Here is a 115,343-nt window from a genome sequence, read left to right as displayed (position 1 = left end):
TGACCCGTTGCTCCGTTTCCAGCGGCGAATACCCGGGGGCTGCGGTGTTGATCTGCACCTGCACGTTGGTGATGTCCGGCACCGCATCGATCGGCAGGCGCAGCGATCGGTTAAGGCCAAACAGGATAAAACCGGCGGTCGCGAGCAAGACCAACCAGCGGTTATCGATCGAAAATTTCAGAATACGTTCGAACATGGCCCCTCCTAATGCTGGTGCGTCGCGCCGGCCTTGCCCAGATCCGCTTTCAAAACGAAACTGTTGGTAACCGCATAACGTTCGCCGGCCGCGAGGCCTTTGATAACCTCAACCCTGTTGGCGCCGCGCCGCCCCAATTGCACAGGGCGCACTTCGAATTCGTCGCCGTATTGCACGAACACCGCCTCGCTACCGCGCCAGGTCTGCAGGGCTTCCAACAACACCGCCACCGGCGCCACGACTTTTTCCTCGATCACCTCGACGCTGACGAACAGACCGGGACGCCAGCGTCGTTCCGGATTCTCGATATGCACATGGGCCGGCGCCGAACGGGTTTGTTCGCCGACCAGGGCGCCGAGGTAATCGATGACCGCCCGGGTTTCGTAACCGAGTTCGGGCGCTGACACATGAACTTGCTGACCGATTCTGACCCGGTTCAAGTCGTTGGCCGGGACATTGAAACTGCCCCAAACCTCGGACAGGTCGGCGATGACGAAGACCCTCGCATCGGCCTTGACCGCTTCGCCTGCGACCAGATGTTTTTCCATCACGGTGCCGTTCAGCGGCGAGCGCAGTTCATAGCGGGCCAGATTGGCGGCATGTTTGGATTGATCGGGTTTAAGGCCCAAGGCTTCCAATTGATCCCTGGCGGTCGCGACGGCGATTTCCGCTTCCGCCAGTTGCGTTTTGGCTTTCAGATAATCCTGTTCGGCGGAAATCTTTTCTTGCCATAACTGGGCTTCGCGCCGGAACAACGAACGGGCCAATTGCAGGCGTTTACGCGCCGTCGCCAGGCGGCTCTTCAGTTCCGCCAGGTCGCGGCTTTCCAGTACCGCCAGCACTTCTCCCCGGGTAACGGTTTCCCCCAAGCGTTTGCGCACTTCGGCCACGATGCCGCCGACGCGGGGCACGACATGGGCCAGCCGGTTCTGGTCGAACTCGATGGTGCCGGGCAATTTCAGTACGCACTCTATCTCGGCCGAACCCGCCGTTGCGACGGAAATGCCGGCACTGGCCAGCGCTGCCGGCGGCAAATGCACCCGGCCCTCCTCCTGGGAATACTGGAACGGGTAGGTCTTGCCGGCGAATGTCGCCTTTACCTTGACGTCGAAGGAATGCGGTTCTTCCACCACGCGATCGCTTAGCAGATAGTCGGCTACCGGTCTGAAGCCTATTCGCTCGCTGCGGCCGCCGAGACGCTGTAACGTCATCTCGAGGCCGACATCGTCCGGCGGCAGCGGTTTTTCGTTCCGGTAGGCATAAACCCGAAACCGGGGCGGAACACCGGTTTCGTAAATCGTGATTTCCAGTTCGAAGGAATCCTGGCTTAACAAGCGGCCGTTATGCGGTCCGCGCGGAAAAGCGTCGTCGCGGTCGGCGGATTTCTCATGCTGATGTTCTTCTTCATGGTGGTCCGCGGCCGGATGCGACGCGAGTATCAGGACGGCCAGCAACAAACCGACGACGATGATGCCGAGAATGGCGATAATTGAGTTTCTGTTCATTGGGAATCCTCGTTGACGGCGCCGCCGATCAGTCGTTCCAGATCGGCCAGGCATTGATGATAAGCGGTCAGAGCGCGCAGATATTGGGCCTTGGCATTGAATAGCGTGCGTTGCGTGTCGAGCACGTCCAGCAGCGCGAATTTTCCCAGGCGATAACCTTTCTGCACCGACCGATAGGCGCTTTGCGCCGACGGTAATATCGTAAGTCGGTAGTTTTCGATTTCGGTTTGCGTCGCATCCAGCCTCTGATACGTGGCACTGAATTCGCTGTCGACCCGGAAACGAACGGCGCGTAATTCGGCGTCGGTTTTGTCGAGGCGTCGTTCGGCCGCTGCAATACCGCCCTGGTTGCGATCGAAAACCGGTAAAGGCATGGAAATGCCGACATTGGCGACATAGTCCTGGTTTTGGAGAAAATGCGTGCCGCCCAGTTTCACGGTCAAATCCGGAACGGCCTTGGCCTGTTCCGATTGCAGCAAGGCTTGCCGCCGCGAAAGTTCCGAGAGCCAGCGGCGAAGTGTCGGACTTTGCTTAAGCCTGACGTTCAACGATTCGAGCGGCGGCAACGGCCTGATATGCTCGAGATCGCCGCGGACAGTGGAAAATTCGGTGGCAGACCCGCCCCAAAATGCCGCCAGTGTTTGTTTGCTGGCCGCCCATTCGCGTTCGGCGCGCAGTTTTTCGCTTTGTGCGGTCGCCAGCGTCACATTGACGCGTGTTTGTTCGACCGGCGACACCTTGCCGGCCTTGACCTGATTGGCGACGGTTTCGACAACTGTTTGCGCCAGTTGCAAAGACCGTTCGGCCAGTTCGGCATGCGCTTGTGCCCCCAGCACGTCGATGAAGGCTTGTGTGGCGCGAGCCAATATCGTAACGCGCTGGGTCTCATAATCCCAATCGGCGACTTCCCGTCGGGCCGCCGCCGCCTCGATCCGGGCCGCGCGTTTCCCGCCCAGTTCGATCAACTGGCTGAGTTGCAGGGTCACGGCATCGCCGTCGAACCCTTTAGCGGTGGCGTTGGCAAAATTTCCGGCATTGGCATTCAACACCGGATTTGGTAACAGCCCCGCTTGCAGGGTCAACGCTTCGCGGGCGCGAATTTCCTCGGAAAAGGCAATCAGGGCCGGATTGTTGGTTAATGTCAACGCCAGTACCTGCGGTAACGTCAGGCTGTCGCCGATCGTCGCCGGCGATATTACGGATTCCGCCGGTTTCTCCGGATGGCTTGGTTCCGAAAACACGCACAACGGCAGAACGCAAAATGACAACATCGCCCATAACCGTGGAATAACGGTTAGGTTATTAGAAAAAATATACATAAGAATTCCCAAAAAATCGTAAAACGCTTCCGCGATGCGGTCGCGGAAAACACTCCCTTGTCGTTCAGGGCTAGGATTTTGGGAATGCGCTTAAATCAGCAGGACGGTGGAACGCCGTAAGAGGGGGGTCGATGAAATAGGGTTGGTTTCAAAAAACCGAGGATGCGATAAAGCGGGTAGTTGAACGACGGCGATCAGACATAGGACGACTACATACAAGGTGCAGCCGACCGCTATCAGGTTTTGCAGAATGCTTTCCAGTATCGAATCCCTGGCTTGATCTCCCTGCCCGATCGGAACATCCAGACAAGATTCAACCTGAAGGAACGCATGGCCATCCAATGAATTCCGATGCAATGAGTGCGCTGATTGGCCGTTCTCCATCCCGTATCGGGCTTCGGAATGGAAGGCATGGGTTTGGTTGCCGGAAATGGAAAGCCTGTCGCGCCCATGATCGTGTCCGGCTTTTTCCACGGCGACATGGCCATGCTGGCCGATACACAATACGAACGAGGTAAACTCACCATAGCCGCTGAGCAGATTGAAGAGCAAGGCTACCAACACCCAACCTGAAATGATTTGGGAGAGTTTGTGATGGTCCGGAATTATCATTCCACTAACAAATAATCAACTAAACCGCGTTAAGTGGTTTTTATTGTTTCACCAATGGCCCAATATGATCAAGTTTCATATTAACTGAAAAGGCGGTACAAATATGTCGTTGTCACAATCGCAGTAATATAATGAATTGTAAGCAATTGATAGGGGAAGTATTTTTATACTGCATAGTGACAGGCAAATTTAATCTTCACCTTCAAACCGGGCCGATTGTCGGCCATGCTCAAATCAGCTCTGTGTAATTCCATTACTGCCTTGACCAGACTGAGCCCCAGCCCACTACCCGAAGTACTCCGGGCAGTGTCCAGGCGAGAAAAACGCTCCATGGCATAAGCATAGCGGTCGGCCGGAATACCCGGACCGTTATCGCTGATTTGCACGGTGACACCATCCTCCCGCTGCCACGCCTCAAGTACGATCTTGCCGGCCGGGGGGCTGAATTTGATCGCGTTGTCCAGCAGGTTGCTGACAGCCTGCGCCAGCAAATGGCGGTTACCGGCAACATGAAGCCCGCCCTGCACGCGAATCGACAATGTTTTGTTTTCGGTTTCGGCCAGCTCACGGTAGAGCTGGCCTAACTCGTACAACAACGAACTTAACTCGATATTTTTCCATTCGCCGCGAAAACTTCCGGCTTCCGTCTGCGCGATTTCCAACAGCGCATTGAAGGTGCGGATTAAATCGTCGGCATCTTCTATGGTTTCACCGATAACCTGGCGATACTCGACCGGTTCGCGTTTTTCCAATAGGGTGATTTCCAAACGGTTCCGCAGCCGCGACAGCGGTTTGCGCAAGTCATGGGCAACGTTATCGGTTACTTGACGCATGCCGTTCATTAATTGTTCGATGCGCAACAACATGGAATTGAGATGCGCCGCCAATTCATCGAACTCGTCATGCCTGTCGGCAAGCGGTACCCGCCGCGACAGGTCGCCGCTGGTGATGGCCATGGCCGTCGCGTTGATTTTATCGATCCGCGCCAGTAATGTCCGACCGATGAACCAGCCCATCGCCAGGGCCAAGCCTACCGAAACCAACAGAATCGTAATAATCGTCGACAGCATGATTTCCTGAAGTTCCTCGGCCTGCTCCAGTCCCTGCGCCAACAACAGACGGCCACCATCGGGCAGGTATGCGGCGATCATCGGCCAATAGCCGTCCACGGATTCTCCGGGGTATTTGACGATCCTGCCGTCGATCCAGATATTGGTCACTTGGCCGTAATGATCCAGAGCCGACGGCCATGCCAGGAGATCGCCGGCCAGGATTTGGCCATCCGCGGAAATTAATAAAAAATGGCGGCGGTATTTAACATCGATGGTCTGCTGGGCATTTAACGTTTCGATCAGCGCATTGCGTCCTTTCGCCTGCTCGATACGCACAAGCTCGTTGGCCCGTTGTTTCAAACCGGTGCTGATTTGTTCGTCCACATAACGGCTACCCGCCCAAAACAACAAACCTAATCCCAGCATTAACAACACGGCATTAATGCCGGCGTAACGCAAGGCGATCCGCATGGCGGAAGTGTGGAGCAGCCTACGGGTTTTCATCCAGCTTGTAGCCGATGCCGCGCAAGGTGTGCAATAAGGGTTTGTCGAAATCCTTGTCTATTTTGGCCCGCAAGCGACTGATCTGGGTATCGATGACATTGGTTTGCGGATCGAAATGCAAATCCCAAACCTGTTCCAGCAACATGGTCCGGGTCACGATCTGCCCGGTATGCCGCATTAGAAACTCGAGCAGGCGCAGCTCCATCGGCTGCAAGCGCAATAAGCGCCCGGCGCGGGAAACTTTGTGATTGAGCAGATTCAGCTCGAGGTCGGCAATATGCAAACGGCGGTCCGCCGGCTTGTCCTGGTTCCTTCGCATCAGCACATCGAGTCGGGCCAGCAATTCGGCAAACGCGTAGGGCTTGACCAGATAATCGTCGCCGCCCGAGCGCAAGCCTTCGACCCGGTCGTCGACCTCCCCTAACGCACTCAGCAATAGAATCGGGGTTATGTTACCATCGGCCCTCAGCATGCGTACCAGCGATAAGCCGTCCCTTTTCGGCAGCATGCGATCGACTACCAGCACATCGTAGTGTCCGCTCACCGCCAAATCCAATCCCACCTGTCCGTCGGCGGCATGGTCGACGTTGTGCCCGCTTTCGTTCAATCCTTTGACCAGATAGGCAGCCGCCTGCTCGTCGTCTTCGACTAAAAGAATTCTCATGGCGCCAATGATAACGGCTTTCCCCAAACGAATACATTACCATTTGGTAATGACCCGGAAAGGTTTTGGCAAGACACTTTTGTTAAGATTTGTCCATGCTTTTCAACATGACTTTTTCGATCGCCAACCAATATGAAGCGGAACAGCAGCCGGGACCTGCGCGTTACTTGGTGCGCCAATTATTCCGGTCCTTGCCCATTTTAATCAATCTACTCATCTTAACGGCCTGCGCACGTTATCAAGCACAGCCATTAACCCGGGAAGCCGTTCAACGACAACTGCAAACGCCGTCGAACGAACAGCTTCGTATTCAGGCCGCCGCCATAAAACACCCGCTACTCGAACCCATTGCCTTCGACATCGAGGATGGCTTGTCGCCCGACGAAGCGGCCGTCTTGGCAGTATTGCGCAACCCAACATTACGCGGCATCAGGGATAAACACGCTATCGCCAATGCCCAGCTGTTACAAGCAGGATTGTTGCCCGACCCGCAGGTTTCCTACAGTTTTTCCGCCCCTTCCGGCGGTACCGATCTGGGTATGAATAACGCTTTCGGTTTCGGGCTGAACTGGCAAGTCACGGCACTGATCTGGCGTGAAAATAAAATCGCCGCGGCCGAAAAACAACGAGCGGACATAGACCTGCAAATCGCCTGGCAGGAATGGCAAATCGCACAGGCAGCCAAACTGGCGGTTTATCATTTGCTCGTCTATCGCAGGCAACACACCTTGCTCGCCGAAATGGCCCAGCGCTTGGAAAACAACCGGCAACGACTGCAACAGGCCGCCGACGCGGGCCTGGTGACCGAACTCGAACGCGTTGCCGCCGTTTCCGCCAAAAACCTGGTCGACATCCGTTTGCTGGCTCTCGAACAACAAATCAAACAGCAACAACAACGCCTCAACCGGGCCATGGGCCTTAAACCTCATGATATCGTAAAGTTGCAACAGGGAATCGCACTACTCGATGAGCTGAAGGTTCCGACTTACGATGGATTGATCCAAAACATCGAACAACGAAGATTGGACTTGATGGCATTGAAACGAGGTTACGAGAGCCAAGAGGAAAAACTGCATGTGGCCGTGTTGCAGCAATTTCCGCGCATCAGCATCGGCTTCGACCATGCGCGTGACAACAGTAACCTTTATACCGTCGGTTTTGGCGTCTCGATGACATTGCCAATATTCAATCGCAACCGCGGCCAAATCGCCATCGCCCGCGCGACACGCCGGCAACTGTTCGATCAATATAGCGACCGCGTTTATCAAGCCCGCGCCGATATCGCCGAATTGCTGGTCACCATCGCCTGGATCAACAAACAAATTCATTCCGTCCGCGCTGCCCTTCCGGAATTGGCCAATTTGGTCAAAGCCTATCGCGCAGCGATCGAAATCGGCCAAGCCGATGTGTTGAATTACTATACGTCGTGGAACAATTTGACCAACAAAAAAATTGCATTATTGAATCTGAAGTTGCAGTTGATACAGGCGGGTATCGCATTGGAAGTGGCGAGCGGACGCTATCGCTTGCCATCGGATAATCGGAGCAATATGTTATGAGATTCCCCGCTGCATCATCCTTAGTCCTTATTCTACTGCCGCTTCTCGCCGTCGTGTCGCTCCTACTTTACCTGTCGACAGACCCCAACCAGGCCGCCAACGAAGACACTGCCTCGTCGGCAACCGAACCAATCGCCGAAGTTGAAGCCATTAAACTGCATAAAGGTCAGATCGAAGAGACCTTGACCGCCTATGGCGCGGTTTTACCGCTACCGGACAAGCTGAAAACAATCAGCGTCCCCTATACCAGCCGAATCGACAAAATACAGGTCAACCAGGGACAAACGGTACAGGAAGGCGATCTGCTGATCACGCTGAAACCCGGCGCGGATGCGGTTCTGCAATTGGAACAAGCGCAAAGAGAACTGCGCGCGGCATTGCGGAATAATCAATTGCTACGCGAACGTATCCGCCTGAAACTGGCGACCCAGCAGGATTTGCTGACCTCGAGCTTGCGCGTGGAGCAGGCCAAGATCATGTTGAAAAATCTGGCCGACCGCGGTATCGGCAAGGAACAACAAATCCACGCCGAAAGCAGCGGCATCATTTTTTTGGTCAACGTGCAACAGGGCCAAATTGTCGCCGCCGGCACGCCGCTATTGCAATTGGTCGACAATAGCCAATGGGTGGTGCGTTTGGGCATCGAAACCGAGGATTATGCTCATATACAACTGAATCAGCCGGTCCTGATCACGCCGGTCAACACCCCGGTCGCTCAGCCGGTCAAAGGCCACATCGAAATCATCACCCATCAGATCGATCCCAGCACACGCATGGTTAATGTTTTCATCAGGCCGGAGTTAAACCGGACTCTGCTGATCAACGATTTCGTCGAAGGCCGAATCATCATTTCCAACAACGAAACGCTCGTGGTCCCGCGACAAGCGGTATTGCCGGACGACGGTGGTTACAGTCTGTTCACCGTCGTCGACGGCCGGGCCGTCAAACATGACGTCAAGGTCGGTCTGGAAAACGGGGCGCAAATCGAAGTGATCGCCGACGATTTAAACGTCGGCGACGACGTTGTGGTGTTGGGCAATTACGAACTCGAACCGGGCATGGCGGTTGCCGTCACGCCAAGCGAAGGGAGTGGCCAGCAACAATGAGCATTACGCAATGGGCGCACCGCCACCGACGCTCTATCCTGTTTGTGTTGGTCTTGTTCGCCGCCGCAGGCGGTTTCGCCATCTATCGGACGCCGGTCAGCCTGTTCCCTCAGGTCACCTTCCCGCGGGTAGTCATCAATCTCGATGCCGGCGACATGCCGGCGGAACGCATGGCGGTACAGGTGACCTGGCCGGTGGAAGAGGCGGTAAGGGCCGTGCCGGGGGTGTTGACGGTGCGTTCGGCCACCAGCCGCGGCAGTGCCGATATCGCCGTGAATTTTGACTGGGGCATGGATATGGTGTCGGCCATGCTGCAAGTGGAGTCGGCCATCAATCAGATCCGTTCGACCTTGCCCGCCACGCTGGCATTCGGCGTCAGACGCATGGACCCCACGGTCTTCCCGGTACTCGGCTACAGCCTGACGTCGCCGGCACACAGTCTGGTCGAGCTTCGGGATATGGCTCTTTATCAAATCAGGCCTATCCTGTCGGCCATTCCCGGCGTCGCGAAAGTCGACGTATTGGGCGGGGCCGTCGCGGAATACCAGGTTCTGGTGGATCCGGCACGCATCAATGCCCTGAACCTGAACCTGAACGACGTCGCCAACGCGTTATCGGCTGCCAACGTGATCCAGGCAGTAGGCCGGCTGGAACAACATTACAAGTTGTACCTATTACTGGCCAACACCCAATTGCAAAATTCGCAGCAGATCGGGCAGACGATTTTGCGCAGCGGCCAGAACGGGCTGGTATTTCTGGAAGATGTCGCCCAAGTGATCAAAACGACCGCACCGCAATGGCAACGAATCACCGCCGAAGGCCGGGATGCGGTGCTGTTTCAGATCAATCAACAACCCGGCAGCAGCACCGTGGACATTGCCCGAAACGCGCAGACGCAATTGCAGCTAATCCGCAAAAAGCTGCCCGCCGACGTCCAAATCGCCAAATGGTACGATCAAAGCGACCTGATCGTCGCCTCCGCGCTCAGCGTCAAAGAGGCGTTGCTGATCGGCCTGGGATTGGCTATCCTGACCCTGTTGCTATTCCTGCGCAATATCAAGGTGACTTTGATTGCGGCCATTACCGTGCCCATGGCGCTATCGGCCACCGTGCTGATCATCCACTTATTCGGGCTAGGCTTCAATATTATGACGCTGGGCGGTATGGCCGCCGCCGTCGCCTTGATTATCGACGACGCGATCGTCATGATCGAGCATATTATCCGGCGCATGCGCGAAGCAACGGGCACTTATCTAAACAGAATTCATCTGGCCGCAAGCGAATTCAGTAAACCGCTGGCCGGTTCTTCGGCGTCGACGATCATCATTTTCGCCCCCTTGGCGTTTATCACCGGCGTCAGCGGCAGTTTTTTCAAGGCCTTGTCGATCACGATGGCATCGGCATTGTTCATCTCCTTTATCGTCGCCTGGCTGGCCGTCCCGTTGCTGGCCGAGCACACCTTGACGCAGAACGATACCGAACAGGAGGAGAACGGCCCGTTGACGGGCTGGTTTCACAGGCATTATCGACACTTGTTGCAAATCCTGCTGTCCAAACCCTGGTTGCTGTTGTCGGCCCTGCTTCCGCTGTTGGCCGCCGGGTTTATCGGCTGGCAACAAACCGGTTCCGGCTTCATGCCGTCGATGGACGAAGGCGGGTTCATTCTCGATTACCGCGCCGCACCCGGCACCTCGGTATCGGAAACGGACCGCTTGCTGCGGCAGGTCGAACGAATTCTACGCGAAACGCCGGAAGTGGAGACTTATTCGCGCCGCACCGGTAACAGCCTGGGAGGATTCATTACCGAAGCCAACGAGGGCGATTTCTTTGTCCGCCTGAAACCGTTACCCCGTCGCAGCTTGGACGACGTGATGGATGGGCTCCGGGAGCAGATTAGCCATAACGTGCCCGGACTGGACATCGAGCTGGCCAAACTGATGGAAGACCTGATCGGCGACTTGACCGCGGTTCCGCAACCGATCGAAGTAAAATTGTATGCCGACGACGGAAAGTTATTGAAGGAATTGGCGAACAAGGTGGCCGCGGCGCTGGAAAAAATTACCGGGGTCGTCGACCTCAACAACGGCGTCATTCCGGCCGGCGACGCTTACAATATTCAGGTCCTGCGCGATAAAGCGGCGCTGGAAGGCCTCAGCCCTGATACGGTCAAACAGACATTGAACGCCTACCTGAGCGGCATCGTGACCACGCAACTACAGGAAGGCCCAAAAATGCTCAATCTGCGGGTCTGGATCCCGGCCAATGAACGCGGTTCGTTGCGAGCGCTGGATCGTCTGCGCATTCGCTCGCCGGACGGCCATTGGGTGCCGCTTAAGCGCGTGGCGCAAATCAGCCCGGAAAACGGCCAGGCGCAGATCACCCGCGACAATCTGAAACGCATGATCGCCGTCACCGCCCGAATCAGCGGCCGGGACATGGGCTCCACCATCGCCGATGTCATCCATGCGCTGGAAAGTCCCGGCATGTTGCCGCATGACGTTTATTATGTCCTGGGCGGTTTGTACGAACAGCAGCGCATCGCCTTTCATGACCTGCTGATCGTCTTCATCGCCGCGGTGGCGCTGGTTTTCGCCTTGTTGCTGTATCTATACGAACGCTTTCATGTCGCCCTGGCAATGATGTTGACGACCTTGTCGGCAGTAGCCGCTGTTTTCGTCGGCTTGTGGTTGACCGGGATCGAGTTGAATATCACCGCGATGATGGGCATGACCATGGTCATCGGCATCGTCACCGAAGTCAGCATCTTTTATTATTCGGAATATCAAAGCCTGCCTGAATCGCATGCACCGATTCAACGCATGATTACCGCCGGCAACAATCGCATGCGCCCGATCGCGATGACCACGATTGCCGCGATCCTGGCGCTAATGCCGCTGGCGATGGGAATCGGCGCCGGTTCCGAAATGCTGCAACCGTTGGCCATCGCCATCGTTTCGGGATTGATGGTGCAGATCCCGTTAGTGCTGATTCTACTCCCCGCCCTACTGAAAATTTTTTCCACCACTAGGAGAGTCTGAAACCATTTCTTGCAGCCGATATTCGTAAAATCGTAGCCATTGAAGAAGATATACGAAATCGAAAGCCAATAAGACTGTCCTTTTGAATACAATCCATTTTGTTTAATCAAAAAACCTCTTTAACCTCCGCCAATCCATAATCCGTTTCTTTGCAGTTCCCTCTACCCATTAGCCATGTCGCCACCTCCACTTTGGCATTAATAGAGAAATTATTATCATTATTCTTCATGCTGGATTTTGCCATCATCATCGGGAAACAAAGATTTTCTTGTCGGTAAAGCAATTACGACTATTATCCGAGAAGCCATGCAAGGAAAATCGGTTAAAATTGCTACTCGTCGGATTCGTCTGAACTTCTGCGCTCTTCGAGCAAAAGCCGTTTCCGCTTTCCGTCATCTGTGTTAGGCGCCATTACCGCAAGTAAACCGTGTTAACACATCACCCGGAACGATAAATATGAACGACGACCTGAAAAAAATCGTTGAATCACGCCACGAGCGGCCATTTGAAGTTCTTGGTCCGCAGCGCAAGCGCTCGACAAACGAAGGCCGCCAGTTTGTCATTCGTGTCTTCATCCCCCATGCGCTGGAAGTCACCGTTTTCATTAAGCACCCCAGCAAAAAAATCGTCAAAATGGAGCAAGTCGACCCCGATGGCCTGTTCTGTACCGATGTGGTGATAAGCGAAGGCTCTGATCGATTGGATTATGTCCTGCGGGTAACCGATGCCGGCAAACATCAAGCCGTCATTCGCGACCCTTACAATTTTACCGTTGCCGACCTTGCTGCCGATGAAGAAAAGCGGTTTCTACGGGGCCGATACGACCGTTTATTCGAACGCTGCGGCGCTCACCCGGAAACCAGAAATTCGGTGGCCGGTGTGCGCTTTGGCGTTTGGGCGCCCAATGCGCAACGGGTTTCGGTCGTCGGTAGTTTCAATCGCTGGGACGGCCGTTACCACCCTATGCAAAAAATCAGCGCCGTCGGCTTATGGGAACTGTTTATTCCCGGGGTATCGGACGGCGATTTTTATAAATTCGAGATTAGGTCCCAGCAAGGCGATGTTTTCCTGAAAACCGATCCCTACGCTGTTTGCATCGAGGAATCGCCGGAGGCCGCGGCAATAGTCTGTGATCTGGCGCAGGCTCACCAATGGCAAGACAGCGCCTGGCAAAATGCCGCCAGGCCGCGAAATATTGCCGTTTTTCAACTTTCCCAGCCCGACAAACAAAGTGCCCCGAAAAGATTGACACTAGGCGAATCTGAGCTGGAAAAATTGGCCAGGCAAGGTTATACCCACTTGGAAATCCCCACATTTATCGATGTTAACAGCGAAATCGCCGCTTTTTTCACCCCCAGCCCCCGCATCGGTTCGCCGCAGCATATCCAAGCATTGGTCGACCGCTGTCACAGCCATGGCCTAGGCGTCATCGTCGATGTCATCCCGTTATCCTTAACGAAAACTCCGAAAAACCTAATTTACTTTGACGGCAAACCTTTGTATGAAGGGCAGGAAAAACAAACGGCAGTAGATTTCCACTTTGCCAAAAACCATCCTGGTGTCAGAAATTACCTGTTCTCTTTCGTCCGCTTCTGGCAGGGAAATTACCATATCGACGGTTTTCGTTTAAACAGCGAATACCTCGATTTTTATCGGGATTTGATCGCCTCTTGCAACCAAGAGAATGACAGCGTTCTTTGGCTGGTTCAGGACGTCGATGCGCCGGTTACCCTGAACAAAGACGCGCTTGAAGACCTGCTTCAACATCGTCGCCTCGATAATCCCCACTCAATTTTGGGCCCGCATCGTCATCCGGCCAACAAATGCGCGACGATACGCGCCATACTCCCCAAGGCCCGGCGCGCTTACGTCTATTTCCCCGAGCAAGCGACTGTCCGCTACGAAATGGAACAACTAGGTCGCACGAATCTATGGCAGGCCATTATTCCTTATGCCATGGCGGAGCGAGATTATCGCCTGCAAATGTTAGATACTGACGGCCGGCATAAGGACTAAACAACCACCCGCTCAAGCGGGTGGGTTCCAATAACGGACTGAAAGTCCGGATACGCGTCGACTAAACGACGCGTCTTAGTCGGGCTCCATCTTGAAATTATCGTTTGGATTAGGTTCAAAGTGATGCTCCAAATATTGCTTTATCATCTCATCAGTCATTTGCCCCACTGTGGCGCAAAAATAACCGCGGGCTCAAAAATGTCGACCCCAATATCGCTTTTTCAAGTGCGGGAACTCTTCGAACAGATAGCTCGAAGTTCGTCCCTTGATTCGCCTCATGATTTCGCTTGGGGCCATAGTCGGCGGCGCACTCACCAAAATGTGCACATGATCTTTGCTCACGACACCTTTGATAATCCGTATCTCAAAGGCTTCGCATGTCTGCCGCACCAAGTCTCTCACTCGTTCGGCTATTTCATCCTTCAGCACTTTATAACGATACTTCGTAACCCAAACAAAATGATACTCAATTTGGTAAACCGTATGGCTGCCGTATCTATAGTCCATCGCCACCTCCTTGGGCAAATTATCGCAGCTAAAGCTGACCGGCTAAAGCCGGTGGTTTAAACCTTATGATGGATAATTAATCGATACTTATGCGCTGGATGTTTCCTTTATCAGCGATCACGACAGGCAGTTATTCGGCGCAGGCAATCATTACCACATTTACCAGGTCTTAGGCGCTCATCCGCAAACTTATCGAGATATCGCCGGCATCAATTTTGCCGTCTGGGCGCCGAATGCCGTGGCCATCAATGTGGTTGGCGATTTTAACGATTGGGACGGCAGCGGCCATCCCATGCGTTTTCATAGCGCTTCCGGCATCTGGGAATTGTTCGTTCCGAATATCGGCAACGGCGAGCATTATCAATACCAGATTTTTCCTCGCCATGGCGATCCCTGCCTTAAATCGGATCCTTATGCCTTCTATATGAAAACCGCGCCGGATACCGAAAGTGTGGTTTACAGCATCGACAATATTTATCAATGGCATGACGACGAATGGCTGCAAAAGCGCCGCCGAACCAACGTTTGGCGAACGCCGATCACGATATACGAAGTGCATTTGGGATCGTGGCGGCGCGGCCCGGGCAACCGCCTGCTGAATTACAAGGAAATCGCGGAAAAACTGATTCGTTACGTCAAGGAGATGGGCTTTACCCATATCGAAATTCTACCGGTCGCCGAACACCCTTATGAACCGTCCTGGGGCTACCAGGTGTCGAATTTTTATGCGCCGACGTCTCGCCTGGGCAAGCCCGAAGAGCTTATGGCCTTTATCGACCAATGCCACCAAAACGGAATCGGCGTCTTGCTCGACTGGGTGGCGGGCCATTTCCCCAAAGACGCCCATGCCCTGGCCCGTTTCGACGGCACGGCGCTGTATGAACACGAAGATCCGCGCAAGGGCGAGCACAAGGATTGGGGAACGTTGATCTTCAATTACGGCCGCCACGAAGTCGAAAACTTTCTGATCGCCAACGCCTTGTTCTGGTTGGAGCATTACCATTTCGACGGCCTCAGGGTCGATGCGGTCGCCTCGATGCTGTATCTGGATTATTCGCGCAAGCAAGGCGAATGGATACCGAATATCTACGGCGGCAATGAAAACCTGGAGGCGATCGAGTTTCTGAAACATACCAATTACATCGTTCATGGCCGTTTTCCCGGCGTCATGATGATCGCGGAAGAATCGACCGCCTGGGCCGGCGTGACACGCCCGACCGACGCCGGCGGCCTCGGTTTCGGCTTCAAATGGAATATGGGCTGGATGCACGATATTCTCAATTATCTGCAAACCCCGCCCGAATTCCGCCAATATCATCACAACCGCCTGGGATTCATCTTCCACTATGCCTTCGAGGAAAATTTCATTTTATCCCTGTCGCATGACGAAGTGGTCCACATGAAAGGATCGCTTTATACCAAGATGCCGGGCAACGCATGGGAAAAATTCGCCAATCTGCGGTTGTTGTTTTTCTTTATGGCGACCCATCCGGGCAAGAAGTTGAATTTCATGGGCGCGGAATTTGGCCAACAACAGGAGTGGAACGAATCCGCCGAATTAGCGTGGCAACAGCTGGACAACGACATGAACCAGCGCTTGCAATTGTATTTTAAAAGCTTGAATTTCCTTTACCGCAACGAACCGGTCTTGCACGAAATGGATTGCCGGCCCGCCGGTTTTTCCTGGATTGATTCCAACAACCACGAACAAAGTATTATTGTGTTTAGCCGAAAAGCGAAGGACCCGCGAATCGCGCTGATCATCGTCATCAATTTTTCGGCCATTTCACGCTTCGATTACCGCATTGGCGTCCCCTACCCGACTTCCTATAGCGAAATATTCAACAGCAATAGCGAGGAATACGGCGGATTTAGCCGGTCGGCGCCGGCCAAAACCTATGCCATGGAAGACACTCCGTGGCATGGACAGGAGTTCTCGATCCGCATCGGCAAGTTACCGGCCTTGACCGCCCTGCTGTTGAAGCCAGGCGCTCCCGAAATCTGAATCCAAAAACTTCGCTCTCCCTCGACCACGAAGGAGAGCGTTCGAGTGGAATGTTAAACCTATTTTTCGGCTTTCTTGGATTTCGCTCGGCGCGTTTGGCGCGGTTTTTTCTGTTCCTCGAGTTTTAGAATGACCCCGGCCAATGGCGGTAAGGTCAGACTGACCGAATGCGGCAGGTTCATCCAGGCTACCGGTTCGGACGTGACCGCGCCATTGGTGACGTTACTGCCGTCGTACACGCTCGAATCCGAATTGATAACTTCTTGATAGCGTCCCGCTACCGGCACGCCGATACGGTAATTGTCCCTGACCACGGGGGTAAAATTGAGCACGACAATCAATTCCTGATCCTCGTTTTTCCGACGATAGCTGATGACAGATTGTTCGGCATCGTGGCAATCTATCCATTCAAAACCGAGATGATCGAAATCGTGCTTAAACAAGCAAGGCTGCCCCTTATACAGATTGTTCAAGTCCTTCAACAAGGTTTGAACGCCGCGATGATGAGCGTAATCCAATACGTACCAGTCCAACGCCTGATTGAAATTCCACTGCGTGCCCTGCCCGAATTCACAGCCCATGAATAACAGTTTTTTCCCGGGATAGGTGAACATCATCGTGTACAGCGCGCGCAGATTGGCGAAGCGCTGCCACTCGTCCCCCGGCATTTTTTCCACCATCGATCCCTTGCCGTGGACGACCTCGTCATGGGAAAAAGGCAAGGTAAAGTTTTCGGTAAAGGCGTACAGCATGCCGAAGGTTAATTTATCGTGATGGTATTTTCGATGAACGGGATCTTCCTCCATGTATTCTAGAATGTCGTTCATCCAACCCATGTTCCATTTCATCGAAAAACCCAGGCCGCCGACATAGGTGGGGCGCGTCACGCCGCCCCAGGCGGTCGACTCTTCGGCCATCATCACGGTCCCCGGGTGCTGCTGATGCGTCACCGCATTCAATTCCCGGAAAAAGTCGATCGCCTCGATATTTTCGTTGCCGCCGTATTCGTTCGGAAGCCATTCCCCTTCTTCGCGCGAATAATCCAGATACAGCATCGAGGCCACGGCATCCACCCGCAAGCCGTCGAGATGAAATTCTTCCAGCCAATAAATGGCGCTCGACAGTAAAAAGTTTTTCACTTCGTTGCGGCCATAGTTGTAGATCAAGGTCCCCCAGTCACGGTGTTCGCCTTTGCGCGGATCTTCGTGTTCATACAGCGCCGTGCCGTCGAAACGGGCCAGGGCGAAATCGTCTTTGGGAAAATGGGCCGGCACCCAATCCAGAATGATGCCGATATTGTTCTGATGAAGGGTATCGACGAAGTAGCGGAAATCGTCGGGAGTGCCGAAGCGGCTGGTGGGCGCGAAATATCCCGTGGTTTGATAGCCCCAGGAGGCATCCAGCGGGTGTTCGGTGATCGGCAGCAATTCGATATGGGTAAAGCCCAAATCCTTGACGTATGCGACCAATTGATCGGCCAGCTCGCGATAATTGAGCAAATTACCCTGTTCGTCCCGTCTCCATGAACCGAGGTGGACTTCGTAAATCGACATGGGCTCATGCAACCAATCATGGCCGCCACGTTTTTCCATCCATGTCTGATCCTGCCATTCATAGGTATCGTCCCGTACGACGATGGACGAGGTATTGGGCCTAACTTCGAATTGGCGGCCGTAAGGATCGGTCTTGACCAGGATTTGTCCGCTATGGCGGTTCATGATTTCGAATTTATACAGAGAACCGTCCTTCAAGCCCGGTATAAAAAGCTCCCAGATACCGCTTCCGCCCAAAGTGCGCATGGGGTGGCAACGGCCATCCCAGCGATTAAAATCGCCTACGACGCTGACCCTACCCGCATTAGGCGCCCAGACCGTAAACAATACTCCGTCGATGCCGTCTACCGTATGCAAATTCGATCCCATCTTTCGGTAGGCGTGCCAATGTTTGCCTTCGGCGAACAGATGACGGTCGAATTCCGGCAACTGGACAGGAAAATCGTATGGGTCGTAATCGGTATGTTCGCCGCCATCCTTATCGATCCAGGCCAGTCGGTAATGTCGAGGCAATTCCTTACCCTTGGCCACATACTCGAAGAAGTCGGTGCCGGTCAAACGCGGAATCTGCGGACCTCCATCGGCAAAACTGACTGTTTCGGCGTAAGGCATATACAGCCTAACTTTAACGTGTCCGCCCTGGTGATGGCGCCCCAAAACGGCAAAGGGGTCATGATGACGTGCCTCCGTGATTTTGATTGAATCGTCGCCTAATGTAATGTGGGGGTGCTTATCCATATTGGGTCGCCTCTATATCGTAAATGTCACAATTTGCTGGTTCCAGTTGGCATAGTGTACTCCTCGTTTGATGAGCGAGGACATTTCTTCCATCAAAGAACGTGGTGATAGAAAAATTTAAAGGGCTGAAAAGGATTTCAGGTCCAGTTAAGAACCGACTATTCCAGCACGAATGTTAACTGTTTTTCAGGTCCTTCCCGAATGACGATTAAATATAGTCATCACACTTCAAATTTCGGCACCTTAATTCCTTCGCCCTTCGGAGGGCGTCGTAAAACCCCAATTTCTTTGATTTACCACTGGAAACCGGCCGTATTTTCCACGGTCGGCGAAGTTGGCAAGTCAGTAGTGTAACTCAGCCAAATGTCGACCATTCGGTCAAACGAGCTCATAAACCGGCTAAGCCAATGATATAAAGCACGAAAAAGAGCTGCCACTAAGGCGCGGCTCAGATTGTAAGCCATGGCGTGCAAGGCGAACTCTACTTTGACACCCGCCAAACCTTTACGGCGAAAGCGATTCAAACCTTGGCGACCGCGTAGCTGACTGAAGACGGGCTCCACCATGGCCTGCCGCTGTCGATAGCGTTGCCGAGGTTCGGGCTGGTCCATTTTCAGGCGCAGGGCTTCTTTTTGTGTATCGCTGTCATAGCGTTTGAGGGTGCGACCACTCTCGCTACGCGTGCATTGGGATTTCAGCGGGCAGTCTGAACAGGCATCGCAGGCGTAGACGGTATAAGCGCGGCCACTTTTACCGCCTTTGCAGGTGTGACGGCGAGTCAAGCGTTGTTGCCCCGGACAGCGATAGGTGTCGTCGTCGGCCTGATAAATAAAGCGGCTTTTGGGGATTTGTTTGTTGGATTGTTTGTTCCAATCGTCTCCTTCACTTTGGCCTTCCGGACAAAGCAATTCGATGTTGTGTTGCTCAGCAGTATCCAAGACGCCATTGCTGAAATAGCCAGCATCGAACAGAGCTGTTTCGACGCCTCCCATGGCTTGGGCGCGATCCAGTAAGCCCGGCACCACCTCGGTTTCGCTGGAAGGATGAACGTCGCAAGCCACGATCACTCGATTGTCGTTCGCCAATACCGACGGTTTATAACTGCCGCGAAAGTCTTTGGAGTTCTTTTGCGGCTGTAATACCGCCTCCGGCTCGTTGCTTTGTACTTGGGTCTTGGCCGGATCTTTGCCTTTGGCGGCTTGTTTTTGCTGGCGAGACTTTAGCTCGGCTTGGGCTTGTTCCAATAGGTTCAACCGCTTGCTTGCCGCTGCATCGTCGGGTTTGGCTTGCGCGGCTTCCTGCGCTTGCGCCAAGGCTTGCTTGAGCGCTTCTTCCTTCATCAATTGAAACCGGGAGGACATGGCTTCGATCACGGTACCGTCGCCCGCCAACGTCGTCGTGCCTGAGCCTGTGACTTTCAAAGTACGACGCGCCAGTTGATCGAAAAATTCGGTCGTCAATGATTCGGCATGCTGATGGACGAAACGGCCAATGACTGAGTGATCCGGCATGATACCGCCACTTAGCCACCAACACCCCACATCGGCTCGAGCTAAACGCTCCAAGTCGCGCAGGCTGCTGATGCCTTGTAACAGGCCGTAGAGAATAATCCCCACCATCGCACGTGGCGCATACGGCGGACGCCCGCCGGGCCGATAACGGGCTTCGAACTCGGCGAAGGATAGCGATTGCAGGAAGGGGCGCAATTTCAACGGGATGGTTAAGCCGGCGTGCTCCAGATGTTCGCCGAGCGGTTTACCGTTGATCGATAAGCCGCGCGGGTCGGGCGCTTCAAAATGGGCCATCGGTTCGCTCGAGATCGATTGAGCGATCAACTCAGGTAACGGTTCAACCTCGCATTCATCGAATAGCGAATATTGCTTGGCGCTATACAATGTCCTGACGGGTCTAATGTTTACTTCGGCTGCCATTGATCTATTTCTAATAGGTTTGGATAGGGTTATTTTACCGTATGTAGCTGGTTGGGGGGCTTTTACGACAGCCTCCTTCGGGAGAAGGCTGGATGAGGGCATCAAAAGAACCGAAATTTGAAGTGCGAACAGTATAAACGGACCTGGGACAACCGTTTATTTAAATAAATCCAGGGCTTAACGATGGAAAAAGCAATTAGCGTCCAGCCGATGCAACCATTTGCCACAAGCGGCAATGCCATTAAATAACGGCCTCATGACGAGGGGTCGGTGTTCTCTCGGCTATAAATTTGATCAACCAGGTTTTTGAACCAGATAGGGCGAAATATCATGACATATAAAATCAACACTTCCAGAATAGGCAGAGGAATGATGTGCAACACAATCAATATCAACAATACGATAAAGCAAAGGATCAACCTGGGGAAAAAAGATGATGTGAACATGTTCAGCCCTCCATAAGCCAGCTTATTGTTATAAATGCAATTTACCGTTTACGCTATCGGAAATTATTTAGCAGGCGGTGAATAAACGGAATTTGTTGAAGTCAACCATTATCATATTTAGGACAAACCTACAAATTTAGCTCTGTTGAATAGCGAATCGCATTTTTGAATGCGCGGTAAAGATTGACGACATTATCAGCAATCATGCGCTATAAAGTTTCCATTTTTTTCATTATTGTGCCGGTATCTAACGAGTCGCTCGAGTAATAAGGCCGCATGATAAACCGAATCGGTCGTTTGCTCGAGAACGCCCAAGATCTCGGTCCAATTATTTTCTTCGATTAAAGACAACACCAACACTCTACGTTGTTTTTTTCGCCACTCATGATAGACGAGGTCCGCGTATTCCTCGTTTTTCTTGAGTTCCTTACAACATATTCTCAGGTTGGCCGAATCATTGTCCGGGTAGCGGGCGAACTCTTGTTGCAGTCGGATTATCATGGAAATTAAGTTTGATAAAATATCATGCGCGGCATTTTCTATTTGCCTGGGTTGGCATATATCGATCAATCTTGCGGTATTGTTGATTCCATCGATAATATCATCTAATCGCTTAACCAATTCCTCGGTAATCCGAATTTGCTCTGAATAATTGAGCAACTCCAAGGCACGATAAGCCTCGGCGGTCAATTTATCCCCTATTTCCTCCAGATGTTTTACTTGGTTAATGTGCGTCTCAGGATCGGGAAGATTTCTGAATAGCTGATCAAGCGCATCACCGCAATTGACGGTATTTTCGAGATGTTCTCTAAAAATTGTTTCCAATGAGCGAGAAGCAGAAAAGTCGGAATTTTTGACGTTCATAGATTTTGTGGCTGTATCACGGAATAGTGCAGAGTAATATCCCATTATGACAAAATCATGAAAAACAGCTGCCTCAGGGCTATCATGAGCGATCATACTTCGCCATAAAACGTAGCCTTCGCGGAGTTAAGAACCAAGTATCCTCCTTTTCACATAATTTTCATATATTTTCGTTAAACTCCCGGATTACTGTGGATTCGATGACAGAATTCACACAGACAACCTTTGACGGAGTATCGAATCATGAAAATTGTCATTGTCACCGACGCCTGGGAGCCGCAGGTCAACGGTGTTATCAACACATTGAAACATACCGCAAAGGTTATCGAATCGAAGGGACATGAAGTGCGCTTCATCACCCCGCAATTTTTTAAGACGGTGCCTACCCCTACTTATCCCGAAATACGCTTATCGCTTTTTCCTTTTCGTAAATTGGAAAAAATGATCGATGAAATCCGGCCGCAAGTCGTGCATATCGCCACCGAGGGACCTTTAGGCCTGGCCGCGCGACGCTATTGCAAGAAATACAAATTACGTTTCACCACCGCCTACCATACCCAATTTCCCGAATATATCCGATTGCGCGCGCCCGTACCCCTGAGCGTCAGTTATGCCTTTATGCGCTGGTTCCATGGCGGAGCCGTCTACACCCTGGTGACCACGGAATCCATGCATGAGCACCTAAGCGGCTGGGGATTGAAAAACCTGAAGGTTTGGACGCGCGGCGTCGACACTGACTTATTTTGTCAAGGCGACAAGAAATTCCTCAATACCGAACGCCCTGTATTCATGTACATCGGACGCGTCGCGGTGGAAAAAAATATCCAGTCCTTTCTCGAATTGGACCTGCCCGGCAGTAAATATGTCGTCGGCGACGGGCCACAGTTACAAGAATTAAAGGAAAAATTTCCGGAAGTCACCTTTACGGGCTATGTAGACAACCATCTCTTGTCTCAACATCTCGCCGCCGCCGATGTCTTCGTGTTCCCAAGCAAGACGGACACCTTCGGGCTGGTGTTATTGGAAGCGAATGCCAGCGGTCTGCCGATTGCCGCCTACCCCGTCCCGGGTCCCAAGGATGTGGTCATTCAAGGAATCAACGGCCACCTAAGCGAGGATCTCCGCGAAGCCTGCATGCAAGCCTTGCAACTCAGTCCCGATAATTGCCGTAAAATCGCCGAGCAATATTCCTGGGAACGAGTTGGAGAACAATTGCTGTCCTATCTGCAGGTCAACGATGTTCAGGATGGCTTATACAAACCAAGCCAAAAATCAGCCGGGTAAAGGTAACGTTAAAATTGTAACCTTCGCCCAAGCGAAGACGCAGAATCAATTTGTTACTAAAGTTTCGGGGCGGCTACTCGCTCTCAATCACAAGCTTTCCCAGCCAGAGCCAATTGAATCAGTTTCAGCAAGTTATAGTCTTTATTGCCATGGTCCCACTCGAGGACACTTTTCCAACAAATTTTTATTTTGTATCTTCTCTTTTTCCTCCGTCCAAGACGCGATTTGTTTCTAGCTTCCTCCGGGAACCCACTCTGATCAATCGGTCATCAGTGCGAATGGTTGCCGCAGTTACAATGTTTTTACGTTTCGAAAAACCGCTTGCGTCAGCTTCACGCTTCTTTCAAGCTGGGCTCGCAGCATCCCTCTTGCACTTAGCTATAATTGTCGTTACTACTTCCGGATATCTCCTTTCAGCTATCAAGTTCTAGCTCATGCCAGGCACACTAGGTTTAGCGATATCGAAGCTCAACATTTCCGGCGTGCCTAAATTTGTTGAGCTTCATTTCATTCAACCTACACAAATATAAGACATCCCACAACTAATCTAATTGCTAACAAACATTACTGTCATATTCCGGTCATATTTTAATGCTATCTATAACCTGAATCAGTGACTTCAATTATTGGTTGGGAAATTAATTCTTGAGTTTTCCAAAATTCGGAGATTTTATAACGCTATCAATAAAGTCGAGTTTAACTGAGGATTATTGAAACTTTTTTTCGTAGGTTTTGAGAAAATAATAGGGGTATGGCGTTTTTTGGGCAAAGAGAGATTAAACGCGGTGTTGCCACGCTGATGGTTTGAAGCTGAAAACGTTGAAGGGTTAACCGGCGGCGAGTTTTGTGTAGGTCGATTCAAACGCGATAAAGCCGGGGCAAGCGTTGGAAAAGCGCAGTTTTAACCGGCGACCGGTACGGATCAAACGGGCGGCCAGATACATGAGTTCTTGAATGACGGTTCTGATGCGGCGTCGTTTGGCCGGATGCCGAATGGGGCTTTGTTGCCCCAGTAAGCCGATCAGGCCGATCCAGCGCAAGATATTGTAGCTGTAGGCGCTCAGGGTCATGATGACATCGTTGGTGGCGAATTTGCCCGAAGGCAAGCGTTCGATGTCCAGATCCGTTTTAAACTCGCTGTGAAATTGCTCGGCGGTGGCATGATCACGATACAGTTGAACGATCAATGTGTCGTCATATTCGGTAGAAGCTAGGCTTGTCCACCAGCCTTCCATCTCGATCTCAGGGAACAGCAGGAGTTGTCCCTTAGCCGTTGTCGTTCGTTCGGTGATTTGCACTTGTGCCCTGTGGGTATGACGCGACGACAGGAATAGGTTTGGCCGTTTCGGGTGTGTTCCTCCGTGACACTAAATAAGGCCACCCGTTTGCCTTCACGTGGTGTGTCCCATTGTCCGTGTTGCTCGGCGTAGGCTAGCCAAGCATCGGCATTCTGTTTACGGGGATTCCATTTGATGATGAACTCGGCTTGCTCGTCTTCCTGTAAGACAATTCGGTTGTCGAGTGCGTCATGCCCGCTATCCAGGCGAACAAGTAACGGCAAGGGTGTCAGACGCTTGGCTGCAGTCAGTCCGCGCTCCAAGGAATAGAGGAATTCGTATTGGCAATGTTGCTTGCCTTCGCGCAGTTCGTTGCCAAGACACCAGCCTTCTTGGCCCAAATAAAGCGCGATGGGGGCATAGCCGTCGAATCCTTTATAGGTCCGGGAGACGCCTTCCTTGCGCGTTTTTTCGTTGTTCATCGGATAAACATCGATATCCAGCGCCACATGACCAGTGGCTAACGGCGTTACCGGGACTTGCGCGTGGGCCAGAAAATCGATGTTGCTCTGATAAACGAGCGGCAATAGTGCCTCGGCGTGTTCGTCCAACCGTTGTCTAAGGCGAGCGCTGGAGGGGACTTGTTGAATCGACAGCGCGGTTTTGAAATAGTCGTCGTCGCGGTAATTCTCAATCGCTTCGAAATCGCTCTTGCCCAGGCAAAGCGACCCGATCATGCTTTTGATAATATCGGCATGAGCGATACCGTGGCGCAATGGAATACCCTTATCCAGCACTTGATTGAGTTGGCCATACTGATTCAAACATAAGCCCACTAAGGCTAATCCGGAATGGCTGGTATAAAATTCAGTTTCTGACTGCTCCAGGATAAATCGTTTCATGATTCACTGAGTGGGTGAATGAAGAAATAACGACATTATCCCAGATTAAGCTTGTTAAATCATTAGGATAGAAGAGATTATCACTTCTTAAGTCACGGATTCAGGTATAATTTTATGCGATTAGTTCTGCTATATACAATCGATCCATTCATATGCGCTGAGTTATTTTTATCATTTGCTTTTCAAAAAACACAACACAATAAAAATGATGCAATATAATAGGAGTCATATATTAGTATTATTAATTTTTCTTATAATAATTCCAATATATTTTTTTGACTTTTTAACCTTAGAAAACATACAAAACAATAAAATTTGGTTAAAGGAATTTATCAATAACAACTACTTTTTCTCTGTTTTTTTGTTTTTTATTTCATGCCTAATTTTTATCAACTCCCCCATCCCTCTTGCTGCCTTGGTGAAAATAATTGGCGGTTTCTTATTTGGGTTTCGCATGGGAGCTATTTATAATGTTATTGCAACAATTATAGCCTGTTTAGCCGGCTTTATTATTTCAAGATATGCTTTCAAAAAAGAATTTGAAAAAGTTTATTACGACCGTCTCAAAAGAGTCGAGAATGAAATAGAAACCAATGGATCTTATTATTTCTTGACATTAAGACTGATCATGATTATACCTTATTTTATAATAAACATTGTAGCTGGCATATCGAGAATTTCATTTAAAAAATACTTATTTAGTACCATATTAGGCGTAATCCCGGCATCGCTAATTTATGCAAATGGAGGCAACAAACTCGAACATATCAATTCAGTAGCTGAATTATTCAAATTTGAAGTAATTATATCATTGTTATTGGTCATATTTATTTCTTTATTCCCCATGCTAATAAAGCGATTAAATCAAGACCGATACTAAAACAAGCCTAAACTCTAATAATAATAAATATTTTATAATAAACACTTGATATCAGCACCTATTTACACAATATACTTTCATGGAAAAAAAACTTTATCGTACCATTTGGATTTCTGATTTACATCTTGGTTCTACCCAATGTCAAGCGGATGTATTACTTGACTTCTTAAAAAACAATGAAAGCGATAAGCTGTATTTAGTCGGTGATATTATCGATTTCTGGGCATTGTCAAAAAAAATGTATTGGCCAACGGAGCATAATACAGTAATCCAAAAAATTTTAAGAAAAGCCCGACACGGAACACATGTTATTTATGTGCCGGGAAACCATGACGACCCAATCAGGAACTATGAAAATTATGTCTTTGGGGATATCGTCGTTAAAAATTCTGATTACCATACCACCGCTGATGGAAAACGTTTTCTAATAGTCCACGGTGACGAATACGACACAATTGCCCAATATCATCAATGGATAGCCAAGTTAGGAAGCATTGGCTATGATTTTCTCCTTGAAGTGAATCGCTTTTTACGAATAACCAGACGTTTTTTGGGTATCAGATCTAATTTCTCTCTGGCTGCTTTTGTAAAATTCAAGGTTAAAAATGTCGTAAAATTTATCTCAGATTATGAGGAAAGTCTGGTCAATACGCTTAAAAATGAACAGTTGGACGGCGTCATCTGTGGTCATATACATCATGCCGAAATTAAATCGATCAACCAATTCCTGTACGTCAATACAGGTGACTTCGTCGAAAGCTGTACTGCGGTAGTTGAACATCACGACGGCAGTTTACAACTAATCGATTGGTTTGATGAAGCAAAGAAAATTTCGATGGAAACAGTCAGTCAAGCTTAATACACTTAATGCATGCCTTTATAGATAAATCCGTCATTCTGGCCTGGATTCCCGCAATCCAGGCAACAAGGATGTTTGGAGAGCGTCATCCTTGGCACTGCATACCGGCTTCCCGGCGAGCATGACAACATTAGTGTATAAAGAGATGCACTTGAGGACTTATTTTGATTGATTTTCTGGTCGCCGTAGTTCGGTTTATTTAGTGCCAACAGGTTGCGATTCCAGCTTCCATATATCGCGGTTATATTCGCTGATGGTTCTGTCGGTAGAAAATTTACCGCTGTTGGCGCAATTGATGATACTCATTTTTATCCAACGGTCCCGATCGCGATATGCCTCTTCAACCCGTTTTTGCGTATCGATATAACTTCGAAAATCGGCCACCGTCATCCAGGGATCGTTTGGGCTTTTGATGGAACCAATAAGCTCGTCGAAAATCCCCGGCTCGAACTGATTGAAATGACCACATTCCAACAGTTTCACCACCTGCCTTAAATCCTCGTCCTGTTCGATCGTCGACACCGGGTCGTAATGTTTTCTTCGCTCTGCGACCTGCGCTTCGGTCAAACCGAACAAAAAGAAATTATCCTCTCCAACTTCTTCGAGAATTTCAATATTGGCGCCGTCAAGAGTACCGATCGTAACCGCCCCGTTCATCATCAGCTTCATGTTACCGGTACCCGAGGCTTCTTTACCGGCAGTCGAAATCTGTTCCGACAAATCGGCGCCTGGACATATTTTTTCCATCGCCAAAACGGAGTAGTCCGACAAAAATACCAACTGCAATTTGCCTTGGGTATCGGGATCCGAATTGATCACATCGGCAACGTTGTTGATAAGTTTGATGATTTTTTTAGCAGCTTTGTAACCCGGTGCGGCTTTGCCGCCAATCAACACGCAACGAGGCACCCAATTAGCGGTATCGCCTTTTTTAATTCGGTTATAGAGATAAATAACATGCAAGATATTTAGTAATTGCCGCTTATACTCATGTATCCGTTTTACTTGTACGTCAAACAGGGCTTCAAGATTGATATCGATATCGTGTTGCTGTTGTTTAAATTCGATCAGCTTTTGCTTAGCCAACTGCTTTGTACGATACCAACGCTGTCTGAATTCGGCATCCTCAGCATAAGGCAGTAGTTTTTTCAGCAGGGATAAATCGGACATCCAGTCGTCGCCTATCGTTTCACTGATTAACGCCGCCAGTCCGGGATTGCTTGCGATCAACCAACGCCTCGGCGTGACGCCATTGGTTTTATTATTGAATTTCTGCGGCCATAAGGCGTAAAAATCGCTGAACAAATCACGCTGCAACAATCGCGAATGCAACTCGGCCACGCCGTTGACCGAATAGCTGCCGACAATCGCCAGATAAGCCATTCTGACCTGTTGCTCTTCGCCTTCTTCTATCAACGACATACGGCGTTGCCGCTCGAAATCGCCCGGCCAATGCGCCGAAACCTCGGCTAAAAAGTGAGCATTGATTTCGAAGATAATTTCCATCAACCGGGGCAAAAGGCCGCGCATCAAACTGACGGGCCACTTTTCCAGCGCTTCGGGCAAGAGCGTATGGTTGGTATAGGCCATCGTGTTACGCGTGATGGTCCAGGCATCTTGCCATCCCAAGCCATGGTTATCGATCAACAAACGCATCAATTCGGCGACGGCTATGCTGGGGTGCGTATCATTCAACTGAAAACAGTTTTTCGCTGCAAATTGACTGAAATCCTCGCCGTGCAGAGCCACCCAATGCGTCACGACATCCTGCAAACTGGCGGACGCCAAAAAATATTGCTGACGCAATCTTAATTCTTTTCCGTTCTCGTTGGCATCGTTTGGATAAAGCACCATGGTAATATTTTCGGCACTGATTTTTTCCGCCACAGCTTCGGCATAATCTCCTTCATTGAACTCATCGAGATTGAACTCTTCGGTCGCTACCGCTTTCCATAAACGAAGTGTATTGACGGTATCGTTACAATATCCCGGCACCGGCGTGTCGAAAGGTACCGCCAAAACATCGCTCGTTTCTATCCAGTGAACGCGCTTCTTACCTGATTCATCCGTTTGCAACTGGGTACGTCCGCAAAATTTGATTCGATGTGAATATTCCAAGCGTTCGATTTCCCAGATATTGCCGCGACGCAGCCAATGATCCGGTTTCTCGACTTGTTCGCCATTGACAATATTCTGGGTAAACATGCCATATTCATAGCGCAAACCATAGCCGATTACAGGCAATTGCATCGTCGCGCAACTGTCCATAAAACAGGCGGCAAGACGCCCCAAACCACCATTGCCCAATCCTGCATCCAGTTCGGCATTGATTAATTCATCGGTTTCGATTCCTAATTCGCTCAAGCCTTCACTCACGGCATCTTTCGCACCCAAATTCAGCATTGAATTAGTCAAAGAACGTCCCAGCAAATATTCCATCGAGAGATAGAACCCTCTCCTGCAGCCTGAATATTTATATTTTTTATGCGTCGCCTTCCAGCGTTCCATCAAACGGTCACGGAGTGCCAGAGAGATCGCTTCAAATGCGTAATAAGGTGTGCGGCAATTTTCGTCCCGACCCAATAGATGGATGTAATACTGTTTGAAACTCTCAATGAGTTCTTTTTTCTTCAAGCCTTGTTCGGGCAAAGCAAGGGATGGTAACGTTGGATGAATGTTTTTTGATTTATGCGGGGACATGATTGAATCAGTAATCAATAAGCATCTATGAACGCGAATTACCTGACGGACCAAATCAATCGGCAATCAGCTTGGCACTTCGTGGAAACCAAACACTCATTCGCCGTGTTGTTTGCGGATATTCTTACCTGCCAGCATGAAGATCAAAAATTCGTTGATGCTACGGCAATGATCGCCACAGTGTTCCAAAGCTTTCATGATCTGAAAGATATTCAGTGACCGACTCATGATGCGTGGATTTTCGATGACGAATGTCAGTTGTCGGCGGATACCGGCCTGAAATTCCTCGCCATAATCCCATTTTTCGTTGAGCAATTGATAAGCGCCCGCCAAATCGCAGTTATCGAATGACAAAATCACCTGTTTGAGCATGTCAGAGATCATTTCGCCCATCTTAATGATATCTCTTAGTAATTGCTGATTAGGGTCACTGCTATGTTTATCGAACAATAAGGTGGTCAATTTAGCAATCTTTACGATTTCATCGCCGATCAACTCCAAACCAAGCACCATTTTCGAAATAGAAATGACCAATCTCAAATCATTCGCCACCGGCGAGCGTTTGGCCAATATGGCCAATATCTCGCCGTCAATCTTAATTTCGTGTTTATCGACTTCCTGGTCCCGCACAATCACTTTTTCAGCAAGACTGGTATCTCTATCATGCAATGCCTGTAAGGCAAGATCGAGCTGATTGATTACCAGGCCCGCCATTTCCAGAACCAGGCAATGGAGATTATCCAATTCGCCGTCAAACATTTTACAGGTATGTTCTTTTGTCATCATCGGCGACTATTTAACAGCGAAGGAGGGTGACCAGGATGTTAGCCATGGCTGTTAACCGAAACGCCCGGTAATATAATCCTCGGTCAAAGGATGTTTCGGGTTAGTGAAGATTTCGGTCGTTTCGCCGACCTCGATCAAATGACCCAGATGAAAATACGCCGTGCGTTGCGAAACCCTGGCCGCTTGTTGCATCGAATGGGTAACGATAACAATCGTAAACCGTTCTCTCAGTTCGGCGATTAATTGTTCGATAGTCGCCGTCGCGATGGGGTCCAGAGCCGAGCAAGGTTCGTCCATCAAAATAACTTCGGGATTAACAGAAATCGTACGGGCGATACATAAGCGTTGTTGTTGTCCCCCCGATAGACCGGTACCGGGCTCATCCAATCGATCCTTGACCTCTTCCCAGAGACCGGCCTTGATCAATGAATCCTCGACAATATCATCCAATTCGGCCTGATTAGCGGCCAGGCCGTGAATCCTGGGACCGTAGGCAATATTGTCGTAGATTGATTTCGGAAACGGATTGGGCTTTTGAAACACCATGCCGACCTTGGCCCGCAACGGCACGACATCCAACTTCTTATCGTAGATATCCATGCCATCGATCTGGATTTGGCCTTCAACCCGGCAACCCACTATGGTGTCGTTCATCCGATTCAAGGTGCGTAAAAAAGTCGATTTGCCGCAGCCCGACGGACCGATGAAAGAGATGACTTCTTTATTGCCTATTTCTAATGAAAGATCGTTGATCGCCTGTTTCTCGCCATAAAAGACACTGACTTTGTTACAGACGATACGTGCATTTTCGGAGGTTAGACGGCCCACGGTTACCCGGCTGTCTCGATCAATTTCAACAGTATTAGCTGTATCCATAATTGTTTCTTTTTTCATGGAAAAATCCGATGGGGATTCTAATTCTTTGATAACATTCATAAATGACTCCTACTACCAACGCCGTTCATAGCGTTTGCGTAGATAAATGGCCAGGCCGTTCATCAGGATCAGAAAGATCAACAGCACCATGATGGCGGCCGACGTCCTTTCCACGAACGCCCTCTCAGGACTGTCCGCCCACAGATAAATCTGCACCGGCAAAACAGTCGAAGGCTCGGTGAAACTGTGCGGAATATCGACGATAAATGCGACCATCCCAATCATCAGCAAGGGTGCGGTTTCGCCGAGGGCCCGGGCCATGCCGATGATGGAGCCTGTCAACATGCCAGGCATTGCTAGCGGCAACACATGATGGAATACTGTTTGCAAAGGCGATGCCCCCATGCCAAGCGCTGCCTCGCGAATCGAGGGCGGCACCGATTTCAATGAGGCGCGGCCGGCTATGATAATGGTCGGCAAGGTCATCAAGGTCAGCACCAGACAGCCGACGATCGGCGTACTACGGGGTAGACCAAAAAAGTTGATAAACATCGCCAAGCCCAATAAACCGAAAACGATGGATGGGACGGCGGCCAAGTTATTGATATTGACTTCGATCAGATCCGTCAACCTATTGACCGGGGCGAACTCCTCCAGATATACCGCGGTGGCTACGCCGATCGGGAAAGACAACAGAAAGGTTCCAACCAGCGTGAACAGAGATCCCATGGCGGCTCCGCGAATACCGGCCAGTTCCGGTTCTCTGGAATCGCCGGAGGTAAAAAACGCTTTATTGAAATGTTTCTCGATGCGATTTTCCGCGACCAGACGGTCGATCCATGCCAATTGGCGATCGTTAACACGACGGTCGCTTTGCTTGACACGACGGTCGATATGCCCCTTGAACAACATGTCGACATCGTCGTTGGCGGGTACCCAGACGCTGACGGTTTTTCCGACCAAACTGTTGTCTTGCAGGACCATTTTCCTGAGTTGAAAAGAAGCGCCACTGCTGATTAGGGCGTAAAGGTCTTTTTTCTCCCGTCGCGATCGGGCCTCCGGAAACAATTCGCGCAATGTATTTTTCAGCAAACTGTTGTAATCGGCCCTTGAGAGCGCCTGCTCCTTATCTTCTGCCTGGGACGATTCCAAAACGGCAGGGTCGAAAAAGATATCGAGTTTGACCTGGGTTTGTTCGAATGCCGTATAGCCTTTTGCGGCAATGTCTGCAAAAAGTAATATCAGAAACGCCAAGCCCAAGGCTATACCCCCCAGTCCGTACCAACGAAAACGGCGTTCAGCCGCCCTTCTCTTCGCTAGACTTTGCTGAACGATATCGAAGGTTGTCGGTTTATCTTCCCGGTTTTCATTGGGAAATTGCATATCACTCATATTGTTCACGGTATTTTCTGACGATATAGAGGGCGAACACGTTAAGAATCAAGGTCGCAATGAACAACACCAAACCCAGGGCGAATGCGGCCAGCGTTTTAGGGCTATCGAACTCCTGGTCGCCAACCAACAATGTGACGATTTGCACGGTAACCGTCGTCACCGCTTCGAAGGGGTTGAAGGTTAAGTTGGCCGCTAGGCCGGCCGCCATCACCAGAATCATGGTTTCGCCAATCGCCCGCGAAACCGCTAACAGGATACTGCCGACGATTCCCGGTAAAGCGGCCGGGAAAATGACTTGACGGATGGTTTCGGCCTGAGTCGCCCCCAAGGCATAAGCGCCGTCGCGCAACGACTGTGGCACGGCATTCATGACATCGTCGGACAACGACGACACGAACGGAATAATCATGACGCCCATCACCAGTCCGGCAGCCAGGGCGCTTTCGGAGGAAACGGAAAATCCCAGATACTCGCCCGTTTGACGAATTATCGGAGCGACGGTCAGGGCCGCAAAAAAACCATAAACGACAGTCGGGATACCGGCCAAAATTTCCAGGGTCGGCTTGGCCGTCGCCCTGAAGCGGGGAGAGGCGAATTCTGATAAATAAATGGCGGACATTAGCCCGATCGGCACCGCGACAAGCATGGCGATCAACGAAACCAGCAAGGTGCCGGTAAATAAAGGAATGGCGCCGAAGGCGCCAGAGGAGCCGACTTGATCGGAACGCATCGCGGTTTGCGGACTCCATTCCAATCCGAAGAGAAAATCGGTGATCGGCACCGCCTTAAAAAAACGGATCGATTCGAACAATACCGAGAAAACGATGCCGATGGTGGTAAAGATTGCAATAGTCGAGCAAATCATCATTAAAACATCCATCGCTTTTTCCACTGCATTGCGGGCGCGATGATTTTTATCGATGCGTTGGCTGGAAAACCAGATTCCGGCCAGCGAAAAAGTGATTGCAACGACACTCAGTAAAATATGGCTTAATTGCTGCAGATGTTTATAGTGTTGTGCCGCCTCTAGAATTACCGGATCTGTTTGCGTAGCGACCGTGACGCCATTGACGACATTTTTGATATCGTTAAGCACCAAATAGAGTCGCGAATTAGACAACTCCCGCATCTCCTCGGGTAGCGTCGAGATGACATTTCCGGACACCCACGCGGTTTCCAGAGATAACCAGACGACTGTCACGATCAATGCCGGAATAATACTCCACAAAGCGGAATAAAGACCGTAAAAACCGGGCAATGAATGCAGTTCTCTAATCTTTCCGTCGACACTGGCGAGTGAGCGTCTTTTGCCGATTTGGTAACCGGCATAACTCAACAGTAATAGCACTATCAGGAGAATCGAAGGTGGCATAAATAATGATGCATGACTGATGGAGATAGGGGCGGGAAAACAGACTATTTTCCCGCTGCCGTGGACAAAGAGTTTAGAGCGCCAGTGGTTTTAAATTCTTGACGTCTTCGGCATATTTTTTGCGTTCCGCATCCGGCATAGGTATCAAGCCCTTATCCGCCAAATAGCCTTCTTCTCCCCAAGCTTTTTCACTGGTAAATTCTTGTAGAAACTCGGCGATGCCAGGAATCACTCCGACATGGGCTTTTTTGACATAGATGAACAACGGTCTCGAAATCGGATATTGACCGGACGCAATGGCTTCGAATTCAGGCGCCACGCCCTCGACTTTAAGGCCCGTCACCTTGTCGGTGTTTTGATCAAGAAAACTGAAACCGAAAATCCCCAAAGCATCCGGGTTGGCTTCGAGTTTTTGCACGATCAAATTATCGTTTTCGCCCGCTTCGACATAAGCCCCGTCTTCCCGAATCGAGTGGCAGATGGCTTTATAGGCATGTTTATCCTTGCTTTTAAGATCCTTGATCCATGAAAAGGTTTTACATCCGCCTTCCATGGCCAGTTCGACAAAGGCGTCACGGGTGCCCGAAGTGGGCGGTGGGCCTAGCACTTCGATTTTAGTATCGGGAAAGGACGGATTGATCTCGTTCCAGGTACTGTAAGGATTCGGAATTAAGTTTTCGGAACCTTTCGGATCGGGAATCTCTTTCGCCAAGGCCAAGAAGATTTCTCTTAAACTCAATGCCATCGGTTTTGCTTCAGCCGAATGGGCGATGGCAATGCCGTCGTAACCGATTTTGACTTCAACGATATCCTTGACCCCGTTGTTTTGACACATTTCGAATTCGGAGGCTTTGATTCGGCGGGAGGCATTGCTGATATCGGGATGTTGCACGCCGACACCGCCGCAAAACAATTTAAATCCTCCTCCGGTACCGGTTGACTCGACTTTCGGCGCTTTAAACCGGGTGGTTTTTCCAAACTGTTCCGCGACTACGGTGGAAAAGGGATAAACCGTGGATGAGCCGACGATAGTAATGTAATCGCGGGCGCTTTCGGCCAATACTGTACCGCTAATCATTAACGGTAGAAATACTGCCGCTACGACTTTCGAACTTGATTTCATGCCAGACCTATGGGTTTGTTATCAACAAGTCCATAGCATATATCCTAAACATTACAAATATATTACAATTCTGTTACAACTCTGGAACGGAGTTGATTATGTTCACCATCCTTTTTTTTCTGGCATTTATGTCAGTTAACGACGATATTGAAAAGTTTAAATAACATTACATTTTTTGAACTTATTCGACTTCATTTTTTCCAATAATTTATACATTGACTAGTCAATGTAATGACAAACAATAGTTCTCAAGAGGCAATAATATGAGCACACAAACCACCACCGAAACCAAGGTAGAAGCGACAATCGAGAAAGCCGCCGAATCAAAAGCCGTTAAAAAAACAAGAAGCGCGCTGGCCGGCGTCAAAAAAGGAAGCGCCGCAGCCAAACGTACTGCCAATAAAATTGCCGCGGCTCCCGCCAAAATATTCGACAGTGCTGTTTACGGCGCCTGTTACGGTGTTTCTTACGGAACGGTATTCACTGCTTTGATGGTAACGAAATTGCTGCCGAGTAAAGGCCAGGCGATGAAAGGATTCCATGACGGCGCCAGAGTGGCGCGCAAGGATTTCAAAACTCAAGAAGCGAAACAAGCCATTACTGAAAAAACGGTAGCATAATTTTAAAGGCAGCCTAGCGTAAAAAAACCGAATATCGCATTCTTTAGGTGCGCCAACGAAACAACCCATGGAAGGGTGTTTCTATTTTTTCGCCTATAGCGCTCGTTTGGGTACGAAAATGGAAGCACTACGGCTTTTCCATATCATGATGTCAGAACCGATTTCAGTTTCGGCACGGAATCGAAAGTTCTTAATCCTTTCTTCGCAATAAATTGACCGGTGCGTTTGGATTGTTTCCACAACAATCGCCAATGGTCTTCTTTTCGATATTCCTTGAGACAACGCAAGTAGCGTACCTGTTCGGCGTGGTCGAGATGCTGAAAAATAGCTGGAATCAAGCCTTCCTCTATGTTGTATTCGAAACCCGGTTTCAAACAGACGGGCGCGATCTGATCCATTTCCATTTCTAGATCCCGCGCCACCCCATCGATGGCCATTCTGATGGTTCTCGCTTTATCGCAATCAGGATGAGTCACGTCATAGGGAGGATTCCACTCTCTTATCGGCCTTAACTGATCGACATGGGTCAATGCGACGACAATTGCCGGCATAGTGGTTCGACCCAATGAGGAAAACTGACTTTGTATAGCTTGGAGCATTTGTTTGTCCGGCTCCCGCGCTGCATTGGTTGCCGACACCGCTAACAGAATCATATCGCAGCGCGCTATTTCTTTCGCCGCTTGCGCAATCAATTTCGAACAATCGCTGCCGCCGTAGCCCTCGCAGTCCATGATTACCGCCGTTTCAACCCCCGGACGCTTGAGTACATAGGAGTTGATACCTTTTATTGGCAGAGCATCCGTTTCGGCTTTTACCCTGCCGAATAGCGCATTGATCAGACTCGATTTCCCTGCATTGGTTTGGCCAAGAACAAGTACCCTAAACGGTTCCGCCCCCACGGCCCTTTCCCGGCGTTTAATCGCGACAATTTCTTGCCGGGAGACTTTTGTCGGTTTGGCAAGTAACTGATCGTCCAATACCAAATTGCCGCTATACAATTCGATGGCATAATAACCAAACTTTTTGATATAGGCATCGATCAACCAGCGCTTCAATTCGGCGCTTGATTGAGACAGGATACTGTTGGTCGTCGCCAGCTTAAGTTCCCGAATCATGGCCGAAACCGGGTCCAGTCCGGCAGTCACGATCCGAAACATCCGATAAAGTTCGCGCCCGCGGCTGGCGAATTTATGACTTTTTGCCAAATCGCTCAAGGAAAAAACATGACTGCCCGGAATATTTTCCGCAAGGTTGATCCGTAAGTCTTGCGCCAGCATTTCGACTACTTTCAGAAGATAAGGTAATTTGATTTCCAATAACGCATCCTTGCTGCGCGGATGAAACTCCTCGGCAACGGTCTGCATGACCTCGAGCAATGTCTGAATATAAAACTGGGAAGAGCTCAGATCTGGATTATCGTCACGGCGACTTGCAGAAATGGCCTCGATTTTTTTGTAAGCTTGTTGATTTTGCGTCGAGTTTCCAATGGCATTGGAAATATCGAGCAATTCCAAATCTGACGATGCATGCCTGAACCACCGGCTGATCAACCACCAAATCGACCCCAATGCAGCCGAACTGCCAACCCATAGCACTAGCAATTCATTGGCCCAAAGCCAATACCCGCCGGCAGCAAACGGAATGGAAAAAGGCGCCAGGATAACGGCAAATCGGAGATGCCAGCGAGTCTTCATGTTCATTTCGCGACCTTTTGTTGTATCTCGTTGACATAATTCTTCAACAGGCTACGCCCTTGTTCGAACTGTTCCATGTACACCACTCTAAATAACTCATGGGATAGTTCTTTTCCGCTACGTAGATTTTGAAAATAAACGGTCAGTGTCTTGCCGAGTGCGTAGGTGGTTGCAGCGGTTAACAGGGAAGAAACCGCCAAACCATAAACCGGAATTAATTTAACTAACTCCCGCCGGCCAATGTTGGTCAACAGTGTGATGCCCAGCGCGCTGCTGATTTCGGCCCAGCTCTTACGGTCCATTTTATAGTTGTAGAGCGAGGCAATCGTCTGAAACATCTTGGCCTGAACCAACGTGACGACCGGAATATCGACGAAGGGAACCGGCACCGCGCCGGCAGCGCCCGAGATCAAGGCGTAAGCCAAAATATGCGGATGAGCGGCACTGCTGTAAGCATCGTGCAGTTCCTTGCGTATGTCCTTCATGTTATGGAGCATCAAAGAAATTCCATGGGGCAAAGCAATTTCAAGACTTTGCCAAAAAGCCTCCAAACCATAATTGATCGGCTGATAACCGTCTTCCGGCAACGTCAGATCCACCGGCACGAATTGAGCATCGATCCCCTTGAACAACGTCCTTTGTTCCAGTAACGAGCGCCGTAAACCGTCAGGCACGTTTTCCTCCCAATTTTCCTGATCGTAAGGATAAGGATCGATATGCTCAAAATCGGTAGTGGGATAGCCTTCATGCAATGCCGTTTGCACCACGATGACAGGCCAATTCGGTTTGGTTTTATGAATCGTTCGGACCGCTTCCATTACCGCATGCTGGGAATGGTCCATGGCCTTCATGACCACGATCAGAACATGGGCCTGGTCTTGAAATGCTTCGATATCGGAACCTGGCTGATAATCGATCTCACCCAGGCCTCGGGTATCTAGAAAACGCAGAAAACAATCTTGAGAATCCGGGAAATCGTAAATAAATGCCGTGCGCGTGCAAGGGTGCATGCCGTTACCGATTTGGGCACGGCTGTCGCCGGTCAACGCTCTAATGATCGAAGTTTTGCCTGACTGAGTCTTCCCTAACAACCAGAATACCGGCGTCGGCATTGCCGCTTTTACGGCGGAAAGCCGTCGATCTATTTCCTCGTCATCGAGACGGGGCGAAAAAACTGTCGTGTAAATTTTTTTCCACATAGACATCGTATCGAATTCATGCAGCACTAAATAAGGAGGTTTCATAAAACCGCTGCACTAATCGGGAGAATTTCAGTTTCTTACTTTTCAACCGATTGTAAAATATTAGTCGACAAATGTGACAATTTGATGAAACGAATACCGACTCTTGATTCGAGCGGAGAGAAATTCACCCAATATTTGGACCGAAGGGGCGGAAAAACAATTCCATCGGGAATATCAGAAATCCCTGACGAATTTATTTTAAGTCAGCAGTTTTAACGTAAGCCTACGGAAAATTGATGAAAAAACGAATACACTTTTTTGCTAATTCATATCGAATGCCGAAAAACCTTTTTTGACGATGAAACGACCTGCATTTTTGGACTGAAGCCAAAGACGGCGCCAATAATCCTCTTTATGATAGTTTTTCATGCATCGGGTATAACGAATTCGCCGAGCCTGCTCGAGCTGCTGCAGAATGGTCGGAATCAATCCTTCCTCGATATTGTATTCCCTACCCTCAAGAAGGCTGACGGCCGCGACTTGATCATCTCTGATCTGCAAATCTTTAGCCACCATCTCGATGGCCTGCCGAATCATCGACGCTTTAACAGAATCAGCGGCAACAATGTTGTAGGGGGGTTGCCATTCTCTTACCGGTCTAAGCTGGTCTATATGGGTCAATACCGCGATTACAGGGGGTATTTTTGCCCGTCGATTGGATGCAAAGGCATGCCGCAACCTTTGTATCATATCGCTATCGGGCTCCCTGGCCGCGTTGACGGCGGATAAGACCAACAAAACCATATCGCAATGCGTAACCGTCTCGATCACCTCGCTTATAAACCTTTCATCCCCTTCCCCTCCATACCCCTCGCAATCGAGAATAATCGCGGCATCCAATCCCGGACGTTCGATCCAGTACGGCGTGATCTCCGCCGTAGATGCGATGACGTCGGTCTCCGCTCTGATTTCACCAAACAAGGCATTGATTAAACTGGATTTACCCGCATTGGTTTGCCCCATTACCAAAATTCTCAGTGGTTCGGCTTCCAGCCTATGTTCTCTTTCGCGGATTTCGGACCAGTCGGACTCCGTCTTTCGATCGATACAGGCAGCCAATTCATCATTATTCAGCGCCAAATTCTCGCTATAAAGCTCAATCGCGTAGTGGCCAACCCTGCGGATGAAACTGTCGATAAATTCGCGCTTGATTTCATCGACTGTTTTGGCGTAAAGCTGTTTGCCGGCGGCCTCGCCCACCGTCGCCGTGAAAGGATTGAAATGAGAGAATACAAGTCGTAACGCTTGATACAATTCCAACCCTTGGCTGGCCAATCGCTGACCCTTGACGATATCACTCAATGTGACAATATGACTGCCGGGAACATTTTCTGAAAATCCGATACGCAGATCCTTGGCGACCATCTCTATAATGGCCAGGATATAGGGTATTCGAACTTCCAATAAGGCTTCTTTTTGTTCAGGGTGATAATGCTCGGCAACCGTTTGCACAACTTCGACAAAGGTATCGATATAAAACTGTGTTTCGACTAGATCGGGTAATTCATTGATTCTTCTCTCTGAGATGCCGTCAATTTTCCGCCATACACCGGCATTGTCCGAATCATCAACCGAATGTTTAATTGACGTTTTTTTTCTGCAACGACCTGAATCCCATAGCCAAAGCAGCATGCCGATGGTAACGCTCGAGACGAGCCATATCCAAAACCAATGGCTCAGCCACAGCCAATATAAACCGGCAACAATAAGGACCAATAACGGAATGAATAAGAGTGTCACTTCAATGGCCCAACGTGTCATAAATTTCATTCGTATGACGACCTCGTATGAACCGGACTGCGACAACGCGATTTTTCAACAAAATTGACCAAGTCCGGCAATTCCATCAAATCACTTGATTTGAGTTCGTGGCCACAATTTTTCTAACTTTTTGCTCCACCTTCGCCCACGAAAGCAGCAAAGGTTTGCGAAATACCGTGACGGTCAATATATCTTCCTGAAACATATAATCGGCTTCGATTCCGTAGCCCTTGATCACCCCTTTGTCGCTATCGCCAAAAAATTGCACGCCATACCTTTCCGCGATTTCCTTGGCTTTGACAATGAGTTCTTCAGGATGATCAAGCACCTTGACCTGGATGGATTTGGGTGTTTTCATTATCGATCAGTTGGACTTAAACTAATAACAGAATATAGATTTTCGCATTAGTTCCGGGATTTGCACAATGCGCATATCGCAACTGACTCATATTTGAATAATGCTATAACACTGCCGCAAATAAAATGACAGACCGCCATCTAATTGTCATAAAACTGTAACAATTCCCGTTGAAAAAATATTATATAGTTGGATATTGGCTTGAATTAAAGAAAACTTAATGGCGACTGCTTTTTTAGGGGTTTTTGTCTTCCCAAGGTCTTGTTATTTCGCAAGCATAACCTTTACGACAGCCGGCCTAAAATTCCGAACGATCCTGCATACCGTGTTGTAAATTATCTCTGCAACTCTTGCGATTTCATACCCTTTTACCCGTAAGCTATTTAAGGGATAACCGATCATGATTAAACTAGACGACTTAGTGAAAAGCGGAACCCCGTTGGGAATCGCTATTGGCGTTGGGGCGACGGTGCTAGCGGGAGCCGTTTTACCGGCCCTTCCGGCAATTGCCCGTGCAGCTAAACCCGGTGCCCGCGCCGCCATCAAATCAGGAATCATATTGGCTGAAAAAGGCCGGGAAGTCCTCGCCGAGGTCAGTGAAGAACTGGAAGATATTATGGCCGAGGCCCACGCCGAATTACGCGAGGAAAACAAAAAGAAACACCCGGAAACGCCCGAACAAACCGATGAACCTTCTGAATCAGGTGAATAATGTCCGCTCCCGATTCGATTCCATCCGCCTTCGTCAAACACCAGTTGCCGGGACGGGTGAGATTAAAAATACCCGAAAAAAAGGGTGACTTTCGCTATTTCGATCGCGTAGCGGATGTATTTGCCGGCAGCCAGGGCATTACACAACTGCAATTGAACCCTCCGGCAGCCAGTGTTTTGATCTCCCACAGGGACGATATTTCATTTCAACACATTGTCGAATTTGCTGAAAATAACGGTTTATTTCGGCTAACCGAAAAACCCGAGGACTATGAGCCCCTCACGCTTCCGAATTTACCGATTGCCACCCTAAGCTCCATCGGCCTGGACCGCGTCGACGACTCTCTGCTGAATCTAAGCAAAAACCGTCTAGACAACCGCTCTGTTTTGTTTCTGACTTTAATCGGTCTAGCGATACATCAGATAGCTCGGGGAAATATCATGGCACCCGCTGCGTCATTGTTATGGTATGCATTGGAATTGCTGGAAAAGGAAAACGAGATCAGTTTCGAGATAGAAAAGCAACACGAATCCGATCAATGAGATTTATTATCGAACATAGTACTTCAATCGGCGCCGGCGCCATTCCTTAATCCATTAATAATTCGATTTTATCGGTTTGCTCCCAAGGCAAAGGGAGTCCGGTTTCACCGAAATGGCCGTTAACCGGCAGTTTCTGATAAAAAACGCCATCCTGTTTTTTGGTCATCTCACGCAACTTTAAGTCCCTGATGATTGCACCTAATCTGAAATCGAAATGCTTCAGCAAACGTTTGCGTATGTCCACGTCGTCTATGACGCCCGTTCCCTTGGTCGTCAAAAACACGCTGACCGGACCGGGCAACCCGATACTGTAACTGAGCTGTACTTCACATTGTTCCGCTAAACCGGCCGCGACGATGTTTTTGGCTGCATAGCGGGCCGCATAAGCGCCCACCCTATCGATGCGGGACGGCCCCTTGCCGCTCAAGGCCGAACCGCAATGGCGGGCGAAACTGCCGTAAGTGTCGCTGTCGGTCTTACGCCCGGTCATCCCCGAGTGAACCGCTGGTCCGCTACGCATGAAGGGGCCGTTAGGATTGATAATCACTCGCGTCATATTGTCCGGCTTGATCGGTGCCTGCTGAAACACCGGATTGATAACATGGTGACGGAGATCTTCTTCAATGCATTCGAAGGTAGGCGGAGATTCCGGATTATCACAGCCGGTAATTATTGTGATGCTATCGATGCGAATTGGCCGGTCGTCGACGAATTCCACGCCAACTTGTGAGGTGCAATCCGGCGATAAATAATCGATATCGCATTCTCGGCGAACTTTCGTCAGTTGCCGCGTCAACCGATTGGCCAACGTAATCGGTAGCGGCATCAACTCGGGGGTATGACGGCAGGCAAATCCGAATACAGTGGTTTGATGGGAAGCGGTAATGCGCTCCATTTCTTCATCGTCTGCTGACGATACACTGATTTCCCTGACGGTCTTGGACTGTTCGATTAAGCTGGTAACGACGGTGCAATCGTCGGCGTTGAAATCGCAAGGCCGGTATCCGACCTGTTTGATGATAGAACGGGCGACTTCCGGAATATCCACGACGGCATCGCTGGCATAACGTGCCGCCAGAAACAACACATTTTTCGATATCGCACATTCGGCGGTAATACGCGATGCCGAATCCTGACGCAAATAAGCATCGACAATGGCGTCGCTGACGGTGTCGCACAGGCGGTCGGGATGCCCTTCGGTCACGGATTGAGAGGTAAATACAAAATCTTTGATCATGATGCATCCTCTTCTTCAATTGGTTGATTACCGATCACCTTGATCGCCTCGTTGGCTATCAGCGGCAAACCCGCGCCGGCCAGAATGGCAAGTGCGTCAGCGGCGCCGATCGGGTTTAGCCTGAGCAGATTACGCAATGGCGGAAAGGCAACCGCCAGAACCTGCATGATCACAGACACGCCGACCGCTTGATCGAGATAACGATTGGGGAGCCTGCTCTCACTGTGAAATATAGACGTTTTTTCCGAACGGCAGCGATACGAATGCAACAGCTGAGCCAGCGTCAAAGACATGAAGGCATTGGTACTGGCGTTTTGTCCCGGACCGTAACGCAACAGACTGTAACCGTAGACGCCGAGCGTGCCGGTAGTGATGATACCCGACTCACGAAGCAGCTTGATATAGTCGCTACGATTGACGATTGCTTCCTGCGGGTCTCGGGGCGGCCGCTTCAGCACATCCTCCTCCGGAGGATCCAGTGCCAACGCCAAACCGGGGAATATATCGGTAACCAGGTTGATCCATAGCAATTGCATTGGATTGAGTATTTCGGAACCGCCTAACGCGGCACTGAACAACATCACCTCGATTTCACTGAGGTTGGTCGACAAAAGAAAATGCAAACTTTTACGGATATTATCGTAAATCGAGCGCCCTTCCTTGATTGCCGTCACCATCGTCTTCAAGTCGTCGTCTTCGAGAATGACGTCGGCCACCGAGCGAGCCACGTCGGCGCCCTTTTCGCCCAATGATACGCCGACATTGGCCGCCTTCAAGGCAGGACCGTCATTGATGCCGTCGCCGGTCATCGCCACCACCTTGCCGTTTTGCTGCAATGCCTCGACGATGCGCAGTTTATGCGCCGGACTAACCCTGGCAAAGACCGAAGTGCGATCCACCAAACCGGCCAATACGGAAGGATGTAACTTATCCAGATTGGCGGAATCGATGATTTCCAGCGGCTTGCCATGATCTCCGTTCAAGCCCAGGCGTTTGCCGACCGAAAAAGCGGTGGCGCTCTGGTCGCCCGTAATCATGACCGTTTCGACGCCTGCCGAGTGAAACTGGCCGATCAATTCTTCCATCCCCGGGCGAATCATGTCTTCCATGCCGACCAGGCCCAGCCAAATAAAATCCTGTTCTTGGTAACCGGCCACTTCGTCGGCAATGCAATAGGCGACGCCCAGAACCCGCAGGGAATCTGCGCCGAACCGCTCATTCCAGGTCAAGATAGCCTGCCGGTCATCCGTCGACAATGTTTGTTCGCCATCATCGCTGCCGCCCTTTATGCAAAGCTCCAGCACGGCCGCCGGACTGCCTTTCACGGCAATGAAAAAACGCCCGTCCTCTTGGGCATGAACGGTGATCATGTAAGGACGATCTTCGGCACGATAGTCCACCTTCACCGTAGGGTGTTTTTTCCGCAGTAGCGCGACATTCTCGCCGGCATCGATGGCGGCCTGAAGCAATGCGTTTTCGGTCGGAGTGCCCTGCAATTCGCCCTGTTCGGACGGCGACGACTCATTGCACAACACAAACACCTCCATCATCAGCCATAACGTTCGATCGAACTCTTGCGTTTCGATCGCATCCTTGCCGGAAAAAAAGCGGCCTTGCTTGACGTTGATGGTCGATTGCAAGGTTTTCAACGTAACGACACTCATCCGATTAAGCGTTAGAGTACCGGTTTTATCGAGACAAATAACTTGCACCGACCCTAAATTTTCCACGGCTGGCAACTGGCGAATGAGCACTTTGTGGCGACGCATATCGTTGATACCCAAAGCCAATGTCGTCGTCGCAACGGCCGGCAGACCTTCCGGAACCGCCGCTACGGCAAGCGAAATGGCAGACATCAACATTTCCGGCAAAGGGCGGCCTCGCAATAAACCGACCACGAAAACCAGCCCGCAGATTGCGGAACTAAGTAACGCCAATTGCAGCCCCATTTCGTCGATCTGTTTTTGCATCGGCGTTTCCGGCGTCACGGTTTCACCGACCAGACTTTGAATCTTGCCGATTTCGCTATACCTACCGGTCGCGACAACGATGGCGCGGCCGCTGCCACCGGTCACCGTCGTCCCCATATAAACCATGTTTTGCCGGTCGCCCAGAGCCGTTTCCTCCTGACCGAGAAAATCGTGAGCCTTTCCGACCGGCATGCTTTCACCGGTTAACGGCGATTCATCGATGCTGAGTTGAGTGGCGGCCAATAAACGGGCATCCGCGGCAATATACGTACCCGGCATCAAAACCAGCACATCGCCGATCACAACGTCACTCAAAGGGACATCCATTCTCTTGCCGTTCCGAATCACAGCGCAATATTCGGGGGCCAATTGCCCCAAAGCATTGATGGTTTTCTCCGCCGACTTTTCCGTGACAAAACCGATTACCGAATTAATCATTACCACCGTCACTATAACGATCGCATCGGCCGCACCGCCGGTCGCCAGGGAAATCACGGCCGATAAGCCGAGCATCGCTACGGGGGCGGAAACAAATTGCTGTAAAAACATTTGCCAAGATGAGCGGCCACGCTGCTCACTTAAAATATTCGGACCATATTTAATCAGCCTGTCGACGGCCTGTTCCCCGCTTAATCCGCTTTCATCGCTTTCTATAAATTTGATGGCCCTCGTACCCGTAATCGTGTGCCACAAATGAAATGGAGGTTCCTGATAACGGCTGATTGCTTCAGGCTTGCGTTTCTTTTTGGCAACTTTAACTTTTTTGGGAGGAAGTTTCGGCCGGTGCACGTGTTCGCTTTGCCGAATAATCAAATGCCCCGTAACGGCTTCTAACACATGAATAATACTTGTGGGCAAGTCCTCCGATTGAGCGGAAAAAACATATTCGATCAACAGATTTCCAGTCAAAATATTGGCGCTAACCGCCTTCGCCTCAGCTAACTCCGTTAATTTTGTTTCTAACTGCTTTCGTAACTGTTGGTTACGGTACAAGGTTGGCACGTGAATGCGTACTCTGCCGGTAACACTATCATGGACAATCAGCAAATAATGCCGCCGTGTCTCATCTGCAGTAGATTCCGTAATCGAGTTCATCTGTGCGGATCCTACAATCTAACTTGTCTTAACCAAATCTTAGGCATAGATAAATAAAGCGTACGAATTAAGCAAATAAAGCGCAAATAATAACCAGCTGATCCAACCCACCATCTTCAACACGCGCTGTTCGGCTCGATAGAATAAACCAATAATTGCCAATCCAGTCATGGTAACAGATGTTGCGGCAGATATTGAATGTATGGGTGAAACTTGGGCCAAAATTGGTCCCGCTTTGTAAAAATAATCTTCGACCGCAACGACAGCCATATTGAACAAATTGCTGCCAAAAATATTTCCAATTGCCATATCCAAGGCATGAATCTTGATCGCCGTAAGCGCAACAACCATTTCCGGCAAAGAAGTAATTAATGCTACCAACAATGTTCCAACGAAACTTTCCTGCCAATGCATCAGCAGAGCAATTTGTTTGGCTACGGAAGGCAACCATACACCGGCGAAAATTACTACGATGGCCGAAAAAAGATAGCGCAAAATAACCGAGGCCAGAGACAGGGCTGGAAAAGGATCGGGCTCTTGTTCCGAATAAGTTTTCAGTTGGTGACTTTCATAACGAAACACCGTCCGCACGGCAAGAATGTAGAGCAGAACTATGACCGGACTATATAGCCCCACATGCCCTACGCTAATCATTAATTCGGCATCCGCCAGATCGATGCTCAAGCCGCATAATCCTATCAACACAATACCGAAAGCTGCCGACAAAACATGACCGACATCGGCCGACTTGTAAATCGAGGCTTTCCGATAAAACAAATCAACAAGTACGATAATTGCCAAGTTAAAGACGCAACTTCCCAATAAAGTGCCAATCGCAATATCGGGGGAATTGACCAAGGTGACCGCGCTAATGCCACTTGCCAATTCCGGCACTGAAGTGACTGTCGCCATCAATAAAAAACCGATCCAATTGCCCCCTAATCCCGTTTTATCCGCAATTGCATCGCCATAAATTGTTATTTTCACGCCGGCATATCCGACCAGCAACAAGCAGGCCAGAAATTGCAACCAAATAGTTATGAACTCGTTAATAGTCAAGCCTCGCTGAGAGTGTGGCCAAATTGTCGTACGTTTCTCGGTAGAGCGCTTGGATGAAAAGTTTTCAAATGAACTTGTTGTTGCTATTTATGTTCGGCATTACTCATATTATGAATCGCTTCCCATCCCTTCCGCCGTTGCGCATCGATAATTTTTAAATCTCGCCGCAGATCCTCTATTTTTTCAACCTCTTTTGTTTCGGAGATCGATTTCAGGATTGCTTGCTCCTTAACATTCAATTTTTCAATGAGATTAAGAAAATCATGCGGCTTTAACGACTGTTTTTCGAGATCGCCGATAAACAGATATTTTATTTGCCGCAACATAGCGAATATCTTTGACATGACCAGACCGTGATAATTTTGACTTGAAGCAAATCTCAGATCGGAGTGAGTGCCATTTTCACTAATCCGAACATAGCAGTGATGTTGACACGGCAATATTACAACCATATGACAATCCAATCGTTCCCTTATCTGCGGGATGATCGATTAGTGTTTTAAGCCATAGGTTTAATGAAGCAAAGAAAATTTCAATGGCAGATTATTGCCCATATCGTAATTCCGTTGGGCCATACATATACGTATAAAAGCGATGTCATTTATCGGAAATAGGCAGTAAGATTGATGCTATAGATGGTCTTAATTCTCTAGTCAAATTAATGCAGCCCTCCATAACCGACACCCGCCTTTTCTCCCTTCAGAGTTTTCATCCAATTGTCGCCAATTGGTTCGCCAAACACTTCAACCGACCCTCCCCGGTACAGGAGCAAGCCTGGCCGGCCATTCAGGCCGGACAATCCACGTTGATCGCCGCCCCGACCGGTTCCGGCAAGACCCTGGCGGCCTTCCTGGCGGTGATCGATCAACTGGTCAAACAGGGCCTGGACGCGGGATTGCCCGACGCGACACTAGTGCTGTATGTTTCGCCGCTGAAGGCTTTGTCCAACGACATCCGCAAGAACCTGGAGCAACCCTTGACCGGCATCGACATGGCCTTGCTGGAGGCCTGCCTGCCCGGCGTCGTGATCCGCGCGCAAACCCGTACCGGCGATACCTCGCAGCAGGAAAGGACGGCGATGAAAAAGTTTCCGCCGCATATCCTGGTAACGACGCCCGAATCGCTCTATATTCTGCTGACTTCGGCATCCGGCCGCGAGATGCTGAAAACGGTAGGCACCGTCATCGTCGACGAAATCCATGCCCTGGCCGGTAACAAACGCGGCGCCCATCTGATGCTGTCGCTAGAACGGCTGAACGCCCTCGCCGAGCGAGAACCGGTGCGCATCGGCCTGTCGGCGACGCAGAAACCGTTGGACGACATCGCCCGCTATCTGATCGGCGATCGTTCCCGGCCCTGCACCGTCATCGACACAGGCCATGTGCGGCAACGCGACCTACAGCTCGAAGTGCCGCGTTCGCCCTTGGAAGCGATCATGGCCAACGAAGTGTGGACGGAAATCTACGACCGTCTGGAACAATTGACGCTGGAGCACAAGACCACCTTGATCTTCGTCAATACGCGCCGTCTGGCCGAACGCGCCGCCGCGGCCTTGGCCGAACGCCTGGGCGAGGACGCCGTGACCTCCCATCACGGCAGCCTGGCCAAAGAACACCGTCTGGCAGCCGAGCAACGCTTGAAACAAGGGAAATTGAAGGCTTTGGTCGCGACCGCCTCGCTGGAACTCGGCATCGACATCGGCGACGTCGATCTGGTCTGCCAGCTCGGCTCGCCTCACGGCATCTCGGCCTTTTTACAGCGGGTCGGTCGCTCCGGGCACCGCCTGGGGGCGATTCCCAAAGGGCGTTTGTTTCCGCTATCGCGCGACGACTTGCGCGAATGCACGGCGATGCTGGCCGCGATCGCCCGAGACCAGCTGGACAAAATCGAGATACCGGAGCATCCGCTCGATGTGCTGGCGCAGCAAATCGTCGCCGAAGTGGCTTGCCGGGAATGGAGCGAGCAGGATCTTTATCTGACTTTCGGTAAAGCCTGGCCTTACCGCCACCTGCACGAAACGCAATTTCAGGACGTCGTCCAGATGCTGGCCGACGGTTACCATACCCGCCGCGGCAGGCGCGGCGCCTATCTGCATCGCGACGTTGTCCACGGCATGCTCAGGCCGCGCAAGAACGCGCGCCTGACGGCGTTGTTGAACGGCGGCGCGATCCCCGACCAGTTCGATTACGACGTGATTTTGCAACCGGAAGGTTTGTTCGTCGGAACGTTGAACGAGGATTTCGCCTTCGAGAGCCTTCCAGGCGACATCTTCCAGCTCGGCAACAATTCCTACCGCATGCTCAAGATCGAGCAAGGCAAAGTCCATGTCGAGGACGCCCACGGCCAGCCGCCCAATATCCCGTTCTGGTTCGGCGAGGCGCCGGGACGCAGTAACGAACTGTCCTTAGCGGTATCGGAGTTTTCGGAACGGCTGGACGAACTGCTGGAACAAGGCGGCGACGCCGCCTTAATCTATCTCAGTCAAGAGCTGTCTCTATCCGAACCCGCCGCCCGCCAGTTAGTCGATTACCTGGCCGCGGCCAAGTCCGCCCTGACCGTGTTGCCCTCGTTCAATTGCATCGTGTTCGAACGTTTTTTCGACGAAACCGGCGACATGCATTTCGTCGTCCACTCGCCCTACGGCTCCCGGATCAACCGCGCCTGGGGGTTGGCCTTGCGCAAACGCTTCTGCCGCCGCTTCAATTTCGAACTGCAGGCCGCCGCCTCCGAGGACAATATCGTATTGTCGCTGGGGCCGACTCACAGTTTTCCGCTGGAGGAGCCGGCCGGTTATCTCAAGTCAGCCGGCGTCGAAGACGTGTTGAAACAAGCTCTGCTGGCCGCGCCGATGTTTCCGACCCGTTGGCGCTGGGTCGCCAATACCGCGTTGGCGGTGCCGCGCAACCGGGCCGGCAAAAAGGTGCCGGCGCCGTTCCAGCGCAACGACGCCGAAGACTTGGTTTCGGTGGTATTTCCGGACCAGTTGGCCTGTTTCGAGAACATCGCCGGCGAGCGCGAAATCCCCGACCACCCGCTGGTCAATCAAACCCTTTGGGACTGTCTGCACGAGCTGATGGACATCGACGGTCTGAAACAAGTATTGGATGGCATCGAACAAGGCTCGATCCGCATCGTCGCCCGCGACCTGACCAGCCCGTCGCCGTTGGCTCAGGAAATCATCAACGCCCGTCCCTACGCCTTTCTCGACGACGCCCCCGCCGAGGAACGCAGGACACTGGCCATACAGCAGCGCCGTTTCGCGACGCCGGAAGAAGCCGGCGACATCGGCCGCCTCGACCTGGAAGCGATCGCCAAGGTCCGTAGCGAGGCCTGGTCGGAAGCGCATAACGAAGACGAACTGCATGATGCGCTGGTCGTGTTGGGCTTTATCACCGAAGCCGAAGGCGAACGCGGGCCGTTGTCGACGCTGCACGAGCGTATCGCGCACGGCTGGCCGGCCTTGATGGAAAGCCTGCAGCAATGCGGCCGGGCCACGGTGCTGCAGGTCTCGCCAGAGCAACGCCTATGGGTCGCCGCCGAGCGTTTGCACGAATTGCGGGTACTGTTTCCGGATGCGGCCACATCCCCTGCTCTGCCGTTGCTGTTCGACAACAAGGACACCAGCGAAGAAGAATCAAGGCGGGAATTGGTCCGCAGTCGCATGGAGGGATTGGGCCCCGTCACCGCCATGCAATTGGCCGAGCCGCTGCAATGTTCGGTTGCGCAGGTAGAACAAGCGTTGCTTGCCTTGCAGCAGCAAGGCATCGTCATCCAGGGAACATTCACGTCCGATTCGCCCGCCAGCGAATGGTGCGAACGCGGCCTGTTGGCGAGAATACATCGCTATACGTTGAAACGACTGCGCAGCGAAATCGAACCGGTGGCGCCATCTGATTTGATGCGTTTCCTGTTCCGTTGGCAGCATCTGGACGATCCCGGTCAGGGCGAGGAATTTTTGGCCAAGGTCTTAGGGCAATTGGAAGGCCTCAACCTGCCCGCCGCGGCCTGGGAAGGCGACATCCTGCCCAAGCGCCTGAAACCTTATTTCGCGTCCGATCTCGACCGCTTATGCTATTCCGGACGTGTCGTCTGGCTGCGCTTGAAACAGGCTTCGGGCAGCAGCCCGAAAGCGGCCGGCAAGAGCACGGCGATCGCGCTGCTGCCGCGCGAACATCTCGGCCATTGGCGCAGTTTCATGCCGCTGCCGGACAAAAACGTCCTGGAATTATCGAGTCAGGCGGAAAAGGTCTATGCCGCGATGCAACGATGGGGCGCCAGTTTTTTTCAGGAATTGCTGGGCGAGACCGGTCTGCTGAAAACGCAATTGGAGGAAGCCTTGGGCCAACTGGTCGCGGCGGGACTGATCACCTCCGACAGTTTCCAGGGGTTGCGCACGCTGATACTGCCGCAGAAAATCCAGCAACGGCGCAACAAACGCTTCCGCTTGCAAGACCCCTTGGCTGCAGCCGGGCGCTGGTCGCTGTTGCGTCCGGCCATAGCGCAACCGTATGCCCCCATCGAACATATCGCCCGCACGCTGCTGCGGCGTTACGGCGTGGTATTCCGCAAACTGCTGGACAAAGAGGAAGGTCTGCCGAGTTGGCGCGAGCTGTTGTATGTCTACCGGCGCCTGGAGGCGCGTGGCGAAATTCGGGGCGGCCGCTTCGTCCAAGGCTTCGCCGGCGAACAGTTCGCGCTGCCCGAGGCGTTAAGCGTCCTGCGGGAAATCCGCAAACAAGAAAAAACGGGGCAACTGGTTTCTATCAGCGCCGCCGATCCGCTCAATCTGACCGGCATCATTACCCAAGGTGAGAGAGCGGCGACGCTGTCCGGCCACCGCGTGTTATTCGAGGACGGCATTCCGGTAGCCTGGGGCGCGCCGAACAATATCCAGCTTTCCCGGCAATGCGACGAACAAGCGCAATGGCGCTACAAACAGGCACTGCTGCAGAGATAAATGAAGCTTTTGGTTCTCCAGCCGACAAGAATCGATGACTATTATCCGTTTCGCTCGGTCGGCATTTTTTCCCGCAATTTCAAAAAACGCCGGTAACGGCTCATCGCTATGTCGCCATTCTCTGCCGCCCGTCTGACGGCGCAGCCTTTGTCGTTGACGTGGCGGCAATTATGGAATTGGCACTGATCGAGCAACGGCTGGAATTCCCGATAGCCCCAGGCCAATTGCGGTTCGCTCAATCCGGCCAGGCCGAAAATCGCGACGCCGGGACTGTCGATCAAATCGCCGCCATCGGGCAGATGGTACAGCGTCGCGGCGGTAGTGGTATGGCGTCCGTGCTTGGTCGTCGCCGAAATGGCGTTGATTTTCAGCTCCTTGTCGGGAATCAGGGTGTTGGTCAGCGAAGACTTCCCCACCCCGGATTGCCCAGTGAAGATGCTGACATGGCCCGATAAAGCTTGTTTCAACTCGTCGATACCGATGTTTTGTTTGGCGCTGACCCGGTGCAGTCGATACCCCAGTCGTTGGTAATACGCCAGTTCCTGTTCCAGCGCCGCGGAACGGTCGAGATCGATTTTATTGAATACCAGCACCGCATCGATATTGCGGTTTTCGCAGATGGCCAGGTACTGGTCGATTAACAGAAAATCGCATGGCGGTTCGCTGGCGAACACGACATAGACATTATCGATGTTGGCCGCGACCGGCCGGGTTTGGCCGTTACGGCTGGGCCGCATCAGCAACGAACGGCGCGGCAGGATCTCTTCGATGCGGCCTAGATCGGCGGTCGCCTGAGTGAAGCGGACCCGGTCGCCGACAGCCACGGTATCGAGCTTGCGCCGGGTCTGGCAGAGAAAAATCCGGCCATCGTTTTCGACGGCAAGTCCCTTGCCCAGATGCGATATGACCAGTCCCTGTAATGGCCCGCTCATCAGGCCGTTTGCATCTTTTCTTCGATATGGGCAATGCGGATCGCCGCCGGCGGATGGCTGTAATGGAATGCCGAATACAGTGGATCGGGCGTCAACGTGCTGGCGTTTTCTTCATACAATTTCACCAAACCGCTGATCATTTTGCCGGCTTTGGCATTACGCGTGGCGAATTCATCCGCCTCGAACTCGAATTTACGCTGGAAATAGGCGCTGATCGGCTGCATGAAAACGGTGAAGACCGGCGACACCAGCATGAATAGCAACAAAGCCGCGGCATTCGATTGCACTTGCACGCCTAATCCGGTGAAGAACCATTCCTGGGTAATCAACCAGCCCAAGATAGCGAAGCTGATCAGGGTCATAACCGCCGACGCCGCCAACATCTTGATGACGTGCTTGCATTTGAAGTGGCCCAGTTCATGCGCCAACACCGCTTCCAGCTCTTCTTCATCCAGTGAATTGATCAACGTGTCGAAAAAGACGATACGCTTGTTGTTGCCCAGGCCGGTGAAATAGGCATTGCCGTGGCCGGAACGGCGCGAACCGTCCATGATGAAAATGCCGTTGCTGCTGAAACCGCAGCGTTCGAGCAAGGCCTGTATGCGCTGCTTCAGCGAGCCCTCTTCCATCGGCGTGAATTTATTGAATAGCGGCGCGATCACGGTCGGGAACAGCCAGCTCATCAACAAGGAGAAAAACATCAAAATCGCCCAGGCGTACAACCACCACAACGAACCGATGCTGTCCATGACCCACAGGATCAAAGCCAGAATCGGCATGCCGATGACCAATACCAGCATTATCGACAATGCCTGGTCCTTGAAAAACTGTTTCAGGGTGTTTTTGTTGAAACCGTATTTTTCCTCGATGACAAAGGTTTGATACAAACTGGTGGGAATTTCCACGAGCGTCATGACCAGATAAATCGTTGCCACCGCCCCGAGACTCGCCAGCATCGGCGCCAGATCGAAACCCGACCAAAACTCGAACGCCAGGCTGATGCCGCCGCCCAAGGTCAGCAACAACAGAAAAACGATGCCGACGATGCTGTCGATATCGCCCAATTTGCTCTTTTCAATGGTATAGTCCGCCGCCTTCTGGTGCGCGGCCAAAGAAACACTTTTACTGAACGCTTGCGGCACGCTGTCGCGGTGTTTCAAGACATAGGATTTTTGCCGCATGGATAGCCAAAATTGGATGGAATAGGAAATCACTAAAGCAATTAAAAATACGATGGTAAAGGTGTTCATTTGTTTCGTAGCAACATCAAAATCTAAGAATTAGCTATACAGATTAGCCAATGCTACAATTTACCGCAACCAAATTAACAACGACGGAAACGCTGAATGGCCCAGGACCCTAACAATCTTATCTGGATAGACTTGGAAATGACCGGCTTGGATCCCGATAACGACCTGATCATCGAAATCGCGACAATCGTCACTGACAAGGATCTCAATGTCTTGGCGGAAGGCCCGGTCATGGCCATTCATCAATCGGATGAAACCCTGGCGGCGATGGACGACTGGAACCAAACGCATCACGGCCAATCCGGACTGGTCGACCGGGTCAAGGCGTCCCCTATCGACGAAGCGGAGGCCGAGCGGCTCACCATCAATTTCCTGAAACAATGGGTGCCGGAAAAAACGTCGCCGATGTGCGGCAACAGCATTTGTCAGGATCGGCGCTTTTTATACCGCTACATGCCCAAGCTGGAAAACTATTTCCATTACCGCAATCTGGACGTTTCCACGCTGAAGGAGCTGGCCGCGCGCTGGGCGCCCGCATTGCAACAAGGCTTCAATAAACAATCGACCCATGTCGCCCTGCAGGATATCATCGAGTCCATCGAAGAGCTTAAATATTACCGGGAACATTTCATCAAAACCTGAACATGAATCAGTTATTCGCGGTCGCTTTCGGCGGCGCCATCGGCGCGGCATTAAGGTTTTTGGTTTCCAACGGGGTTTACCAGTGGCTTGGGCGAGGTTTTCCCTATGGCACGCTGACGGTAAATATCATCGGTTCATTCTTGATCGGCCTGATGACGGAGTCTCTGATATTGCAGCGCATCGCCATTTCCCTGGAATACCGTGCGGCAATTTTAGTCGGCGTTTTTGGCGCTTTCACAACGTTCTCTACCTTCTCTTTGGAAACTCTCTATCTAATCGAACAAGGAAACCTGTTGAAAGCCACGTTGAATATTGTGGCCAGCGTTTTTGCCTGTGTTTTTGCCGTGTGGATCGGATTGTTACTAGGCCGCACGCTGTTCATGTACTCGGGTGGAGTGGTCCGTTGGATGGGCTGGGTTTTCCCATACGCGCTGGTTTTGGTCAACGCCATAGGCGCGTTTATCATCGGCATCGTCAGCACGATATTAATGCATAAAATCGATATTTCTTTGGAATACCGCGCCGCCTTGGTTACGGTTATGGTCGGCATTTTCATTACTTTGTCCAGCCTCTATTTGATTCTTTATCTGATCGAAAGCGGACATTCGTTTGAATCGCATTTAAGCGCCATGCTGGGCATCTTCATGAGTAACGTCATGGTGTGCGGGCTTGCGCTATGGTTGGGTCTACTGGCGGGGAAACAAATATGAATCAAGAAATCACGATAGCCCGCGTCTACACACTGGAAGGGCATGACCATTTGAACCAGGTGCTCGATATTTTGCGCGACGAGGAAAATATTCTCGGCGCAACCGTCACCAGAGGCATCGCCGGCTTTGGCGTCTCCAAAGAGATTCATACATCGACACTGCTGAACTTGTCATTAGAATTACCGCTCATCGTCGAATTTTACGACGAGACGGACAAAGTGATGAAAGCGATCGAAAAACTGAAAAACCGGCTCGAACTAAAGCATATCATCAGCTGGCCCGCCCAGGCGCACATCGAACAATCGTGACGTGATTGTCATATTTTTCGGCGCGCCTCAAATACAGCGAAGTCACACGGCTAATGCTCCGCCGAGTTCAATCAATTTAATTTGGCCAGCAGCCAAACAAAGTCAATTATCCATCAATTATTAATCAGGTAACCATAAAACATGTTAGATCCCCGCTTATTCAGAACTGATATCGATTTAGTCAAACAACAGCTGGCCAGACGCGCCTTTGACTTTGATTCAGCGGCCTACGAAGAGCTGGAGTCGAGACGCAAAGAAATCCAGGTCAAAACCCAGGAACTGCAGAACGAACGCAACACCCGTTCCAAATCCATCGGCCAGGCCAAGGCCCGTGGCGAAGATATCCAGCCGTTGCTGGATCAGGTGCAACATCTGGGCGACGAACTGAAAGCCGCCGAAAGCGAGCTGGCCGAAATCCAAGGCAAGATGACGGCTATTCTGGAAGGCATTCCCAATATCTTGGACGAAAGCGTGCCGAACGGCAAAAGCGACGAAGACAATATCGAAATCAGCCGCTGGGGCGAATTACCGCAGTTCGGCTTCGAGCCGAAAGACCATGTCGAACTGGGCGAGGGACTGCAAGGCATGGATTTCGAGCTGGGCGCGAAAATCGCCAGCGCCCGTTTCGTCGTCTTGAAAGGGGCGTTGGCCAGCTTGCAACGCGCGATCATTCAATTGATGCTGGACACCCATATCAACGAACACGGTTACCAGGAAACCTATGTGCCGTTTCTGGCCAATGCCCACAGCCTGCGCGGCACCGGACAATTGCCGAAATTCGAGGAAGACCTGTTCAAGGTCGACAACGATCCGGCGTTTTACCTGATTCCGACCGCCGAAGTGCCGGTCACCAATATCGTTCGCGACGTGATCGTCGACGCCAAGGACATGCCATTGAAATTCGTTTGCCACACCCCTTGCTTCCGCAGCGAAGCCGGCGCTTACGGCAGCGACGTGCGCGGCATGATCCGGCAGCACCAATTCGAGAAAGTCGAACTGGTGCAAATCGTCAAGCCGGAGGAATCTGTGCAGGCGCACGAGGAACTGACCGCCCACGCCGAGAACATCCTGAAAAAGCTGAAATTGCCTTACCGCAAGGTCGTGCTGTGCGCCGGCGACACCGGCTTCTCCTCGGCCAAGACTTACGACCTGGAAGTCTGGCTGCCGGGTCAAAACAAATACCGCGAGATTTCCTCGTGCAGCAATTTCCGCGACTTCCAGGCGCGCCGGATGCAGGCCCGCTGGCGCAACCCGGAAACCGGCAAACCGGAACTGGTGCATACCCTGAACGGCTCCGGCCTGGCCGCCGGCCGCACGCTGATCGCCGTATTGGAAAACTACCAAAACGAAGACGGCAGCATCACCGTTCCGGAAGCGTTAAGACCTTATCTGGGCGGACGGGAAGTCATCGGCCGTTAATTACTAAAGCGCGGCGTGTCCAACCTATCCCTTGGACATGCCTGCGTCATTGTCACTCTTGTCCTTTTTGCCTGGGTTCTGATGCTTTTTTACGCATCAATTTGTCCAACGACATTCTTTAACCCGCAACGAAGATATCGATGGATTAATCCACTGCTGGAACGTCGCAATGGCGATTTTTGATCACTGCCACTTCCCTGGAATATTTCATGACCTTTTCTTCAATAGGCCTTGCGTATCAACCCCTAACGTTTGGTCCAGCGCAAACCGCTAAATAAGGCAATAAAATGACTGTGCAAAACGGTTACCTTGATTTTCGATTTATCAAGTAGTATTGGTCATTACGACAGGGAAAATTGTCTGCGGCATAATTTCGGGGTAATCTGACCACTGGGTGAAACTTTCACTGAAACAATCGAGGTCTTGGTCATGACGAAAACGCTTCTGCGGCTTTATCCCGACTATAGCGAAAGCGTCTCCCTGCGCGGCCTTTATCTCGCCTTGCACCTCAATAATCTCGGCAGCCCGGCCGAACCTTTCGTCTATGCCAATTTTCTTTCTAGCCTGGATGGGCGTATCGCCCTGGAAGACGCGGCAAGGAATGCGCCGCCCTTTATTCCCGAACACATCACCTCTCCTTCGGACTTGCGCTTGTTCATGGAGTTGCATGCCCAGGCCGATTGCTTGATTACGCACGGCGGTTATATGCGCGCCCTCGGTGAAAAACGTTTGGGCAATATACTTCAAGTCGGCAATGCCGAATTCGCGAATTGGCGGCTTGAAAACGGTTTGCCGCCGCAACCGGCGGTCGTCATCGCCAGTGCCAGCCTGAATTTTCCGATGCATCCCAGTCTTGCCGAAAATCGCCAGCCAATCTATATCGCCACCGGCCGGAATGCCGATAGGGACCTTATTCGCCACTGGCAAAATCAGGGCTACCGCCTGTTGATAACGGGCGAAGACCGCATGGTCCAGGGAGGAGCATTAATCGAACAATTGCGGGAACTGGGGTACCGCAGCATTTATTTGATTGCCGGCCCCAGGATGTTGGACACCGTGGTCAGGGAGAGGCAATTGGACCGTTTTTATTTAACCGTCACCCATCAGTTGATCGGAGGGCTGGATTTTCGCACCCTGCTAACGGGGCCACCTTTGTTGGATACCGGCGATATGAAGCTGTCCTCGCTTTACTATCAGCGAGATGTTCCCAGTGGTTCCGGGCAATTTTTTATGCAGTTCGATCTGGATAAAGAGCGCCGGCAACAATAACAACTTCATCGGGGGTACGGGTATGCAACAATGGGTCTGTAAAACCTGCGGCTATAACATGATCGGCGAAGCGCCGGAATTCTGTCCATTTTGCGGTGCGCGACACGACCAGTTCGTCAGTTGGGAGGAAGCGGAACGAATTTACCGCGTGACCGCTCACCGGGTCACCGACGACGTGACGCAATTGCTTTCCGAACCGAAACTAGGTTTGGAACATGCCGCCTATCGTGTCGACCTGGAACAGAGTGCGGTATGGATCGATTGCCCTTCTGCCTATAATCGCACGCTGGAACCGGTGCAGGCCATCCTGTTTACCCACCCGCATTTTCTCGGGGCCTCCAACCAATATCGCGCATTGTGGCATGCTAAGGTGTATCTGCATGCCCTGGATGCCGAAAACCCACTCGCAACCTCTTTTCCCATCGATAAACGATTCGAGCATGATTTCGTATTTAACGAGGTCTTGGCCTATCACATCGGCGGCCATACGCCCGGCTTTACGCTGTATATTTACCGGGAAGTGTTGTTCATTTGCGACTATGCCTTTCCGCCTGGACCTGACATGCGTTTGAATCCGTATGGCCCCGAGCTGGAAACCAGACAAGGCGCCGACGCGATCTTCAAAATTGTTCGGCAGAGGCCTTTAAAAACGGTGTGCGGCTACAATTATGTCTGTCCATTTGACGATTGGCTGGCTGATTTTCGGCGTGTCATTGGCAAGTCCGACTGAACGATGCGTGGCAACGGTTGTCTTCAGCTAATAGGGCCATGATCAATTCCACGATACAGGCAATGGCATGAATCAGGCGAATGGCAAAATCTGCGTTTATTACGACGGCGCCTGCCCGCGCTGCGTTCGGGACCGGACAAGCTACGAAAAGCTGGCCGGCATCGCCGGCGGCGACGTGTGCTGGGTCGACATCACCGGCCAGGAACAGAAGCTGCGTCAATTGGGCATCGATCCGGACAAGGCCTTGCAGGAACTGCATGTCAAGGACAAAGATGGACGCGTTGTCTCCGAACTGGATGCCTATATTCTGTTAATGCGCAAGGTTCCGCTGCTGCGCCCGCTGGCTTGGCTGATCGCATTGCCAATGATCCGTCCGCTCTGTTCCAAATTGTATCGCCAGACAGTCGAACGCCGCTTGCGCCGTAGCGGCAGACTAAACAATTAAGGAAGCATCTAAAAAAAACGTTATGCGAATTTGGCCATCCAACATTTTCAGTAACTTACACACATCGAAATAGCCAAATTTTGAATTATTAGAAGCTGCCTTAAGCTATATCCGGCTTTCCTGATGACTCGAGCCAATAGGAAAACCAGCAACCACAACCCTTTCTAGGAGGTAGCCATGACAAGCAATGAAATCGACCAAGATGCCGTCATCACGGTATTGAACAATATCATGGAAACGGAATTGGCCGGAGTGGTCCGTTATACCCATTACGCGTTAATGGTATTCGGTTACAGCCGGATTCCGATCGTCTCGTGGATGCGGGGCCAGGCGACCGAATCGCTCAATCATGCCAACGAGGCGGGAGAAATGATTACCCATTTAGGCGGGCATCCCTCCCTTGGCATCGGACCGTTGTTGGAAACGCATCGCCACGATATAGGCGATATTCTCAACGAATCGCTGGAACATGAAAAGTTGGCCCTGAATGAATATAAGAAGTTGTTGCAACTGGTCAGCGACCGCGACGTCATGTTGGAGGAATACGCCCGGCGTCTGATTGCACTGGAAGAGGCCCATCTGGGCGAAGTCCGTAAAATGCTGCGTAAGCCGGGCACATAGTTACGGAGCGGTTAACGAAATTGTTTGAGCCCTTGTTCCTTGACTCGAACCCAGGCACCGGATTCGAAATGGCCGAGAAACAGCTTGCCTATGTAATACACCAGGAAACCGGAAACGGCCGGACGCAACAACAAGGACCCCGCGGAATAGAGGCCCGGAGTATAGCCCCGAATATATTTCAACAAATAATGATTGAGCCACTCGGCATGTGCGCCGCCAAGGATGGCGGTGACGGTTATTTTGATTTGGTGGTCCGAGAACGATACGCCGTAAAGCTTGCATAAGTCGCTGAGCAGTTTAACCAACAAAGCGCCGACCGCAACCTGACCGGCCAACGGAACCGGAATGAAGCCCGTTCCTCCGGCTATCACCGTATAATGCTTGATCAGACGTTGAGCCTGCCTGCCCCGCGGCGACAACTTTCGTTCTCGCGGCAAATGCTTGTTCTTGAATAATGGAATTGGTTTTTCATCGCTCTGGCTTTCCCGGACCATCGCTCCTCCTGCATTAAAATGTCACTGAGTTGAAAAAATTGGTAGTGCAGTTAATTGCGGCACGATACTGATTAAAAGCGTATGATTCGATTGAACCGATTACTCAATGTGGAGGTTACCATGAACGAAGACGTATTGAATATGCAGATCAGAAGATTTCTCAAGCAAGTCGGCGTTTCGTCGCAACGGGAAATCGAACACGCCATCATGAAAGCCGTTGAGTCGGGCCGCTTGCAAGGCGACGAAACCTTGGAAGTAAAAATGACGCTCGAATTACCCGATCTCATCGTCAAGCATTGCGTGGAGGGGGAAATCGCCCTCGAGGAATAACGAATAACGTCGTTATGGCGCAGAAAACGACGTTAAAAAGAGCGATCACCCTGCCCTTGCTGGTCTTCTACGGGACAGGAACGATTCTGGGCGCGGGCATTTATGCGCTAATCGGCGAAATCGCCGCGCTCAGCGGGCAATTCGCGCCATTTTCGTTTCTGCTCTCGGCCATGATCGCGGCGTTGGTCGCATTCACTTACGCCGAATTATCCAGCCGCTATCCCAAAAGCGCCGGCGAAGCCGTTTATGTCAGCCAGGCATTCCATTCTCGATCGCTGACCGCGTTGGTCGGCTGGGGTATCGTTTTCACCGGCATCGTTTCTTCCGGGGTCATGGCACGCGGTTTTTTCGGTTATCTCACTGAATTTTTGGTCATTCCCGAAAGCCTGGCCATCACAGGTTTCGTATTGTTTATCAGCGCGATCGCCATCATCGGCATCTCCTTGTCGGTCACGGTGGCGAGTCTGGTGACCCTAATCGAAATCGGCGGCATCGTGTTGGTTTTGTTCGTCAGCCGCAGTTCATTGCCATCGCTTATCGATCAGTGGCCCAACATAGTGCCGCCTCTTTCCTGGCCGGTTTGGCAAAATATCATTTTCGGCGCCTTTCTGGCCTTTTACGCCTTCATCGGCTTCGAGGACATGGTCAACGTCGCCGAGGAAGTCATCGAGCCAGAAAAGACCCTGCCGCCGGCCATTTTACTAGCCCTGCTCATCACGACCTTGTTTTATATTTTGATTGCCCTGGTAGCCGTCTTGACCTTGCCGATTCCGCAATTAGCCGAGCACAAGGCGCCGTTCGCACTGATCCTGAAAACCAACAGCGACATTCCGCCCGCCATCATCAGCCTGATCAGCCTGATTGCGATCTTGAACGGCGCATTGGTGCAAATCGTCATGGGTTCCAGGGTATTGTTCGGCATGGCCGAAAAAGGCGTGGCGCCGAAGCTTTTCGGCAACATCAACCGCGCCACTCGCACACCGGTCATCGCCACGGTGTTTTTCGCCATCATCCTGCTATTAATGGCGCTATGGCTGCCAATCGCAGAACTGGCCAAAATGACCAGTTTTGTCATTCTGACGATCTTCGCCCTGATCAGCCTTAGCCTGTGTCTGATAAAAATGCGGGATACAATTAATCGCGCCAACCATTTCAGTGCCCCCTTCCTCGTTCCCCTGTTCAGCTTCTTGGCCTGCCTGGGATTGTTGGTCCTGCAACTGGCCGGATAAAAAATCTTTGCAATGCCGCCATTTTCCGTCCGCCACCTTGCTGACTTTGCAAATTCACTGCAGACATTCCACATCGTCAAAGGTATCGGGAAAAGACCAATGTCGAAAACAACTCTACATCAGCCGGGCAAATTTGTCCTCAATTTGAAAAAACTTGATTTCCGGGCTGCATGGATATTATGGTCAAATTTTTGATCCGCCCTCGCTACATTATGAAAACACATAATCGAACTCATCAACGCCCATGGCATGCCTTCACAATCGAAAAAGTTTGCCAGGCTCTGGACTGCACGGAACAGGGATTGAACGGCCGCGAGGCCCAACATCGTCTGCAACGATTCGGCCCGAATCAGTTGACCGCGATGACGAGCCGCGGCCCGATCAAACGTTTTTTCAGTCAATTTCACAATCTGCTGATCTATGTATTGCTGCTTGCCGGAGTCATCACGGCGGCGATCGAACACTGGATAGACAGCGGCGTCATTGTCGGTGTGGTCTTGATAAACGCTTTAATCGGTTTTGTGCAGGAAGGCAAGGCCGAAAAGGCGCTCGATGCGATTCGCAACCTGCTTACCCATCAGGCGATGGTGCGGCGGGACGACAAAAACGTTCTCATTCCAGCGGAGGAACTAGTGCCCGGCGATATCGTCACGATAGAAAGCGGCGACAAGGTCCCTGCCGACCTGCGCCTGCTGGCGGTAAAAAACCTGCGGGTCGACGAATCGATGTTGACCGGTGAATCCTTGCCGGTCGAGAAAAACATGAAGGCGATCGATAGCAACGCAGCCTTAGGCGACCGTTTCTGCATGGCCTATTCAGGGACATTCGTCACCTACGGCACGGCGACCGGCATCGTGGTCGCGACCGGCGACAGTACCGAAATCGGCCGTATCAGTTCGATGTTGCGCGCCGTTACGCCGCTGACCACCCCGTTGCTAAGGCAGATAACTCGCTTCAGCCGTTGGCTGACCGTCGCCATCATCACGCTGGCCGCGACCACCTTTGCCTATGGCTGGTATGTTCAACACTCCTCGCTGACCGATTTATTCATGTCCGCGGTAGGACTAGCCGTAGCCGCCATTCCGGAAGGACTCCCGGCAATCATGACAATCACGCTGGCTATCGGCGTACAGCGCATGGCCAAGCGCAACGCCATTATCCGCCGCCTGCCCGCAGTCGAGACGCTGGGCTCGGTTACGGTAATTTGTTCGGATAAAACCGGCACGTTGACCTGCAACGAAATGACTGTCGGATCGGTGTTCGCGAACGGCAAACGATATGGCGTCGAAGGCGTGGGCTACGATCCTCACGGCTGCTTCGAGCTGGAAAATCAATCGATCACGCTGGACGACCATCCTCAATTGATCGAGTTGATAAGGGCGGGCGCGTTGTGCAATAACGCCGGACTGGAGCAAAAAAACGGCAATTGGCTTGTTCACGGCGACCCCACCGAAGGCGCTCTCTTGACGCTGGCCCGTAAAGCGATGCTGGACCCGGATCTACTTAAGCAGGAAATGCCGCGGATCGACATCATTCCGTTCGAATCGGAACACCGCTACATGGCCAGCCTGCATCACGACCATAGCGGGCATGCTTTTATCTTCGTCAAAGGGGCTCCGGAACGCGTGTTGGCCATGTGCACTTTGCAACGCGACAATGGCGAAGACCAGCCGATCAGCGTACAACAATGGCACGAAGCCATGCATACCATGGCCGATAGCGGTCAACGGCTATTGGCGGTCGCCTTCAAGGCGGAGAATACCGGAATGAGTCAACTCAAATACGAAGATATCGAAACCGGGCTGACGTTACTCGGAGTTGTCGGCATGATCGATCCGCCGCGGAAAGAGGCGATCGAAGCCGTGCATGAATGCCAAAACGCCGGTATTCGCGTCAAGATGATCACCGGCGACCACGCCGTCACCGCAGCCGCCATCGCCGCTCAAATCAATATCGGCGGCCGCTCGGTGTTGACGGGAAAAGACATCGACAACATGAGCGATGCCGAACTCGCAGGCGCCGTCCGAAATAGCGACGTCTTTGCCAGAACCAGTCCGGAGAACAAGCTGCGCCTGGTAACCGCGCTACAGGCAGACGGGCAAACCGTTGCCATGACCGGTGACGGGGTTAATGACGCTCCTGCCCTGAAACGCGCCGATGTCGGCGTGGCGATGGGAAAGAAAGGGACCGAAGTCGCCAAGGAATCGAGTGAAATGGTGCTCGCGGACGACAATTTCGTTTCCATAGCGCATGCGGTGGAGGAAGGACGCGGAATTTACGACAACCTGAAAAAGTCGATCATTTTCATCCTGCCCACCAACGGCGGCGAGGCCTTGACGATCGTAGCGGCAATAAGCACGGGAAAGATCTTGCCGATCACGCCGGTACAAATATTGTGGGTCAATATGATAACAGCCGTGACCCTGGCGCTGACGCTGGCATTCGAACCCCCGGAGCGCAACATCATGCAACGCAAGCCCAGAGAACCGGGCGAGCCTTTACTTTCTAAATTTTTGATTTGGCGAATTTTATTCGTATCGCTGATTATCGTGAGCGGTACGTTCGGTCTTTTTTTGTGGGAACGGTCGTTGGGAACCTCGATCGAAGAAGCGCGCACGGTCGCCGTAAATACCTTGGTGTGTTTTGAAATGTTTTATGTATTCAACAGCCGGTATTTACACAACTCCGTATTGAGTCCTGAGGGTTTATTCGGCAACCGGCTGTTATGGGGGGCGGTCATTCTGCTCGGACTGTTTCAACTGGCATTTACCTATTGGCAGCCGATGCAAGTGTTATTCGGAACGGTCGCGATAGATTTGCATACCTGGAAAATGATCATCAGCGTTTCGGCCTCGGTTTTTATTCTTGTCGAACTGGAGAAGTCGATTATTCGGCTGTTTCGACCGAAATGACTTTTATGCATTTTAGTCGATAACCCGCTAGCGAATGGCGGCTGCACGAGCCATCAATTGATTGTTAAGGTATTTCCCGCCAGCTTGGTTTTCGCTAGGAAATAACCGTTTTTCTATTACACCAACATCGGTGCAGTGACCGACAATTCACCGCCCATTCAGCATGACTGACGTATCTTGTTATTCAACAATACAGGAGGGTAGTCATCATGAACAGATTATTCAAACCCATCTTCGCGGTCTTGCTATTGCTACTGGGAGGCTGCGCGCATCATGCCGGTTATTATTCCGGATATTACGGCGGTGGATATGGTGGAGGAGTCAGCGGTTATTCGACTTACCGTTCCTATCCGGTTTATTACAACAACCCCGGCCATGTCCACAAAACCATCGTCAAACGGCATTATTATCCGAGCACATCCAATCGTAAAGAATACCGTGACCGGAAAGACTGGAATCATCGCCATTTCGACTCTCGTCGCGACAATACTGCGCGGAGGCGCTCCGGCGACAGGAACGACTTCAAAGACCGCCATGACCAACGCCGGCATTATGCCAACCGGACTACGGCAACGAGACGTTCTTCGGATCGGCGCTCTTATGATCGACACGTTACCAACCGAAATTTCTCTAGAAATAACGAAGGCAACAGTAATAGACGAAATTACCGGGAAGGCAATCGAACGTATGGGGAACGTTTCAACCGCAACAGATAGCCAAAAAGCATGAAGTTTTTCATGCGTTGACCCGACGAGTGAACTAAGATACTCATTTAAAAGACCAATAAATATTGGTTTATGAATGTTTCCTGTCTCGATTCGGGAATCATCAGCTTTCCAAGCAGTAATCAACTGGAGGTCAGCTCGTATGGCATATCAATATATCCGTTTTTTCAACGAAATCGGCATCGATGACATTCCCCTGGTAGGCGGCAAAAATGCTTCGTTGGGAGAAATGTACCAAAAGCTGATACCGCAAGGCGTTAAGGTACCGAACGGTTTCGCCATTACCGCGGAAGCCTACCGCTACATGCTGGAAAGTACCGACAGCCTAGAACCGCTACGCGAAACGTTGGACGCACTCCAAGCCGATAATGTGGACAGTCTGGCCCGCTGCGGCCGGAAAGCCCGCGATATCGTCTATTCCGCCGGCCTACCCACTGACCTCGAGGATGAAATTTGCCGGGCTTACCAGCAATTACAGCAACAATACGGCGACGAACTGAGCCTGGCCGTGCGCAGCTCCGCCACGGCGGAAGACCTCCCGACCGCCAGTTTTGCCGGGCAACAGGATACCTATTTGAACGTTAACGGCTCGGCGGAACTGCTGGAAGCTTGCCGCCGCTGTTTCGCCAGTTTGTTTACCGATCGTGCGATCCATTACCGCATCGACCAGGGGTTCGATCATTTCAGCGTGGCATTGTCGATCGGCGTCATGAAGATGGTCCGCTCCGATCTTGCCAGCAGCGGCGTGATGTTTTCGCTGGACACCGAATCGGGCTTTCGCGACGTCGTTTTCATCACCGGCGCTTACGGCCTGGGCGAGAACGTGGTGCAAGGCAACGTCGATCCGGACGAATTTTATGTGCACAAACCGACTTATCTGAAGGGACACCGTTGCGTGCTGCGTCGGCTACTGGGCGCGAAAAAGATCAAGATGGTCTATAACGAGGGCAACACCCGCGAAGCGACCAAAAATATCGTGACCTCCGCCAGCGAGCGCGAGCGATTTTGCTTGCAGGATGAAGACGTGTTGAAACTGGCCGACTACGCCATCAAGATCGAGCAGCTTTACAGCCAGGCGGCCGGCAAGGAGCGGCCGATGGACATGGAGTGGGCCAAGGACGGTCTGGACGGCGAACTCTATATCGTCCAGGCTAGGCCGGAAACGGTTGCTTCGCAAAAACAAGGCATGATGTTGGAGGACTTTCAGTTGCAGGGCAGCGGCGAAGTCATGGCCAGAGGACATGCGGTCGGCGGTAAAATCGCCAAGGGCAAGGCGCATGTCATCACCAGCACCAAACACCTGGCCGAATTCCGCGCCGGCGAGGTGTTGGTGGCCGACACAACCTCGCCGGATTGGGAGCCGATCATGAAGATCGCCGCGGCCATCGTCACCAATCGCGGCGGGCGCACCTGCCATGCCGCCATCATCGCCCGCGAATTGGGCATTCCGGCGGTGATCGGTTGCGACGACGCGACGGAAACGATCAAGTCGGGAGAACAGGTCACCGTCTCCTGCGCCGAAGGCGATACCGGCAAGGTCTATTCCGGCGACATTCCGTTCCGCATCGAACAAACCGACTTGGCCGATTTCAAGCGGCCTAAGACCAAAATCATGCTCAACCTGGGCAATCCCGACCTGGCCTTCAAAAGCAGCTTTCTGCCCAATGACGGTGTCGGACTGGCGCGGATGGAATTCATCATCAACGAATACATTAAGGTGCATCCGATGGCCTTGCTCTATCCCGACAAGGTCGAAAATAACGCCGAGAAACTCGAGATCAAGCGTCTTCTGTTAGGTTATAAAAAACCGGCCGATTATTTCGTCCAACGCCTGTCGGAAGGGGTCGGCACGATCGCCGCGGCGTTTTATCCGAAGCCCGTGGTCGTGCGTCTGTCCGATTTTAAAAGCAACGAGTACGCGTCGCTGCTGGGCGGTGCCAGCTTCGAAATGAATGAAGAAAACCCGATGATAGGGTTTCGCGGTGCCTCCCGCTACACCCATCCGGCCTATCAGGAAGGCTTCGCGCTGGAATGCCTGGCGATGAAACGGGTGCGAGACGAGATGGGCTTGACCAATGTCATCCTGATGATCCCGTTTTGCCGTAGGGTCGAGGAAGGCAAGCGGGTATTGGAAAAGATGGCCGAATACGGCCTGAAACAGGGCGAGAACGACTTGAAAATCTACGTCATGTGCGAAATTCCGAATAACGTCATCCTGATCGATGCCTTTGCCGAATTGTTCGACGGTTTCTCCATCGGCTCCAACGACCTGACGCAATTGACCTTGGGCGTGGATCGGGATTCGGAAATCGTCGCCTTCGATTTCGACGAGCGCGACGAAGGCGTGAAGACCTTCATTCGGATGGCCGTGGAAGGGGCGAAGCGCAACGGACGTTATTCCGGTATCTGCGGCCAGGCGCCGTCCGATTACCCGGAAATGGCCGAATACTTGATTAAACTGGGCATCGAGTCGATGAGCCTGAATCCCGACACCGTGATTAAAACGACGCTGCGGGTCTTGGAGGTCGAAAAAGACCTAGAAACGTGATGCTTCCATGCCAACTTTAGGAGCGCCGTTCCCGGTGCGAATTGGGTGTTTATCAACTTTTCGCCGCAAATCGCGCTCCTAAAATAAGTCAGATCGAGCTTGTGCCAAATACAAAGCTCTACCTACCTAACTTGCAAAAAGTGGTGCAAAGCAAATCTTATCGCCAAGGCACTATCGGCACCGCAGCGATGCTGTTTTTCGGCGACCCTTCGATAACCCGATCGCTGTAGACCAGATAAACCAGGGTATTGCGTTTTCGGTCGTAAAAACGCACCACCTGCATTGATTTAAACACCAACGAAGTTCTTTTCTGGAAGACGTTCTTCCCTTCCCGCTCGCCGTCTTTTATCTTCGGGTCCAGATTGATCGGGCCGGTCTGATGACAAGAGATCGAGGCATCCGAGGTATCCTCGGCCACGCCGACCGCTCCGGAAAGTCCGCCGGTTTTCGCCCGGCTCAAATAACAGGTCACGCCCGGCACGCCGGGATCATCGAAGGCCTCGACCACGATTTTGTCGTCGGGACCGATCAATTTGAATTTGGTATCGACATGGCCGATTTCTTCAGCAATAGCCAATCTGCCGATCAGGAAAATCGCTGTCGCCGCAATAATTTTATTCACTTTAATCATCCAATCCTCTTCCCCATTTATAGGACAATACGCGTTAAAACTTCCGGTATATCTACTGTTTCGAGCCTAACAACGCTTGTTGTCTCTTGCCGGGCGCGCGAGTTTCGAAAACTTTTTGCCGAGGTTGTCGTAATGCCAATATCATGGCCGCTAATTGACGCAGCCTCTGCGTACCACTAAACAAAACCGTCTGACATTGCTGCTCGGAGTTTACCTGGCCGTAAATATAACGATACTCGGGATTGAAGCGATGGGAATTGTCTTGCCACCACTGTAAAACCAAATTGGCATCGGGACAAGGCAGATCCTCGTCCGGGTCCAGCGCCACCTTTTCATCCTCGGGATTTTCATTGGGACCGGCCGCTGCTTCCTCCGGCAAATCGCACTCCAAATCCTGGTAGGCCAAATCGACGCCGCAGATAAAACTGAACGATTCTCCGGCCACGCGGGCCAATTTAGGCTCTTGCATGTGTTGTATCAACCACGGAACATAGCGCGGATCGCCGCTGAAACCGACTCCCTTGATGGCTTGTCGTAAGGTTTCCTGATTTTCCGCCAAGACCTTCAAGCTGCTTTTTACGGTTTGCCCATCCATAACCGGCAATGCGGCCTGCATCGCTCTGTCGCAAAAACGACTGTTGGATTCTATATCCCGCCGTAGAATCGTTAATGCCGCGCCCCTGTCTCCCAGCAATACCGACGACCAGGCCGCCCAAAAGCTAACAGCCTGATCGGCATGGTCGAGCAAGGCAAGCAATTGCGGTTTCAGGTCGACGCGCCCTATTTCTCCGGCAGTCCTGAGCGCACAACTTTTTAGTGCAAGATCTTCGTCCTCGATCGCCTGTTCGAGAAATTTTCCCGGATCGACCCGATGTATCGCACAAGCGCGAATACCGACTCGACGCCATAACGGCTTGTCCGAAACCAACAATCCATTGACCTTGCCTTGTAAATTCTGCGGGGCAACCCAACCTAATGCCGACACCAATCCAGGCAATGTTTCCGGTACCTTTTCGACCGTCTCATAAACTTGCTTGATCCGTTCGATCGAATTGCCTTCCAAGGCAAGAAAAGCCGCGGTAAATACTTCTCCCGCCTCCTCCGCCTGCAGATTGTCGCTGACGACTTGCCAGCCGTAATCCGCGGCGATGCGCAAGCCGTCCAGATGGGCCTCGACCCGATCATCAAGTTTGGCCAGATCGGCCACATCATAGTGGGGCGCATGAACCGCCGCATTTCTCAGCAGCCAGAGAAAAGCCGCTTCTTCGGCATGTTGATCGATTATATGAGGGATGACAGCAGGCATGTGATTAGACGATAAGTTTATGTCGAGCTTGATTCTGCCCTATTCCAAGGCCAATTGCCAGCATTGAACCGTACCGGTTGCCGTTGACACACCAAAAACGGCAGAGACTCATTATTGTTTCGTATTCTTTATTTTAATGTGTTATGTTTCCATCATCTAATGCATGGGTGAATGGTCATGAATCTGGCAATAATCATTCTGGGGCTTTTTGCGCTATTTTTTGCGCTTCTGTCGGCCGTTAGATTTTTCTTTTACGACCATGAAATAACGCCGGCCATCAAAGCCTGGCTCCGGGTTGCGGTCATTTTTTTCATTGTCTGCATTGCCTTATTGATTGTGTGAAGCGGGAGATAGCGATATGACCGTGATTACCGGCGTCGTCGACAGAACCGAGCACACCCGCCGCATTACCATCAGCAACCAAAGAAGCGCCAGGACTGGCGAGTTGATAAGCATATTCGACGGCCGGCGCACCCGTCCCCTGGCGGCGATAGACAGCATCATGCTGCATCAAACCGGTTTTTTCCAATCCGCCCGCGGCAACAATATCGCCGCCTACGACCACATGATCGCGCACTTTACCGTGTTGCCGAACGGGACGGTTTTGCAACTACGCGACCTCGAGGCCAGATTGAACAGCATCGCCAAGGATTACGGTTTGCATATCGAGTTCGTCGGCTGTTTCAACGACGACTCTTTCGATTGCGCCCGCTATCGCGGTTACCTTGCCGACGAATCGAGCCGCCGGTCAAGACCGAGCCGTTGTATGAATTCCGTGGTTACCCGGTCGCACGGCGATGTTCCGACACTCGAACAAATCCGCGCCGGCAGGCAATTGATCACGACGTTGGTTAATTATCCATCATAAGGTTTAAACCACCGGCTTTAGCCGGTCAGCTTTAGCTGCGATAATTTGCCCAAGGAGGTGGCGATGGACTATAGATACGGCAGCCATACGGTTTACCAAATTGAGTATCATTTTGTTTGGGTTACGAAGTATCGTTATAAAGTGCTGAAGGATGAAATAGCCGAACGAGTGAGAGACTTGGTGCGGCAGACATGCGAAGCCTTTGAGATACGGATTATCAAAGGTGTCGTGAGCAAAGATCATGTGCACATTTTGGTGAGTGCGCCGCCGACTATGGCCCCAAGCGAAATCATGAGGCGAATCAAGGGACGAACTTCGAGCTATCTGTTCGAAGAGTTCCCGCACTTGAAAAAGCGATATTGGGGTCGACATTTTTGAGCCCGCGGTTATTTTTGCGCCACAGTGGGGCAAATGACTGATGAGATGATAAAGCAATATTTGGAGCATCACTTTGAACCTAATCCAAACGATAATTTCAAGATGGAGCCCGACTAAGACGCGTCGTTTAGTCGACGCGTATCCGGACTTTCAGTCCGTTATTGGAACCCACCCGCTTGAGCGGGTGGTTGTTTAGTTTCCCGCGATCGCGGGTCAAATCGACTATATTTTGGCGCACCGTCAACTCAGTACCCTCAGCCGCGGTAATTGTCCCGGGCCGCATATTTGGTATAACGTCGGCCATTGGGCGGAAAACGAACCGACATTGAACCTCAGTTCCGGCCGCAGAAGAGCGGCTGCAATCCCTTCCGCCTGGCAAGATCCTCGTTTCGTGATTCCTTTGCCCTGCGCGGCCTCGGACGCGGGTAGCGAGTATTCGCCGCGGCAACGGTTGACACCGCGGCCGGAAGAAGTCACCGCCTTTGCCTGCCGCAAGCAAACCACGGCTGGCTTATCCGTCGTTTAAGCGCGATTCCAGGCGGCCCGCAGATTCTGCAGCGGCTCCGCAATCGATTGAAATCTGGCCAGTCGAATCCTATTCGAGTTACGGTGACTGATAAACGGCATTATTCCGGCCTCGAGTATTTTTTCCATGGTATGGTCATTGATACAGGCTTCGGCGCAAGGCTTTAACCTGCTTTCATCTCCTTGCGGTTCGATATAGGCCGGCAGATCGGAAATCTCCAGATAATCGCCCAACCGCATGTCCCAACCCTGCTCGCTGAATGTTTGCCCGACCAGAAGGGCACAGTGAAAAGCCGCGTTGCCCCAAAGAAAGGATTCGTGCTCCGTTTTTGAACCCATTTCCTCGAATTGAAAGCTATCGACCGGGTCCGTGTCGGCGCCATAGGGCAAACGCAATAGCACCCGCGGAAATGTCAGGCCGATCCAAGGCGCGATTGTGCTTTGCCGCAGTTTTCGCCACTTTTCATCGACTGTAATCCAGTCGTGATAATCCGATTGTTCGGGCCATGACTGGCAACCGAGCAGATTCGCATCGGCCGCCGCCAGGAACGGGCCGCCGGCATGGGAGGCGATACATCCCATTGCAGCCAATAGAGATAAATCGTCGTCGCTGCTGGTAAAAGCATAATTGCCGATCAGCAACGACCACGGCTCACCTCCGTAACTGTTAACCGTCTGCGTGACCAATTGCTTGAACAAAGCAGTGTCGGCTAAATCCCGGTTCTCTGCCAAAAGATCGCGGCATAATTGATCTTTGCTGATATCCAGCAGATGCAAGGACAAAGTCTCATCCGTTTCCAGACCGGTTACCAGCAGATGTAGTGAACGCCAAGCCGCTTCCAACCTCTGAAAATCCGGATGATGCAGTAATTGCCGCATCAACGCGCCGATCGCATCGTCGACCGCCTTGATATAGATGTCCTGAAACGGAGAAACGTCCTCAACGATATGTTCGGCAATCACCTCTCTAATATATCCCAGAGCGATCTGTTCGCTTCTGGCTTGTATAGTATCGGTCGGAGATTCTCCCAACAAGCGATCGAGCGTTTGTTGGTCGTCTTCGGTTTCGACAGATGTGGCCGAACTTGCAGCTTGTTGTTCAATACGGGAAAGATTGAGAAGTTCCTGCAATTCCGCCGCCCCTTCCTTGACCGTCGCCGGATTGATTAACTTTTGCCGAATTCTGGAAAATTGGGCAAAGATACCGATTTTCCGGAACAGATTATCGGGATGAAAATCCTCCAGATCTTCGAATTCAATGTTGATGTCGGGCAGGTTGTCGTCCAATGACAACTGCAGTTTCGGTTTGAGACTGGCCAGAACTTGATCGAAGTTGTCTATGTCTATTTTTTTGATCGGATAATTATCCGGCTGCTCGCCGGTTGCTTGTTGAGGCTGACCGCCAAAATTCCCTATGACCAGGATACGTATGGGGTTATCGGGTTCCAGTCGTTTTATTGAATGTGTTTTGGGTTTTAAAGTGGCAAGGAAAATTTCCGCATGATTTGTCATAACATTTCTCTATCAATCCCAAAACGGTTTTTGCAATTCTAACGCTAGAAACCGATCCCTTGCCAGATTAATCGATAATGTTCAAAGTATATAAGTAGCCCCCGTCATCCGACAACGCCTATACGCCGGCATTTTCGGGCGGATGGCTGCCAGGGTGGTCCGCCAATCCAAATATCAAACTTCAAACAAGCATATTTAGTAATCTTTTCTTGGCTGCATGGCTGTGTAAGTAGGGGTAAATATGAATATTAGCACCTCTGCTACATCTCTGGCGGAACCCGTCCATGGTTCCGCCTTATTAATCGCCATAATAGTTGGTGCCCTCATCTTCTACATCGCCAACCCAATCGACAGGTAATATTCCAGCACGAACGTAGCGATGGAATGAAGAAAAAGGCCAGTCGACGACTCTTTTAACATGACCATGCTTGACCGGATTCCAGTGCACATAATTGACATGATGTTCATAGTCCGCCTCATCACGAATACAATGCTCCCAGAAACGTCGCTGCCATATACCCCGCTCGCCTTTGGTAACACGGACATTGCTTCGCCGTTCGGTACAAGGAATGGCTTGTACGAAACGAATCTTGATCGATTTCCAGCGATTGGAGAAATCGTCATCGCCAGGCGGTAATGTCCATATGCAATGCATATGATCAGGCAATACCACCCAGGCATCGACATAAAACGGCCGCTCCTCTCGAGTCCTGCGTAAGGCCTCGCGCAGTTCATCAATGTGTCGCACCAGAAGATCCTGCCGCCGGTCAAGCAAATTTACCGTAAAAAAGTAAGTACCTCCCGGCACGCGATAACGTCTATAATTCGGCATATTCGTAAGGCGGATGCCCGCCAGGGTGATCCGCCAATCAAAACATCAACTATTATCCAAACCGCAGCTTTTGTAGCATTTTCTTGGTGCATGATCATGGGGTTTAATGAATATAAACCTTCTCTGCATCACCTACGGCGGAACCCGTCCATGGTTCCGCCTTACGGGTTGTACGAAACGAATCTTGATCGATTTCCAGCGATTGGAGAAATCGTCATCGCCAGGCTGTAATGTCCATACACAGTGCATGTGATCGGGCAACACTACCCAGGCATCGATATGAAACGGCCGCTCCTCTCGGGTCCTTCGCACGGCCTCGCGCAGTTCATCAATGTGTCACACCAAAAGATCCTGCCGCCGCTCAAGCAAATTTACCGTAAAAAAGTAAGTCCCTCCCGGCACGCGATAACGTCTATAATTCGACATATTCGTAAGGCGGATGCCCGCCAGGGTGATCCGCCAATCTAAGCAGCAATTATCGACTAGACCACGTCATTTGTAATATTTCCTTTTGCTGTATAGTCATGAGGTATAGCAAATATAACCTTCTTTGCATAATCTTCGACGGAACCCATCCATGGTTCCGCCTTAAACTAAAAACAATATTACACATTAATTTCCACGATAACCTCTTCCCACTCCAAGCCGTTAAACTTGTGTAATTTTTTTAAAGCTATACTCCATAAGCCATTCTTTAGACCAATTAAGTTTAACGAAGGAATATTAAATTCCGTATAATTTCCATCATGGAAAAGCAATACTCTATCAGAAGCGCTTAAATATAATTCATCGCGCCATATTTCGACACTACTAAAACTAACATTTAAATCTGTACGACTAAAATCGCGCCAAACCAGCTCATTTCCGATAAAAAAAGTTCCATTACGGCCGCAAACTGCTAAATTATCGTTATCAATTTTCTTAATGTCATAAAGATATGCGTTAGTTGGAATACCAATAACTTTAAATGCGTTATCCGTAACAGAAATAGATGCGAGGATTCCATTTTCACCGCATACAAAAAGCAAATCATCGGCGCCGTGGCATATGCTTATCAGGTCAAGATCGTCATCGCCAACATCGCTACAAACATTCTCCCACGCATCATCGGAAAAACTGAAAACACTACCTCCGGTACAAGCTGAATAGATAACGTCCTTATGTACTATAGATCTGAACAAATATTCAATCGGTTTGAATTGTGCCTTTATATCCTGCCAATTGTTTTCAGAGTATTTATAAATATTGCCGTTCTTTCCAATCGCAAACAAACCACCATTTTCCGTAACCGATAATGAGGCTATTTCCTCATCAATAACGCGTAGAAGATTATAAGCTCCGTTATAACTTTCGATAATATAAGTTTTATTTAAATTCGGAACTTCCGATTCTAAATCAGAAAATGCACGAAAAAACAGCCTGTCATCACCCGCATCTACAACACTGCTTATCTGCATATTTATAGAACTGTTTAATTTCATTTATTCATTCCAAATATTTTGATCTCGATCATACCAACTCCGATGCATGACACATTGTTCCGGAACCGTTATTAAAATGAGTTGCCGTACAATCTTGTCCCGGCGCCGCAACTTCCGTATCGTCTTCAAAGTCCTTAAAATAGGCTTCCAAAACCAATTCGATACATTCCGCCTCCCATTCTTCAAGCCCTTTCGCTTTCTTTATCGATTTTGCACCATCCGATTTAAGATCGCCGAATTTTGATTTTCCGTCACTTGTACATTTTCTTGATGCTGCTCTGCTTGTTTGGCCGTGAGCTATGTTATGTTCCGTGCCGGCAATTGTGGCATGGCCTTCAAGACAAATACACGGAGCTTTGTTTTGATCGTATTTTTCCGCCGGATGGCCGGATCCCGGCTGAAAAATATTTCTTTTCTGCTGCCCAGTTGCCGCACTTTCGATCGCGTATAACGGTAAATTTCTCCCCCCTTCCATGACAAAACAAGCATTATCGATAATATGGTGTGATTGACTACCTTGTGGGCAGTCACGTTTGTCATAGGGATGTATCTCCGCAACAATTTTGTCGCATTTTTGTCCGGTACTCGCATACATCTGGTCAACGTGCGCCCAAGGTACACTATCATTTGCCATCGGACTCGCATGATTATGCGTCGTCATATCCAAATGGCGAACGACGTTTTCCCCTTCCACTTTTACATCCATTGACCAACTAACAAAATACGCTTTTCCTTTGATTTTGCTTGTAATCACCCCTTTCTTCGCAGCGCATCCGGCCTCATCTCCGGTGGACGTCTTAAAATATGACTTATTTTTTAACATCACCTCTTGACCGGAGATTTTTACTTTTTTACTACCGGAGGTAGTATCTTTCGCAAATGCGGTATTAGGATAAGGGACAGGAACTCCAGGCGGCGTTGCTGGATTTTCAGGGGGTGTAAAGCACACATCAGGAAACGCGCAAATAGATTTCCCATCCGCTTTTTTACAAGATATTTCCCTTCCATTGGCAAAGACATCATTCGCCATTAACTGCCTCCATTAAACCAAGTCATTATCATCGAAGAACGCTTTCCATCGTCATTGCCGAGATGGCACAAAATAGTATTCCCTTTACCATAATCGTTTTCACAAGCCGTTTTTATCATGGCGATTATGACTATCCCTATCGCACTACCAATTTCTCCGACACAATCTGCGGGATGCCAGATATCAAACTCGGTTCTGTGAGTTCTGTCGATGCGGCTAAATGCGAGACTAGTCTCCTTAAAATGATATAGCTCCCCCGAAACATCAGCGACCTTAAAATCAAGGACATTCTCATCGACACCGGCATCGCTCAACGATTCCTTGATTGCCGCAGTTAAACCATCCGCCTTTAGCGGCTCCTCAGAATAAATAGATGCCTGTTCAATACTAAATCCCAAACCGACACAGATCAACTGAGTTTCACACTCACTACTAACCCGTTCAATAACCAAAGCTGCCCCAGCCTCCCCGGGAACAAATCCGTTGGAATTCTGACTCGTCAACAACCGTTCATGTTCTTGATAATGCATCAGTGTCGGCCCAACCAGCAGGCTATCCGTCGCTGCAACCAGCACATGTTTGACACCTAATTCCTGAATCAAACGCCTAGCATGTTTCAACGCAACGGCCACAGCAACATGCCCACGAGCAATAACGCGGGATTTTTCATGGAATTCAAGTTGCAGTTCATCCTGTAAATCGAGGAAGAACTGGTTGTCGTCATCGATGACACGCCCTACACGATCATGCTCGGACAAACAGAGCAGCAATGGCGTTTTGGCAGGCACGATTAGCTTGTTCTCTTCCAAGCATTCTCTAATAGCGGCCGCGGCCATTTTAATCAGTTTGGTTTTGCCGCGCCAGGGCTGTTCCAATGGGACTTCGCTGCCCATGATCCACTCGCCGCCGCTGTCCATGAAGCGGGTTTCCTGGAAGTTGTCAATGGTACACCGGATCGCGGCGCAGGATGCCGGAGCATTGAGACCGACTCCGGTTACCATGCCGGTTCCGGTAATCGCTAGCGGAAAACCGGTCATATTATGATCTCAGTCCATTTGAACATGTAAACCTCGCTAATCTGATTGTTGCTCAATTTTATTTCTCAAGGCCATGGCGCTTTGACTGATTTCTTCGATACTCAACGGCTCATCCAGCTGTTGATGCCACTTGGTATAATCGAAAGGCTCTCTTTGAATCAAGGCAATAAAACGTTCAGCTTCAACATCTCCAAGATGTTGAGCCAGAACTTGTAAGCCTTTTATCTTTATTTCTGTATCGGTAATCATATGTTTGCCTCTTTTATAAAACCGATAGGGTCGGTAATTTTGACTTCTTGTATCGTAGCGGCTTTTTTAATGATCCCGTCATCAGTGGTCAAAAAATAGTCCGAATTCGCTAAAATCGCGCAGGAAATATGTAAGGCATCCAATCTTTTAACGCCAGTCGTTAACAAGCTCTTAGCTAATTCAATAAGCTGCGGGCTCTCGCCCACATCAAAGTTAGCATAGTTCCGCCATTTTGAAATTTGTCTTTTTCGCTCTTGAAACGGATTTTTGCTATTTTCATAATCGAGAATATATGACCATATCAGCTCATGATCGCCAGCTCTGATATCTTCCTGAATCTTTAGTTTTGCCTCGGATTCTAGCCTGATTCGTAGCTGGGATTGATCGTCAAAAGGCCTGTTGAAACAACAGTTATCCAGATAAAGTTTCATTCTTAATATTTATCAAATGTCTTCTTCCTCTTCCGCCCGATTAGCCTTGGCTAAATGGTCCAGCGATGGATAATAGGTCTTGCCTAATTCTCGCGCCCGCCACCAAGCGCGCGACATGTTGCCCGCCAATACCTGGGGGATCTCGAAGATGTTCTTTTTAAGCGGCAGGCTGGCGCGCCAGGTCATCGTGAAAATCCCCTGATCCGGCTCGATGACGATGGTATCGATGACGGCCTTGGTTTCATGTCGTTCGCCTTTTTTGCGGAAAAACACCACCGGCACGCCGATGGTCGGCAGATTGAAAGCGGTACGTCCTTCCGGAGTCAGATTAACCATGACGACTTCCTCGCCGCCTTGTGGATAAGGGATCCGTTGATCCGCTGGAGCGGACTGGTAATACAGTTCGTTGAAATCGGCGGGCAGGAACGGAAAGGTATTGTCGATCCAGTCTTGATCGTAGGTTCCGGCATATTGCAACCGTTCGGCCCAGCCCCGGCCTATAGGCCCGAACGCCATCGGTCTGTACTTGTCATTGGGGACTTGAATCGGTTTATCGATTTCTTCGGTATTGGGCATCGGCGTGCCGTTGACTAAGTCGTTACTTAACTGTTTGTGATACCCCTTGCCTATCGGATTCGGCATGTAAGCGCTGTGCTTTTCCTTGTCTTCATGGAAATTGTCCTGGCCGCCGAAAGCGACATCGTAACTGATCGGCATCACGGTAAAATCGGCCGGCATGCCTGGGGAAATAGTGATACCGGATTCCCAACATCTATTTCCAGTCACGACGAAAGTTTTGACCAGGGCGCCTAGTTTCAAGCCTACCTGAACCTTGTTGGCTGGGTGACCCTTCGGCGCATAAGCACTGCCGTTCAATAACACGTCACAATATTGCTTGACCGGCGCATAATCGACTTCATAAAGCGGAGCGGAGAACCCTGGTTCGCCGGTAAAGGTGTCGGCCTCAATCAAGGGGCGTTGCTCATCGGCGAGTTTGACTTGCTCGCCCTGTTTCGGAATCGTGAAAGTTCCCTTCACGGCTACCACCAGCAATTCCCGACCGTCGGGCCTCATGCCCATCGTATATCCCGCCTGCATGCCTGTGGAATTGAGAAGATCCATATATTTCTGCCGTTAAATTGTTGGGTACGCTATCGCGCGCCTAACCTATTTTAATTGATTTGCACGGAACCGCCTTTGATGCGGTTAACCCCCGAGGAACGGCTTAATAGATACGCTCCACGCAGAATCACTTTTCCCGCCTTGGTCAGCGTGATGCTGGCCTTGCCGCATTTCAGCGTGATATTCTGCCGCGCCGAGAGTACGATGCTCTCTCCGTCCAACTCGGCAAGTGCCGAATGCTCTTCTTCAGGGCTTTTTTCGACTGCCGCATGCTGGATTTTGCCGATAATCAACGGCAGTCGCGGGTCTCCTCCTTCGAACATCAAAGCGACCTCGCAACCGACGTCCTCGCTCTGCATCTGAGTTGTGGTCCGGGCCGGAACTGCAGTTTCCTCCGGATTGCCCGGAAACGCGACCAACGGCTGACCTTGAGGATCGATGCTCAACAACAGACCTATGACAACGCCATCGATTTTCTGCCGCAGTTCATTTGTTTTATTTTCTAGCTCGGTTTGCATTGAGATCCTCTTGAATACACGATTGGAAAATTTCGTGCGCTCGGATTAGTTTTGCAGAATTTTCTGCCCTTTCATCGTTATATTGTTTGATGCCTTAACATCAATTTTTGCCGAACCTTTTATTAAAATATCTTTTCCGATAATTTGTATGGTTCCATCTTTTTTCATGGTAATGCTAGCTGAGCCTGTTTTGATTACAACCTGATCACCCGCATCGATCACCAGGTTCTTGCCAACTTTAGTGGTTTGGTTCTGGCCAATGTTTTCCGATAAATCCTTACTGACCGACACGCTCTGGTTGGCGCCATAAGTTTCGCTAACATCGTCACCCACCGTGGTCGATTTGCTTGCCCCCACTTGTTGCGATTTCGAGGCGCCGACACTTTCGGTCATCGCCGCGCCCACGGAGACCGCATAGGCAGCGCCGATGGTCAGTTCCTTGGCGGCACCGATGGTTTCGGCCTTGTTGATAGCGACCGTTTCGGTTTTGTTGCTGCCGATGGTGACGGTACGATTACTGCCGATCGAAATGGTTTCGTTGCTGCCGACACTTTCGGTACGGTTGACGCCGATCGTGATATTTTCATTGGAGCCGACCTGCTCCGTGCGGTTATTGCCTATCGTGATCGATTCGTCGACATCGACCGTTTCCGTGCGATTGTTGCCGATGTGAATAGTCTCGTCGTTGCCGACATCCTCGCTGCGATCATGCCCTACCGACGTTGTTTCGTCATTTTCAACGATGTTGTCTTGATTTTTTTCGGCATGGATATAAACCTGCTCCTCGCCCTTCTTGTCCTCGAAGCGGATTTCGTTGAAATTGGCGGCAGCGCCGCCCTTGGAGCTGCGGCTCTTGATGCCGCTTTGGGTTTTGTTGGCCGGTAATTCGTAAGGCGGCGTTTGTTCGCCGTTATAGACACGTCCGGTGACGATGGGACGATCGGGGTCGCCCTCCAGAAATTCGACGATGACTTCCTGGCCGATGCGGGGTATATGGATACCGCCCCAGGTTTTTCCGGCCCATAATTGTGAGACGCGGACCCAGCAGGAGGAGTTTTCGTCGGATTGGCCGTAACGGTCCCAGTGAAATTGCAGTTTGACCCGGCTATGTTCGTCGGTATAGATTTCCTCGCCGGATGGCCCAACCACGATTGCCGTCTGTGGACCTTGAACGATAGGCTTGGGAGTGACCCGTGCGCTGCGATAAGGCGTGTTGCTCTCGATCACCGAAAAACTGTTGCTGTAGGCAGTGCCCCCTCCTTCCGATCCGGCTTCGAAACTATCGGCATGGATACTGTGGGTGACCGAGGCCAACAAGTACTCGCGGTTTTGATCTTCACGCGGATAGTCGGTCAGGGTAAACAATCCGCCGCAAAGCATGCCGCGCACGATGCTCTGGCCTTGAGCCTGTTCATATTGAGAATGCAATTCTTCGATGCGGGTGCGAACATAATTATTGCCGTCTCCGCTTTCGACATATTCGCCCGGATAATCGTAGATTTCATAGCTGGCCTCGCTATGTTGCCTGGCAACCGTGGAATTGACCTTGAGATCGGCTTTCGGTTTGACGAAATCGAAATCGTTCAACACATAGGCGCCCGGCTGTATTTTTTTATTCAGATACCAGCCATTGATACATTCCTCTTCCCTTACCGCCACTTGGTCCGGTGGGTAATACGGGATTTGTTCGTAGCCCTCAATGGAATCATGCGAGCTCAAATTGTCGGCGAGATATAAGCTGTGCTTTCCCTCTTCGTGCACGAAATAATAATAAATACCCTCCTGTTCCATCAAGCGGCTGACGAAATTAAAATCCGTCTCCCGGTATTGCACACAATATTCCCACGTTCGATAAGTGCCGCTCAAACGGTCGACAATATCGGTAAAACCCAGGTCTTTGCAGACCTGCTTGATAATGTCCGGAACGGTCTTGTTTTGGAAAATGCGGCAATCGGAGGTGCGGGTCAAAAACCATAACCAGGGATGGATGGTCGCGTGGTAGCGGGTAAAACGGCCTTCATTGACCCCCTGGGACAGGGAGGTGACGAAGCCGTTGAAATAACGTTCGCCGCCATTGAGCAGATTCAGACGGATGGAAACGTTCTGGCCCAGTAAATCTTCGAAATTTATATTCTCGCTACTGCCGAGCTCGACATTGATGGTGAACAGACGCCCGAGTTCTTCCGTTACCGTGACATCGCGCAGCAATAAGGCATCAGGCCCGAGCGGGGTGATGAATTCGATTTCACGATTTTGTTGGGTGACTGACATAAACGGGTCCGTTCACTGTGTAAGTTATTCGAAGCGATAACTGAACTCGCCGTTCTCGACTTCGATTCTAATGGCCGATAACGGTTCTCCTGTCATCATTTTAGTCAAAAATTCCTGGCTGACGGTCGGCAAGACGGTGTTGGTCAAAATGGCGTCGACCACCCTGGCGCCACTCTCGAGTTCGTTGCAACGGTCCGCGATCAATTGTATGACGGCCTCGTCGTAAGTGAACGGAATACCGTGGTTGGCCTTGACGCGTTTTTCGATTCTGCTCAATTGCAACTTGATAATGGCTTTCAGCATTTCGTCGCTAAGCGGATAATAAGGTATTGTCACCAATCTACCCAATAACGCGGCCGGGAATATTTTCAGCAACGGTTCGCGCAAGGCCTTGGCGATGCCCTCGGCATCCGGCATTAAGTCGGGGTCCTTGCACAAATTCATGATCAGGTCGGTACCGGCATTGGAGGTCAGCAGGATGATCGTATTCTTGAAGTCGATAAAACGACCCTCGGCGTCTTCCATCCAGCCTTTGTCGAAAACCTGGAAGAATATCTCGTGCACATCCGGATGGGCTTTTTCCACCTCGTCTAACAGAATCACGCTATAGGGACGACGCCGGACCGCCTCGGTCAAAATACCGCCTTCTCCGTAGCCCACATACCCCGGGGGAGAACCTTTCAGGGTCGAAACGGTATGCGCTTCCTGGTATTCGCTCATGTTAATGGTGATGATGTTTTCCTCGCCGCCATACAGGGCTTCCGCCAAGGCCAGGCCGGTTTCGGTTTTACCGACCCCGGACGGGCCGCACAACAGGAATACACCGATCGGCTTGCCAGGATTGTCCAAACTGGCGCGGGAAGTCTGTACCCGTCTCGCGATCATATCCAAGGCATGGCGCTGGCCGATGACGCGTTTGTTCAGCGTATCGCCCAACTGCAGGATGGCCTCGATCTCATTTTTCACCATGCGTCCTACCGGGATACCGGTCCAATCGGCAATGACCGAAGAAATCGCCTGGCCGTCGACGGTTGGGAACATCAGCGGCTGCTCCCCTTGCAGGTCATTTAATTTGACCTGCAAATCTTTGAGCTGCTGTTTCAATTCTTCTGGCTGAATTTCCACAGCGGAATCCGTTGAGGGGGCATTCTCCTCGTCGGCACTTTCGCCCTGTTCGGGGGAAGTGTCGACGACGGTTTCCCCTCTCAGTTGGGCGCGCAACTGCAAAATCTGTTCGACGACTTCCTTTTCTTGCTGCCAGCGTTGCTCCAGTTGTTCCAGGCGCTGCTGTTCCTCCTGCAGCTTGGAATCGACAACTTCCTTGCGATCCTTGATCTCGATACCGACCGCACTTTCCCGCTCGATAATCCCGGCTTCCACCTTGAGCGCCTCGATACGACGGCGACAGTCATCGACTTTCGCCGGCACGGCCGATTGACTGATCGCGACCCGGGCGCAGGCAGTATCCAGCACACTGACCGATTTATCCGGCAACTGCCGGTCGGGAATATAACGGTGCGACAATTTGACGGAATCCTCCAACGCCTCATCGAGCAATAATACCTGATGATGCTTTTCCATGACGGCCGCGACGCCGCGCATCATCATCAGAGCCTTGTCTTCGCTCGGCTCGTCGACCTTGACGACCTGGAAACGGCGGGTCAAGGCGGGGTCTTTCTCGAAATGTTTCTTGTACTCGGCCCAAGTGGTCGCGGCAACCGTGCGCAATGACCCTCTGGCCAAGGCCGGCTTGAGCAGATTGGCGGCATCGCCGGTGCCGGCCGCCCCGCCGGCGCCGATCAAGGTATGCGCTTCGTCGATGAACAAAATGATCGGTTTTTCCGAGGCTTGGACTTCCTCGATCACCTGGCGCAGCCGGTTTTCGAATTCGCCCTTCATGCTGGCGCCGGCTTGCAGCAAGCCCAGGTCCAACGTGCGGATGCTGACATTTTGCAACGGCGGCGGCACATCGCCGGCGGCAATACGTTGGGCAAAGCCTTCGACCACGGCTGTCTTGCCGACGCCGGCCTCGCCGGTCAAAATCGGGTTGTTTTGCCGGCGGCGCATCAAAATGTCGATGACTTGACGAATTTCGTCATCTCGGCCGACGATCGGATCGAGATCGCCCTTGCGGGCGGCCTCGGTCAGATCTACCGAAAACTGTTGTAAAGCAGCCTGTTTGCCCATTTGCGCCGGCGGCATGGCGCCCGAATATTCGCCGGGAGCAGCATTGCCGGCAAGCGCGCTGCCGTCATGGGCAGACAAATTATCTTCGGGAGAACCGGAAACGATCTTATCGAATTCATCCAGCAGCGTATCGGTATTGATCTTTTTGAACTGACCGGAGATGGCATATAAGTTATTGCGCAGATCCGGTGTTTTGACGATACCGACGATCAAATGGCCGCTGCGCACCTGATTGCTGCCATACATCAAGCTGGCATACAGCCAACCTTGCTCAACGGCCTGTTCGACATGCGCGGACAGATCGGAAATAGCGGTCGCCCCGGCGGGCAAACGATCCAGGGAATCGGTAAAATCACGGGCCAGATGGGAAGGGTTCAATTCGAAGCGTTTAATAATGCGGTGAAGGTCGGAATCCTGTAATTGCAGGATTTGATGCAGCCAATGTACCAGCTCAACATAGGCATTGCCGCGCATCTTACAAAACACCGTAGCGCTTTCGATGCCTTTGTAAGCCACGTTATTGAGTTTTCCAAACAACGCTGTTCGGCTAATTTCTGTCATACCATCCGCTCCATGTTGAGAAACAAATCATTCACCGCTTGTTGTCTTTTACCAGCTTGCAGCCAGCTTGTCCAGCCGAGCCTGCCATGGCCACCAAGTTGTAGCGAAGGGACTTCGGCGGCTTTTAAAACCAGGTTAACATCCCAAGTCAATTCAAAACCGACATAGTTCCTGACCAGGCCATGAAGCTTAGTCAAATTTTCCCCGTTCGGCAGCATTTTTTCATATTGCTCTAACGTTAATGGCCCGATGGTAATACGGAATTTATGTTGGCATTGCCAACTGCGCGTTCCGATCACCGTCGAAACGCCCAATTGTCCGGTCGTTTCATCCTGATCAAGAAAACAATAACTGTCAGCGGGCATATCCAGCCATTCGCCGACGAATTCATCCAGTCGTACCGGTACTTGAAAATAGTCTTGCAATATGACCTGAAGACCTTCGGCATGCCGGCAATGACACGCTAAATGTGCCGCAAAATGCAGTTTGGTATGATCCGAAATTTCATCGCGTTTACGCAGCGATGGTTCCGCCATGCCGGTCAGCGATCCGACATAAAAACTGAAACGGTCATGATCCGGCCGGTCCAATTGCACGGTCGGTTCTTTATCGGCCCAGGCACGATAAAACAAGCTTAGCAGACGGTGGTGAAACAAATCGGCGAATTCGGCGAAGGTCTCGTCTTTGGCGTGCCGTATCCGGCTTCGGGCATACTCGGTCAAATGCAAAGGCAATGGACCGTTGGGGCCGAACACGCCGAAAAAAAATACTTTCAATACGGCCGCCCGTTTGCCATCGAGCTTGAAAGAAGCCAGCATCGACGGCGCGAACTGCATACTGGGCTTTTGCCCCAGGCGAACAAGATCGTCGGCCGGTTTGGCCGAATACCCCAAGCGCGGTTTCTTTTTATTCAGGCACTCCATCAGCCGCAAGGCCTGATAAAAATCGAATTTATAAGGCGCTTGCCGCAACTGATCGAGCGGTTCTAAATCAAAGTTCGGGTGCCTGTTCTGACCGGCCATCGCATAATCTCGCCACGTTCTCGGGTTTTAATGACTACTTGAGTGAAACTGTTGATCGATACATATTTGCAAAAAAATCGCTCCAGTATCGCGCCCAGTAAAAAACAACTGCCGCCAACGAACGAGGATTCGTCGAAATTAACGCTGATCTCCACACCGCGACCGAATGTCATAGGTCCCTTGATAGGCACTCGCATCGTCACCGATCGACTGTGCACGGTCAATAACCCCTCGATCTGTTTGGCGATGGCGGGTTCGCTGAAATCGCCGTACAACCTGAGCAAATCCCGTAATGCCGTAGCGCCTTGACGGCTGTCGTTATTGATCAGGCTCAAATAATTCAGCGTCAAATGGTTGATCAAACGCCAGGCATGGCTTCCTTCGGCATGGGACGGCTTGGGGTCGGTCGGTCCCGCCAGGCAATGGATCGACTCTATCGGCGCACTGATTTCCCAAGTAAAATCAGACTTGCCCTCGCCGACCAACATGAGCTTAGGCAAGGAACGATTAGTACACAAGGTCCTCACCCCTAACTGGCGTAGATCGGTTCGATAAGGCAATTCGCCGGCATCGACCAGGGACAAGAACAATTCGCTGCCGACATAATCCGTTTTTAACTTACCTATGCCGCTTTGCGCCGCTTCGAGGGTCGGCTGCCGCCTGACGGTATAATAAGCGAAATCTCCCTGTATTCCGGAGTCCTGACGGTCCGAATAAAACGGCCGAAAAATTTGTTCGTTTTTCGAACCGGCCCCGTAACCGGCGACTTCCAAAATGCTGAATACCTCGAAGTCTTGCGGCCGGGTTCGATCGATGACCAAGTGATGCTCACTGCTGTATTGGTCGAGATGGATCCGGTCGGTGCGTTTGGGAAAAAGATTAATCGCCGGCGTGCAATTCAACTTGAAATGATCACTGCTGATAACGTCTTCCAATTCATCCTTGGCGCTGTCGAGAAGAATCACGATTTCGACTTCGTCGCCTCGGCAACACTGCAAAGCCGAATTTAATTGCCGCAATTGGAAAAACAGAAAACGCTGCGGTAATGCAAAATATTCCTGCAACAAACGATAGCCCTGAAAGGAGGCCGCCGTATAAGGCAATAGCGCCTCGTTTTCACCAAAGCCTAGTGACTCGATGCAGGACTTATGCAAAACGTGCGTTTTCCCATCCGCCGTTTTGTCCTTGATGACGACCGCGGCGCCATGGCCGATAATTAATTCATACAATTCTCCCGGCAACGCACCGGTACCATGCAGATAAAAAGGCAGATGGTCGATCTGCATTTCATGGAAGCCGATTTCCAACACCGTTTGCAGTTTCAAGCACAAACCGGCTTTGACGCCTTTCACTGAAGAACCGGCATATCGCAAGGCTTCGCCCAATGGCAAATAAGAGGCCTCTTTAAGCTTGACTGGCCACAGCGTTAATTCATGGGCCGTTTGAAATTCGCATTTGCTGCGGCCTTTGGCCCCCGTATTGCTGAATAAGCGGGTGTGCCTAGGCAGTTGAAAGCCTTCTTCGCTGATGCCTCCCTGTAAATCCGGGCGTATCTCGACAACGGTCATCGAGGGTAACGGCGCCAAATAATGCGGATAAACGATTTCCAGCAAATGTTGAGTGAAACGGGGAAATTCCGCTTCCATTTTCAACTGCACTCGGGCAGTCAAAAAGGCGAAGCTTTCCAATAACCTTTCAACATAAGGATCGGCGCATTCGGTTCCCCCCAGGTCCAAGCCGGCGGCTATCTTCGGATAACGTTTGGCGAATTCGCCCCCCATTTCGCGAATGAACTGGAGCTCTCGATTGTAATGCTCAAGAAACTTGGGATTCATCGCTTGGCCCCGGTTTGGCGGTAGTCATACACCGAAACATTGCCGCTTTCCAGTTCGAATTCGGTACGCAAATGCAAATGCAAAGGTTGAGGTTCGGCCCACAGTTCGCCTTCGATTTCAAAGGTGACGGCATTATGGTCGAACATACTCTTATCGGCTAGTATTCTGATGACCAAGGTCTTCTTAATGATACGTGGCTCGAAATCGATTATCACTTGCTTCAATAAGCGCTCTAAATGGCGGATATCGAAACCGGAAACGGTTTTTCCGGTTAAATCCGGCAAGCCATAATTAAGGACCGATCGCGCTATTTCCGGATAGCCTTCCAGCTCCTGTTGCGGCGAATATTGACTGGCATTCAGCAACCAGTCCAAGTCTCTTTTCACGCAAGCCCGCAGTTCCCTCAACGAGCTGAGTGACGCACTCAACACATTTTGTTGCAAGCGCAGTTGCTCCAGTTGCTGCAAAAGTTGATGGTGTTTTTTTTGGAAATCCGGTTCGGAGTCGTCCATTTGTCGTTTACTCAATTCCATGAGTTCTTTCTCGATACGATGAATTTGTTGATTCTGTCGCTGTATGGAATTATTGACTGGATCGTCGTCGGTCAAACGATCCAACAATGAAGGCAGAAAACGTTCCTTAGGTAGCGTTCTGGCCACCCTATGACTCCTGGTCGTTATCCAACCCGGCGTTAAACTGTATCGACCTAACATCCATCAAGGGATATTCGTCGACATCGGTCACCCAAATTTTTTGCCCTATGCCCAAAAACAAATCCTCACCGCAATCCTGCCATTCGGTTTTACGCGAAAGGGCCAGCAATGACTCGTATTGATATGAAAAAGGATAACGCGCCGGGATTAATCCGTAATTTTCCCCGCCATTTTGCCAAGTAAAGTGTGCCGGCAACCAAATCACATCGCGTAAATCGACGGGCTCGTCGACCACGATCGATTTCAGGTTTTCAAAAGGCACCCATAGATAGCGGCCATCGATGATGGCTTCCATGACAGGCCCCAGTCTGGGGTCGCTGTCTGCAATCCAGGCGAACGATTTTTCATCGATGATCCCCGAGGTGACCTCGGCCTCATCGAATGCCTGAGTTCTGAGTTGTTGCGATTTTGCGTACTCGCCCTGAGCGGTTAATTTCAATGCCTGCAATAACAAGGCAACCCATTCTTTAGGCTTGCCGAACACCACCGGCTCCTTGTTGCCCATGAACACTTGCTCACGCAGGCGTTCGCAAGTAATCACCTGGCGGTACATAGTTACCATCGCCAGGGTACTGTCATCCATATCGCCGGCTACATTTAATTGGGTCAAGGCCCTGTCCCATTGCCCCATTACCGCAAGAAGCTGAAATAGAAACACACGCAGCTCGACGTTGGCCGGTTGTTTTCTTACCTGTTCTTGCAATGCGAGCAAGGCGGTATCGATATCGCCCTGTTTCAGAGATTCTTCCGCGGTCATATGTATATTCAGTTATTGTTTACTTGCATCTGCCTACCGGCAAACGACGTAAGTCGTCCGTCGGTAAGCAGTTGAGGAGAAAAATTCTTATATCGCTTTGTTGGTTTCAAGATCCCATCCCTTAGGACCGACTGCCGTATCGGCACTGCCATCGTTTTTGATCGGAGTATAGGTCCATTTAATTTTGTCGTAGACGAAAGTGACGCTTTCGCGGGGACGAGAGGAACCGCCACCGCTGAGACTGATCGATTGCACCATCACGTTTTCAAGTTCGTATTTGAGGTAGCAAACTTTTTCACCGGTTTCCTGGGTTTGTTCCAAAACCAATTTGGCGATATGTTTCCCCTGGGCACAATATTGATTCAGGTCAGGCGTCGATTTATCCACGCTTTTGCTGACGACAAAGGGGCCGAAATCGGCTCTTGCGGCCGCGCGACCGCCTGTGCCGCTAGGGCCCGACATCGGTTGGGATACATTAGCGCTGTAACTGTCGACCTCTATCCAATCTTTGTGTTTCTCATCGGTTGATTCGCCTTTAATGGGTTCGATCTGTAAATATGTACTTGTAGCCATCGTAATTTACCTTGATTATAAGATTAATAAACTTCACATCCCTTTATTTACCAGTTATTCCTGAATTGATAACGCCGTTGATTTATCCGCTCCGTCATCCTCCTTTTTGAGAAGGCAATTTAGAAACCAAACGCAAGGAAACGGTTAACCCTTCGAGTTGATAATGAGGCCTCAAGAAGAATTTGGAGGTGTAATACCCCGGATTGCCTTCAACTTCCTCGACCACGACTTCCGCGGCGGCCAACGGTTTTCTAGCTTTGTCCTCTTCCGATGCGGTCGCCGGATTCGCTTCCACATAATTGCTAATCCATTTATTCAACCATTTTTCCATATCGTCCCGTTCCTTGAAGGAACCGATCTTGTCCCTGACGATACATTTCAGGTAGTGGGCGAAACGGCAAGTGGCGAATAAGTAAGGCAGCCGCGCAGCAAGATTGGCGTTCGCGGTCGCATCGGGGTCGTCATATTCGGCCGGCTTTTGCAGGGATTGCGCGCCGATGAAGGCCGCGAAATCCGAATTTTTTTTATGCAACAGCGGCATGAAACCATTCTTGGCCAGTTCCGCTTCACGCCGGTCACTGATGGCGATTTCGGTCGGGCATTTCATATCGACCCCGCCATCGTCGGTCGGGAAAGTATGGGTCGGTAGGCCTTCGACCGCCCCACCGGATTCGATACCGCGAATTCTCGAGCACCAACCATAAAGTTTGAAGGCCCGGTTAATATTGACGCCCATCGCATAGGCCGAATTGGACCATGTGTATTTACTGTGGTCGGCATGAGCGACGTCTTCTTCAAAATCGAATTCCTCCACCGGCGCAGTATTGGCGCCATAGGGCAAACGCGATAGAAAACGCGGCAGGGTCAAACCGATGTAACGGGAATCTTCCGATTCGCGCAGGGAACGCCAACTCGCATATTCCGGCGTTTGGAAAATCTTGGTTAAATCGCGCGGATCGGCCAGTTCCTGCCAGGAATCCATATTCATCAAACGAGGTGCTGCCGCAGCAATAAAAGGCACATGGGCGGAGGCGGAAATTTCGGCGATACCATTGAGAAATTCGACGTCCGGCGGTGTATGGTCGAATTCATAGTCACCGATCAAACAACCGAACGGCTCACCGCCGAATTGGCCGTATTCATGTTCATAAATTTTCTTGAAAAGCGGGCTTTGATCCCAGGCCGTCCCCTTAAATTTTTTCAAGGTCTTATGAACATCCTTTTTGGAGATATTCATGACCTTGATCTTTAACATTTCATCGGTTTCGGTATTGTTCACCAAATGATGCATACCCCTCCAACTGCCTTCCAGTTTCTGGAAGTCCTCGTGGTGCATAATCAAGTTGACCTGATCGCTCAGGCGCTTGTCGATTTCGGCGATCAATGATTCGATGGTTTTTACCGCGTCCTCTGAAATCAAGGCGGTTTCGGCCAATGCTTGTTCAGCTAAAGTTCTGACGGCGTTTTCGACCGCTTCCTTTGCTCTATCCGATTTTGGCTTGAATTCTTTTTGCAGCAGTGCTGAAAAATCCGGACTTTCCTGAACCTCGCCTTCGGCGGCTGCGGCGGTAGCTTCGACTTCTGTTTCAGCCATGGTTAACTCTCCTCTGATTTATCGTCACTTGATTCATTAGCCTCGGCACCCGCTTCCGGCTTAGGCGCAGAAGCCAACGATTGCAACAAGGCCGGATCATTCAATGCCTTGGCGATTAATTCTTCCGCGCCGCCTTTGCCGTCCATATAGGTTAACAAGTTAGCCAGTTGAGTTCTGGCCTGTAGCAGCTTATTCAGAGCCTCGACCTTACTGGCGACGGCCGCAGGAGAAAAATCATCCATGTTTTCGAAAGTGATATCGACGCTCAAATTGCCTTCTCCGGTCAACACATTGGGAACCTGAAAAGCGACTCTCGGTTTCATCGCTTTTAAGCGGTCATCGAAATTATCCACGTCGATTTCGAGAAAATCACGGTCGCCTACCGCTGGTAACGGATCGGCCGGTTTGCCGGACAAATCCGCCATGACACCCATCACAAACGGCAATTGAATAGTTTTTTCGGCGCCATACAATTCCACATCGTATTCAATCTGCACCCTGGGCGCCCGGTTCCTGGCGATGAATTTCTGACTACTTGCTTTAGCCATTATCGGCCTCCTGATTTAGTGTTGCTGTATGTTGTTATCTTCATTTTCCAAGAGAAAATTAGTCTTCGTTGTTTTGTATTCCGCAGATGTTTTCCGCTTGATGTACCGCGTCGGGGGTCAAGTCACGAAGAATATCGATAAAATTCATCGACAGTAGCTTTTTGGCTCTCAACAGTAAAAAAGGTACGGGGCTGGACGGTTCGTACCGCTCGAAATATTTGCAAATTTCATCGATCGCGCGCACCACATCTTCCCGGCTGTGGATTCCTTCTTTTTTTACCGCTTTTGCAATGGCCGGTTGTTCTCCGGCAGCCACGCTACCTTCTTCACCCGAGCCTTCGACTGCTTGGCTAATAGCCTCGTTTTCCGGCCTTTCCTGGATTTTCTCGGTCAACAAGCCATCGATGCTCCCCAATATATTCGTCAACGCCGACAAATCCGGGGCATTAACAGTGTCCGCTTTTTCGATGACTATGGTCAACAGTTCCTTCACTAATGCCAGGGACTGTCTAACAGCGTCCTGTAAGGATTTGAGCACGTCAAAATCGGTATCATTAAATGCCGCATCGATGATGGTTGGATCAGGTTGTTCTTCCTCGCCGGAAACCGTTATTTTTCCATGGGCGATTTCATGTTCGCGCCAGGAAAAGTTTCCCATGGCCGATTGAGTCAACGGCAGATGATTGACCGGGCCGACGATTAACCGATAATCGTTTAAGCCGGACAAGGTATTGATGCGTAGAATCGGATAATCGTCCTCGGGATCTTGCAATGGATAGACTTCGTCCCAATGGTCTTGCAGCCAACCCTTGATCAGTGCCAACCCTTGCTGCAATCCAGCGAACCCCTCCATTCTGACCAAAGCACAAATTAAATGCATGGCAATTTGTACATCGTGACTGCGCTCCAGCAATTCCACGGCCAGCTTACGCACGACTTTCCAGTCAGGTTCCTCGGCGGGAATGATCGAGTCCCCCATTTGCCTTTCTTCGACAAAACGGGCCGCATCCTCCAGCTGCAAAAATAACGGATCTTCTTCGAGGTTTTCACCACAAGGGGCGTCCGCTGAAATGTCTTGAAGCAATTGTTCTAGATTTAGGTCGGCCAACGACATCACCATTAGAATTTAATTAAATAACCATTTATTAAGCTTAAATATCAAAGCCTTATAATCAATTATCCAGATACTACCACCAACAATCACCGACAGAAAAGCAATTTGAAACTCTTCACAAAACTATTCAAAGCATAGACCAATTAAGCGGTTTGGCGACAACATTTCACCACCAGCACGGTGATATTGTCGCGTCCTCCCCTCAGAAGAGCCAAATCCATTAAAAGATCGACCGCCTGCCGGTAAGGCGCCTGCCCGAGAATGTCTTCGATCTCACTGTCCGCCACTTCCTTGGTCAACCCATCGCTGCACAGCAGAAAAATATCGTCATGGCAGGCTTCCAATGCTTGAGCATCAAGAAAAACTTCACTTTCCCCACCGATAGCATGCGTCAAAGTTTGCGCATAGGGATTCTGCTTGATTTCCTCCATGGAATAGCCGTCCGCCAACAGTTTGGACTCATTATTGTGGTCGCGAGTGATTTGCTTCAATATGCCACGCCTGAAGAGATAAATGCGACTATCCCCCGACCACATCGTCACGCAATGATGACGATGCGCCAGTAATATTGCGACCGTGCTGCCAATGACGTCGTTCTCGCCATGAACCGCCGCATGATCGAGGAGATGTTGGTTGACATGATGCAATTGTTGATAAATCCGTTTGACTGTTGCGCCGATGTATTTCGTTGGCTCCAGATCCTGCATGGCTTTGACGATCGCGCGACTGGCGAAATCTCCATCCTTATGTCCTCCCATCCCATCGGCGACCACCCACAGGCTTTTCTCCGGTATATTGGCGAATGCATCCTGATTGATACTTCGAATTTTCCCTATATGGGTTCTACCGTAGGATAACCATGACGTACTAGGCATTGCGTTGATTGTTTCCTTGATTTCCAAACGGCAAAGAAGGATAGCGGTTCCCTTCCCATCCCCATTTTTTCCAATTACCGTCGAACATCGCCGCCATGCCATCGAAAGGCGGCAAACCTTCGCAAATCAATAAGGAAGGAGCAACCCGTTCTGAGCCTTGCGTCCACCAAACGCTATAGGCAAAGAATTGTTCTTTCAATTGTGTGTCCAAAAAACAAGGTAAAACATCGCAGATGTTTTGTTTATTGCCGAACGTCTGTTGCCAGGCGTGATGACTGGGCTGACGTTCGCTGGGTTCCTCATCGAAACCGTTGACACAGTTATCATTCAGTATTTCGGGGCTCAACCGGCTCAATTGGTCGTTGAATTCCTGCAGGTTAAAATTATCGGCCAGACTGGAGAGAGCTAGGGTTTCGGCATTGGTGAACCAAGTTACTTCTCGTTGCATGGCAAGAAAAGGGTTGATGTTATGTTGATTCAGCAGGCCAATGGTCATCGGATAATAGCGCCCCACCCTATCGACACTGGGCATCAAAATTCCCAGCCAGCTATGTTCGCCGCAAATACCTGGAGAAAGCACAAAACGATAAATCGGACTGGTCAGGTAACTATCCAGCCAATTATTACCCAATTGCCGCCGACTGGTTATTACGGCCTCCTGTAGCCAGGCATCCCAGGGATCGATGAAACTGGCCGGCAAGCCCCTGCTTACGAAATCTCCATGCGTAGGAACTTTGCCGTAATATCCGTTAACTATAGATTCGATAAGCATTGAAAGGATTGCAGGTCGTTTAATTGAAAAGGATTGACAGCACTATTCGCTTGTAATTCAAGCTTAACCTCGCGCCCTTGAATGTTGAATGTCATGATAAAGATGGCCGGATTGGAAGTGCGGGCAATATGCGCTTCATCGAAAACCCGGAACAACGCCCAGGGACCGTCCTTCGACAGACCGGAATAACCTTGTAATGGAGGTAACAATTGCACTCTTACCTGACCGGAATTATTCGGCCCCGGCCATTTCATCGCCACCGGTCTGAGCGGCCCATGGGCATACGTCAAAACCTGTCCGTCGACATCCATGACGAACTGCACGATGGAAGGGCTCATTGAAATCGGCTTCAACTTAAAACTCACCGTAGGCGCCTGTTTACCCATGCGGAAGAAGATATTCTTGATGTTATCGGCCCGCTGGAACTGTTTCAAGGCGCCGTAGGAAATGCCGCCACCGCCTTCGCCACGAGAATTCCAGCGCCAGTTTTTGCCGCCCTTTTCGACCGAGGCGGCCAGATATTTATTGAAGAACTCATCCATCAGCCCGCCTGGTCCGAAGAAATAAGTAAAATCCTCGTAGGTAATTTCACGGGAATTTTTAGCGATCGGATACAAGCCCTGGATGGCTTTCTGGCAAAAAGGAAGAACGGTCGAACGCCACATCGCATTCAAATGCTTCCGGATACCGCCGCTGACCAGGTTACCGCTACCTTCGGCGATACTATCCATCATGCTGCTGACAGGGAATGGCGTTCGCTTACCTTCCAATTTGACTTTCTCGATCACCTGGACGATTTGTTTCCGTTGCTCCATCACCAATTCGTCGCCGCTGGCATGCAACAACGAATTGAGATAAACATATAATTCGTTCAAGACCGACAAGGTGCGGTCCAGTGGCGGAGGGACGCCGTCTTTGCTCAGCACGATTTCATGCAGCCCTTTGAAATAATCGGTCACCATATTGATGGTAACTTCCGTACCGGCAGTGCCCCTGGCTTCCGGTGTCGTGCTCATGATGCGGTCTAATGACGATCTGGCGCTATCGAACTTTTCGCTGGCTTTGGCCAGCAAGGAATCTTCTTTTTTAGCCAGACAAGCCATGCTGGTTTCCTGATCCACCGATTGCAAAAATAATTTTATCGGTGAGTGTTCGCCGGAAATGATATTGAGCATTTCGACCATTTGCACCTGACTGGTAAAGGGTTTGAGCTGTATATCCTGCAATAATTCGTCCCAATGCTTGATATAGTCTTGCAGATATAATTTCAGCACGTCTTCCTGCAACACTTTCAATTCTTCCTTGGAAAGTGTTTTTTCGTCCTTTATCCCAAAGACCCAATTATCACTCGCTTGCCGATCGATAAGCCGCTCCTTGTTAGGTAAAAAAACCTCTTTATAACCGGCACAGGTAAAGAGCCCCGGAACACCGCTACTCAACGGTTTGCCACTCTTGCTGATTAGGATCAACGGCGCATCCCGGCCGGCTTTTTCGCTGACCCGAAAATCTGCGATATCGTTGTTACTCAGTTCCAATTTTAGCCGTGAATAGACGCGTTGCGCGACCGGCGTATCCATTAACAAGTCGCGCGTTTGCTGGATCAGGGCCGCATTCAAAGGCCGGGGCATCGGCGCCGGCCGCACCGCCAATAGGGCTTGTAAATGTTGATCGAGATCGTTTCGCTGCTGTGTCGTTACTTCCAGCGGCAGGTTATATTTCCAATCCAGTTTAAACCAATTGGCGATCGCCGCCGCATCGTAATGTTCCGCGCTGGCAATCATTAAATAAGCCTTAAGCGCCTCGTATAAATATTCGCTATTGTTGGTATTGGTTTGCAACTGGTTTTCAAGCCGCGACAACAGTCTGGGTAAAAAAACGTTTTTTAACAATTTGTGATACAAGGAGACTTCGGCTTCGCCCAGCTTGTCCCCTTGATACAGACCGAAACGCAAAGACCACGGCGCGCCGTGTTGTTGATCGGCAAAACCGCCAGGCAAATCGCGGGCACGATTCAATAACGGCAGAACGACTAATGGGTCGGGCTGCTCGGGATCGATAGTCTCGATGTCCTTTTGCAAATTGCTGGTTTTTGCTGCCACATCCTCAATATAGGCTTGGTTGCGCATATAGCTGGTGACCCAGACAACAGCCATCAATACGGCGACGGCGCCCAGGCCGACGAAAGCGCCGCGTTGCATCCAGAAACGTTTTTTTTCCAATTTCAGGTTGGTGCCGGCCAGACCGGATTCGGCAAAAATGACCGACCGCAACAAGCGATTGATAAAAAAACTTTTGCCCTGCCCGCTGGCGGCGGTCTGCAATTGATTATCCAGGCCAAAATTATTGGCTAACGACCCCATGATCCGGTCGATCGGCGACCCCTCCTGAGTCGCGCTGGTAAAATAAATACCGCGGAACATGGCCGGATGCGCGTAACGGCTGGTCTGGAACACTTCTTCCAGGAAAGGCTTGATCACCGACTGCAATGAACTGAATTGCTGCGGAAAGGTATAGATCAGATTACGTCGTTCCCCGCTCCTCTCCTGCTCTAGTTTGTATAACAATTGCCGTTGCAGATTTTGTTGCAATAACGGAAATTCGCTGTTGAATTGTTCCAGGGCATTATGCTGCTCTTGTTCGTCCAGCGGAAAGGTCATGCCCCATACCTGGGATCGTTGTTCATGGTCGAGGTCGTCGAAAAATTCCATGAACCCGGCCAGCAGATCGCATTTAGTAAAGAGCAAATAAACTGGAAAACGAATATTGAACCGATCGTACAATTCCTGGATCCGTTTGCGTATCGCCGTGGCTTGCTGCAATTGTTGCTCGGAGTTTTGCTGCAATAAATCGGCAACGCTGACGGCGATAATGACCCCGTTAATGGGGCGGCGGCTGCGATTTTTTTTCAATAAATCCAAAAAACCCAACCAAGCAGCCTGATCGACCGTTTCGTGGCTGTCTTGCGTGGTATAGCGTCCGGCGGTATCCAACAATACGGCATCATCGGCGAACCACCAATCACAGTTACGCGTGCCGCCGACACCGCGAATGGCATCTTTACCGTAGCGATCGGACAAAGGAAATTTTAAATCGGAATTTTTCAGCAGCGTCGTCTTACCAGACCCCGGCGGTCCAATGATGATATACCACGGCAATTGATAGAGAAATTGCCGATCGAATCCGCCGCCCAGTTTGGTTTGCTTTAAGATATCGAGCGCTTCCTGCATTCTTTTTTTCAAGGTCTGCAGTTCATCCATGGAAGCTTGTTGATCGGGACTCAAGCCCGGCTCGGCCGTCCCCATCATCGCCGACATCACTTGGTTATTCTTTTTTTTGTTCTTGTAATAAAACCAAAGTTGAACGATCAGCCAGAATAGGAACAAACCAATAATTAAAAACCAGCGGTTTTCCTCTGCTTCCAACGGGGAATAGTCGGCGAAGGCAAACAGCGGGCCAACAAACCATATCAGCAAGGCGAGCGCAATGATCCCGAGCAAGGAAATAAACCAACGCTGCCTAATAAAATTCAATAGCTTCTTCATGTTTGGAATCCATTTTCGCCCGTCGCGAGGACGGCGCTAACAGTGTCTTCGCCGATCACAGCTAATTGTGAGTTATTTAAGTAAGGTAATTTCGACACGACGGTTTTTAGCCCGCCCTTCCGGTGTTTTATTCGAGGCGATGGGATCCAAGTCGGAACGCCCTTCGATCACCGTCCGGTCGGGAACGGTCAAATTCTGTTTGATTACTTCCGCAACCGCATCCGCTCGAGCCTTGGATAAATGCCAGTTGGAGGGAAAACGTGAGCTGCGAATCGGCACATTATCCGAATGCCCGGTAATTAACACCTGTCCAGGCAATTGGTTCAAGGCGTCGGCGATTCGGTGCAAAACCGGTATCAAATCGCGGTTGACCGAGGCACTACCCGAGGCGAATAAATTATCCCCTTGAATCGTAATTGTGCTGCGCTGAGCCAATTCCAATACCTTCAATCGCTTGGCATCGATTTCATCCGCCAATAGCATCGACAGGGTCAATTCGGGAACCGGGGTATAAGACGGTTCCGGCTCCTCCACAACGAATTGCGGCACGGGAGGCTTAATGGCATTGATTTGGCTAAAAACGGGATCCGAGTCCTTATTCAACTGAAACAAAAAAACACTGTACATAATGGCCAGGATTCCGGCCGCGGCGGCCCCGAACACCCATAAAGGCACTAAACGCATCAACGGATTTCGGCGATCGGTCACGCCTTGCCAATGGGGGGACAGTTCCCGAGCGAGCGTCCCTCTTTCCTGTAGCAGAATCTGATATAACCACTCCTTGATACCGATCAGTTTGTTTTTCCCCCCTTCGATCAAGCGATAGCGCCCCTCGAATCCCAATGCCAGACAAAGATACATCAATTCCAGCAAGTCGCGATTCTTGCCCGGATTTTGCGCCAACGATTTTAATAAATGAAAAAAACGTTCGCCCCCGGAAACCTCTTTATGAAACAGGCTTAATAAACTTTGTTGCGCCCAACCGCTGTCGTTGCCCCAAGGAGTGTTCAACACCGCCTCGTCCAAAACCGTACACAAAACATAGCGCGCCGATGACACTGTTTGCGGATCCACACCCGCACTTTGCGCCACCATCTGAAATTGCTGGATTTCCCGGACGATTTTATTTTTCAACTCCATCGGGTCGGTTTGACGTCTCGAGGTATTGATCCGGGTCAGCAAGGCTAAAAGCCCGGAGGAGGCTTTTTCCAATGCATTCAAGCCACCGAGCCTGGGTAACGGCTGGGCGCTGCCAACCTGTTCCGGCTTCGCCTCGGGAGGTGCCGATCTCAGATCGGAGCGTTTGCCGCCGGGGACGGGCCTGATGATGGTTTTGTCATCGCCCTGCGGGGAAAAGAATGGATCGTCGCTTGCCATCTTCACTATCCTCGTATCGCCCAGAATTCGAGCTCCAATCCTGGATACTCACCGGAAAAGTGCATCGCTATAGTGCCGCTTTGCTGCAGGTCCTTCCATAAAGCATGATTCTTATCTAATTCGAAATAGATTTTACCCTTGTGATAAGGAATTTGCCTGGGGGCGACCGCCATGGGGTTCAATTTGATGCCCGGCACTTGCGACATGACCAAGTCGCGCAATTTTTCCACCGTAGCGATAGTGGTCTGTCTGGGTAGCTGGGAACGAATGGTATCGGGCGACAATTGGGCGCCGACCGCCAAAACGAATTCCGCGCTCGTCAATAACTGTCTATCCTTGATCAGCGCCGTTCTGATTTGGTGAGGATGTTCTTCCAATGGAATCGGTATCGCTCTGCTTTCCGATACCCAGCTCAAGGCCTTGCGCAAGGCGGCAATTACCGGCTCGAAGGATTGCTGCAGATCGGTGTGCTGATAGGCCGGAAACGGCTTAAAGCGATGGTCGGGTTGGGTTATCGTCGCCAATTCGCCGGCCATTTGCAGCAATACGCTGAAGAGACGTTCCGGGTGAAATTGATTTAATTCGCTCCAATGATTGAACAAAGGTTCGTAGCGATTCACAATTTGCAGCAGTAAAAAATCGACGATTTCCGACACACCGCCGGCGCCGGGCGAACCCAGCCTTTGCGCCAATGCCTCGCCGCGGTGATGCAAAATACCCGAAATCTCCTCGATAAAATTCATGATGGGTTCGGCGGCTTGGCAATGCAAACTGGTGGGAATGAAATTGGGATCCAATACGACCTGCTTATCGACCTTCATTTCCAGAACTCTGGCGATTGGAATCGTTACGAAAGCATCCTGGCTCAGAGACGACAAACGCAGCCGGGTCCATAATTCTCCGCTTTGGATGACCGTGCTATTTTGTTCTGACTGGGAATGAACGTCCTTGATCTCAATCTCTTGCATAAGATAACGGTTCGATTCATCCAGCTGATCCTGCTCCCAAGCGACTTCCTTGCCGGCACTGCGCTTAACCGGCAACGCCAGATAGACAATTTGGTTTTTGGTGTCGGTCTTGATGTCCAACGGCACCGGCAACGGATGCTGGTCGGGAATATTGAACGGCGTACCGTCCGGAAAAACCCCTTTGCAACTTGAGACGGCGAATTTGCCCAGCGACAAGAGCTGCTGATCGATTGCTAAATGCGTGATTCCCCAGGAATAAACTTGCAATCCTCCACAGCGGGATTCGATCCAATTCTGAATATTACGATCCTGTTGTTGAAAATGGGAAGGCTGCAGAAACATGCCTTCGGTCCAGATGACCTTGTTATTCCATGACATATGCGAATCTCGAACTATAAGCGAATAAGTTGGTAAACGAACACCTCCTTCCGTGGGCCGTCCGTTCTGGAAAAATGGAAACGATTATTTTTTCCATATACTGACGGTTAACGGCTCGGCAAAAACGAATAAATCGGTGGTCTTTTCCGCCGGTATCATGATCGAGTCCCGCCAAACGGCGCGGTCGAGATCGCGATAAGCGGCGACGACGGCGATGAAGCGGGTATCGGGCGAAACTTCGTGTTTTAAGGTATGTATATCGCCTGGCTTGAGATGAAATTGTTCGGAGCTGAGCAGATCGGAACCTAGCGATGAATCATAGTTTTCGAATAAATCGTAGAAATCGCCTTCGACATATTTACCGAGACTCTTCAGCTCATACAACCTAATCACGATGGGCGACGGCCGGCCACTGACATCGGGATTTGCTTTGCCCGATACCGCAATCTTAGCCGAAATAATGGTTGGCGGCGGTTCCGGTTTTTCCGGCTCGGAACTACACCCCTGCAGTATCAGAAATGCCAAAATCAAACTTAATTTAAAAATTTGCATAATTATGCTTCCCAGCTCGATAGATTAAAAAGGAGTTTCTTTTTTGGCGCTTTTCAATTGGTTGATTTGCTGTTGATAGGTCTCGGCAAACGCCTGGCCGAACAAGTGGTAAAAGTTGTCCGTCGCTTCGTGTTCGATATCCTTATAAAGGTGCTCGAACAGGCGCCATAATTTCGCCTGTTTATGGATCGGGATGCTGGCGCTGATTGGGCTTTCTTCCTGCAAACGGTTTTCAAGTTTTTGCGGGTCGAAGCGTTTCAACACTTCCAGCAACGCCGTTTGCATGCCAGCTATCACTGAATATTGATGGGCTTTAATGTCATCGAACGCTTCTTCGATGGCATCTTCCGCGGAAAGATAGCCGCTGTCTTGCGGCGCCAACAACTTTTTGATCGCCTCTTCGGCGCTGACCGAAAATTTTATCGGGTTGTTTTGCTTGGACCTGATCATCGTCACATCCAAATGCATTTCATTTTTTATTTTCGCTCTGCCAATCAATACATCCAGCGTCCCCTGCACGGAAGCCCGCAAAATTTTGCCGACGATGTAAAAAGTTTCCGGCGTAAGTGCTTGTTGAAGAGAGGTTCCTTCCAATCCCGCTCCCAATAGAAATTGTTGAACAATTTGTTCGAATACTTGCTCGGCTGAAGCGGCATCGATTTTGGCGGCAGGTTTGGGAGGACTGGGTATTTGGTGGCTGGGGCGCTTGGCTTCCTCTTGTTCGCTAGTGTCCTCCGTTACTGCCGGTTCCTTCTGCTGCCGACTTTCCTCGGCGCTCGTTTTAGTTTCCGCAAAAAAATCCTCGGAAAGGGGTTCTTTGCCGGCCGCTTTCTTGTCTTCCCCTTTATCCGCCAACCAGTCTCCGGCGAAGGGATCTTGCGCTTCGGGCTTTGTTTCCTCCTTCTTATCCAAAAACCAATCTTCGGCAAAGATATCGGCGGCTTCGGTTTGCTTATTCTCGCTCTTGCCTTGGAAGGGTTCGAATGCTTCCTTATAAGCGGGCGGTTGTTCGACTTCTTCTTTTTCTTTCTTCCCTGTTGTCTCGTCCGACGAAGGAAAGTCCAGGACATGATCGGATTGATCTTCCGAGCCCTGCCACTTTTCCGGCACTAATTGATTTTCATCAATCATCTCTTGCACGGCATCTTTACCTAACTCGGCGAAAGGATCTTCTTCGAAAGTAAACTGTTCATCGAACAACGGACCCGGGGAAACTTCCGCCGCCGTTTCCGAGGCCGATTCGAGGAGTGTTACCGAGAGGGTGTAATCGCCGACATGAAGCCGGTCGCCATCGTTTAATCGGACGCTATTTCCCTTGCCTAACGGTTGTGTCGCATCGTTAATGATGACGCCGTTGGTACTGGTATCGGTTAAATAATAATCGGGAGAACGGTAATCAATTACCGCATGATGACTGGAAATATAGCGTTTGGGGTCTTCCAAAACAAGAGTGTTATCCTGGGCCCGGCCAATAGTCGCGGATTGCTGGTCAAGAGAAATCTTCTCCATCGCCGCCCCAGTCTGCGATATGACACTTAAAACAAGCTTCATATTTCCTCTCATCCCTTGCCCAGGGCTATTATTTATAATTAATTTCTGAGCTTTGCTAATGACGACGCGGCATTCAAGCAAAACTCAATATAACGTAACCCCATTAACTAAATCAAGCATGCATCCACGGGCGTTTTTAACGTCACTAACGTCGGCATTCCTTTTGTAGTAGACTGTGATCAGCTAAGGTCAGAATACTATAAAAACAACGCAAGCCGTATGGATAAACAAGGTAAAAGCCTCGCCGACGAATTAACGTTTCCAAAGTCAAGCCGGTAAACCTTTACCTACCATTTTTTGATCGCGTCAAAGGCTGCATCAACTTATATTTTTACCAGTTTAGTTGTATTCTTTGATTTGAACTTTAGGAAATATAGCTTAATAAGGACTTTAAATTTTTCTTAATCAGAATTTTTTTGGGGTGTCATGAAAGGATCGGACTCTTGGGATGAATTAAAGTCTGGTTTTACCGAGCAACTCGCCGCCTTCGCTCAAGGGGAAATCGGGGATAAGGAAGTTATTGACGCATTGGACAGTATTCTGATGCAAAGTGACGTGGTAGCAAACAACGGCGGTCGTCAAGAATTAAGCGATTTGGTTTCTGCAGCGAATTTACCGCCCGATTTAAACCGGCTTTTATTGAATAAGTTAATTGAGCAAAAGACCCGCATCTTCCCCCACCCCACAGACTCGAACTTTTCCCCATCCGATTCTCAAGCCGCCGCCGACAGTAAAGCCCACCACACTCAATCTTCCTCTTTGCTACAAGACCTGTTGCGCTGGGATGCGAGCAAGGAAAGAAAAAACATCAAACCCGGTCAAATCATCAGGGGCACTTATCAGTTAGACTTCAAAATAGGCAGCGGCGGCATGGGAGAGGTCTGGAAAGCATTGGACCTGATTCAGGACGCTGGCGAATCACGCGACAAATATGCCGCGATCAAATTCATTAATCATGAAATCAGAAGCCATCCCGACGCCCTCAAAGCCCTGGTCAGGGAATTCGCCCGCTATAAAAAACTGATTCATCCTAATATCGTCAAAGCCTACGAATTAAACCGGGATGAATCAGAGGTCTTCATCGCCATGGAGTATCTCGAAGGCTTGTCATTAAAACAATTTATCAAGAATCATCCCGAAGGCATCTCTCTTAAGGAGGCGCAACCCATCATCAAAGCGATGTGCGACGCCCTGGATTACGCGCATCATGAAGGCATCATCCACCTCGATTTCAAGCCCGGCAATGTTTTTTACAACCCGCAAACGGGTATCGGAAAAGTCATCGATTTCGGCATCGCCCGGCTCAGCAGCCGCCAGGACCGCGATAAGACACGTTTCGACCCCGGCAATCTGGGCGCGATGACGACAGCCTATGCCAGCATTGAAATGTTGATACAAGAGGAACCCGATCCGCGCGATGATATTTATGGCTTGGCCTGCGTCGTTTATGAACTGCTGTCCGGCCGACATCCATTCGACAAGAACTTGGCCTTGAAGGCGGAAGGCGCGAAGATGCGGCCGAAACCCATTCAAGGCTTGAGCAGGGATGAGTTCAATGCCATTTTACATGGACTCAGCTTCCATCGTAACGACAGGACCCCCAGCGCCAAACAGTTTTATGACGAATTGTTTTCTCCCCGAATAATCGCCGAAAAAAAACGCCTGCGGCAAATAATTGCCGGCGCATTAACCCTGTTAGCATTAATCCTGCTTCCCTACCTTGCTTATCAAGCCTATGACAGTTGGCGTTTCAACCGCGTCAAAGCGACAATCAGCGAAGGAGAATCCGAGGGATTAGAGGACTTCAAAATGCTTGCCCTACAAGATCAAATGGTGCTGGTCAACGATCCGGCGCTGCGGTCGGCCTTACTCAAATTAGCCGCCACGCATTACCAGAAGCTGGACGTTCTGCGCTTTATCGAACAGCTAGCCCCCCCTATTAAACAAGCTTTATTATCCAATCAAAAAGTCAGAGAATATTTAATTGCACATTTTATCGGCTTGATTGAACAAGCGATTGCCGCCGATGAGTTCGACCGGGCGCAACAATTATCGCAGGAGCTCTTGCAACAATATCCCGACTCAATACAACTGATGGAACACGCCCGTTCGATCGAACCTAAACGCCAAACAACAATTGCGGCCTTATTAAGCCAATACCGCCAATGCCTGTTCGATATTTCTCGGCCTTTGCTCGAATTATCGCCATGCTTGCTCGACAGCAAAGAGCGCCTGCGGAAAATCGACGATACAATTAGCTTGCCGGCGTCCGCAACCTTAACGACTCGCTTCGACAAAGAGACCCAGTCTTATTTGAATAACGGACAAATCGAACCTGCCACTCAATTGCTGGACCAGTGGCGCAGCTTGGAACCGCAGGAAAATGAGCGTCGCGCCCAGCTCGAACAACAACTGCTGATATCGAGGGAGATCGAGGCATTAAGCGAGAAGTTACAATCGAGCGATGACAATCAACTGCAACAACAAATAACGACATTGCAGCAAGCCAATACTGTTGTGCGCCAACAGACATTATCTCGCCCTGCGGTCAAACAGCGATTACTGCAATTTTACCAGGATTCGGTTACCGCCTATTTAGAGGAAAACAACTTCAAACCGGCACTGTCCCTGGTTACGGATGGCATAAACTTATTTTCCGGCAACCGCGCCGAAGTACTCGAGCTAAAGGCGCTGGCCAAAAGCGTGCAACTACGAGAAACGAGATACCTTGACTCGTTAACGCACGACTACCAGACGGAATTGCAACACGAGGAGCCCAATATAACGCATATCCAGGCCCTCCTAAAAGCCGTTTCGCGGGTATCACCCGAGCATGACTTGCTGACTCTACCCACAATCGGTGAAAGTTACTCTGCCAAAATCGATACCGCCATCGATAACGAACAGTTCGCTTTGGCCGCTCGTCTATTGAACGACTGGAAGGCGTTGAAACCGGCGGACTCAAATAGCAACACTTACAAACAGTTAACGGAGAAAAGACAGGCGCAACTGATAGCCTTCCAAAATCGAGAAAAACTGTCCCGCAAACTGCAACAGGCGATCGAAGGCGGCCAACTCAAATCAATCGAGCAGGCAATCAAGGACATTAAAACGACATCCTCTCACGGCGACCAGGAAAAGATCATCAACCCATTGAGCAAACAACTCATCGCTTTTTATCGCACACATATCGAATCGTTAATCCAACAAGATGCGTACGATAAGGCTTTGGAAACAGTGGCAAAACTGCAGGCTATGTTGCCCGATAACAGAGAAACTGCGAACCTGGAAAACCTCATCGTCGCCAGCAAAAATTCAAGACTCAAGCAATTAGCTCAAGAAAGCTTAACCGCCATTCATGCCGACCGTTTACAGGGGCAGGCAATTTTCAACCCGCTATTGAAACTCCGCACTATCGATTCCGGTTACTTAACGCAAAATAACGCTGTTTTTGACCAACTGAAAAAAAGACTGCTCAAATTGACGGATACCCCTGGAGCGATTCCTCAATTAGCCGACGTGCTCAATCACTGGGAACGATTCAATAACGGGGGCAATGGTAGCGGCGAAAACGGCAAGGAATTCGTCAGAAAAACTAAAAACCTCATCGCATTACGTTGTTTATTCAAGGGGCGAAATTTCAAAAAAAGCAATCAACCATCGATTGCCAATGAATATTTCATGCTCGGCTTGTCGCTAGAGCCCATTCAAACGGTCCGGGAAGCCCTGGAAAAAGAATTATTAAAATAAACCTCTCTATATCCAGGCACATTAGGAAGCATTGAACCATGTATAGCCACTGTAAGCTCAAGAATATGAAAGGCATCGCTTGTACCGTTAACACATATTGCATCCTTCTATTGATAGCCCTGATCAGTGGATGCGCAAAACACTTACCCCAACCCGAACAGCCGATCGATTTTCAATTCGTCACGGTGAAAACTGGCGATAGCCTTCAGTCTTTAGCGCGGCAATATACCGGAAATGCCGATTTGGCATGGCGCATCGAAGAATTTAACGGCGTCCAACAGGCACTGGCCGGCCAGGAAATTATCATTCCCTTGAAACCCTTCCGGCCCGGTGGAATGACCGCGAACGGCTATCAACTGGTGCCGGTGTTGAGCTATCACAACTTCAGCCGTGGTCCCAGCTCGAATAAATTAACGGTTTCGGCAAAAGACTTCCGGGAACAACTCCACTATTTAAAAGAACACAATTACCATGTCATCACCATGGACCAATTGATTGAGTTTCTCGATTATGGCCAAGTGCCCGAGCGGTCTGTACTGATCAGTCTCGATGACGGTTGGATTTCCAGTTACGAAATCGCCTACCCTCTGCTCAGGGAGTTCGGTTTCAATGCCTCGCTGTTTATTCCGACGGATTTCATTAATTCGGGCAGCAACCGTGCGGTTAGTTGGGCTCAACTCAAGGAGATGGTGTCCGACAGCATCATCGACATTCAATGCCACAGTAAATCACATCGAGACCTCAGCACCATCAACGGCAACGAATCCTTTGCCGAGTATATCCGGGCGGTGAACCAGGATGTGACAAAGTCGAAACAAATCATTTATGAAAAGCTGGGTAAACGCGTTACTGCGCTGGCCTACCCATTCGGCAACACCAATCCACTCGTCATGGCCTTGCTCAGATTACAGGGCTATAAAACAGCCTTTACCGTCAATCGACAGGGCAACCCCTTTTATTTACAAAGCTTGAAACTCAATCGCTCGATGATTTATGGCACCTTCTCGCTCGGACAATTCATTAAAAATCTCGACTATTTTAAACAGGTCGACATCGCGCCCTCAGAGCCCGTCGATACCTTAACGCCACTGGCCAAAATCACCGCACAAACGCCGCAGCACTTCGAAAACAACAATCAGTGGCGCAGCGCCTTATTGGCTTGGAAACTGCGCCGCGACAAACTACTGTCAAGATTGAATCAAATTAACCCGAACGATCAAAATGCCGAATCCGAATTGCTGAATCTGAAACAATCCATCGCCGAAGCCAAGCGAAAGGTATTGGAATTAACCATTAAATTAAACGACATCTCGAAACAATCTTATCTAGCCGCGATCAAAAATATGCATGATGACAGCGCGCGTGGATTACTGTTACAAACATTATTATTCAATCCGGAAAACAAGGCGCCAATCGAGTTGTTTCAAACGAATATGGGAAAAAATCGGCCTTTGCTCTATCAAGTCAAGGCAAGCGACAGCTTTGCTTCGATTGCCAGCCAGATCTATCAAGACCCCGAAAAGGCCATTTTGGTCCCGCTCTTCAATAACAATGTCACGGACGAGGCGGATTTAAGCGAAGGAATGAAACTCACCTTGCCATCGATTCCGGTAGAGATAAAAATCAAACCGAGCATCAGCCGTAAAGATTGTCATATTACCTTAACCAAAGACCCGAAAGCGATGGCCGACGATTTCTACGCTATCGCCATAGAGCATTTCAATAACGATAAAATTTCCGAGGCGATCGAAAACCTGGAATCGGCACTGTGCTTGAATCCAAACCATACCCAGGCACGGGAGATGCTGGAAATGTTGAGAGATCTGTAAATCACCAAAAATAAAAGCTGCATAAGAACCCTTCGAGGGCGTATCGTAATAAATCTCCGGCTATGCCGGAGATGACTTATTTAATTTTTCTGGACCTAGTTCAAAACTAACGGGCAAGCAGTGTTGCCAGTCGGTTGTTAACACGTATAATGACTGACTTTCGCACCAATTCCATTTCACCATTCATCAAAAAAAACCAAGGGACAAGGTGAATCTTGCAATTCCTCATTTCCAAAATAGCGATAAAGGTCTATTTAAATCATCTCGCTTAATCAAACAACCTACGCCCACAAATTCCCCATTTTAATTTCAATTGCCATCATTTATTTTCGTTCGAGAACCATCAATGCAAATCGCTCTTGGATTTTCCGGCTTTATATTAACCCTCACTGGTTTTTTGGCCGTAATCGTATCAAATATCAATGAATCAATATCCGGTAACGGAGCCTACACGCTAGCATGGGGAATAAGCGCGATTGGAATTGCCTATTTTGGCGCTGCTATTTTCAAATATAGAGGCGGTTGGCGTTTTGTTCTTGGAGTTTTATTGATAGCTATCCCGTTTGCTGTTGCCGGATTTGGTTACGACTACCATAAAGTTCATAAATCCGATGCTTCACTATTACTCTTAGGAGTTCCCTTCACTTTGCTCATTCCTGGCATACTATTGTTTTGGTTCGGTCATAAACGGCATCGTGACATTATTCTTGGCAATGCAAAACAAAACGGCTTGAATGCAGTCGACAATCTCCCCCAAAAACCACAGTCGACTCTCTCTACGCCGCTGCCTACCTGGCTAGTATGTTTACTAGAGTTTTTCAGCTTCACTTTATATTCAGTAGTTCTAGCGTATCGTATTGCCAAAGACCTAGTAAAACTAGGTAACAACAAAATGAATCCAATAGGTTACGCCACAGCGGTGTTTTTCCCCGTTATTTCTTTGATCGTTTTTTATTCTCTAGCAAAAAATATTGCCGAAACGGCAAACAAACAAAACATCAGTTTTCGAGTAACGCCATTTTGGTTATGTTTTTTCCTCATTCTAATTTCGGCTGCTACATATAAACTGCCAGGATTTTTATTCCCTCTATATTTCCTATTGATTTCAGTGCCTTGGTTGCTCCTCAATCAGCAAATGAATGCACTCAGATTGTCTTATTTAGAAAAGCAGGCGGTTAGCCATAAACGCTTTACTAAAACCGAATATGGCATATTGTTATTCGGCATACCCTTGATGGCAGTGGCGTTATACGGCAACCAGAATGGCTATGCATACTATATGGGCGAAAAACTTGCTCTAAACCAGTATGTCCAAGGAAACACGCCGATATATCGCTTACAGATCGAAAGTGATAATTGGCGTAAGGTCCATCTCGGCACCTTAGATAACGACACCGATCTCGAACTCATCGCGAAGTCACTAGATCGATGGATCGTGGTCAGGGTTTCCCCGAATCATCAACTAAGCTTGGATTCCATGGTGACTAGTAGAAGGGAGATAGTGTCTTCGTCATGGCAACATTATCGCTATACGGAATCCCGCAGCCTTGATTCCGGCGCCAAGCTAACGCCGCTATCATTAGCGGCCTATACCCATGGTGATGGATTAATCGATAGCTCGGAAACCATATATGTCGCAACTGTTACAACGCCAACAACGGTGATTGAAGCCGTAGGATATTCACCAACTCAGAGCAATAACGAACACAGTCTTGCGATTAAAGCTATCGTGGACAGTTTGCGTTTAGTTAATAAGGATAAAGAGAAAGATGAATAGCAAAGCGATTTTTTTTGCCTTCATATTGCTGCCGTTTCTCACACAGGCCCTCGCCCAGGAAAATCCCAGTGATCAATTGCCTGACAGTATGAAAAACTTTGTTGACTGGCATGTTGCACAAGCGCAGGATTTTTATAGCGTTGATTTGCCGACATCCGAGAAAACTACTGCATACCATCAATCGGGCTACGGTGTCGTCCAGTTAATCGATAAACACGATATCGAGATAAAGCAATCTCTAGTAGAGGAAACGGTCACGTCCGCCTATTTGTACATTACCAATTCAGGTATCGAAAACTCGGGCAACGACAGTTTTTGGATCAATATCCATAACCAGCACGCGGAAATTTTGGAAGCTTACGTTCTACAACCGGATGGACGACGTCTTCAAGTCGACCCAAGCGCGCTTCAATTCAATAGCGATAACTCCTCGGGTACGTTCAACGACTATTTTTACGTCACCATTCCCTATCCGCAGTTGCAGCAAGGCAGCATTTCGATTTTAACCTATAAAATAAGAACCGACAAAAAGCGCAGTCCAATGCCTTGGGCGCGTATCATTTATCCTGCAGGATTTACCCCTGTTGAAAACTTTTCCATTCGCGCGAGCTGGAAATCAGAGAAATGGAAACCTGTCTGGCAAACCGATTACCCGGACTTAAACTGCAGCGAAGACCAATTCAGCTTAATTTGTCGAACCCAACAACCGTCGCCCCCATTCCCCATCGAGGACGGTATGCCTTCCGCCTACGACTTATTGCCTACACTTGTGCTTTCCGAGCCAAGCACTTGGAAAACAATTTCTTCCACCATGGAAGAACTCTCTTCTTCGGCATTAAAGGACAACAAAAAAGTTCAGGATTTTGCATTCACATTAATCAAAGGCACAAAAAATTCACCACTACAAAGACTTAATCATTTAACTGATTTTGTAGCGGGCAAAGTCCGCTATGTCGGCATAGAACACGGCAGCAACGGCCTGACACCGAAACCGACGAGAAAAACATTAGAGCAGCGTTATGGCGATTGTAAGGACAAAACCATGCTATTTGTCGATATGGCTAGAAATCTGGGTTTCGGCGCTTATCCCGTACTGACTTCGACCAAGCGAAAATCATTGGCGAAATTACTGTTGCCATCATCGTTGTATTTTAATCACATGATCGCTTGCGTAGGCATGCCAACAAAAAAGGAACAGTGCGTTGATTTAACCGATCCGGATTCATCTGTCGGAAATTTACCTCATTATCTTCATGGTTCAGTAATGTTAAAAATTGGGCAAGGAACCGACAAGCCTGAAACGCTTCCAAAAGAGCGTTACGCATGGAGAGTTAGTATTACGGCGCATAACCGCTTTACAGATCAGGGTTCGATATTCGAAACATTGGAGCGTAGTTATATGTCGCATTGGGGGGCTCAATTGCGCCGCTCCTTATCCTCGAAAACTAAACAACAAAGGGACCAGTGGTTGCTAGAAGACTATTACAATATCTATACGGATCGGGTAAATCCGGATTTACGTGTCACCGGACTAGAAAATTATGGTTCTCCTCTGATTCTTTCCAGCGAAACTCAATTCGATAATATTTTCGATCCGAAGCAATTGGCTGAATATAGCGAATATGATTTGTGGCTGAGGAATATCATCCCTAATTTTAAAACCTTGGGTTTTCACTACCCTTATGAATTTCAAGGTTTACACTATAGAAGTGAAATTTCTTATCTGCATGCGGAAAAAATAATCGCCAATATAGGCCCTACAATCAATTATCTAAGTCCTTGGGGAGAACTCAACCGCTGGTATGACGTTAATGGAGCTCAGTTAACAGTGTTGACAGAGGTTCGTCTTCCTCAAGCCACTATCCCGATAAACAAAATTAGCGAATTTAACCAATTTCTAGATTTAATCTTTCAGGTAAATAGAATATGGTTTAATTATCCATCATAAGGTTTAAACCACCGGCTTTAGCCGGTCAGCTTTAGCTGCGATAATTTGCCCAAGGAGGTGGCGATGGACTATAGATACGGCAGCCATACGGTTTACCAAATTGAGTATCATTTTGTTTGGGTTACGAAGTATCGTTATAAAGTGCTGAAGGATGAAATAGCCGAACGAGTGAGAGACTTGGTGCGGCAGACATGCGAAGCCTTTGAGATACGGATTATCAAAGGTGTCGTGAGCAAAGATCATGTGCACATTTTGGTGAGTGCGCCGCCGACTATGGCCCCAAGCGAAATCATGAGGCGAATCAAGGGACGAACTTCGAGCTATCTGTTCGAAGAGTTCCCGCACTTGAAAAAGCGATATTGGGGTCGACATTTTTGAGCCCGCGGTTATTTTTGCGCCACAGTGGGGCAAATGACTGATGAGATGATAAAGCAATATTTGGAGCATCACTTTGAACCTAATCCAAACGATAATTTCAAGATGGAGCCCGACTAAGACGCGTCGTTTAGTCGACGCGTATCCGGACTTTCAGTCCGTTATTGGAACCCACCCGCTTGAGCGGGTGGTTGTTTAGTTCAAAAATCTAAATGGAAAATGAAATAAATTACTCTTAATCTGCGAATCAGACGTGGGAATGCTTCGTTCATTCCTGATCCAGGATGCAGTTACCAACAAAGCCGACTAACGACCGATTGAACAGCATCAACAGATGCAAAGGCGAGTAAAATTGCTTGTTGTCGGCGACAGCCCACACCGAACTACTAGGCGGAATGATCATCAGATCGAACGGTGTCCAGAAGGAATAAAGTTGCAGATGTCGATAACGATCCTCATCGGCCATCAGACTGCGCAGTAACCAGCTGTTAGGCCGTAAGTCCCTGGCGCCTTGGCCGGGATAACAGTAAGCCAGGTAACTGCCGTGATGAGGGGCGGAAACGGTGAAAAAGCGGGTGACCCGTTCATGGCCGGCCAGCTTTTGCAGATAATAGCGGGCAACAATACCTCCCATGCTAAAACCCAGCAAATTAATAGGGTCGTCGCTGCCGTAGCGGTGATCGATTTCCCGTTTTAATTTCAGCGCCAGATCCTCGATGCCATGACGTCCGTCCCGCGGTTTCAAACTTGGCGTGAAGCATTCGATACCCTTGGCTTCCAAGCGTTTACGCATGGCATAAAACACATAGCCTGAATTAAAAATACCATGCACCAAGACAATGCGCGGTTTCATTGTTCCCCCGTAACGAAGACAGGAAATCACCAGCTTTTCACCCAATCACCCACTCTTATTTTACGGATGCTCAGCGCTGTTTCCAGCTTGCCGACCGAAAAATCGCTGTTGACGCTTTCGATTCTGACCATGCCGACCGGTGCTTTATTAGTGCCCGAAGTCCCCAAGCCATAGGTTGCCTGGTTAGCCGTATAAACGACGAAGGTATCGCCACGTTGCACCTTATCTTGGGCTCCCGCGGCAATGACGATACTGTCGTTTGCCACCATGGCCACACGGGCCGCAAAAGGATAACAGCCGAATAGGCGCCTGATATCCGTACTGGCCATCTCAATGATCTCACTGATTTTATTGCCCGCCGGGGTGGCGTTGAAACGCTCGCTGCCCACCGAATAACCGCCCGGGATCCAGACGTCGCCGAGAATCGAGTCGGAATAGCGATGCTGGAACAATAACGCGCCACTAAAACCATCGTGGACGTAGACATCCAGGGTTATGCCCCGGCGGGCAATGGCATCGCGAAAAGCCGATTTGATCTGCGCCAGAATCCCCGCCCCTCGGACATATTCGGTGGATTCCACCTCGAAATCCCTGATGACGCCGGAAAGCACGAATTGCGCTCCCGCATTTGTGGCGACATTAATGACGCTGGAACCGAAATAGTCATCCGCTTGCTGAATCTCAGGCGCCAGATCGGGTCTCGAATACAAGACGATATCGGTTTTGTTGCGGCCGATGAAATCTCCGGATTCCATCAACAGGTTATTGATCTCCCGGGGAATCCCGCCGTAGAGATCCTGCGACTCATTACCGCTGATT

Annotated in this window: 88 protein-coding genes and 4 pseudogenes (2 of these 92 running past the window's edge); 33 read left to right on the top strand and 59 right to left on the bottom strand. The window is 50.4% G+C overall.

The annotated features are described in order from the left end of the window. From EP25_RS0102635 to EP25_RS0102610, 6 genes are all read right to left on the bottom strand, one after another. Positions 1 to 196: the 5' end (the start) of an efflux RND transporter permease subunit gene (locus EP25_RS0102635; protein WP_031432478.1), read on the bottom strand. 2,939 nt of this gene lie to the left of the window's left edge; the window shows 196 of its 3,135 coding nt (coding positions 1-196); it begins with the start codon at positions 194 to 196; its stop codon lies off the left edge, out of view. 8 nt (positions 197 to 204) lie between these two features. Further along, positions 205 to 1,701 (bottom strand): efflux RND transporter periplasmic adaptor subunit, encoded by a 1,497-nt coding sequence (locus EP25_RS0102630; RefSeq protein WP_031432477.1) that lies wholly within the window; start codon positions 1,699 to 1,701, stop codon positions 205 to 207. After that, positions 1,698 to 3,020: a TolC family protein gene (locus tag EP25_RS0102625; RefSeq protein ID WP_084190932.1), complete on the bottom strand. Its 1,323-nt coding sequence runs from the start codon at positions 3,018 to 3,020 to the stop codon at positions 1,698 to 1,700. Before EP25_RS0102625 ends, EP25_RS0102630 begins: the two co-directional genes overlap by 4 nt. A 90-nt stretch (positions 3,021 to 3,110) precedes the next feature. Further along, entirely contained in the window at positions 3,111 to 3,581 is a 471-nt protein-coding gene (locus EP25_RS0102620; protein WP_152555579.1) for a hypothetical protein, read from the bottom strand. 215 nt (positions 3,582 to 3,796) lie between these two features. Then, the gene (locus tag EP25_RS0102615) at positions 3,797 to 5,188 is read right to left on the bottom strand and encodes a sensor histidine kinase (protein ID WP_031432474.1); all 1,392 of its coding nucleotides are present in this window, start codon (positions 5,186 to 5,188) and stop codon (positions 3,797 to 3,799) included. Then, the gene (locus EP25_RS0102610; RefSeq protein ID WP_031432473.1) at positions 5,175 to 5,852 is read right to left on the bottom strand and encodes a response regulator transcription factor; all 678 of its coding nucleotides are present in this window, start codon (positions 5,850 to 5,852) and stop codon (positions 5,175 to 5,177) included. The genes EP25_RS0102615 and EP25_RS0102610 overlap by 14 nt, the downstream gene beginning before the upstream one ends. A 107-nt stretch (positions 5,853 to 5,959) precedes the next feature. On the opposite strand from EP25_RS0102610, the gene EP25_RS0102605 reads away from it, so the two are divergent. Genes EP25_RS0102605 through EP25_RS0102595 form a run of 3 tightly spaced genes read left to right on the top strand, consistent with a single transcriptional unit; the run spans position 5,960 to position 11,555 of the window. Next, on the top strand, positions 5,960 to 7,411 hold the full coding sequence (locus tag EP25_RS0102605) for a TolC family protein (protein ID WP_160172687.1): 1,452 nt from the start codon (positions 5,960 to 5,962) through the stop codon (positions 7,409 to 7,411). A gap of 53 nt (positions 7,412 to 7,464) precedes the next feature. Continuing rightward, the gene (locus EP25_RS0102600; RefSeq protein ID WP_031432471.1) at positions 7,465 to 8,517 is read left to right on the top strand and encodes an efflux RND transporter periplasmic adaptor subunit; all 1,053 of its coding nucleotides are present in this window, start codon (positions 7,465 to 7,467) and stop codon (positions 8,515 to 8,517) included. Next, positions 8,514 to 11,555 (top strand): efflux RND transporter permease subunit, encoded by a 3,042-nt coding sequence (locus tag EP25_RS0102595; RefSeq protein WP_031432470.1) that lies wholly within the window; start codon positions 8,514 to 8,516, stop codon positions 11,553 to 11,555. Before EP25_RS0102600 ends, EP25_RS0102595 begins: the two co-directional genes overlap by 4 nt. 106 nt (positions 11,556 to 11,661) lie before the next feature. On the opposite strand, the gene EP25_RS24010 is transcribed toward EP25_RS0102595, so the two are convergent. After that, entirely contained in the window at positions 11,662 to 11,784 is a 123-nt protein-coding gene (locus EP25_RS24010; RefSeq protein WP_268745408.1) for a hypothetical protein, read from the bottom strand. 227 nt (positions 11,785 to 12,011) lie between these two features. On the opposite strand from EP25_RS24010, the gene EP25_RS0102585 reads away from it, so the two are divergent. Beyond that, positions 12,012 to 13,571 carry a GlgB N-terminal domain-containing protein gene (locus tag EP25_RS0102585; protein ID WP_031432469.1) on the top strand — a complete coding sequence of 520 codons (1,560 nt, stop codon included), beginning with the start codon at positions 12,012 to 12,014 and terminating at the stop codon, positions 13,569 to 13,571. Positions 13,572 to 13,646: 75 nt separating this feature from the next. Here the strand turns inward: EP25_RS0102585 and tnpA (EP25_RS0102575) are convergent. Further along, a pseudogene (gene tnpA / locus EP25_RS0102575) lies at positions 13,647 to 14,078 on the bottom strand (IS200/IS605 family transposase). Positions 14,079 to 14,157: 79 nt separating this feature from the next. Here tnpA (EP25_RS0102575) and glgB (EP25_RS0102570) point away from each other — a divergent pair. Beyond that, a complete protein-coding gene (glgB, locus tag EP25_RS0102570; protein WP_084190930.1) occupies positions 14,158 to 16,083 on the top strand; it encodes a 1,4-alpha-glucan branching protein GlgB in 1,926 nt (641 codons plus the stop codon). Positions 16,084 to 16,142: 59 nt separating this feature from the next. On the opposite strand, the gene glgB (EP25_RS0102565) is transcribed toward glgB (EP25_RS0102570), so the two are convergent. The 3 genes from glgB (EP25_RS0102565) to EP25_RS0102550 all read right to left on the bottom strand — a co-directional run bounded on the left by glgB (EP25_RS0102565) (position 16,143) and on the right by EP25_RS0102550 (position 21,711). Then, the gene (gene glgB, locus EP25_RS0102565; RefSeq protein WP_036300161.1) at positions 16,143 to 18,374 is read right to left on the bottom strand and encodes a 1,4-alpha-glucan branching protein GlgB; all 2,232 of its coding nucleotides are present in this window, start codon (positions 18,372 to 18,374) and stop codon (positions 16,143 to 16,145) included. A gap of 293 nt (positions 18,375 to 18,667) precedes the next feature. Next, the gene (locus EP25_RS0102560) at positions 18,668 to 20,305 is read right to left on the bottom strand and encodes an IS1182 family transposase (protein ID WP_051906340.1); all 1,638 of its coding nucleotides are present in this window, start codon (positions 20,303 to 20,305) and stop codon (positions 18,668 to 18,670) included. Positions 20,306 to 20,946: 641 nt separating this feature from the next. Continuing rightward, on the bottom strand, positions 20,947 to 21,711 hold the full coding sequence (locus tag EP25_RS0102550) for a DUF47 domain-containing protein (RefSeq protein ID WP_235185809.1): 765 nt from the start codon (positions 21,709 to 21,711) through the stop codon (positions 20,947 to 20,949). A gap of 147 nt (positions 21,712 to 21,858) precedes the next feature. Here EP25_RS0102550 and EP25_RS0102545 point away from each other — a divergent pair, with 147 nt between their 5' ends. Then, complete coding sequence (locus EP25_RS0102545; protein WP_031432464.1) at positions 21,859 to 22,899, top strand: glycosyltransferase family 4 protein; 1,041 nt, start codon at positions 21,859 to 21,861, stop codon at positions 22,897 to 22,899. Between the two features lie 827 nt (positions 22,900 to 23,726). On the opposite strand, the pseudogene EP25_RS21645 reads toward EP25_RS0102545, so the two are convergent. After that, a pseudogene (locus EP25_RS21645) lies at positions 23,727 to 25,078 on the bottom strand (IS1380 family transposase). 205 nt (positions 25,079 to 25,283) lie between these two features. Between EP25_RS21645 and EP25_RS0102535 the strand changes: the two are divergent. Together EP25_RS0102535 and EP25_RS0102530 are read left to right on the top strand one after the other, a co-directional pair. Beyond that, on the top strand, positions 25,284 to 25,958 hold the full coding sequence (locus tag EP25_RS0102535) for a TVP38/TMEM64 family protein (protein ID WP_235185808.1): 675 nt from the start codon (positions 25,284 to 25,286) through the stop codon (positions 25,956 to 25,958). Positions 25,959 to 26,037: 79 nt separating this feature from the next. After that, entirely contained in the window at positions 26,038 to 26,817 is a 780-nt protein-coding gene (locus tag EP25_RS0102530) for a UDP-2,3-diacylglucosamine diphosphatase (protein ID WP_031432462.1), read from the top strand. Between the two features lie 195 nt (positions 26,818 to 27,012). Here EP25_RS0102530 and EP25_RS0102525 read toward each other — a convergent pair whose 3' ends face one another. From EP25_RS0102525 to EP25_RS0102500, 6 genes are all read right to left on the bottom strand, one after another. Then, entirely contained in the window at positions 27,013 to 29,517 is a 2,505-nt protein-coding gene (locus EP25_RS0102525) for a glycogen/starch/alpha-glucan phosphorylase (RefSeq protein WP_051906338.1), read from the bottom strand. 96 nt (positions 29,518 to 29,613) lie between these two features. Beyond that, entirely contained in the window at positions 29,614 to 30,300 is a 687-nt protein-coding gene (gene phoU / locus EP25_RS0102520; protein WP_031432460.1) for a phosphate signaling complex protein PhoU, read from the bottom strand. Positions 30,301 to 30,354: 54 nt separating this feature from the next. Continuing rightward, positions 30,355 to 31,197, bottom strand: coding sequence for a phosphate ABC transporter ATP-binding protein PstB (pstB, locus tag EP25_RS0102515; protein WP_031432459.1), 843 nt, complete (start codon positions 31,195 to 31,197; stop codon positions 30,355 to 30,357). Between the two features lie 54 nt (positions 31,198 to 31,251). Beyond that, complete coding sequence (gene pstA / locus EP25_RS0102510) at positions 31,252 to 32,571, bottom strand: phosphate ABC transporter permease PstA (protein ID WP_235185807.1); 1,320 nt, start codon at positions 32,569 to 32,571, stop codon at positions 31,252 to 31,254. Next, entirely contained in the window at positions 32,564 to 33,946 is a 1,383-nt protein-coding gene (gene pstC, locus EP25_RS0102505) for a phosphate ABC transporter permease subunit PstC (RefSeq protein WP_031432457.1), read from the bottom strand. Before pstC ends, pstA begins: the two co-directional genes overlap by 8 nt. A 73-nt stretch (positions 33,947 to 34,019) precedes the next feature. Then, positions 34,020 to 35,069, bottom strand: a complete 1,050-nt coding sequence (locus EP25_RS0102500) for a PstS family phosphate ABC transporter substrate-binding protein (protein WP_031432456.1) — start codon at positions 35,067 to 35,069, stop codon at positions 34,020 to 34,022. A gap of 263 nt (positions 35,070 to 35,332) precedes the next feature. On the opposite strand from EP25_RS0102500, the gene EP25_RS22335 reads away from it, so the two are divergent. Next, positions 35,333 to 35,689 carry a hypothetical protein gene (locus EP25_RS22335; RefSeq protein ID WP_051906337.1) on the top strand — a complete coding sequence of 119 codons (357 nt, stop codon included), beginning with the start codon at positions 35,333 to 35,335 and terminating at the stop codon, positions 35,687 to 35,689. Positions 35,690 to 35,832: 143 nt separating this feature from the next. On the opposite strand, the gene EP25_RS0102485 is transcribed toward EP25_RS22335, so the two are convergent. From EP25_RS0102485 to EP25_RS0102470, 4 genes are all read right to left on the bottom strand, one after another. After that, on the bottom strand, positions 35,833 to 37,389 hold the full coding sequence (locus EP25_RS0102485) for a GTPase (RefSeq protein ID WP_031432454.1): 1,557 nt from the start codon (positions 37,387 to 37,389) through the stop codon (positions 35,833 to 35,835). Further along, on the bottom strand, positions 37,386 to 38,627 hold the full coding sequence (locus EP25_RS0102480) for a YcjF family protein (RefSeq protein ID WP_235185806.1): 1,242 nt from the start codon (positions 38,625 to 38,627) through the stop codon (positions 37,386 to 37,388). The genes EP25_RS0102485 and EP25_RS0102480 overlap by 4 nt, the downstream gene beginning before the upstream one ends. Before the next feature lie 261 nt (positions 38,628 to 38,888). Beyond that, positions 38,889 to 40,388 (bottom strand): GTPase family protein, encoded by a 1,500-nt coding sequence (locus tag EP25_RS0102475; RefSeq protein WP_160172685.1) that lies wholly within the window; start codon positions 40,386 to 40,388, stop codon positions 38,889 to 38,891. Positions 40,389 to 40,473: 85 nt separating this feature from the next. Continuing rightward, positions 40,474 to 40,746 carry a hypothetical protein gene (locus tag EP25_RS0102470; protein ID WP_031432451.1) on the bottom strand — a complete coding sequence of 91 codons (273 nt, stop codon included), beginning with the start codon at positions 40,744 to 40,746 and terminating at the stop codon, positions 40,474 to 40,476. 400 nt (positions 40,747 to 41,146) lie between these two features. On the opposite strand from EP25_RS0102470, the gene EP25_RS0102460 reads away from it, so the two are divergent. After that, complete coding sequence (locus tag EP25_RS0102460; RefSeq protein WP_031432450.1) at positions 41,147 to 41,458, top strand: DUF5132 domain-containing protein; 312 nt, start codon at positions 41,147 to 41,149, stop codon at positions 41,456 to 41,458. Further along, complete coding sequence (locus tag EP25_RS0102455) at positions 41,458 to 42,000, top strand: HMA2 domain-containing protein (RefSeq protein WP_031432449.1); 543 nt, start codon at positions 41,458 to 41,460, stop codon at positions 41,998 to 42,000. The genes EP25_RS0102460 and EP25_RS0102455 overlap by 1 nt, the downstream gene beginning before the upstream one ends. 46 nt (positions 42,001 to 42,046) lie before the next feature. On the opposite strand, the gene metK is transcribed toward EP25_RS0102455, so the two are convergent. From metK to EP25_RS0102435, 4 genes are all read right to left on the bottom strand, one after another. Next, positions 42,047 to 43,237, bottom strand: a complete 1,191-nt coding sequence (gene metK / locus EP25_RS0102450; RefSeq protein WP_031432448.1) for a methionine adenosyltransferase — start codon at positions 43,235 to 43,237, stop codon at positions 42,047 to 42,049. Then, positions 43,234 to 46,302, bottom strand: a complete 3,069-nt coding sequence (locus EP25_RS0102445; protein WP_051906336.1) for a cation-translocating P-type ATPase — start codon at positions 46,300 to 46,302, stop codon at positions 43,234 to 43,236. The genes metK and EP25_RS0102445 overlap by 4 nt, the downstream gene beginning before the upstream one ends. 39 nt (positions 46,303 to 46,341) lie before the next feature. Then, positions 46,342 to 47,361 carry a sodium:calcium antiporter gene (locus EP25_RS0102440; protein ID WP_200875005.1) on the bottom strand — a complete coding sequence of 340 codons (1,020 nt, stop codon included), beginning with the start codon at positions 47,359 to 47,361 and terminating at the stop codon, positions 46,342 to 46,344. A gap of 83 nt (positions 47,362 to 47,444) precedes the next feature. Then, positions 47,445 to 47,813 carry a hypothetical protein gene (locus EP25_RS0102435; RefSeq protein WP_152555578.1) on the bottom strand — a complete coding sequence of 123 codons (369 nt, stop codon included), beginning with the start codon at positions 47,811 to 47,813 and terminating at the stop codon, positions 47,445 to 47,447. A 209-nt stretch (positions 47,814 to 48,022) separates the two neighbouring features. On the opposite strand from EP25_RS0102435, the gene EP25_RS0102425 reads away from it, so the two are divergent. Next, the gene (locus EP25_RS0102425) at positions 48,023 to 52,318 is read left to right on the top strand and encodes a DEAD/DEAH box helicase (RefSeq protein ID WP_051906335.1); all 4,296 of its coding nucleotides are present in this window, start codon (positions 48,023 to 48,025) and stop codon (positions 52,316 to 52,318) included. 41 nt (positions 52,319 to 52,359) lie between these two features. Here EP25_RS0102425 and rsgA read toward each other — a convergent pair whose 3' ends face one another. Next, the gene (rsgA, locus tag EP25_RS0102420) at positions 52,360 to 53,250 is read right to left on the bottom strand and encodes a ribosome small subunit-dependent GTPase A (RefSeq protein ID WP_031432443.1); all 891 of its coding nucleotides are present in this window, start codon (positions 53,248 to 53,250) and stop codon (positions 52,360 to 52,362) included. After that, positions 53,250 to 54,500: a M48 family metallopeptidase gene (locus EP25_RS0102415; RefSeq protein WP_031432442.1), complete on the bottom strand. Its 1,251-nt coding sequence runs from the start codon at positions 54,498 to 54,500 to the stop codon at positions 53,250 to 53,252. The genes rsgA and EP25_RS0102415 overlap by 1 nt, the downstream gene beginning before the upstream one ends. Before the next feature lie 96 nt (positions 54,501 to 54,596). On the opposite strand from EP25_RS0102415, the gene orn reads away from it, so the two are divergent. The 8 genes from orn to EP25_RS0102375 all read left to right on the top strand — a co-directional run bounded on the left by orn (position 54,597) and on the right by EP25_RS0102375 (position 60,644). Further along, the gene (gene orn / locus EP25_RS0102410; RefSeq protein WP_031432441.1) at positions 54,597 to 55,142 is read left to right on the top strand and encodes an oligoribonuclease; all 546 of its coding nucleotides are present in this window, start codon (positions 54,597 to 54,599) and stop codon (positions 55,140 to 55,142) included. 2 nt (positions 55,143 to 55,144) lie between these two features. After that, positions 55,145 to 55,852: a fluoride efflux transporter CrcB gene (gene crcB, locus EP25_RS0102405; RefSeq protein ID WP_031432440.1), complete on the top strand. Its 708-nt coding sequence runs from the start codon at positions 55,145 to 55,147 to the stop codon at positions 55,850 to 55,852. Continuing rightward, positions 55,849 to 56,160, top strand: a complete 312-nt coding sequence (locus EP25_RS0102400) for a DUF190 domain-containing protein (RefSeq protein WP_031432439.1) — start codon at positions 55,849 to 55,851, stop codon at positions 56,158 to 56,160. Before crcB ends, EP25_RS0102400 begins: the two co-directional genes overlap by 4 nt. A gap of 141 nt (positions 56,161 to 56,301) precedes the next feature. Then, positions 56,302 to 57,579 carry a serine--tRNA ligase gene (gene serS, locus EP25_RS0102395; protein WP_031432438.1) on the top strand — a complete coding sequence of 426 codons (1,278 nt, stop codon included), beginning with the start codon at positions 56,302 to 56,304 and terminating at the stop codon, positions 57,577 to 57,579. 429 nt (positions 57,580 to 58,008) lie between these two features. After that, positions 58,009 to 58,848: a RibD family protein gene (locus EP25_RS0102390; protein WP_031432437.1), complete on the top strand. Its 840-nt coding sequence runs from the start codon at positions 58,009 to 58,011 to the stop codon at positions 58,846 to 58,848. A 22-nt stretch (positions 58,849 to 58,870) separates the two neighbouring features. Next, complete coding sequence (locus tag EP25_RS0102385) at positions 58,871 to 59,578, top strand: MBL fold metallo-hydrolase (protein WP_031432436.1); 708 nt, start codon at positions 58,871 to 58,873, stop codon at positions 59,576 to 59,578. 67 nt (positions 59,579 to 59,645) lie between these two features. Beyond that, entirely contained in the window at positions 59,646 to 60,023 is a 378-nt protein-coding gene (locus EP25_RS0102380; RefSeq protein WP_031432435.1) for a thiol-disulfide oxidoreductase DCC family protein, read from the top strand. 177 nt (positions 60,024 to 60,200) lie between these two features. Then, the gene (locus tag EP25_RS0102375; RefSeq protein ID WP_031432434.1) at positions 60,201 to 60,644 is read left to right on the top strand and encodes a ferritin-like domain-containing protein; all 444 of its coding nucleotides are present in this window, start codon (positions 60,201 to 60,203) and stop codon (positions 60,642 to 60,644) included. 11 nt (positions 60,645 to 60,655) lie between these two features. On the opposite strand, the gene EP25_RS0102370 is transcribed toward EP25_RS0102375, so the two are convergent. After that, positions 60,656 to 61,138: a DUF697 domain-containing protein gene (locus EP25_RS0102370; protein ID WP_031432433.1), complete on the bottom strand. Its 483-nt coding sequence runs from the start codon at positions 61,136 to 61,138 to the stop codon at positions 60,656 to 60,658. Positions 61,139 to 61,258: 120 nt separating this feature from the next. On the opposite strand from EP25_RS0102370, the gene EP25_RS0102365 reads away from it, so the two are divergent. The 5 genes from EP25_RS0102365 to ppsA all read left to right on the top strand — a co-directional run bounded on the left by EP25_RS0102365 (position 61,259) and on the right by ppsA (position 68,882). Then, positions 61,259 to 61,468: a DUF6494 family protein gene (locus EP25_RS0102365; protein ID WP_031432432.1), complete on the top strand. Its 210-nt coding sequence runs from the start codon at positions 61,259 to 61,261 to the stop codon at positions 61,466 to 61,468. A gap of 14 nt (positions 61,469 to 61,482) precedes the next feature. Beyond that, entirely contained in the window at positions 61,483 to 62,697 is a 1,215-nt protein-coding gene (locus tag EP25_RS0102360) for an APC family permease (RefSeq protein ID WP_031432431.1), read from the top strand. Between the two features lie 212 nt (positions 62,698 to 62,909). Beyond that, a complete protein-coding gene (locus tag EP25_RS0102355; protein ID WP_031432430.1) occupies positions 62,910 to 65,609 on the top strand; it encodes a cation-transporting P-type ATPase in 2,700 nt (899 codons plus the stop codon). Between the two features lie 209 nt (positions 65,610 to 65,818). Next, the gene (locus tag EP25_RS0102350; protein ID WP_031432429.1) at positions 65,819 to 66,325 is read left to right on the top strand and encodes a hypothetical protein; all 507 of its coding nucleotides are present in this window, start codon (positions 65,819 to 65,821) and stop codon (positions 66,323 to 66,325) included. A 151-nt stretch (positions 66,326 to 66,476) separates the two neighbouring features. Beyond that, on the top strand, positions 66,477 to 68,882 hold the full coding sequence (gene ppsA, locus EP25_RS0102345; protein WP_031432428.1) for a phosphoenolpyruvate synthase: 2,406 nt from the start codon (positions 66,477 to 66,479) through the stop codon (positions 68,880 to 68,882). A 157-nt stretch (positions 68,883 to 69,039) separates the two neighbouring features. Here ppsA and creA read toward each other — a convergent pair whose 3' ends face one another. Continuing rightward, positions 69,040 to 69,513, bottom strand: a complete 474-nt coding sequence (gene creA, locus EP25_RS0102340) for a protein CreA (protein WP_152555576.1) — start codon at positions 69,511 to 69,513, stop codon at positions 69,040 to 69,042. A gap of 52 nt (positions 69,514 to 69,565) precedes the next feature. After that, positions 69,566 to 70,819 (bottom strand): TIGR02270 family protein, encoded by a 1,254-nt coding sequence (locus EP25_RS0102335; RefSeq protein ID WP_031432426.1) that lies wholly within the window; start codon positions 70,817 to 70,819, stop codon positions 69,566 to 69,568. Between the two features lie 358 nt (positions 70,820 to 71,177). On the opposite strand from EP25_RS0102335, the gene EP25_RS0102325 reads away from it, so the two are divergent. From EP25_RS0102325 to EP25_RS0102310, 3 genes and pseudogenes are all read left to right on the top strand, one after another. After that, on the top strand, positions 71,178 to 71,687 hold the full coding sequence (locus tag EP25_RS0102325) for a peptidoglycan recognition protein family protein (protein ID WP_031432425.1): 510 nt from the start codon (positions 71,178 to 71,180) through the stop codon (positions 71,685 to 71,687). A gap of 63 nt (positions 71,688 to 71,750) precedes the next feature. Continuing rightward, positions 71,751 to 72,182, top strand: a pseudogene (gene tnpA / locus EP25_RS21640) (IS200/IS605 family transposase). A 112-nt stretch (positions 72,183 to 72,294) separates the two neighbouring features. After that, positions 72,295 to 72,591: a hypothetical protein gene (locus tag EP25_RS0102310; RefSeq protein WP_031432423.1), complete on the top strand. Its 297-nt coding sequence runs from the start codon at positions 72,295 to 72,297 to the stop codon at positions 72,589 to 72,591. On the opposite strand, the gene EP25_RS0102305 is transcribed toward EP25_RS0102310, so the two are convergent. The 26 genes from EP25_RS0102305 to tagH form a co-directional block, all read right to left on the bottom strand. Next, a complete protein-coding gene (locus EP25_RS0102305) occupies positions 72,588 to 74,102 on the bottom strand; it encodes a type VI secretion system contractile sheath domain-containing protein (RefSeq protein ID WP_031432422.1) in 1,515 nt (504 codons plus the stop codon). The two genes, EP25_RS0102310 and EP25_RS0102305, sit on opposite strands and share 4 nt — an antisense overlap. Before the next feature lie 298 nt (positions 74,103 to 74,400). After that, complete coding sequence (locus EP25_RS0102300; protein WP_031432421.1) at positions 74,401 to 74,934, bottom strand: REP-associated tyrosine transposase; 534 nt, start codon at positions 74,932 to 74,934, stop codon at positions 74,401 to 74,403. 605 nt (positions 74,935 to 75,539) lie between these two features. Next, entirely contained in the window at positions 75,540 to 76,415 is an 876-nt protein-coding gene (locus EP25_RS0102295) for a beta propeller repeat protein (protein WP_031432420.1), read from the bottom strand. Between the two features lie 28 nt (positions 76,416 to 76,443). Then, complete coding sequence (locus EP25_RS24120) at positions 76,444 to 77,445, bottom strand: PAAR-like domain-containing protein (RefSeq protein WP_051906334.1); 1,002 nt, start codon at positions 77,443 to 77,445, stop codon at positions 76,444 to 76,446. Continuing rightward, a complete protein-coding gene (locus tag EP25_RS0102285; protein ID WP_031432418.1) occupies positions 77,445 to 78,482 on the bottom strand; it encodes a 3-oxoacyl-ACP synthase in 1,038 nt (345 codons plus the stop codon). Before EP25_RS0102285 ends, EP25_RS24120 begins: the two co-directional genes overlap by 1 nt. A 36-nt stretch (positions 78,483 to 78,518) precedes the next feature. Then, on the bottom strand, positions 78,519 to 78,731 hold the full coding sequence (locus tag EP25_RS0102280; RefSeq protein ID WP_031432417.1) for a hypothetical protein: 213 nt from the start codon (positions 78,729 to 78,731) through the stop codon (positions 78,519 to 78,521). Next, complete coding sequence (locus EP25_RS0102275) at positions 78,728 to 79,162, bottom strand: PIN domain-containing protein (RefSeq protein ID WP_031432416.1); 435 nt, start codon at positions 79,160 to 79,162, stop codon at positions 78,728 to 78,730. The genes EP25_RS0102280 and EP25_RS0102275 overlap by 4 nt, the downstream gene beginning before the upstream one ends. Positions 79,163 to 79,174: 12 nt before the next feature. Further along, on the bottom strand, positions 79,175 to 80,284 hold the full coding sequence (locus EP25_RS0102270) for a DUF2169 family type VI secretion system accessory protein (protein ID WP_031432415.1): 1,110 nt from the start codon (positions 80,282 to 80,284) through the stop codon (positions 79,175 to 79,177). Positions 80,285 to 80,334: 50 nt separating this feature from the next. Further along, on the bottom strand, positions 80,335 to 80,802 hold the full coding sequence (locus EP25_RS0102265) for a DUF6484 domain-containing protein (RefSeq protein ID WP_051906333.1): 468 nt from the start codon (positions 80,800 to 80,802) through the stop codon (positions 80,335 to 80,337). A gap of 45 nt (positions 80,803 to 80,847) precedes the next feature. Continuing rightward, complete coding sequence (locus EP25_RS0102260; RefSeq protein WP_031432413.1) at positions 80,848 to 83,073, bottom strand: type VI secretion system Vgr family protein; 2,226 nt, start codon at positions 83,071 to 83,073, stop codon at positions 80,848 to 80,850. A gap of 24 nt (positions 83,074 to 83,097) precedes the next feature. Next, positions 83,098 to 85,821 carry a type VI secretion system ATPase TssH gene (tssH, locus tag EP25_RS0102255; protein ID WP_031432412.1) on the bottom strand — a complete coding sequence of 908 codons (2,724 nt, stop codon included), beginning with the start codon at positions 85,819 to 85,821 and terminating at the stop codon, positions 83,098 to 83,100. Further along, positions 85,818 to 86,843, bottom strand: a complete 1,026-nt coding sequence (tssG, locus tag EP25_RS0102250; RefSeq protein WP_031432411.1) for a type VI secretion system baseplate subunit TssG — start codon at positions 86,841 to 86,843, stop codon at positions 85,818 to 85,820. The genes tssH and tssG overlap by 4 nt, the downstream gene beginning before the upstream one ends. Then, positions 86,807 to 88,678, bottom strand: coding sequence for a type VI secretion system baseplate subunit TssF (gene tssF / locus EP25_RS0102245; protein WP_031432410.1), 1,872 nt, complete (start codon positions 88,676 to 88,678; stop codon positions 86,807 to 86,809). The genes tssG and tssF overlap by 37 nt, the downstream gene beginning before the upstream one ends. After that, positions 88,675 to 89,337, bottom strand: coding sequence for a type VI secretion system baseplate subunit TssE (gene tssE, locus EP25_RS0102240; protein ID WP_051906332.1), 663 nt, complete (start codon positions 89,335 to 89,337; stop codon positions 88,675 to 88,677). Before tssE ends, tssF begins: the two co-directional genes overlap by 4 nt. 1 nt (position 89,338) lies before the next feature. Next, positions 89,339 to 90,148, bottom strand: coding sequence for a type VI secretion system accessory protein TagJ (locus EP25_RS0102235; protein WP_031432408.1), 810 nt, complete (start codon positions 90,146 to 90,148; stop codon positions 89,339 to 89,341). Positions 90,149 to 90,235: 87 nt separating this feature from the next. Then, positions 90,236 to 90,721, bottom strand: coding sequence for an Hcp family type VI secretion system effector (locus EP25_RS0102230; RefSeq protein WP_031432407.1), 486 nt, complete (start codon positions 90,719 to 90,721; stop codon positions 90,236 to 90,238). Between the two features lie 94 nt (positions 90,722 to 90,815). After that, positions 90,816 to 92,315: a type VI secretion system contractile sheath large subunit gene (tssC, locus tag EP25_RS0102225; protein ID WP_031432406.1), complete on the bottom strand. Its 1,500-nt coding sequence runs from the start codon at positions 92,313 to 92,315 to the stop codon at positions 90,816 to 90,818. Positions 92,316 to 92,317: 2 nt separating this feature from the next. Next, complete coding sequence (gene tssB, locus EP25_RS0102220; protein ID WP_031432405.1) at positions 92,318 to 92,863, bottom strand: type VI secretion system contractile sheath small subunit; 546 nt, start codon at positions 92,861 to 92,863, stop codon at positions 92,318 to 92,320. Positions 92,864 to 92,921: 58 nt separating this feature from the next. After that, positions 92,922 to 93,971 carry a type VI secretion system protein TssA gene (gene tssA, locus EP25_RS0102215; RefSeq protein ID WP_235185805.1) on the bottom strand — a complete coding sequence of 350 codons (1,050 nt, stop codon included), beginning with the start codon at positions 93,969 to 93,971 and terminating at the stop codon, positions 92,922 to 92,924. A 149-nt stretch (positions 93,972 to 94,120) separates the two neighbouring features. Next, positions 94,121 to 94,852: a PP2C family protein-serine/threonine phosphatase gene (locus EP25_RS0102210; protein WP_031432403.1), complete on the bottom strand. Its 732-nt coding sequence runs from the start codon at positions 94,850 to 94,852 to the stop codon at positions 94,121 to 94,123. Continuing rightward, positions 94,845 to 95,624 carry a type VI secretion system-associated protein TagF gene (gene tagF / locus EP25_RS0102205; protein ID WP_051906330.1) on the bottom strand — a complete coding sequence of 260 codons (780 nt, stop codon included), beginning with the start codon at positions 95,622 to 95,624 and terminating at the stop codon, positions 94,845 to 94,847. The genes EP25_RS0102210 and tagF overlap by 8 nt, the downstream gene beginning before the upstream one ends. After that, a complete protein-coding gene (tssM, locus tag EP25_RS0102200) occupies positions 95,606 to 99,166 on the bottom strand; it encodes a type VI secretion system membrane subunit TssM (RefSeq protein WP_084190926.1) in 3,561 nt (1,186 codons plus the stop codon). The genes tagF and tssM overlap by 19 nt, the downstream gene beginning before the upstream one ends. Before the next feature lie 72 nt (positions 99,167 to 99,238). Next, entirely contained in the window at positions 99,239 to 100,543 is a 1,305-nt protein-coding gene (gene tssL, locus EP25_RS0102195; RefSeq protein ID WP_031432400.1) for a type VI secretion system protein TssL, long form, read from the bottom strand. Between the two features lie 5 nt (positions 100,544 to 100,548). Beyond that, positions 100,549 to 101,889 carry a type VI secretion system baseplate subunit TssK gene (gene tssK, locus EP25_RS0102190; RefSeq protein ID WP_031432399.1) on the bottom strand — a complete coding sequence of 447 codons (1,341 nt, stop codon included), beginning with the start codon at positions 101,887 to 101,889 and terminating at the stop codon, positions 100,549 to 100,551. A gap of 84 nt (positions 101,890 to 101,973) precedes the next feature. After that, a complete protein-coding gene (gene tssJ / locus EP25_RS0102185) occupies positions 101,974 to 102,441 on the bottom strand; it encodes a type VI secretion system lipoprotein TssJ (protein WP_031432398.1) in 468 nt (155 codons plus the stop codon). Positions 102,442 to 102,465: 24 nt separating this feature from the next. After that, a complete protein-coding gene (tagH, locus tag EP25_RS22330; protein ID WP_160172684.1) occupies positions 102,466 to 103,992 on the bottom strand; it encodes a type VI secretion system-associated FHA domain protein TagH in 1,527 nt (508 codons plus the stop codon). Positions 103,993 to 104,418: 426 nt separating this feature from the next. Between tagH and EP25_RS22325 the strand changes: the two genes are divergently transcribed. The 5 genes and pseudogenes from EP25_RS22325 to tnpA (EP25_RS21635) all read left to right on the top strand — a co-directional run bounded on the left by EP25_RS22325 (position 104,419) and on the right by tnpA (EP25_RS21635) (position 113,791). Beyond that, entirely contained in the window at positions 104,419 to 107,742 is a 3,324-nt protein-coding gene (locus tag EP25_RS22325) for a serine/threonine-protein kinase (protein WP_051906327.1), read from the top strand. A gap of 38 nt (positions 107,743 to 107,780) precedes the next feature. Beyond that, a complete protein-coding gene (locus EP25_RS22320) occupies positions 107,781 to 109,571 on the top strand; it encodes a polysaccharide deacetylase family protein (protein WP_084190924.1) in 1,791 nt (596 codons plus the stop codon). A gap of 346 nt (positions 109,572 to 109,917) precedes the next feature. After that, complete coding sequence (locus EP25_RS0102165; RefSeq protein ID WP_031432394.1) at positions 109,918 to 111,348, top strand: hypothetical protein; 1,431 nt, start codon at positions 109,918 to 109,920, stop codon at positions 111,346 to 111,348. Beyond that, positions 111,341 to 113,296 (top strand): DUF3857 domain-containing protein, encoded by a 1,956-nt coding sequence (locus tag EP25_RS0102160; protein ID WP_031432393.1) that lies wholly within the window; start codon positions 111,341 to 111,343, stop codon positions 113,294 to 113,296. Before EP25_RS0102165 ends, EP25_RS0102160 begins: the two co-directional genes overlap by 8 nt. Before the next feature lie 63 nt (positions 113,297 to 113,359). Further along, positions 113,360 to 113,791, top strand: a pseudogene (gene tnpA, locus EP25_RS21635) (IS200/IS605 family transposase). Positions 113,792 to 113,939: 148 nt separating this feature from the next. On the opposite strand, the gene EP25_RS0102150 reads toward tnpA (EP25_RS21635), so the two are convergent. Continuing rightward, complete coding sequence (locus tag EP25_RS0102150) at positions 113,940 to 114,524, bottom strand: esterase/lipase family protein (protein ID WP_036300142.1); 585 nt, start codon at positions 114,522 to 114,524, stop codon at positions 113,940 to 113,942. Positions 114,525 to 114,550: 26 nt separating this feature from the next. Continuing rightward, positions 114,551 to 115,343 carry the 3' portion of a flagellar assembly protein T N-terminal domain-containing protein gene (locus EP25_RS0102145; protein WP_031432391.1) on the bottom strand. It continues 389 nt past the right edge of the window, so 793 of the gene's 1,182 nt are visible here — the last part of the coding sequence; its start codon lies off the right edge, out of view — the gene reads right to left on this strand; it ends in the stop codon at positions 114,551 to 114,553.

It is taken from the genome of Methylomarinum vadi (assembly GCF_000733935.1).
In the GTDB taxonomy this organism is placed as follows: Bacteria; Pseudomonadota; Gammaproteobacteria; order Methylococcales; family Methylomonadaceae; genus Methylomarinum; species Methylomarinum vadi.
The sequence above is the reverse complement of the archived record's forward strand: the minus strand, read 5'-3'. Positions and strand labels throughout refer to the sequence as shown.

What these genes read in the sequence shown, in the direction of transcription:
- pstC (WP_031432457.1), bottom strand. Translation starts at nt 33,946, where the DNA reads ATGCCACCTTCGATTCTCCTGATAGTGCTATTACTGTTGAGTTATGCC.
- EP25_RS0102480 (WP_235185806.1), bottom strand. Translation starts at nt 38,627, where the DNA reads ATGAAACCTCCTTATTTAGTGCTGCATGAATTCGATACGATGTCTATG.
- EP25_RS0102460 (WP_031432450.1), top strand. Translation starts at nt 41,147, where the DNA reads ATGATTAAACTAGACGACTTAGTGAAAAGCGGAACCCCGTTGGGAATC.
- phoU (WP_031432460.1), bottom strand. Translation starts at nt 30,300, where the DNA reads ATGACAAAAGAACATACCTGTAAAATGTTTGACGGCGAATTGGATAAT.
- EP25_RS0102530 (WP_031432462.1), top strand. Translation starts at nt 26,038, where the DNA reads ATGGAAAAAAAACTTTATCGTACCATTTGGATTTCTGATTTACATCTT.
- EP25_RS0102390 (WP_031432437.1), top strand. Translation starts at nt 58,009, where the DNA reads ATGACGAAAACGCTTCTGCGGCTTTATCCCGACTATAGCGAAAGCGTC.
- tssM (WP_084190926.1), bottom strand. Translation starts at nt 99,166, where the DNA reads ATGAAGAAGCTATTGAATTTTATTAGGCAGCGTTGGTTTATTTCCTTG.
- tssC (WP_031432406.1), bottom strand. Translation starts at nt 92,315, where the DNA reads ATGGCTGAAACAGAAGTCGAAGCTACCGCCGCAGCCGCCGAAGGCGAG.
- EP25_RS0102300 (WP_031432421.1), bottom strand. Translation starts at nt 74,934, where the DNA reads ATGCCGAATTATAGACGTTATCGCGTGCCGGGAGGTACTTACTTTTTT.
- EP25_RS0102335 (WP_031432426.1), bottom strand. Translation starts at nt 70,819, where the DNA reads ATGCCTGCTGTCATCCCTCATATAATCGATCAACATGCCGAAGAAGCG.
- tssL (WP_031432400.1), bottom strand. Translation starts at nt 100,543, where the DNA reads ATGGCAAGCGACGATCCATTCTTTTCCCCGCAGGGCGATGACAAAACC.
- EP25_RS0102475 (WP_160172685.1), bottom strand. Translation starts at nt 40,388, where the DNA reads ATGACACGTTGGGCCATTGAAGTGACACTCTTATTCATTCCGTTATTG.
- EP25_RS0102165 (WP_031432394.1), top strand. Translation starts at nt 109,918, where the DNA reads ATGCAAATCGCTCTTGGATTTTCCGGCTTTATATTAACCCTCACTGGT.
- crcB (WP_031432440.1), top strand. Translation starts at nt 55,145, where the DNA reads ATGAATCAGTTATTCGCGGTCGCTTTCGGCGGCGCCATCGGCGCGGCA.
- EP25_RS0102365 (WP_031432432.1), top strand. Translation starts at nt 61,259, where the DNA reads ATGAACGAAGACGTATTGAATATGCAGATCAGAAGATTTCTCAAGCAA.
- EP25_RS0102265 (WP_051906333.1), bottom strand. Translation starts at nt 80,802, where the DNA reads ATGCAAACCGAGCTAGAAAATAAAACAAATGAACTGCGGCAGAAAATC.
- EP25_RS22325 (WP_051906327.1), top strand. Translation starts at nt 104,419, where the DNA reads ATGAAAGGATCGGACTCTTGGGATGAATTAAAGTCTGGTTTTACCGAG.
- EP25_RS0102545 (WP_031432464.1), top strand. Translation starts at nt 21,859, where the DNA reads ATGAAAATTGTCATTGTCACCGACGCCTGGGAGCCGCAGGTCAACGGT.
- tagH (WP_160172684.1), bottom strand. Translation starts at nt 103,992, where the DNA reads ATGAAGCTTGTTTTAAGTGTCATATCGCAGACTGGGGCGGCGATGGAG.
- creA (WP_152555576.1), bottom strand. Translation starts at nt 69,513, where the DNA reads ATGATTAAAGTGAATAAAATTATTGCGGCGACAGCGATTTTCCTGATC.
- EP25_RS0102325 (WP_031432425.1), top strand. Translation starts at nt 71,178, where the DNA reads ATGACCGTGATTACCGGCGTCGTCGACAGAACCGAGCACACCCGCCGC.
- EP25_RS0102270 (WP_031432415.1), bottom strand. Translation starts at nt 80,284, where the DNA reads ATGGATCTTCTCAATTCCACAGGCATGCAGGCGGGATATACGATGGGC.
- EP25_RS0102285 (WP_031432418.1), bottom strand. Translation starts at nt 78,482, where the DNA reads ATGACCGGTTTTCCGCTAGCGATTACCGGAACCGGCATGGTAACCGGA.
- EP25_RS0102535 (WP_235185808.1), top strand. Translation starts at nt 25,284, where the DNA reads ATGATGCAATATAATAGGAGTCATATATTAGTATTATTAATTTTTCTT.
- tssJ (WP_031432398.1), bottom strand. Translation starts at nt 102,441, where the DNA reads ATGCAAATTTTTAAATTAAGTTTGATTTTGGCATTTCTGATACTGCAG.
- EP25_RS0102400 (WP_031432439.1), top strand. Translation starts at nt 55,849, where the DNA reads ATGAATCAAGAAATCACGATAGCCCGCGTCTACACACTGGAAGGGCAT.
- EP25_RS0102560 (WP_051906340.1), bottom strand. Translation starts at nt 20,305, where the DNA reads ATGGCAGCCGAAGTAAACATTAGACCCGTCAGGACATTGTATAGCGCC.
- pstB (WP_031432459.1), bottom strand. Translation starts at nt 31,197, where the DNA reads ATGAAAAAAGAAACAATTATGGATACAGCTAATACTGTTGAAATTGAT.
- EP25_RS24120 (WP_051906334.1), bottom strand. Translation starts at nt 77,445, where the DNA reads ATGGCGAATGATGTCTTTGCCAATGGAAGGGAAATATCTTGTAAAAAA.
- EP25_RS0102295 (WP_031432420.1), bottom strand. Translation starts at nt 76,415, where the DNA reads ATGAAATTAAACAGTTCTATAAATATGCAGATAAGCAGTGTTGTAGAT.
- EP25_RS0102625 (WP_084190932.1), bottom strand. Translation starts at nt 3,020, where the DNA reads ATGTATATTTTTTCTAATAACCTAACCGTTATTCCACGGTTATGGGCG.
- glgB (WP_036300161.1), bottom strand. Translation starts at nt 18,374, where the DNA reads ATGGATAAGCACCCCCACATTACATTAGGCGACGATTCAATCAAAATC.
- EP25_RS0102210 (WP_031432403.1), bottom strand. Translation starts at nt 94,852, where the DNA reads ATGCCTAGTACGTCATGGTTATCCTACGGTAGAACCCATATAGGGAAA.
- orn (WP_031432441.1), top strand. Translation starts at nt 54,597, where the DNA reads ATGGCCCAGGACCCTAACAATCTTATCTGGATAGACTTGGAAATGACC.
- EP25_RS0102605 (WP_160172687.1), top strand. Translation starts at nt 5,960, where the DNA reads ATGACTTTTTCGATCGCCAACCAATATGAAGCGGAACAGCAGCCGGGA.
- EP25_RS0102455 (WP_031432449.1), top strand. Translation starts at nt 41,458, where the DNA reads ATGTCCGCTCCCGATTCGATTCCATCCGCCTTCGTCAAACACCAGTTG.
- EP25_RS0102350 (WP_031432429.1), top strand. Translation starts at nt 65,819, where the DNA reads ATGAACAGATTATTCAAACCCATCTTCGCGGTCTTGCTATTGCTACTG.
- EP25_RS0102280 (WP_031432417.1), bottom strand. Translation starts at nt 78,731, where the DNA reads ATGATTACCGATACAGAAATAAAGATAAAAGGCTTACAAGTTCTGGCT.
- tagF (WP_051906330.1), bottom strand. Translation starts at nt 95,624, where the DNA reads ATGCTTATCGAATCTATAGTTAACGGATATTACGGCAAAGTTCCTACG.
- EP25_RS0102615 (WP_031432474.1), bottom strand. Translation starts at nt 5,188, where the DNA reads ATGAAAACCCGTAGGCTGCTCCACACTTCCGCCATGCGGATCGCCTTG.
- rsgA (WP_031432443.1), bottom strand. Translation starts at nt 53,250, where the DNA reads ATGAGCGGGCCATTACAGGGACTGGTCATATCGCATCTGGGCAAGGGA.
- EP25_RS0102385 (WP_031432436.1), top strand. Translation starts at nt 58,871, where the DNA reads ATGCAACAATGGGTCTGTAAAACCTGCGGCTATAACATGATCGGCGAA.
- tssK (WP_031432399.1), bottom strand. Translation starts at nt 101,889, where the DNA reads ATGTCATGGAATAACAAGGTCATCTGGACCGAAGGCATGTTTCTGCAG.
- pstA (WP_235185807.1), bottom strand. Translation starts at nt 32,571, where the DNA reads ATGAGTGATATGCAATTTCCCAATGAAAACCGGGAAGATAAACCGACA.
- EP25_RS0102415 (WP_031432442.1), bottom strand. Translation starts at nt 54,500, where the DNA reads ATGAACACCTTTACCATCGTATTTTTAATTGCTTTAGTGATTTCCTAT.
- EP25_RS0102610 (WP_031432473.1), bottom strand. Translation starts at nt 5,852, where the DNA reads ATGAGAATTCTTTTAGTCGAAGACGACGAGCAGGCGGCTGCCTATCTG.
- EP25_RS0102150 (WP_036300142.1), bottom strand. Translation starts at nt 114,524, where the DNA reads ATGAAACCGCGCATTGTCTTGGTGCATGGTATTTTTAATTCAGGCTAT.
- metK (WP_031432448.1), bottom strand. Translation starts at nt 43,237, where the DNA reads ATGATCAAAGATTTTGTATTTACCTCTCAATCCGTGACCGAAGGGCAT.
- tssG (WP_031432411.1), bottom strand. Translation starts at nt 86,843, where the DNA reads ATGGCCGGTCAGAACAGGCACCCGAACTTTGATTTAGAACCGCTCGAT.
- EP25_RS0102425 (WP_051906335.1), top strand. Translation starts at nt 48,023, where the DNA reads ATGCAGCCCTCCATAACCGACACCCGCCTTTTCTCCCTTCAGAGTTTT.
- EP25_RS0102525 (WP_051906338.1), bottom strand. Translation starts at nt 29,517, where the DNA reads ATGTCCCCGCATAAATCAAAAAACATTCATCCAACGTTACCATCCCTT.
- EP25_RS0102630 (WP_031432477.1), bottom strand. Translation starts at nt 1,701, where the DNA reads ATGAACAGAAACTCAATTATCGCCATTCTCGGCATCATCGTCGTCGGT.
- EP25_RS0102550 (WP_235185809.1), bottom strand. Translation starts at nt 21,711, where the DNA reads ATGATCGCTCATGATAGCCCTGAGGCAGCTGTTTTTCATGATTTTGTC.
- tssH (WP_031432412.1), bottom strand. Translation starts at nt 85,821, where the DNA reads ATGACAGAAATTAGCCGAACAGCGTTGTTTGGAAAACTCAATAACGTG.
- EP25_RS0102235 (WP_031432408.1), bottom strand. Translation starts at nt 90,148, where the DNA reads ATGACCGCGGAAGAATCTCTGAAACAGGGCGATATCGATACCGCCTTG.
- EP25_RS0102595 (WP_031432470.1), top strand. Translation starts at nt 8,514, where the DNA reads ATGAGCATTACGCAATGGGCGCACCGCCACCGACGCTCTATCCTGTTT.
- EP25_RS0102160 (WP_031432393.1), top strand. Translation starts at nt 111,341, where the DNA reads ATGAATAGCAAAGCGATTTTTTTTGCCTTCATATTGCTGCCGTTTCTC.
- EP25_RS0102380 (WP_031432435.1), top strand. Translation starts at nt 59,646, where the DNA reads ATGAATCAGGCGAATGGCAAAATCTGCGTTTATTACGACGGCGCCTGC.
- EP25_RS0102305 (WP_031432422.1), bottom strand. Translation starts at nt 74,102, where the DNA reads ATGACAAATCATGCGGAAATTTTCCTTGCCACTTTAAAACCCAAAACA.
- EP25_RS0102230 (WP_031432407.1), bottom strand. Translation starts at nt 90,721, where the DNA reads ATGGCTACAAGTACATATTTACAGATCGAACCCATTAAAGGCGAATCA.
- EP25_RS0102360 (WP_031432431.1), top strand. Translation starts at nt 61,483, where the DNA reads ATGGCGCAGAAAACGACGTTAAAAAGAGCGATCACCCTGCCCTTGCTG.
- tssB (WP_031432405.1), bottom strand. Translation starts at nt 92,863, where the DNA reads ATGGCTAAAGCAAGTAGTCAGAAATTCATCGCCAGGAACCGGGCGCCC.
- EP25_RS0102435 (WP_152555578.1), bottom strand. Translation starts at nt 47,813, where the DNA reads ATGGTTGTAATATTGCCGTGTCAACATCACTGCTATGTTCGGATTAGT.
- EP25_RS0102375 (WP_031432434.1), top strand. Translation starts at nt 60,201, where the DNA reads ATGACAAGCAATGAAATCGACCAAGATGCCGTCATCACGGTATTGAAC.
- serS (WP_031432438.1), top strand. Translation starts at nt 56,302, where the DNA reads ATGTTAGATCCCCGCTTATTCAGAACTGATATCGATTTAGTCAAACAA.
- EP25_RS22320 (WP_084190924.1), top strand. Translation starts at nt 107,781, where the DNA reads ATGTATAGCCACTGTAAGCTCAAGAATATGAAAGGCATCGCTTGTACC.
- EP25_RS0102470 (WP_031432451.1), bottom strand. Translation starts at nt 40,746, where the DNA reads ATGAAAACACCCAAATCCATCCAGGTCAAGGTGCTTGATCATCCTGAA.
- EP25_RS0102355 (WP_031432430.1), top strand. Translation starts at nt 62,910, where the DNA reads ATGAAAACACATAATCGAACTCATCAACGCCCATGGCATGCCTTCACA.
- EP25_RS22335 (WP_051906337.1), top strand. Translation starts at nt 35,333, where the DNA reads ATGAGCACACAAACCACCACCGAAACCAAGGTAGAAGCGACAATCGAG.
- ppsA (WP_031432428.1), top strand. Translation starts at nt 66,477, where the DNA reads ATGGCATATCAATATATCCGTTTTTTCAACGAAATCGGCATCGATGAC.
- EP25_RS0102445 (WP_051906336.1), bottom strand. Translation starts at nt 46,302, where the DNA reads ATGAACTCGATTACGGAATCTACTGCAGATGAGACACGGCGGCATTAT.
- tssF (WP_031432410.1), bottom strand. Translation starts at nt 88,678, where the DNA reads ATGAATCCCAAGTTTCTTGAGCATTACAATCGAGAGCTCCAGTTCATT.
- EP25_RS0102275 (WP_031432416.1), bottom strand. Translation starts at nt 79,162, where the DNA reads ATGAAACTTTATCTGGATAACTGTTGTTTCAACAGGCCTTTTGACGAT.
- EP25_RS0102370 (WP_031432433.1), bottom strand. Translation starts at nt 61,138, where the DNA reads ATGGTCCGGGAAAGCCAGAGCGATGAAAAACCAATTCCATTATTCAAG.
- EP25_RS0102585 (WP_031432469.1), top strand. Translation starts at nt 12,012, where the DNA reads ATGAACGACGACCTGAAAAAAATCGTTGAATCACGCCACGAGCGGCCA.
- EP25_RS0102260 (WP_031432413.1), bottom strand. Translation starts at nt 83,073, where the DNA reads ATGTCAGTCACCCAACAAAATCGTGAAATCGAATTCATCACCCCGCTC.
- EP25_RS0102485 (WP_031432454.1), bottom strand. Translation starts at nt 37,389, where the DNA reads ATGAACATGAAGACTCGCTGGCATCTCCGATTTGCCGTTATCCTGGCG.
- EP25_RS24010 (WP_268745408.1), bottom strand. Translation starts at nt 11,784, where the DNA reads ATGAAGAATAATGATAATAATTTCTCTATTAATGCCAAAGTGGAGGTG.
- EP25_RS0102500 (WP_031432456.1), bottom strand. Translation starts at nt 35,069, where the DNA reads ATGAAATCAAGTTCGAAAGTCGTAGCGGCAGTATTTCTACCGTTAATG.